Annotated in this window: 101 protein-coding genes (2 of these 101 cut by a window edge); 77 read left to right on the top strand and 24 right to left on the bottom strand. The window is 45.3% G+C overall.

The features are described 5' to 3' along the window. From liaF to M3629_RS01795, 12 genes are all read left to right on the top strand, one after another. Positions 1-368 carry the 3' portion of a cell wall-active antibiotics response protein LiaF gene (gene liaF, locus M3629_RS01740; RefSeq protein ID WP_251502651.1) on the top strand. Its footprint begins 646 nt before the window's first position, so the window shows 368 of its 1,014 coding nt (coding positions 647-1,014); its start codon lies off the left edge, out of view; the stop codon is at positions 366-368. 3 nt (positions 369-371) lie between these two features. After that, positions 372-1,409, top strand: coding sequence for a sensor histidine kinase (locus M3629_RS01745; RefSeq protein ID WP_251502652.1), 1,038 nt, complete (start codon positions 372-374; stop codon positions 1,407-1,409). After that, the gene (locus tag M3629_RS01750) at positions 1,406-2,068 is read left to right on the top strand and encodes a response regulator (RefSeq protein WP_251502653.1); all 663 of its coding nucleotides are present in this window, start codon (positions 1,406-1,408) and stop codon (positions 2,066-2,068) included. Before M3629_RS01745 ends, M3629_RS01750 begins: the two co-directional genes overlap by 4 nt. Positions 2,069-2,216: 148 nt before the next feature. After that, the gene (locus tag M3629_RS01755; RefSeq protein ID WP_251502654.1) at positions 2,217-3,854 is read left to right on the top strand and encodes a S1C family serine protease; all 1,638 of its coding nucleotides are present in this window, start codon (positions 2,217-2,219) and stop codon (positions 3,852-3,854) included. Between the two features lie 170 nt (positions 3,855-4,024). Continuing rightward, positions 4,025-4,714: a response regulator transcription factor gene (locus tag M3629_RS01760; protein ID WP_123065035.1), complete on the top strand. Its 690-nt coding sequence runs from the start codon at positions 4,025-4,027 to the stop codon at positions 4,712-4,714. A 1-nt stretch (position 4,715) separates the two neighbouring features. Beyond that, a complete protein-coding gene (locus M3629_RS01765; RefSeq protein ID WP_251502655.1) occupies positions 4,716-6,176 on the top strand; it encodes a sensor histidine kinase in 1,461 nt (486 codons plus the stop codon). A gap of 68 nt (positions 6,177-6,244) precedes the next feature. Then, positions 6,245-7,198, top strand: coding sequence for a 4-hydroxy-3-methylbut-2-enyl diphosphate reductase (locus M3629_RS01770; protein WP_251504415.1), 954 nt, complete (start codon positions 6,245-6,247; stop codon positions 7,196-7,198). A gap of 302 nt (positions 7,199-7,500) precedes the next feature. After that, entirely contained in the window at positions 7,501-8,565 is a 1,065-nt protein-coding gene (aroF, locus tag M3629_RS01775; protein ID WP_090919894.1) for a 3-deoxy-7-phosphoheptulonate synthase, read from the top strand. A 413-nt stretch (positions 8,566-8,978) separates the two neighbouring features. After that, the gene (gene glnA, locus M3629_RS01780; RefSeq protein ID WP_090919896.1) at positions 8,979-10,403 is read left to right on the top strand and encodes a type I glutamate--ammonia ligase; all 1,425 of its coding nucleotides are present in this window, start codon (positions 8,979-8,981) and stop codon (positions 10,401-10,403) included. A 235-nt stretch (positions 10,404-10,638) separates the two neighbouring features. Next, the gene (gene serC / locus M3629_RS01785) at positions 10,639-11,727 is read left to right on the top strand and encodes a 3-phosphoserine/phosphohydroxythreonine transaminase (RefSeq protein WP_251502656.1); all 1,089 of its coding nucleotides are present in this window, start codon (positions 10,639-10,641) and stop codon (positions 11,725-11,727) included. Positions 11,728-11,889: 162 nt separating this feature from the next. After that, positions 11,890-12,354 carry a tRNA (uridine(34)/cytosine(34)/5-carboxymethylaminomethyluridine(34)-2'-O)-methyltransferase TrmL gene (gene trmL / locus M3629_RS01790; protein ID WP_090919901.1) on the top strand — a complete coding sequence of 155 codons (465 nt, stop codon included), beginning with the start codon at positions 11,890-11,892 and terminating at the stop codon, positions 12,352-12,354. A gap of 169 nt (positions 12,355-12,523) precedes the next feature. Then, positions 12,524-12,769: an AbrB/MazE/SpoVT family DNA-binding domain-containing protein gene (locus M3629_RS01795; RefSeq protein WP_090919903.1), complete on the top strand. Its 246-nt coding sequence runs from the start codon at positions 12,524-12,526 to the stop codon at positions 12,767-12,769. Positions 12,770-12,900: 131 nt separating this feature from the next. On the opposite strand, the gene M3629_RS01800 is transcribed toward M3629_RS01795, so the two are convergent. Further along, positions 12,901-13,821, bottom strand: coding sequence for a serine hydrolase domain-containing protein (locus tag M3629_RS01800; protein ID WP_251502657.1), 921 nt, complete (start codon positions 13,819-13,821; stop codon positions 12,901-12,903). Between the two features lie 485 nt (positions 13,822-14,306). On the opposite strand from M3629_RS01800, the gene M3629_RS01805 reads away from it, so the two are divergent. The 6 genes from M3629_RS01805 to M3629_RS01830 all read left to right on the top strand — a co-directional run bounded on the left by M3629_RS01805 (position 14,307) and on the right by M3629_RS01830 (position 22,043). Continuing rightward, positions 14,307-15,071 (top strand): alpha/beta hydrolase, encoded by a 765-nt coding sequence (locus tag M3629_RS01805; RefSeq protein ID WP_251502658.1) that lies wholly within the window; start codon positions 14,307-14,309, stop codon positions 15,069-15,071. An 11-nt stretch (positions 15,072-15,082) separates the two neighbouring features. Continuing rightward, the gene (locus tag M3629_RS01810; RefSeq protein WP_251502659.1) at positions 15,083-16,042 is read left to right on the top strand and encodes an ABC transporter permease; all 960 of its coding nucleotides are present in this window, start codon (positions 15,083-15,085) and stop codon (positions 16,040-16,042) included. A gap of 18 nt (positions 16,043-16,060) precedes the next feature. Continuing rightward, positions 16,061-16,960 (top strand): carbohydrate ABC transporter permease, encoded by a 900-nt coding sequence (locus M3629_RS01815; RefSeq protein WP_251502660.1) that lies wholly within the window; start codon positions 16,061-16,063, stop codon positions 16,958-16,960. 57 nt (positions 16,961-17,017) lie between these two features. Then, positions 17,018-18,622, top strand: a complete 1,605-nt coding sequence (locus tag M3629_RS01820; protein ID WP_251502661.1) for an ABC transporter substrate-binding protein — start codon at positions 17,018-17,020, stop codon at positions 18,620-18,622. Positions 18,623-18,757: 135 nt separating this feature from the next. After that, positions 18,758-20,923, top strand: coding sequence for a glycoside hydrolase family 3 N-terminal domain-containing protein (locus M3629_RS01825; RefSeq protein WP_435368164.1), 2,166 nt, complete (start codon positions 18,758-18,760; stop codon positions 20,921-20,923). Between the two features lie 97 nt (positions 20,924-21,020). Continuing rightward, complete coding sequence (locus tag M3629_RS01830) at positions 21,021-22,043, top strand: LacI family DNA-binding transcriptional regulator (RefSeq protein ID WP_251502662.1); 1,023 nt, start codon at positions 21,021-21,023, stop codon at positions 22,041-22,043. A 339-nt stretch (positions 22,044-22,382) separates the two neighbouring features. On the opposite strand, the gene M3629_RS01835 is transcribed toward M3629_RS01830, so the two are convergent. Together M3629_RS01835 and M3629_RS01840 are read right to left on the bottom strand one after the other, a co-directional pair. Beyond that, complete coding sequence (locus tag M3629_RS01835; protein WP_251502663.1) at positions 22,383-23,447, bottom strand: phosphodiester glycosidase family protein; 1,065 nt, start codon at positions 23,445-23,447, stop codon at positions 22,383-22,385. Next, complete coding sequence (locus M3629_RS01840) at positions 23,444-23,854, bottom strand: hypothetical protein (protein WP_251502664.1); 411 nt, start codon at positions 23,852-23,854, stop codon at positions 23,444-23,446. The genes M3629_RS01835 and M3629_RS01840 overlap by 4 nt, the downstream gene beginning before the upstream one ends. A gap of 440 nt (positions 23,855-24,294) precedes the next feature. On the opposite strand from M3629_RS01840, the gene M3629_RS01845 reads away from it, so the two are divergent. The 3 genes from M3629_RS01845 to M3629_RS01855 all read left to right on the top strand — a co-directional run bounded on the left by M3629_RS01845 (position 24,295) and on the right by M3629_RS01855 (position 27,168). Further along, positions 24,295-24,951 carry a response regulator transcription factor gene (locus M3629_RS01845; protein ID WP_251502665.1) on the top strand — a complete coding sequence of 219 codons (657 nt, stop codon included), beginning with the start codon at positions 24,295-24,297 and terminating at the stop codon, positions 24,949-24,951. Positions 24,952-25,128: 177 nt separating this feature from the next. Then, complete coding sequence (locus tag M3629_RS01850; protein ID WP_251502666.1) at positions 25,129-26,352, top strand: PLP-dependent aminotransferase family protein; 1,224 nt, start codon at positions 25,129-25,131, stop codon at positions 26,350-26,352. 123 nt (positions 26,353-26,475) lie between these two features. Next, positions 26,476-27,168, top strand: a complete 693-nt coding sequence (locus tag M3629_RS01855; protein WP_435368189.1) for an FMN-dependent NADH-azoreductase — start codon at positions 26,476-26,478, stop codon at positions 27,166-27,168. A 163-nt stretch (positions 27,169-27,331) separates the two neighbouring features. Here the strand turns inward: M3629_RS01855 and M3629_RS01860 are convergent, their stop codons facing one another. Further along, positions 27,332-28,207, bottom strand: a complete 876-nt coding sequence (locus tag M3629_RS01860) for a DUF2161 domain-containing phosphodiesterase (protein ID WP_251502667.1) — start codon at positions 28,205-28,207, stop codon at positions 27,332-27,334. A gap of 361 nt (positions 28,208-28,568) precedes the next feature. Here M3629_RS01860 and M3629_RS01865 point away from each other — a divergent pair, with 361 nt between their 5' ends. From M3629_RS01865 to M3629_RS01885, 5 genes are all read left to right on the top strand, one after another. Beyond that, the gene (locus tag M3629_RS01865) at positions 28,569-30,464 is read left to right on the top strand and encodes a PrkA family serine protein kinase (RefSeq protein ID WP_251502668.1); all 1,896 of its coding nucleotides are present in this window, start codon (positions 28,569-28,571) and stop codon (positions 30,462-30,464) included. Between the two features lie 240 nt (positions 30,465-30,704). Next, positions 30,705-31,700: a globin-coupled sensor protein gene (locus M3629_RS01870; protein WP_221786426.1), complete on the top strand. Its 996-nt coding sequence runs from the start codon at positions 30,705-30,707 to the stop codon at positions 31,698-31,700. Between the two features lie 140 nt (positions 31,701-31,840). Continuing rightward, the gene (locus M3629_RS01875) at positions 31,841-32,872 is read left to right on the top strand and encodes a LacI family DNA-binding transcriptional regulator (protein WP_251502669.1); all 1,032 of its coding nucleotides are present in this window, start codon (positions 31,841-31,843) and stop codon (positions 32,870-32,872) included. Between the two features lie 371 nt (positions 32,873-33,243). Continuing rightward, the gene (locus tag M3629_RS01880; protein ID WP_251502670.1) at positions 33,244-36,513 is read left to right on the top strand and encodes an endo-1,4-beta-xylanase; all 3,270 of its coding nucleotides are present in this window, start codon (positions 33,244-33,246) and stop codon (positions 36,511-36,513) included. A 292-nt stretch (positions 36,514-36,805) separates the two neighbouring features. Further along, a complete protein-coding gene (locus tag M3629_RS01885) occupies positions 36,806-39,292 on the top strand; it encodes an EAL domain-containing protein (protein WP_251502671.1) in 2,487 nt (828 codons plus the stop codon). An 87-nt stretch (positions 39,293-39,379) separates the two neighbouring features. Here M3629_RS01885 and M3629_RS01890 read toward each other — a convergent pair whose 3' ends face one another. Both M3629_RS01890 and yhbH read right to left on the bottom strand, forming a co-directional pair. Next, positions 39,380-40,816, bottom strand: a complete 1,437-nt coding sequence (locus M3629_RS01890) for a SpoVR family protein (RefSeq protein ID WP_251502672.1) — start codon at positions 40,814-40,816, stop codon at positions 39,380-39,382. Further along, the gene (yhbH, locus tag M3629_RS01895) at positions 40,813-41,979 is read right to left on the bottom strand and encodes a sporulation protein YhbH (RefSeq protein WP_123065012.1); all 1,167 of its coding nucleotides are present in this window, start codon (positions 41,977-41,979) and stop codon (positions 40,813-40,815) included. The genes M3629_RS01890 and yhbH overlap by 4 nt, the downstream gene beginning before the upstream one ends. Positions 41,980-42,236: 257 nt before the next feature. Between yhbH and M3629_RS01900 the strand changes: the two genes are divergently transcribed. The 9 genes from M3629_RS01900 to M3629_RS01940 all read left to right on the top strand — a co-directional run bounded on the left by M3629_RS01900 (position 42,237) and on the right by M3629_RS01940 (position 52,173). Continuing rightward, on the top strand, positions 42,237-43,577 hold the full coding sequence (locus M3629_RS01900) for an MFS transporter (RefSeq protein WP_251502673.1): 1,341 nt from the start codon (positions 42,237-42,239) through the stop codon (positions 43,575-43,577). A gap of 339 nt (positions 43,578-43,916) precedes the next feature. Further along, on the top strand, positions 43,917-45,185 hold the full coding sequence (locus M3629_RS01905; protein ID WP_251502674.1) for a sulfotransferase family protein: 1,269 nt from the start codon (positions 43,917-43,919) through the stop codon (positions 45,183-45,185). Then, on the top strand, positions 45,182-47,113 hold the full coding sequence (locus tag M3629_RS01910) for an asparagine synthase-related protein (protein ID WP_251502675.1): 1,932 nt from the start codon (positions 45,182-45,184) through the stop codon (positions 47,111-47,113). Before M3629_RS01905 ends, M3629_RS01910 begins: the two co-directional genes overlap by 4 nt. 36 nt (positions 47,114-47,149) lie before the next feature. Then, positions 47,150-47,287 (top strand): paeninodin family lasso peptide, encoded by a 138-nt coding sequence (locus tag M3629_RS01915; RefSeq protein ID WP_251502676.1) that lies wholly within the window; start codon positions 47,150-47,152, stop codon positions 47,285-47,287. A 137-nt stretch (positions 47,288-47,424) separates the two neighbouring features. Then, on the top strand, positions 47,425-48,372 hold the full coding sequence (locus M3629_RS01920; RefSeq protein WP_251502677.1) for an aldolase: 948 nt from the start codon (positions 47,425-47,427) through the stop codon (positions 48,370-48,372). Continuing rightward, on the top strand, positions 48,369-48,668 hold the full coding sequence (locus M3629_RS01925) for a lasso peptide biosynthesis PqqD family chaperone (protein ID WP_251502678.1): 300 nt from the start codon (positions 48,369-48,371) through the stop codon (positions 48,666-48,668). The genes M3629_RS01920 and M3629_RS01925 overlap by 4 nt, the downstream gene beginning before the upstream one ends. 4 nt (positions 48,669-48,672) lie before the next feature. Next, positions 48,673-49,155 carry a lasso peptide biosynthesis B2 protein gene (locus M3629_RS01930; RefSeq protein WP_251502679.1) on the top strand — a complete coding sequence of 161 codons (483 nt, stop codon included), beginning with the start codon at positions 48,673-48,675 and terminating at the stop codon, positions 49,153-49,155. Positions 49,156-49,207: 52 nt separating this feature from the next. Beyond that, positions 49,208-50,341, top strand: a complete 1,134-nt coding sequence (locus tag M3629_RS01935; protein ID WP_251504421.1) for a nucleotidyltransferase domain-containing protein — start codon at positions 49,208-49,210, stop codon at positions 50,339-50,341. Beyond that, entirely contained in the window at positions 50,338-52,173 is a 1,836-nt protein-coding gene (locus M3629_RS01940) for an ABC transporter ATP-binding protein (protein ID WP_251502680.1), read from the top strand. The genes M3629_RS01935 and M3629_RS01940 overlap by 4 nt, the downstream gene beginning before the upstream one ends. Before the next feature lie 122 nt (positions 52,174-52,295). On the opposite strand, the gene cysC is transcribed toward M3629_RS01940, so the two are convergent. Further along, complete coding sequence (gene cysC, locus M3629_RS01945; RefSeq protein ID WP_251502681.1) at positions 52,296-52,934, bottom strand: adenylyl-sulfate kinase; 639 nt, start codon at positions 52,932-52,934, stop codon at positions 52,296-52,298. A gap of 148 nt (positions 52,935-53,082) precedes the next feature. Here cysC and M3629_RS01950 point away from each other — a divergent pair, with 148 nt between their 5' ends. Further along, positions 53,083-53,490, top strand: coding sequence for a hypothetical protein (locus M3629_RS01950; protein WP_251502682.1), 408 nt, complete (start codon positions 53,083-53,085; stop codon positions 53,488-53,490). A 100-nt stretch (positions 53,491-53,590) separates the two neighbouring features. Continuing rightward, positions 53,591-54,370, top strand: a complete 780-nt coding sequence (pdaA, locus tag M3629_RS01955) for a delta-lactam-biosynthetic de-N-acetylase (RefSeq protein WP_251502683.1) — start codon at positions 53,591-53,593, stop codon at positions 54,368-54,370. A 141-nt stretch (positions 54,371-54,511) separates the two neighbouring features. Here the strand turns inward: pdaA and M3629_RS01960 are convergent, their stop codons facing one another. After that, positions 54,512-55,360: a DegV family protein gene (locus M3629_RS01960; RefSeq protein ID WP_251502684.1), complete on the bottom strand. Its 849-nt coding sequence runs from the start codon at positions 55,358-55,360 to the stop codon at positions 54,512-54,514. Positions 55,361-55,472: 112 nt separating this feature from the next. After that, positions 55,473-55,904, bottom strand: a complete 432-nt coding sequence (locus M3629_RS01965; RefSeq protein WP_251502685.1) for a hypothetical protein — start codon at positions 55,902-55,904, stop codon at positions 55,473-55,475. A 182-nt stretch (positions 55,905-56,086) separates the two neighbouring features. Here M3629_RS01965 and M3629_RS01970 point away from each other — a divergent pair, with 182 nt between their 5' ends. Beyond that, positions 56,087-56,473, top strand: a complete 387-nt coding sequence (locus tag M3629_RS01970; protein ID WP_251502686.1) for a DUF423 domain-containing protein — start codon at positions 56,087-56,089, stop codon at positions 56,471-56,473. Between the two features lie 157 nt (positions 56,474-56,630). Here the strand turns inward: M3629_RS01970 and M3629_RS01975 are convergent, their stop codons facing one another. After that, the gene (locus M3629_RS01975) at positions 56,631-57,230 is read right to left on the bottom strand and encodes a hypothetical protein (RefSeq protein ID WP_251502687.1); all 600 of its coding nucleotides are present in this window, start codon (positions 57,228-57,230) and stop codon (positions 56,631-56,633) included. A 244-nt stretch (positions 57,231-57,474) separates the two neighbouring features. Between M3629_RS01975 and M3629_RS01980 the strand changes: the two genes are divergently transcribed. The 10 genes from M3629_RS01980 to M3629_RS02025 all read left to right on the top strand — a co-directional run bounded on the left by M3629_RS01980 (position 57,475) and on the right by M3629_RS02025 (position 71,190). Then, complete coding sequence (locus tag M3629_RS01980) at positions 57,475-58,533, top strand: hypothetical protein (protein WP_251502688.1); 1,059 nt, start codon at positions 57,475-57,477, stop codon at positions 58,531-58,533. A gap of 353 nt (positions 58,534-58,886) precedes the next feature. Then, positions 58,887-59,429, top strand: a complete 543-nt coding sequence (locus M3629_RS01985; protein ID WP_251502689.1) for a hypothetical protein — start codon at positions 58,887-58,889, stop codon at positions 59,427-59,429. A gap of 79 nt (positions 59,430-59,508) precedes the next feature. Then, entirely contained in the window at positions 59,509-60,129 is a 621-nt protein-coding gene (locus M3629_RS01990) for a hypothetical protein (protein ID WP_251502690.1), read from the top strand. Between the two features lie 32 nt (positions 60,130-60,161). After that, positions 60,162-60,734 carry a hypothetical protein gene (locus M3629_RS01995; protein ID WP_251502691.1) on the top strand — a complete coding sequence of 191 codons (573 nt, stop codon included), beginning with the start codon at positions 60,162-60,164 and terminating at the stop codon, positions 60,732-60,734. Positions 60,735-60,738: 4 nt separating this feature from the next. After that, positions 60,739-61,446 (top strand): hypothetical protein, encoded by a 708-nt coding sequence (locus tag M3629_RS02000; RefSeq protein WP_251502692.1) that lies wholly within the window; start codon positions 60,739-60,741, stop codon positions 61,444-61,446. Positions 61,447-61,448: 2 nt separating this feature from the next. Beyond that, complete coding sequence (locus M3629_RS02005) at positions 61,449-64,073, top strand: discoidin domain-containing protein (protein ID WP_251502693.1); 2,625 nt, start codon at positions 61,449-61,451, stop codon at positions 64,071-64,073. A 52-nt stretch (positions 64,074-64,125) separates the two neighbouring features. After that, positions 64,126-65,697 carry a hypothetical protein gene (locus tag M3629_RS02010; RefSeq protein ID WP_251502694.1) on the top strand — a complete coding sequence of 524 codons (1,572 nt, stop codon included), beginning with the start codon at positions 64,126-64,128 and terminating at the stop codon, positions 65,695-65,697. Between the two features lie 53 nt (positions 65,698-65,750). Further along, on the top strand, positions 65,751-67,109 hold the full coding sequence (locus M3629_RS02015) for a LamG domain-containing protein (protein WP_251502695.1): 1,359 nt from the start codon (positions 65,751-65,753) through the stop codon (positions 67,107-67,109). 413 nt (positions 67,110-67,522) lie between these two features. Continuing rightward, positions 67,523-69,220 (top strand): hypothetical protein, encoded by a 1,698-nt coding sequence (locus M3629_RS02020; RefSeq protein ID WP_251502696.1) that lies wholly within the window; start codon positions 67,523-67,525, stop codon positions 69,218-69,220. 218 nt (positions 69,221-69,438) lie between these two features. Next, the gene (locus M3629_RS02025; RefSeq protein WP_251502697.1) at positions 69,439-71,190 is read left to right on the top strand and encodes a CBM96 family carbohydrate-binding protein; all 1,752 of its coding nucleotides are present in this window, start codon (positions 69,439-69,441) and stop codon (positions 71,188-71,190) included. A 104-nt stretch (positions 71,191-71,294) separates the two neighbouring features. Here M3629_RS02025 and M3629_RS02030 read toward each other — a convergent pair whose 3' ends face one another. Next, positions 71,295-71,837, bottom strand: a complete 543-nt coding sequence (locus M3629_RS02030) for a hypothetical protein (protein ID WP_251502698.1) — start codon at positions 71,835-71,837, stop codon at positions 71,295-71,297. Positions 71,838-72,069: 232 nt separating this feature from the next. On the opposite strand from M3629_RS02030, the gene M3629_RS02035 reads away from it, so the two are divergent. Next, a complete protein-coding gene (locus tag M3629_RS02035; protein ID WP_251502699.1) occupies positions 72,070-72,372 on the top strand; it encodes a YunC family protein in 303 nt (100 codons plus the stop codon). A 160-nt stretch (positions 72,373-72,532) separates the two neighbouring features. Here the strand turns inward: M3629_RS02035 and mtnA are convergent, their stop codons facing one another. Both mtnA and mtnK read right to left on the bottom strand, forming a co-directional pair. Beyond that, a complete protein-coding gene (mtnA, locus tag M3629_RS02040) occupies positions 72,533-73,597 on the bottom strand; it encodes an S-methyl-5-thioribose-1-phosphate isomerase (protein ID WP_251502700.1) in 1,065 nt (354 codons plus the stop codon). 23 nt (positions 73,598-73,620) lie between these two features. Further along, complete coding sequence (gene mtnK / locus M3629_RS02045) at positions 73,621-74,838, bottom strand: S-methyl-5-thioribose kinase (RefSeq protein ID WP_251502701.1); 1,218 nt, start codon at positions 74,836-74,838, stop codon at positions 73,621-73,623. Between the two features lie 297 nt (positions 74,839-75,135). Here mtnK and M3629_RS02050 point away from each other — a divergent pair, with 297 nt between their 5' ends. The 9 genes from M3629_RS02050 (at position 75,136) to M3629_RS02090 (ending at position 83,097) form a co-directional block, all read left to right on the top strand. After that, positions 75,136-75,597, top strand: coding sequence for a Dps family protein (locus tag M3629_RS02050; protein WP_090920097.1), 462 nt, complete (start codon positions 75,136-75,138; stop codon positions 75,595-75,597). Positions 75,598-75,716: 119 nt separating this feature from the next. Beyond that, positions 75,717-76,295 carry a DUF1802 family protein gene (locus M3629_RS02055; protein WP_251502702.1) on the top strand — a complete coding sequence of 193 codons (579 nt, stop codon included), beginning with the start codon at positions 75,717-75,719 and terminating at the stop codon, positions 76,293-76,295. 445 nt (positions 76,296-76,740) lie between these two features. Next, a complete protein-coding gene (gene sufC, locus M3629_RS02060; RefSeq protein WP_251502703.1) occupies positions 76,741-77,523 on the top strand; it encodes a Fe-S cluster assembly ATPase SufC in 783 nt (260 codons plus the stop codon). Positions 77,524-77,547: 24 nt separating this feature from the next. Further along, positions 77,548-78,852 carry a Fe-S cluster assembly protein SufD gene (gene sufD, locus M3629_RS02065; protein ID WP_251502704.1) on the top strand — a complete coding sequence of 435 codons (1,305 nt, stop codon included), beginning with the start codon at positions 77,548-77,550 and terminating at the stop codon, positions 78,850-78,852. After that, positions 78,849-80,069, top strand: coding sequence for a cysteine desulfurase (locus M3629_RS02070; protein WP_251502705.1), 1,221 nt, complete (start codon positions 78,849-78,851; stop codon positions 80,067-80,069). Before sufD ends, M3629_RS02070 begins: the two co-directional genes overlap by 4 nt. Then, the gene (gene sufU, locus M3629_RS02075) at positions 80,059-80,490 is read left to right on the top strand and encodes a Fe-S cluster assembly sulfur transfer protein SufU (RefSeq protein ID WP_251502706.1); all 432 of its coding nucleotides are present in this window, start codon (positions 80,059-80,061) and stop codon (positions 80,488-80,490) included. Before M3629_RS02070 ends, sufU begins: the two co-directional genes overlap by 11 nt. A gap of 20 nt (positions 80,491-80,510) precedes the next feature. After that, positions 80,511-81,908, top strand: coding sequence for a Fe-S cluster assembly protein SufB (sufB, locus tag M3629_RS02080; RefSeq protein WP_251502707.1), 1,398 nt, complete (start codon positions 80,511-80,513; stop codon positions 81,906-81,908). 155 nt (positions 81,909-82,063) lie between these two features. Beyond that, positions 82,064-82,774, top strand: a complete 711-nt coding sequence (locus tag M3629_RS02085; protein WP_251502708.1) for a M23 family metallopeptidase — start codon at positions 82,064-82,066, stop codon at positions 82,772-82,774. A 182-nt stretch (positions 82,775-82,956) separates the two neighbouring features. Beyond that, positions 82,957-83,097: a hypothetical protein gene (locus M3629_RS02090; RefSeq protein WP_167375722.1), complete on the top strand. Its 141-nt coding sequence runs from the start codon at positions 82,957-82,959 to the stop codon at positions 83,095-83,097. Between the two features lie 83 nt (positions 83,098-83,180). On the opposite strand, the gene M3629_RS02095 is transcribed toward M3629_RS02090, so the two are convergent. Both M3629_RS02095 and M3629_RS02100 read right to left on the bottom strand, forming a co-directional pair. Then, positions 83,181-84,227 carry an HD-GYP domain-containing protein gene (locus M3629_RS02095; RefSeq protein ID WP_090920120.1) on the bottom strand — a complete coding sequence of 349 codons (1,047 nt, stop codon included), beginning with the start codon at positions 84,225-84,227 and terminating at the stop codon, positions 83,181-83,183. A 116-nt stretch (positions 84,228-84,343) separates the two neighbouring features. Continuing rightward, the gene (locus M3629_RS02100) at positions 84,344-85,093 is read right to left on the bottom strand and encodes a molybdenum cofactor biosynthesis protein (protein ID WP_251502709.1); all 750 of its coding nucleotides are present in this window, start codon (positions 85,091-85,093) and stop codon (positions 84,344-84,346) included. 119 nt (positions 85,094-85,212) lie between these two features. Between M3629_RS02100 and M3629_RS02105 the strand changes: the two genes are divergently transcribed. The 7 genes from M3629_RS02105 (at position 85,213) to M3629_RS02135 (ending at position 92,005) form a co-directional block, all read left to right on the top strand. Continuing rightward, a complete protein-coding gene (locus M3629_RS02105; RefSeq protein WP_251502710.1) occupies positions 85,213-86,643 on the top strand; it encodes a bifunctional metallophosphatase/5'-nucleotidase in 1,431 nt (476 codons plus the stop codon). A gap of 90 nt (positions 86,644-86,733) precedes the next feature. Then, positions 86,734-87,855, top strand: coding sequence for an HD-GYP domain-containing protein (locus tag M3629_RS02110; protein ID WP_154958199.1), 1,122 nt, complete (start codon positions 86,734-86,736; stop codon positions 87,853-87,855). 224 nt (positions 87,856-88,079) lie between these two features. Next, positions 88,080-89,216, top strand: a complete 1,137-nt coding sequence (gene yfkAB, locus M3629_RS02115) for a radical SAM/CxCxxxxC motif protein YfkAB (RefSeq protein WP_251502711.1) — start codon at positions 88,080-88,082, stop codon at positions 89,214-89,216. A 46-nt stretch (positions 89,217-89,262) separates the two neighbouring features. Next, complete coding sequence (locus M3629_RS02120) at positions 89,263-90,609, top strand: hemolysin family protein (protein ID WP_251502712.1); 1,347 nt, start codon at positions 89,263-89,265, stop codon at positions 90,607-90,609. 278 nt (positions 90,610-90,887) lie between these two features. Then, entirely contained in the window at positions 90,888-91,166 is a 279-nt protein-coding gene (locus M3629_RS02125) for a spore coat associated protein CotJA (RefSeq protein WP_251502713.1), read from the top strand. Continuing rightward, entirely contained in the window at positions 91,138-91,413 is a 276-nt protein-coding gene (locus M3629_RS02130; RefSeq protein WP_090920142.1) for a spore coat protein CotJB, read from the top strand. Before M3629_RS02125 ends, M3629_RS02130 begins: the two co-directional genes overlap by 29 nt. Before the next feature lie 22 nt (positions 91,414-91,435). After that, the gene (locus M3629_RS02135) at positions 91,436-92,005 is read left to right on the top strand and encodes a manganese catalase family protein (RefSeq protein WP_090920145.1); all 570 of its coding nucleotides are present in this window, start codon (positions 91,436-91,438) and stop codon (positions 92,003-92,005) included. A 252-nt stretch (positions 92,006-92,257) separates the two neighbouring features. On the opposite strand, the gene M3629_RS02140 is transcribed toward M3629_RS02135, so the two are convergent. From M3629_RS02140 to M3629_RS02155, 4 genes are all read right to left on the bottom strand, one after another. Continuing rightward, positions 92,258-93,250 carry a 3-oxoacyl-[acyl-carrier-protein] synthase III C-terminal domain-containing protein gene (locus M3629_RS02140; RefSeq protein ID WP_251502714.1) on the bottom strand — a complete coding sequence of 331 codons (993 nt, stop codon included), beginning with the start codon at positions 93,248-93,250 and terminating at the stop codon, positions 92,258-92,260. A gap of 62 nt (positions 93,251-93,312) precedes the next feature. After that, positions 93,313-93,654, bottom strand: coding sequence for a hypothetical protein (locus tag M3629_RS02145; RefSeq protein WP_154886770.1), 342 nt, complete (start codon positions 93,652-93,654; stop codon positions 93,313-93,315). Between the two features lie 194 nt (positions 93,655-93,848). Further along, positions 93,849-94,217, bottom strand: coding sequence for a carboxymuconolactone decarboxylase family protein (locus tag M3629_RS02150; RefSeq protein ID WP_251502715.1), 369 nt, complete (start codon positions 94,215-94,217; stop codon positions 93,849-93,851). A 12-nt stretch (positions 94,218-94,229) separates the two neighbouring features. Further along, positions 94,230-95,867 carry a thiamine pyrophosphate-binding protein gene (locus M3629_RS02155; protein WP_251502716.1) on the bottom strand — a complete coding sequence of 546 codons (1,638 nt, stop codon included), beginning with the start codon at positions 95,865-95,867 and terminating at the stop codon, positions 94,230-94,232. 283 nt (positions 95,868-96,150) lie between these two features. On the opposite strand from M3629_RS02155, the gene M3629_RS02160 reads away from it, so the two are divergent. From M3629_RS02160 to M3629_RS02200, 9 genes are all read left to right on the top strand, one after another. Continuing rightward, positions 96,151-97,131 (top strand): Gfo/Idh/MocA family protein, encoded by a 981-nt coding sequence (locus M3629_RS02160; RefSeq protein WP_251502717.1) that lies wholly within the window; start codon positions 96,151-96,153, stop codon positions 97,129-97,131. A gap of 29 nt (positions 97,132-97,160) precedes the next feature. After that, positions 97,161-97,847, top strand: coding sequence for an HAD family hydrolase (locus tag M3629_RS02165; protein ID WP_251502718.1), 687 nt, complete (start codon positions 97,161-97,163; stop codon positions 97,845-97,847). 212 nt (positions 97,848-98,059) lie between these two features. Then, positions 98,060-98,950 carry a carbohydrate ABC transporter permease gene (locus M3629_RS02170; protein ID WP_221786449.1) on the top strand — a complete coding sequence of 297 codons (891 nt, stop codon included), beginning with the start codon at positions 98,060-98,062 and terminating at the stop codon, positions 98,948-98,950. Between the two features lie 22 nt (positions 98,951-98,972). Next, complete coding sequence (locus tag M3629_RS02175; RefSeq protein WP_090920169.1) at positions 98,973-99,854, top strand: carbohydrate ABC transporter permease; 882 nt, start codon at positions 98,973-98,975, stop codon at positions 99,852-99,854. 116 nt (positions 99,855-99,970) lie between these two features. After that, entirely contained in the window at positions 99,971-101,716 is a 1,746-nt protein-coding gene (locus M3629_RS02180) for a sensor histidine kinase (protein ID WP_251502719.1), read from the top strand. 14 nt (positions 101,717-101,730) lie between these two features. After that, positions 101,731-103,338, top strand: coding sequence for a helix-turn-helix domain-containing protein (locus M3629_RS02185; RefSeq protein ID WP_251502720.1), 1,608 nt, complete (start codon positions 101,731-101,733; stop codon positions 103,336-103,338). Positions 103,339-103,467: 129 nt separating this feature from the next. Continuing rightward, entirely contained in the window at positions 103,468-104,868 is a 1,401-nt protein-coding gene (locus tag M3629_RS02190) for an ABC transporter substrate-binding protein (protein WP_251502721.1), read from the top strand. 93 nt (positions 104,869-104,961) lie between these two features. Further along, positions 104,962-105,297, top strand: coding sequence for a cupin domain-containing protein (locus M3629_RS02195; RefSeq protein WP_123067371.1), 336 nt, complete (start codon positions 104,962-104,964; stop codon positions 105,295-105,297). Further along, entirely contained in the window at positions 105,294-107,204 is a 1,911-nt protein-coding gene (locus M3629_RS02200) for an alginate lyase family protein (protein WP_251502722.1), read from the top strand. Before M3629_RS02195 ends, M3629_RS02200 begins: the two co-directional genes overlap by 4 nt. 170 nt (positions 107,205-107,374) lie before the next feature. Here the strand turns inward: M3629_RS02200 and M3629_RS02205 are convergent, their stop codons facing one another. From M3629_RS02205 to M3629_RS02225, 5 genes are read right to left on the bottom strand one after another with little or no spacing between them, the layout of a single operon-like run. Then, positions 107,375-108,553 carry a YheC/YheD family protein gene (locus M3629_RS02205; RefSeq protein ID WP_251502723.1) on the bottom strand — a complete coding sequence of 393 codons (1,179 nt, stop codon included), beginning with the start codon at positions 108,551-108,553 and terminating at the stop codon, positions 107,375-107,377. 37 nt (positions 108,554-108,590) lie between these two features. Next, positions 108,591-109,697, bottom strand: coding sequence for a YheC/YheD family protein (locus M3629_RS02210; RefSeq protein WP_251502724.1), 1,107 nt, complete (start codon positions 109,695-109,697; stop codon positions 108,591-108,593). Continuing rightward, positions 109,697-111,070 (bottom strand): YheC/YheD family protein, encoded by a 1,374-nt coding sequence (locus tag M3629_RS02215; protein WP_251502725.1) that lies wholly within the window; start codon positions 111,068-111,070, stop codon positions 109,697-109,699. The genes M3629_RS02210 and M3629_RS02215 overlap by 1 nt, the downstream gene beginning before the upstream one ends. An 11-nt stretch (positions 111,071-111,081) precedes the next feature. Continuing rightward, positions 111,082-112,323, bottom strand: a complete 1,242-nt coding sequence (locus M3629_RS02220) for a YheC/YheD family protein (protein WP_251502726.1) — start codon at positions 112,321-112,323, stop codon at positions 111,082-111,084. Between the two features lie 30 nt (positions 112,324-112,353). Next, positions 112,354-113,721 carry a YheC/YheD family protein gene (locus tag M3629_RS02225; RefSeq protein WP_251502727.1) on the bottom strand — a complete coding sequence of 456 codons (1,368 nt, stop codon included), beginning with the start codon at positions 113,719-113,721 and terminating at the stop codon, positions 112,354-112,356. Positions 113,722-113,955: 234 nt separating this feature from the next. Here M3629_RS02225 and M3629_RS02230 point away from each other — a divergent pair, with 234 nt between their 5' ends. From M3629_RS02230 to M3629_RS02240, 3 genes are all read left to right on the top strand, one after another. Further along, positions 113,956-114,303: a YlbF family regulator gene (locus M3629_RS02230; protein WP_123067376.1), complete on the top strand. Its 348-nt coding sequence runs from the start codon at positions 113,956-113,958 to the stop codon at positions 114,301-114,303. Between the two features lie 109 nt (positions 114,304-114,412). Then, on the top strand, positions 114,413-114,697 hold the full coding sequence (locus M3629_RS02235) for a hypothetical protein (RefSeq protein ID WP_090920203.1): 285 nt from the start codon (positions 114,413-114,415) through the stop codon (positions 114,695-114,697). Positions 114,698-114,905: 208 nt separating this feature from the next. Next, a protein-coding gene (locus tag M3629_RS02240; protein ID WP_251502728.1) for a DRTGG domain-containing protein crosses the window boundary here: on the top strand, positions 114,906-115,343 show its start. 897 nt of this gene lie beyond the right edge of the window; the window shows 438 of its 1,335 coding nt (coding positions 1-438); it begins with the start codon at positions 114,906-114,908; its stop codon lies off the right edge, out of view.

Consider the following 115,343-nt stretch of genomic DNA (forward strand, 5'->3'; position numbering starts at 1 on the left):
AATCCACGTTCATTGGTGACTTTCATATGGGTAAAGAAGTGTTTACGTTGAAACCGATGAACATCTCCTCATTTATTGGTGATACCGTGATTGATTTGACCAAGGCGCAGATTCCATATGGAGAGACCAAAATTGTCATTTCACATTTTATTGGCGATGTTAAGATTTTTGTTCCAGAAGACATGGATCTGGGCATTTCACTAACCAGCAGCTCTTTTCTGGGAGACATGAAGCTTCTGGGTACTAAACGTGGAGGTTTTTTGGGAAATGCGCAGGAGGAAACTCCGCACTACCATGAAGCCGGTAAGAAGCTCCGCATTATTGTCAGTGTTTTTATTGGCGATGTCAAAGTAAACAAGGTGGATTAACCTATGATTCGAACGATTCTTAAGGCAAACAAGTGGGAACTGATGACGTATTTCGTGTTAACTGGATTGATTACACTGGGCGGATTCTATCTATTATATGGGGATGTGCTCACAGGAGATAATCGCAATCGGGCATGGACGTATATCGGAGTTGTCGTTGTAGGAACGGTGGTCACTGGGTATATCGCCGCATTGCGGCTTCAGCGCAAAATTGATCTGCTCGATCTCAATATGTTGAAAGTATCTAAAGGAAATCTGGCCGTGCGTATGCCTGAGGCGGAAGATGCTTCGTTTGGACGGGTATATCAGGAATTCAATGTGATGATGGAGTCCATTGAGAAAAAAATGAGGTTGCTCCAGCGGCTTGGCGAGCAAGAGGTTATTGAAAAGGAGCAAGCTTCCGAGCGTGCCGTTATCGAAGAACGTAAACGTATGGCAAGGGATCTGCATGACACGGTAAGTCAGCAACTCTTCGCCATGCATATGTCCGCTTCATCCCTGCCACGTCTGTTAGAGATGAATCCGGAGCATGGCCGGAATGTGCTCGATCAGTTAATTCAGATGTCTCATATTGCACAGCGCCAGATGCGAGGATTAATCGCTCAACTCAGACCGATTGAATTGGAGGGGCGCGACCTAGCTGCAGCACTCGACAGCTGGTTCCCTGATTATTGTCGGCAAAATGGTTTAAAGGGCGTGAAGGAGCTGGAGCTGGATGGCGGAGTCTCGGATGCCATTGAGCACCAGCTGTTTCTCATTATTCAGGAGGCATTAGCCAATGTTGTTAAACATGCCGAAGCCGGACTCGTTAGTCTAGCTATCAGAGAATCGGAGCATCAGATCAGCATGAGCATCAGTGATGACGGTCAGGGTTTCTTGCAACAGACGGAGCGACCAGGTTCGTATGGGCTGTCCACGATGCGAGAACGTGCAGAGAAGCTGGGCGGTCAAGTGCAGATTATATCCAAGCCTGGGGCGGGTACAACGGTACGAGTGCTCATCCCGAAATTTGATAACGTGTCCGAGGAGGAAACAAAATGAATGGCAAAATAAACGTAATGATTGTAGATGACCACGATATGGTGCGAATGGGCTTGAAGACTTATCTCATGTTGGAGCCTACGTTCCATGTGATGGCAGAAGCGGGAAACGGGCAGCATGCACTGGATCAACTACGTCAGATGAAGGATTCGGAAATGCCAGACCTGATTCTGATGGATCTGATGATGCCGGTGATGAACGGAGCTGAGGCCACGCAAGCCATTATGTCTGAATTTCCAGGGATGAAGATTGTCATGCTGACCAGTTTTCTGGAAGATGATCTTGTTGTTCAAGCGATTGAGGCAGGAGCAGTTAGTTATGTGCTGAAAACGGTATCAGCCGAAGAACTGATCTATGCTCTTCAAGGTGCTAACAGAGGCATGCCCGTGATGACGGGAGATGTTTCACAGGCGTTAACACGAGGAATACGGCAGCGGACAGCGAGGGAAAGTGAATCCGGACTTACGGATCGGGAGAAGGAAGTGCTTTTACTTATTGCTGAAGGGAAAACCAACAAAGATATCGGAGAAGAATTACATATCAGTATTAAAACCGTTAAAACGCATGTAAGTAACCTGCTGATGAAATGTGAGATGGACGATCGAACACAGCTCGCTATATATGCTCATCGACAGGGCTGGGTGAAGAAACAGGGCTGAAAATGTTGCTATGACGGGAAAAAACAGCAATTATTGCATGCTTTTATCTCCTTTTTAATTGTTTTTAAGGTACGATTAAGGTTCAAAGTACAAAATAAGGACAGTTAAAGAATATCTCTTGCAAATAGAGATTGGGAGGTAGAGAGGCATGGACGAACGCAATTATAGATCAAATCGACAAGATGAGGAAAAGGAAACAAATCAAACTGAAAATCGCAATCCTGCCGGAAACGATGACTCCTCGTATTATTATTCTTATGGGCCTTTCCAGTCCGTGAGTCAGGAAGATACAGCTAGTGGCAATGGGGCAAGGCAAGAAGGGAATGTGGAGATTACAAGACCCGATCCGCTAAAACCTGTACCTTCTTACCATAGCAACGACTCCTCTGGTCAAACGGGCAGAGGTGGCAATTCAGGTCATGGCGGAGGCCAAGGGAATGGAAATAACAACAACGGTAACTGGAACTATAACAACCGCAGACCTCGATCTTCGGTAAGATCACTTCTATTCTCCTTTATCGCCGGTATGCTAGTCATTACTGTGCTGATGTATACAGCGGATAGAACAAACATGTTTACACCACAGGCCGCATTGACGAATAATGGAACAGAATCTGCTCAGGAAACACCGAGTAATACGGGTGGGGGCAACAATGTGACGGCGTCCTTGCTACCAACAGGTAAAGAGGATGTATCCTCTGTGGTGAAACAGGCGAGCCCGGCTGTCGTGAAAATTGAAACGCTGGCTAAACAGTCCACACGGGGTTCTGGGCAAGGTGGAGCGAATACAAACGATCCTTTGTATCAATATTTCTTTGGTGGCGGACTTGGTGGACCGAGCGGTAATCAACAACAAGAACAAGGTCAACAACAGCCCCAGACTAACAATCAACTGGTACCTATGGGGATCGGTTCTGGATTTATTTTTGACAAAGAAGGTTATATACTGACCAACCAGCACGTTGTTCAAGGTGCAGATGTCATTCAGGTAACACTGGAAAACAACAGCAAGCCATATGAAGCTAAATTGCTCGGAAGCAGTTTTGATCTTGACCTTGCCGTGTTGAAAATCGAGAAAAATAGCGGAGATAAAGATTTCCCTGTAGCACCGCTTGGCAACTCGGGTAATACACAAGTTGGTGAATGGCTTGTAGCGATCGGTAACCCGGAAGGTTTTGAACATACCGTAACTGCCGGTGTTCTTAGTGCCAAAGAACGTACGATCAGCATTCCGGATCAAGAAACAGGTAAAACGCGGGAGTACAGTCACTTGCTGCAAACAGATGCTTCGATTAACCCTGGTAACTCAGGTGGTCCGTTGCTGAATCTGAACGGTGAAGTCATTGGTATGAACGTTGCCGTGAGTGCAGATGCGCAAGGTATTGGTTTTGCAATACCATCCAGTGTAATCTCAGAAGCGGTGAAATATCTGAAAGAGAACAAAGATGTTCCGAAAGAACCTGTACCGTTTATCGGTGCTTCTCTGATGAATCTTACCCCGGAAGTAGCCAAACAAATGGGAACAAATATTACAGAAGGTTCTGTTGTGGCAAGCACGGTGTACCAATCCCCGGCTTATCAGTCTGATCTGAGACCATATGATATCATTACCGGCGTAAATGGTACTCCAAAAGCGACAAGCCAGGATCTGATCGACTTTATCAAGACTCAGAAAGTCGGCGGAGAGATTACGTTGAATGTTGTGCGTGACGGCAAGAAGATGGACGTGAAAGTGAAAATTGGCAACAAGTACGATTACGATACAACACAAACACAGCAACAATAACTACAGCAAAAAGATGAAGAATAGTAACGGAAGGGTGTAGTCCCTTCCGTTTTTTTGCACGAAGCTTCTCATCTTTATTATGCTGCACGGCTTCTCTAATGTGAGAAGATGCGAATCGGGCTTTGGCCTGTTACAATGGATATACAACGATAGGGTAAAGGAGAAAGACCATGCGCTCAACGATCTTGATTGTAGATGACGACGAGAAAATTGTGTCAATGCTGCGCCGAGGCTTGGCATTTGAAGGATATGAGGTACAGACAGCTTCCAACGGGGCTGAGGGACTCAGCAAGTTGATGGATAAGGAGCCTGACATCGTCGTGCTCGATGTAATGATGCCCCAGATTGACGGCTTTGAGGTATGCCGTAGATTGAGAGAAGCGGGAAGTAAAGTACCTGTTCTGATGCTGACCGCAAAAGATGAGGTTCAGAGCCGGGTGACTGGACTGGATACCGGTGCTGACGATTATTTGGTCAAGCCGTTTGCACTGGAGGAATTGCTTGCACGTGTCCGGGCTTTGTTGCGCCGTAAAGCAGATATCTCCAGCGTGGTGGATAATCGCCTTGTGTATGAAGATATTATTCTAGATAACGATTCACGTGAAGTGCTTCGAGATGGCAAACGACTTGAATTGACCGCAAAAGAATTTGAATTGTTGAACCTATTTATGCAAAATCCGAGACGCGTGTTATCCCGTGATCTGATTATGGACAAAATCTGGGGTTATGACTACAGCGGAGAGTCTAATGTGTTGGAGGTATATATCGCGATGCTCAGGCAAAAAACGGAAGAACATGGCGGCAAACGTCTGATTCAGACCATCCGGGGAGCCGGCTACATCTTAAGAGGTGACTCGTAACATGTCCATTCGGTTGAGACTAACCGCATGGTACTCGGGTATTCTGGCAGCCGTGCTGATCTTTTGGGGTGTGGTCATCTATGCGTTTGTCTATTTTAATACGTACAATGAAGTCGAACAGCAGTTAAGAGAGAAGAGCTTGAGGATTACGGAACAAATCGGCGTTAATCCGTTATCGCAGACACTTGATCTCGATCCGTTTGCAGAGAGCCAGCTTCAGGAAGCCCAAATCTATATTCAACTTGTAGATTATGAGAGCAGATCGGTAAAATTCTCAGGTAATATGGAAAAAGCGGACATTACCTTTCCTGTGATTAATATTAACCGTATTCGTGATGAGATAGGGATCTCCAAAGTCAGTGTGCATGGTATTCCTTTTCTCGTTAACCAGCAGGCTCTGTCTCTTAAGGGAACTAATGACATCAGGGGACTACTTCAAGTAGGAGCTAATGTCAGTTCACAGGAGCGCTTGCTGGAGGCATTACGGAATATCCTGGTGTTCGGATGGCTTGTAGCTATGGCGCTTGCCATTACATCCGGTTTGATTCTGGCCCGTAAGTCCATGCGACCGCTGGTTAATGTGATTGATGCTGCTAATCAGATTCAGTCTGGAGACGATCTTAGTGTGCGTATTCAGTATTCGGGACCGAAGGATGAGATCGGTCGTCTGATTGAAACGGTGAATAACATGCTGGAGCGAACCGAGCTGTCTTTCCGTGGGCTGGAAGAGACGAATACGGCACAGCGACGTTTCGTATCCGATGCTTCCCATGAGCTACGGACACCGCTGACTACGATTCGAGGGAATGTTGATTTCCTGAAGAAGCTGTGGGATCAGGAGGGTGGAGACCGCCCGAATCTGGATGAAGAAACGATCAAGCAGATGTCTCTTGAAGCGATTGAGGATATGGCTGATGAAGGCAAACGCATGAGCCGTCTAATCAGCGATATGTTATCACTTGCCAGGGCAGATACAGGTCAGAAAATCGAGCTTAATCCTATTCCACTACAGATTCTAGTGCAGGAAGTGGCACGCCGGGCCCAATTCCTGGATCGACAGGCTGAATGGCTTCCAGGGGATATGTCTATTCTGAACGGCATCTACGTGAACGGAAGCAAAGATTATCTGCAACAAGTCTTGTTTATTTTTATCGAAAATGCCTTTAAGTACACCCCGGAGGGTTCGGTTACGCTGGATGCTCTGTTATACAAAGGACAGGTCGGACTGCGGATTAGTGATACGGGAATCGGTATGGAACGAGATCAGGTGCCGTTTATATTTGACCGTTTCTACCGGGCAGACGAATCTCGCGGAGCGACGCCGGGCATCGGACTGGGATTATCCATTGCCAAATGGATCATTGAGGAGCATAACGGGTCGGTTGAAGTGGTAACGAGACGAGGAGAAGGAACCACTTTTATCATCTGGTTGCCTGTAGTCTTTGCCCCGCCTATCGAATAAAGGTATAATAGATGAAGACTGCAATTACATCGGCCTTTACAGCCGAAAAGAAAGCGGGTGGCAACCAAGTGGAAGTACTGCGAATTTCGCCGCGGGGATATTGTTACGGAGTTGTAGATGCCATGGTGCTTGCACGTCAGGCGGCACGCAACCTGGATTTACCACGGCCTATTTATATATTAGGTATGATTGTGCATAACAAACATGTGACAGATTCTTTTGAAGATGAAGGCATTATTACGCTGGACGGTCCTAATCGGATGGAAATCCTGAATCAGGTGGAGAGTGGCACGATTATTTTTACGGCTCACGGTGTCTCGCCGGAGGTGCGTAAGCTCGCTCGAGAGAAAGGTCTGACGACGGTGGATGCAACTTGTCCAGACGTAACGAAGACCCATGATTTGATTCGGGAGAAGACCGCTGAAGGTTACAATATTATCTACATCGGCAAGAAGAATCATCCGGAACCGGAAGGTGCGATTGGTGTTGCGCCAGACCGTGTTCATCTGATTGAAAAGGAAGAAGAGATTGAAGGTCTGAGTGTTCCTGCCGGGAAAATTTTGATTACCAATCAGACGACAATGAGTCAATGGGACATCAAACACATTATGAGCCGGTTGCTGGAGAAATTCCCAGGAGCTGAAATTCATAACGAAATATGTCTTGCTACGCAAGTACGTCAAGAAGCAGTTGCAGAGCAAGCGGGGCAGGCAGATCTTGTTATTGTCGTAGGTGATCCACGCAGCAACAACTCCAATCGTTTGGCACAGGTGTCTGAAGAAATTGCAGGCGTGACGGCCTACCGTGTATCAGACGTATCTGAGATTCAACAGGACTGGTTGAAAGGTGTGCAGAAAGTGGCCGTGACGTCAGGCGCTTCAACTCCAACACCAATCACCAAGGAAGTTATTCAATATCTGGAGCAGTATGAGCATGATCAGCCGGAAACGTGGGAAATTGTACGTACCGTTAATATGAGCAAGCTTCTGCCTCCAGTTCGAGAAAAAACACGCACCACATAGACTTAAAGGTGAATAGGAAACATCCTGCTGTGCAAATTCTCTTTTCATTCGGATCGGGTGCAGCAGGATGTTTTATTATGTTTACTTTTTATAGACATCTATTTTGTTGCGCCTGCAGGAGGTATCGTACATGATATCATTCCTTGACGTAAAGGGAAATCTATGCTATATTTACTTTAGTGATTAAAAGCTTAAAAGCGAACAAGCGTTTAAGCGTGACAGGATTTTGGGATACGGACTACACGACAATTAGATGCACGAAGTAAACGAGTGCTCTTATACAAGGAAGGATGGGAGAATTTATGATCGTAATTGCAGGCAAAGCTACCTCGGAGGACCAAATTCAAGATATCGTTAGTGTGATTGAGAAGGAAGGGCTACAGGCACATGTATCCCGCGGAGAGGATCGCACGATCATTGGATTGATCGGTAAAGTGGAACCTAAAATGCAAGAACACTTGCGCCAAATGAAGGGCGTCGAGAACGTGGTGAAGATTTCGAAATCTTACAAATTGGCAAGTCGTGACTTCCATCCGGAAGATACTGTAATTTCGATCAAAGGTGTAGATATCGGCGGAAAAGAGCTTGTCGTTATGGGCGGACCTTGTGCGGTTGAATCTGCTGCACAGATTGATGAAATTGCCGGACTTGTGAAAGCTGCTGGGGGTCAAGTTCTTCGTGGAGGTGCCTTCAAACCACGTACAGGGCCTTATAGCTTCCAAGGAACGGGGGTAGAAGGTCTGATCATGATGGCCGAAGCGGGCCAGAAGCATAATCTGTTGACGATTACCGAAGTCATGACGCCGGAATACGTAGATATTTGTGCAGAGTACGCGGATATTCTGCAGGTGGGTACACGTAACATGCAGAACTTCGACTTGCTGCGCAAATTGGGTGAGTGTGGTAAACCCGTATTGCTGAAACGCGGATTCAGTGCGACATACGATGAATTGCTTAATGCGGCGGAGTACATCCTCGCTGGTGGCAATCCGAATGTGATGTTATGTGAACGAGGGATCCGTACGTTTGAACAATACACTCGTAATACACTGGACCTGTCGGCAATCCCTGTCTTGCAGTCTTTGAGCCACCTACCAGTCATCTCTGACCCGAGCCATGGTACGGGACGCCGTGAACTGGTAGAACCGATGACCAAAGCTTCGGTAGCCGCTGGAGCTAACGGTTTGATTATTGAGATGCACACAGATCCCGATAACTCCATGACTGGAGACGGTGTGCAGTCACTGTTCCCTGATCAGTTTGCGAACCTGTTACAAGATCTCGAGAAACTGGCTCCGATTGTGGGTAAAACATTTAACACAGCTAAACAGCCTGCTGCATTTTTCCCGGCACGCGTAGGCGTATAATTAAAACGGATATAGGGATTTGAAGAGTCAAAACCGGACTTTTGTTCAAATTTGTTCCTTGTGAACAATTTGGGTAGATGTCCGGTTTTTCGTCTATTTTGCACAAATGAACATATTTATTAATCAAAGGTGATAAGAAACATTTATGATGTCATGTTTTTCCATGATTTAGGGTATTTTTAGGGTCGCTTCACCGCATTAAATCGGTCAAATATAAATAATATATGTTGTTATATGAATTTTTTGATATTATAAAATGTAAGTATACCTAACATGCTCGCAAAAAATACCTTACATAAGTATTGACGATGTTATGTTTCAGAATTTATAATGACGACAGAAAAAAATTCGAATATATAGACATTTTCTTCGTGGGGTTGTTTAATGTTCGGAATATTTGGGAGGACGAGTACATGTCGGTTGAAAACGTATTGAAATCAATTCAAGAGAACAACATCGAGTGGGTAGATTTTCGTTTTGTAGATTTGGCTGGTCGTGCGCATCATATCTCTTTGCCAGCTTCGGCTGTTGATGCAGACACGTTCGTAAATGGAGTAGCGTTTGATGGTTCTTCTATCCAAGGTTTCCGCGGTATTGAAGAGTCCGATATGGTTATGATGCCAGACCCTGAAGCGACTTATGTCGATCCGTTCACTGCACACCCTACATTGAATGTTATGTGTGACATTTTCACACCGGATGGCGAGCGTTATGAGCGTGACCCACGCAGTATCGCAGTTAAAGCTGAAGCTTTCCTGAAAGAAAGCGGCGTAGGTACTGCGGCGTTCTTCGCACCAGAGTCCGAGTTCTTCATCTTTGACGATGTTCGTTATGAGAGCGGCACGAACAGTTCTTCTTACTTCGTTGATTCCGAAGAAGCATCATGGAACACCAACCGCAAAGAAGAGGGCGGCAACCTGGGCTTCAAAGTTCGCACTAAAGGTGGATACGTTCCAGTAGCTCCAGTAGATACTCAACAAGATATCCGCAGCGAAATGTGTCGTTTGTTGGAAGAAGCTGGTTTGTCCATCGAGCGTCATCACCATGAAGTAGCAACTGCTGGTCAAGCTGAAATCAACTTCCGTTTTGATACGTTGAAGAAAACAGCAGATAACCTGCTTGTATACAAATACATCGTGCACAACACAGCACGTCAATATGGCAAAGTGGCAACATTTATGCCAAAACCATTGTTCGGTGATAACGGAAGCGGGATGCACGTCCACCAATCGATCTTCGATGGCGATTCCCCATTGTTCTATGACAAAGGCGGTTATGCTAACCTGAGCGAAATGGCTCTGCACTACATCGGAGGTATTCTGTACCACGCTCCGGCACTGATCGCTTTGACGAACCCAAGCACGAACTCGTTCAAACGTCTGGTCCCTGGTTATGAAGCACCGGTTAACTTGGTATACTCCAAAGGTAACCGTTCCGCAGCTGTACGTATCCCTGTAGCTGCTGTAACTCCTAAAGGCTGCCGTATCGAGTTCCGTACACCGGACTCCACAGCTAACCCTTACTTGGCATTCTCTGCAATGTTGATGGCTGGTCTGGACGGAATCAAACGCAAAATCAACCCAACTGAGCTTGGATACGGTCCGCTGGACAAAAACATTTATGACCTGTCTGATGCAGACAAAGAAAACATCCGCAGTGTACCGGCTTCCCTCGAAGAAGCACTGGATGCACTTGCAGCTGATAACGAGTTCTTGACTGAAGGTGGCGTGTTCACTAAAGAATTCATCGATAACTACATCAACCTCAAACGCGATGAAGCTAAAGCTGTTGCAATCCGCATTCATCCACATGAGTACAGCCTCTACTTCGACTGCTAATCAGTTGGAGTCGGAACCGAAGGGTTCCAGATTAAAGCCTCCGGGATTCATTCTCGGAGGCTTTTCCTTGAAACAGACAGTGCAGTGCTTTAACTTTTTAGGGTGATAAAGGAATTTGATGGCTTTGAATGAGTTTTCAGTGCATATTCCCCTTGAAGCGGTCAGGGAATACTGATATCATAGCGATAATATTTACTTCATATGTCAGTTAAGGATAGAAAGGGCGGGGGATTTTGTGACAAAGAGAGCGTATAACTTTAATGCCGGACCAGCAGCGTTACCACTAGAAGTATTGGAGCGTGCTCAGGCGGAATTTGTAGATTTTCGTAATACAGGCATGTCGATTATGGAGATGTCTCACCGTGGAGCCGTGTACGAGTCTGTACATAATGAAGCGCAAGAGCGCTTGTTGTCACTGCTAGGTAATCCAAAAGGCTATAAAGTTCTTTTCTTGCAAGGCGGTGCAAGCACACAGTTCGCGATGTTGCCGATGAATCTGCTTGGGGCAGGTCAGACAGCTAGTTACATCATGACAGGCAGCTGGGCCAAAAAGGCGCTGTCTGAGGCGAAGTTGATTGGAGAGACTCAGATTGTTGCTTCTTCGGAATCCGATAAATTCATGAAATTACCGGATGTTTCGAATCTGATTTTACCTGAACGTACGGTTTATGTGCATGTCACTTCCAACGAAACGATTGAAGGTACGCAGTTCAAGGTTTTCCCTGATACCGGATCGGCACCGCTTATTGCAGATATGTCCAGTGATATTTTTTGTAAACCGTTTGATCTGAACCAGTTTGGTATGATCTATGCAGGTGCGCAGAAGAACCTCGGTCCTTCGGGAATTACCGTTGTTATTGCACGTGAGGAGCTGGTGAGTGAGTCTCCTAAGACAATTCCGACGATGTTCCGTTACAGCACGCATGTTGATAACAACTCCCTATATAATACACCGCCATCCTTCTCGGTATATATGGTGAACGAAGTGTTAAAATGGATCGAGGAACAAGGCGGTCTGGCTGGTGTGGAACAAAAAAATATTAAGAAAGCGGAGCTGCTCTATAACACAATTGATTCCTCAGGGGATTTCTATCGTGGCTGTGTTGCAGCAGAAGACCGCTCGTTGATGAATGTGACGTTCAGACTCGCATCTGAGGAGCTGGAGAAGAAATTCATTAAAGCTTCGGAGCAAGAAGGTTTTGTAGGTCTGAAGGGGCATCGCAGTGTAGGAGGACTTCGTGCTTCAATCTATAACGCGGCTCCATATGAGAGTGTTAAGGCTCTTACCGACTTCATGAACCACTTCCAGCAGGCAAACGGATAACCTGAGAAAAGAATGCATGACTAAATAAGGCAGTAGTGAAGGTTCGATGAGCTGTCCTCCTGCCGTGGCAAAGCCTTCCACATTGACGTGTGGAGGGCTTTTCTTTAAAATTAGAGGATTGTTGTATACATGAACATGAAATAAAAAGGAGATCAAACACATATGGCATTACACATCGTTCTGGTTGAACCAGAGATTCCAGCTAATACGGGCAATATCTCGCGGACTTGTGCGGCGACCGGCACCCATTTACATCTCGTGCGTCCTCTGGGATTTCGGACAGATGATGCAACCTTAAAACGTGCTGGACTGGACTACTGGCATGCCGTTCATATTGAATATCATGATTCTTTTGACGAGGTTCAGCAGAAGTATCCGAACGGACGTTTTTTCTACGCAACAACGAAAGCGAAAAACCGATATTCCGATTTCGAATTTCAGGATGGAGATTTTCTCGTATTCGGTAAAGAAACGAAAGGGCTCCCGCCTGAACTAATTGCAGCTAATCCAGAAACATGTATGAAGATGCCGATGAGCGGAGATGTTCGTTCATTAAATCTTTCCAATTCAGCAGCAATTATTGTATATGAAGCACTGCGCCAGCTAAATTTTCCAGGACTGGATTAGTGAATGGTATCCGAAAAGACGGTTAGAATTCGCTAAAAAAACATTTTTCAAAAAAAAGGACAAAAAATGTTTATTTCCAGCAGGATTCGACAAAATTTTGGCGAATCTATAGATATAGTACTAATGTACCTAGAAATTCAGAGTAAGATAGGAGAGGTGTGCCGTAGCTATGAAGCCAGCAGGAGTAGTACGCAAAGTTGACCAATTGGGTAGGATCGTATTGCCTAAATCTTTGCGCAAAAGGTATCAAATGAATGAAGGAGACCCTGTAGAAATTTTAGTTCAAGGGGATCACATTATCTTGGAGAGATACCGTCCGAAATGTATTTTCTGCGGATCAATGGAAGATGTCAATGACTTTAAAGAGCGTTACATATGCGCACAGTGCTTAGAAGAAATGACTCAGCTTTCATAAAAACAAGCAAAAAACACCATGGCGTATATAAACGCCATGGTGTTTTTGTCTATTTAATGTCGCTTAAGGCAATTCAGTGACTTGAAAGGTTACTCTGTCCTGGAATGTCTATGTAAAACAATCAATCATCCTTAATTCAACTGATTTAGCATTGGCAAAATCTGATCCCATACAGCATTCAGGATGCCTTGCATATTCTCCTCTTCACTGTTGATACTGATGACAGCCTCTTTGGAAGGCAGGACAATGCAGAATTGACCATAAGCTCCATCCGCTCGATAAGCATTATGCGAACACATCCAGAACTGATAACCATAGCCCTTCCCCCAATCTCCATCCCCAGTTGTCTCAATCTGCTTACGTGTAGCTGCTCTGATCCAATCCGCTGAAACAAGCTGTTTGCCATTCCAGCGTCCCTCTTGAAGCAGAAACTGTCCAAACCGGCTTAGTTCTTCATTGCTCAGCCAAAGGCCCGCACATCCGAGGGTAACCCCGAGTGGAGAAGTCTCCCATTTTATATCAATCATACCTAGTGGTTCAAAAAGACGTGAAATGAGGTAATCTTTTACTGTCAGACCAATAGCCTCTTGCAGCATGGCCGAGATCATAAATGTATCACCACTACTGTATGTAAAATGTTCTCCAGGCATTCGATCCAATGTTAAAGACATGTAATGTTTGGCCCAGTCCTTTTCCTCTAAGGAAGCTCTTTCGTCTGCCCAGAGAGGCGGGGCGTCGTGACCTGACGACATGCGGAGCAGATCCCGCAAGGTAAGCTCACGTGGAGAGGGCAGTTGCAAGGGATTTTGCTGTGTTTGATCATAAGGGAAGTAATCGCCTAGTGTATCATCTAGCTGAATGAGTTCTTCCTCAACGGCCAGTCCAACTGCCATGCAGGTAAAGGATTTACTTACAGAATGTTGCACACGCCTGCGATCTCCGTTCGAATGCCATTCATCCAGAAGCAGTCCGTTTTGTAGTACACGTACAGAGTGAACATGAAGCTTCTCTTCCGTGATTGTGTCGATGAATCCTTTAAGTTGTTCAGCCATGATAACCCTCCAGTTCCAGGCGTTTACCTGAATAAATTCAGTCTGGTGAAACGTTTCCGTAATCTGATTGCAAAATTAGAATTCATGTTAGTACATTCTTGGTGTGATGTCAATTTAGGTATGATAATGAATGTATAAGTCTGAAATCTCTCGTTATAAAAGTGTCTTTTGAATCAAAATTGGAACAAGGAGGTCACTTTTTTGATGAAAAAACGCGAAAATTGTAAAAAGGTTATTGACAGGGTTTACTCAACGGGATTATGATTTATTCGAAACGATTCGAAGAAATCGCTTCCAAGTAAAACATTGATATTTAAACTTCAAGTAAATCAATGTTAAGTGTTTTTGAAACGATTCGAGAGAATCGTTTCGATAACCCAAGCCAGTTAAGAAGAACATGTTGGGGGAAGAAGTAACAGCATGCAGTGTCAGAGAAAAAAGAAAACCGCAGTTAAAAGCAACAAAGATGAAAGGGGTTACGATCAATGGCGCATATTACGATCGAAACCGGATCGCCCACATTATGCATGAACACAAGCATACACGTGGTATCCAGTGACTCCGGAGAGACTTCAGGCGGTACACTATATCTGCTTCACGGGGCAGGAGACAATGCGAGTACGTGGCAACGTCTGACCACCATTGAGATGTATGCAGCCCACTATGGCTGCACCGTCATCATGCCTGAAGCCAATCGCAGTTATTACACGGATATGGAATACGGCCTGAATTACTTCCACTACATCACTAAGGAATTACCCGAAATATGTGAAAGGCTGCTGAAGCTGAATTCCGACCCAGCCAAAACATATGTTGCCGGTTTGTCCATGGGCGGATATGGAGCATTGAAATGCGGGCTGACCTATCCTGAGCAGTACAGTAAAGTGGTGTCTTTATCCGGTGTAACGAATATTCAGGCACGGCTTCGTGATCCTCATATGCCAGAAGGCATGATCAAGGAAATGAAAGCGGTTTTTGGGGAACGGTTACAGGTAAAGGCTGATCAGGATATTTACGCATTGTCAGCCAGACTGCTGGAGCAGGGAGGAGCCTTGCCGAAGATATTGAGTTGTTGCGGGGACCATGATCCTTTTGTGGACATGAATCGGGACTACGCCGAGTATATGCAGGGAACTGCATTTGATTTTCGGTATGTAGAAACACCTGGCACGCATGAATGGCGATTTTGGGAACAGCATCTAAAAACGATGTTTGATTTTCTTTACAACGACAACACCATAGTAGAGTGAGGAGATGCAAATTGAAACCTGCAGCCGAAGGACCTAACAAAAAGCTGAAGGCAAACATGAGAGGCAAGTCACTTTGGACTGAAGTCTGGAAGCACCGCATGACGTATACCTTGCTTGTTCCGGGACTAGTCTGGTTGATCTTGTTCGCTTATATGCCGATGGGCGGCCTGTCACTGGCGTTCAAAGATTACAAGGCGAACCTTGGAATCTGGGGAAGTCCGTGGAGCGGATTTGAAAACTTTAAATACGTTTTCCGTGATCCAACCTTTATTGATGCCGTATGGCGGACGCTTTACATCAACATTCTAAAACTGATTATTCAGTTCCCGTTCCCGATTATTCTGGCACTGCTGCTGAATGAGTTGCGGATGCGCAGAGGGAAAAAGTGGTTCCAGACCGTCCTGACATTTCCGCACTTCCTATCCTGGATCATCGTATCCGGCGTAGTCATCAACGTGCTGGCCTATGATGGACTCGTTAACAGTGCGCTTGGATTACTTGGGTTGCCGACGATTAACTTCCTCGGCTCTGAATCAAACTTTGTTCCGATGCTGTTACTGACGGACATCTGGAAATCAAGTGGGTGGGGCGCCATTATCTTCCTGGCGGCAATCTCCGGTATCGATCAGGATCAATATGAATCTGCACAGATCGATGGCGCATCGCGGATGCAACAGATGTTTCGAATTACGCTACCAAACATTATGCCAACGATCACGGTTATGTTTATTTTGTCGGTGGGCGGATTGATGTCTTCCGGTTTCGACCAGATCTTCAACTTGGCGAACGCCGCAACGAAAAATGTATCAGAAGTACTCGATGTATATATTTATCGGATTACGTTCCAGTCATCAACCGACTTTTCATTCTCGACGGCGGTCAGCTTGTTCCGTTCCCTGGTGAATATGGTGCTGCTGCTTCTGGCTGACAGATTTGCCAAGTGGCTTGGCGGAGACGGTTTGTTCCGATAAGAGAGGAGGAGAAATGAGATGAGCAAAGCTGGAAGAAAACCTAAGATTGGCACTGAACGAATGACCTTTCTGGATTACATGATATTTGCTGTTTTACTGGTGCTTGCGCTGATGATTCTAATTCCGTTCTGGAATGTCATTATGATCTCGTTTGCAACCCAAAAAGAGTACGCTGAAAATCCGTTCCTGATGTTCCCGAAAGAGTTCACGCTTGATTCATATAGAGCACTGTTCGCTGATGGAAGCATCCTGTCGGGTTACAAAAATACATTGATCTTGCTCGTTATCGGTCTACCGCTCAGCTTGTTCCTGACAACAAGTATGGCGTACGGCCTAAGCCGCGGCAATTTCCCTTTTAAAAAGTTTCTCTTTTTCCTGGTACTGTTCACCATGATCTTTAACGGAGGTATTGTTCCTCTGTATCTGATTATGAAATCTCTTCATCTGACAGGGACGTTATGGTCTGTCATTCTCGCGGGAAGTTTCAGTGCCTTTAACATGATTTTGATGATGAACTACTTCTATACCTTACCTGAATCGCTGATGGAATCCGCGAGACTAGATGGTGCAGGAGAGTGGAGAATTCTGTTCTCCGTAGTGCTTCCGTTGGCCACACCAATTATGGCGACGATCACACTCTTCTACGGTGTAGCTTACTGGAACAGCTGGTATGATGCGATGATTTTCCTGCGAAAAGCGGACCAGTTACCACTGCAAAACGTCCTGAGGAACATCATTGTAACTTCCACAACGAATGCATCCAACGCATCCAGTGTAGATGCGGTGAAACTGAGCAGCTTCTCTATGGGAATGAAAATGGCTGCTGTATTTGTCACGATGGTACCGATTATGTGTTTCTTCCCAATGTTGCAAAAGCACTTTGCCAAAGGGGTATTAACAGGGGCTATCAAGACCTGATATACACATAGGATTTCAATGCATTAGAAATTCGACTAAAAACATGGGGGTAAAAGCATGAAAAAGGGCAAAAAGTTGTCAGTCAAATCGTTATTTGCAATCACACTCTGTCTCTTGATGTTGGTAGTATCCGCTTGTTCCAACAGCAGCAAAGGCTCAGATGGTGGGAACGAAAAGGATGCGGAAGGAAACTACAAAGATAACCTGACCATTTCTGTAGCGAATCTGACCGAAGTGAAAAACGGAAATATGGACAATGAGTTCCATAAATTCTGGGAAGACAAGTTCAACATCAAATGGGATTACAACTACATCGACTGGGATTCATGGGGCGAGAAACTTCGTCTGTGGATTAACTCTGGTGACCTGCCCGATGTAGCAGTATGGAATTATGTACACGGCGATGCCATCAACAACATCGATCAAGGCTTGTTCTACAAGTTCCCGGATGATTGGAAAGAAAGATGGCCTAATGTTGCTGCGGCTTACAAGCTGACAGGACTGGGCGACAAGCTGGAAGAACTGACAGGCGGTACGTATGTGCTTCCTAGACCTATCTATTTCGAAAACAAACCGGCTGACCCGCTGACGAACCAAATTGGTGTTATTGCTCTTCGTAAAGACTGGGCAAAAGCGGTTGGGTTTGAACTGAAAGATGCGTACACAACTTCCGAATTGAATCAATTTGCTGAACTGGTGAAAGAAAAAGATCCAGGTAAAGTGGGCAATAAACTGGTGCCATTGTCTTACAATGCTGCTGATGCAATGACCAACATCATTATGCCTAACAGTGTGCATGCGATGACAGATGTTCCTTTCTACAAAGGTGAAGATGGTCAGTTCCATTGGGGTCCAGCAGATCCAGAAACGCTGACAGGTCTGAAATTGATGCAAAAAGCGTACAAAGATGGACTGCTTAACCCAGAGTTCTACACTTGGAAAAACAATGAAGGACAAAACAACTTCAAAGTAACAGGTACTGCGGCTGTAACTAGTCTGGGTGGACTAGCTTCTTACAGACAAGGTCTGGATTCTGATATGAAAAAGAACCTTGGCGTCAACAGTGATGATCTTGTTCACACAGCGATCGTTCTTGGTGATGACGGTAAATACCGCAACATGGAACAAGCGAACTTCTGGTCTGCCCTGATCTTTAACCCGAACATCAGTGATGAGAAATTCGAACGCATTATGGACTTGATTGATTACTCCGCGACTAAAGAAGGACAATTGCTGATCAACATGGGTTTCGAAGGCAAGGACTGGAAATATGATGATAACAAAGAACTGGTAAACTTGTTGCCTGAAGGAACAACGCTGGAAGATAAGTATCCTGCTCGTTTCGAAGGACTTTATCTTCTGGGTGATGACTTCAGTGTCGTAAACCCTGCAATCAAAAAAGATTATCGTGATAGAGCAGTAGAATTGTTCCAGGAGAAAGCAAAGCTTGGTACTGAAAGTAAATCACTTGCACCTTACGATTGGGATGTTAACCTGTACGACTCCAAAGCGAAGAGTCAAGCATCTTTCGATTATCAAAACGAATATGCCAACTTGATCCTCAAAGGCGGAGACTTGGAAGCTAACTGGAAAGAGTGGGTTAACAGCAAAATGTCTCTGGTTCAGCCTTATCTGGACGAATTGAACGAAAAGTTCAAGTAAACGTAATGAAATGAAGAACAACACGGGGATGGCAGGAGCGTTCTGTCTCTCCGTGCGATTGAACCCGGTGCGCGGTCTCTCCCCGAACGCAGCCGGGTTCTTTCTTTCAATTAGAAGGTAGTGGAGGATGGTTACGTGAATAATCAGCAGTTGATGGATTTGGTAAATCAAATGACGCTGGAGGAGAAAGTGGCACAGCTGTTGCAGCTGACAGCCAATTTCTATGAAGGAACAGATACGCAGGGTCAGATTACAGGACCGATGGAAGAGATGGGCATTACAGAACAATCCGTGAGAGCGAGCGGCTCGATTCTTGGATTGTCCGGTGCACAAGCGATCATGGATGTACAACAGGCTTATTTGGAAAAAAGCCGTCTCGGCATCCCGTTATTATTCATGGCAGACGTGGTGCATGGTTTTAAAACGATCTTCCCGATCCCGCTGGCTATCGGCTGTTCATGGGATCTGGAGCTCGCAGAGAAGAGTGCCGAGATTGCGGCGCGTGAATCGGCAGTATCCGGTTTGCATGTTACCTTTGCACCGATGGTCGATTTGGTTCGTGATCCGCGCTGGGGGCGTGTGATGGAAACAACGGGTGAAGACCCGTATCTAAACAGTTTATTTGCTGCTGCTTTTGTACGTGGTTACCAGGGAGATAACCTGAAGGATGAGGTGGATCGTCTTGCAGCCTGTGTAAAACACTTTGCCGCGTATGGTGCTGCGGAGGGCGGACGTGATTACAATACGGTTGATATGTCAGAGCGTCAGCTACGTGAATATTATCTGCCAGCATATAAGGCGGCACTGGATGCTGGTGTGGAAATGGTAATGACTTCATTCAATACTGTTGATGGAATTCCAGCCAGCGGGAATGAGAAATTAATGCGTGGTATTTTGCGCGAAGAATGGGGCTTTGATGGCGTGTTGATCTCGGACTGGGCTTCCATACGTGAGATGATTGCCCATGGTGCAGCCGAGGATGACCGGGAGGCCGCATATCGTGCGATTCGTGCGGGTGTGGATATGGAGATGATGACACCATGTTACGTCAGCCATTTGCCTGAACTAGTTCAAAAGGGCGAAGTGGAAGAACACCTTGTTGATGAAGCGGTTTTACGCATTTTACAGCTCAAAGATAAGCTGGGGCTGTTCGATAACCCGTTCCGGGCTGCTGATCCGGATCGTGAGCGCGAGATCGTGTTCTCCAAGGAACATCGTGAGGTATCACGGGAACTTGCTGCGAAATCTGCGGTGCTGCTCAAAAATGACGGACAGACCCTTCCGCTTCAGCCTAATGCGAAGGTAGCCTTAATTGGTCCGTTTGCTCAGAGCGAAGATATTCTCGGCTGGTGGTCTTGTGAAGGCGTCAAAGCAGATGCGGTGAAGCTGGGAACAGCATTACAGGAGCGTCTTCCGCAAGGTAAGGTTCTCGTGGCTCAAGGCAGTACTGTGCATACCGTCACGGATGATCAGATTGCCGCAGCGCTGGAAGCAGCAAGTCAGTCTGATATCATTGTGCTTGCGCTGGGCGAAGATTCCGAGATGAGTGGAGAAGGCGGCTCACGGACAGATATTCGTTTGCCGGCAGCACAGTTACAATTGGTACAGGCGCTCAAAGCGGCGGGTAAACCGATCGTTAGTGTCATTTTCAATGGACGTCCACTTGATCTGAACGGGATTATCGGCGAATCGGATGCTGTACTCGAAGCCTGGTTCCCAGGCAGTGAAGGGGGAGCAGCGATAGCGGATATTCTGACAGGAGCAGTGAATCCGTCCGCTCGACTTACGATGTCTTTCCCGCAATCAGTTGGACAAGTCCCGGTATATTACAACCATTTTAATACGGGTCGCCCAATCAATCCGGATAATACCGAAAATCGTTATGTTTCGCAATATATCGACAGTCCGAATGAACCGTTGTTCCCGTTTGGGTACGGTCTCTCCTATACGACATTTGCTTATGGAGAAATTGAAGTATCAGGACAGGAGATGACTGCAAACGATTCTCTGACGGTCCAGGTACGTGTAACCAATACAGGGGATCGTGCGGGTATAGAGACTGTGCAACTGTACGTTCGGGATGTAAGCGGCGAGGTGGTTCGCCCGATGCGTGAGTTGAAAGATTATGTGAAGCTATCCCTTGCGCCGGGTGAAACGGGTACGGCTACGTTCACATTAAATGAAGAGCAATTACGTTATCATCATGCTGACCTCAGCTATCGCAGTGATCGTGGAGAGTTTCATGTGATGGTTGGACCAAACAGCAGAGATACACAGAGCCACACATTCAGACTTGTCTGAACGGTTTTATGCTGTAACGAGATGTCTGTTACTTCTTATTTTAAGTCAGGTCTTTCATTAGGAAAGGCCTGATCAACATAACAGAGGAGCGAAGAATATGGTCAGTATCAAGGATATCGCCAAAAAGGCGGGAGTTTCCATCTCGACCGTATCGTACGCGCTGAATGGAAGCAATAAAGTGACCGATGAGACCCGTTCTAAAATTTTGGTTATCGCCAAAGAGCTGAACTATGTTCCCAACGCGGCTGCCAGAACATTAAAAAAGAGAGAGTCACGCATTCTAGGTGTATTTCTCACGGATTTCAGCGGTGATGTATACGGAGATTTGTTAACGGGTATGAAAGCGATATGTAATGCCCAAGGATATGATCTTATTGTATGCAGCGGTAAACAATCTCACCGGATGTTGCCGGAGAGAATGATTGACGGGGCAATTATACTCGATCATACGTTTTCAAGTGAAGAACTTATGCAGTACGCCGATCGAGGACATAAAATTGTAGTGCTTGACCGCGAGCTGAAACACCCTAATATTAATCAGGTATTGCTCGATAACAAGGCTGGGGCTACGCTGGCGATGGAATATTTGATTGAACACGGGCACAAAAAGATCTATGTGGTTACAGGTCCGGAAGGGTCGTTTGACTCTCTACAACGGTTGAAGGCTGTAAGACAGGTTGCGGAGCGTCAGGCGGATGTGGAATGGATAGAAATCATGGGAGATTTCGAGAAAAGCGGTGGAGAACGAGCCGCAGATCACATTATACAGACGTATGAAGGGCCGGCAGCTGTTTTTTGTCTTAATGATGAGATGGCTATCGGTTTATGTGATCGTCTTGCAGATAGTGAACTCGAGATTGGCAAACAGATTGATGTCATTGGCTTCGATCATATTGAACTTACTAACTACGTGCAGCCCAAACTGGCAAGTATCGATTATTCGAAACGAAAGTGGGGGGCGCTTGCAGCTGAACAATTAATTAAAATTATAGCTGGAGAACCTGTTGATCACGAGCGCATATATGTCACGTTGGTGGAAGGAGAGTCCGTAACCGGACCGAATTCGGCTGAAATCAGGTTACCCTTGTCGAATGCAAACGAACGTGCAGTCAGTTATTAAACAAGTTTTTGGTGTTACGGCCGGGAGCTTATTAGGTGAATTCAATTGTTATAGCAAGAGACAAGCTTTGGAGGGAGAGAACATCCTTTTAAAACTTGTCTTTTGCTGTATGCAGAAACATGAAAAAAGCCTCTCCGAAGAGAGGCTTGGCCCTACAGTTACAGGCCTTTTGTTTTGTCTTGGTTGTAGGATGAAGTGAGGATGCCTGTAATAAATAGCGTTAATACAACTGCGATAATCCAGAATGTCAGTGAAAACGACATACACTTCGCACCTCCTGCACAAGCTCATTTACTTCTATTATAACCATATTCGTTAGAAAAGGAATGCCCTGTCCCATCATTTGTAAAATAAAAAGTGGGTAGGAACAGGTCTCAGATTGCCATCCGAAGGGTTATTGATGACTCTATTATTCAGAATTAGCGATGAGGAGCCACCGCCATCGAGATTATAAGCGTCCACCACGCCAAGTTTAAGAAGTCGACCTTGCATCTCTTCGAGGGTAGCACCTGAGCTTCCGCTCTCGTTATAACCATCGACAACCATAATCAGTAATTGATCATCTTTGTAGTTACCAATGACGGTTCGTGGAGCACGCTTCGGTGACACCTTCCATTTGTCCGGAATAATCGTTTTCTGTCCATTTTTCATAAGGACAGGTACAAATGTCGCTCCAAATTGCGGGCGTAGGCGATCCAGGGAGCTTTTATCGAAAAACTTTCCTCCCACTAGTTTACCAGCATCGTTTAGCCCGACAAAGAACAGGTCTTTGAAGCTAGCCTGAAAACCGTTGATGTATTTCCCATCCATGACGGTAGTGCTTAGGGGATAACGCTTGCCCCCGCTGTCAGCAAATCCGCCAGCATTAATCCCGGCAATCGCTCCACTTCGTTTCACGGCTTGCATTGTCGTTTCTGATCGCCCTAACTCACTATTTAAGGCCATCTTCATCGCATTGTGATCTTTCAGCTTAATCTTCATGGCATATCCCTTGTATGTGCCTGGATTTACCCGATACAGCTCGATGGTGATCCGATCACTGTCTACACGATCAAAAGGCACGCCAAGTTTGGACGTAATGCGTTTGTTATAGATGGTTTCCGGGCGAGCGGCTTGGACTTTAGCCTTTTGTACAATGGTAGACATCGTACTGGTCGTTTTATTGTAAAGCAGGGTTGTTCTTTTAATAGAAGAAGAAGTTTGAACAGCAGCCTCTTTTGCTCCCGCCAGTTCCTTGCTGATTGTTTGAGTCCGAGAGGTTACCTCATCCTCTGGCAAGCTTGTGGGAATGATAGGTCCTACTTCTAATTCTGGACGAAATAGCAACAAACATATGATCAATCCTATAAAAGGAGCGAGTGCAAGCATAAAAAAACGATTAACCTGTTTCACGGGTGTAATCATTTGAGCAAGTCCATCTTTTTCTGGAGAGCTTCCAGTTGTTTCTTTACTTCACTCAATTGCGTATACAATTTGTTGCTATTGTCTGTTTTGTTGCTTGCATTGTCCTTGGTGAACGTTAACAGTTCATTGAAGGACTGAACCTGTCCTTGCAATGCTGCAACTTCTGAAGAGATCGTTGTTAGTTGCTTCTCATAATCGTTTTTCAATGCGTCTATCTGATGCTGAGTATGGACCTGAAGCTGGTTGATCATCTGTTGCTGGAGGTGGCTACTATAATAGTAGGTTCCAGCGACTCCTAGGGCAATGAGAACGATCCACATGACCAGAAACCATTTAACCGATGATCTGATCTTGCCTTTGGCGCTCCGGGTGTGATGGATGTCAGAAGACGAGTCGGATAGTTTCATAACATCACTCCTGGTTCTATATATTAGATTAAAAAATACCAATCCTCATTCTACCATGCGTCTATTGATTACGCAAAAATGAAATTCTTTAAATAATAGATCAAAAAGAGATTGCATCGGAAGGAAGTCCTAGGATACAATTTCTTATAGATGCAATAAGTAGGAACTTTGGGCAGGTTTTTCGACTTTTTTAGATAGAAATGCAGGAATTTTATACTAGGTTTTGATCATTTCAGGCATGGAATGGGGCCCGTCTATCCTTTTATATAGTAGAATACAGTCAGAAAACAGAGTTTTTGAGCGCTGAGTCCTGTATTTTCCTTTTATTCGACATAATCCGACCCTAGCTTCATCTATACTCGGACTGTCGCATAAAATGCATAAAGGATATAGATGGAAAACAGAAGTCAATTGTCCAATACATAACAGGGGGAACCGCAATGAAAAAAGTATGGCAGGTGGTCATCGTAGATATCCACCCCACCAGCATGCTGGGAACAAAATTAATCTTGGAAGAACAACAGGATCTGACGGTACGTGGCATGACTTCGACTGGAACGGAGGGTCTTGAACTGGTGAGTACGCACAAGCCGGATTTGATTCTCATGGATTATCGTCTTCCAGAAGGGCAGGCAGATCAGTACATTGCCCAAATAAAAGGTTTATCAAATGACACACATGTTATTATTCTGACAGATGAAGATAACGTAAAGTTATTCCGTTACCTGATGAGCCTCGGTGCAAGCGGAATGTTATCCAAACAGGCTTCGCCAAGCCAACTGATTCATCTGATCTCCGGTTTAAGAGAAGGTTACGTTTCAATACCCATGTCGTGGCTAAACAGTGAGGATTGGGGGCAACCTGCCAACTCACAGGCTGAAGAAGGTATAATTGAGCTAACCGAGACAGAAACTTTTATTATGGAAAGAATTGTTCAAGGGGTAACCTATGATAAAATAGCGAGTGAGATTAATGTGAGTAGGCGCTCGATAGACAATTACTTGCGTAAAATCTATGTGAAGCTGGAAGTAAGCAGCAGAGCGCAGGCTATCGAACGTTATGCATTGCATGTAAGGCAATCCAAGACGGTTTCTTAATTAATATCTCCGCTAGTCCTAGCAGGTCAAAAAAATTGGTTCTAGAGGTCAAAGCCAGATTGGTCCACTCATGCGATAATTCAGGTATTCGTTCAGTTATATTTGGTGCCCAGTCGGAATAGGTTGTAGGGCGGCTACGAGAACAGTTTCGGAATAGGGATGAAGGAGGATCTATCCATGAAATATTTCTTTGCTTCCCGTACCAACAGGCTTTTATCTTCACCGCTGAGGGATATACGTGAGATGTCTGGCAAGGAGTATTTCATTTCTCTCGCTGAAGAATTACCCGCTGAGGAACTGTTTCCTTTTAAATTGTTGGAGGAAGCGGCATTGGCCGTATTTAGTTCAGGCCCTTCTGCATTGCAGTATGGTGAGCCAGGGGGATATGCTCCGTTAAGAGAATGGTTGAATGATGACTGGAATAAGCGCAAGGGTATCCGGACGGTCTCCAATCAGATTCTGCTGACTACAGGAACCCAACAGGCAATCGATCTCGTGATGCGTCTGTTGCTTGAGCCGGGAGACTCTGTACTTGTTGAACATCCGACTTCTCCTGGTTGTCTTGAAGTGCTCGAAATGCAAGGAGCCACAATTGTACCCGTTTTGGGAGATGAGGATGGCATTTTACCAGATTTATTGGAACAGCACATGCAGCAGGTGAGACCGAAGCTGCTTTTTGCTGCACCCAGCTTTTCCAATCCTACAGGAATCTTGTGGAGTATGGAACGACGAGAGGCTGTTCTTGATCTGTGCGCGCGTTACGGTGTGTTACTTGTTGAGGATGATTCCTATGGTGAGTTGCATTTTGACGGTTTGGAGCCAGCAGCCTTCTATCGCAAGTATCCTTCACTCTTCGCATTGGACAATGCAGATCAAGGTGGACATGTCCTCTACATCGGATCCTTCAGCAAAACAGTTGCGCCTGCACTCCGTACAGGATGGGCTGCGGGACATCCGAAACTGATTGAGGCGATGGCCTCCGTCAAACGTATTGCGGATGGACAATCCAGTCCCATGAATCAGCGGCTACTGTATCAATTGCTGGCTCAGTCACCTTTTCGCTGGAGCGATCACTTATCTATGCTGAACAGGGAATATAAAACAAGACTTAAATTAATGCTTGAATTGTTGAAGAGACCTGGCTGGAAAGGATGCAGCTATAACATTCCCCAGGGCGGAATGTATCTATGGGTGCAGTTACCAGAAGGACTGAACAGTGAGGCCCTACTTAAGGCAGCCTTATTGAAGGGTGTCTCTTTTCTCCCGGGAACGTTATGCTCCACAGGAACGCTTGATCAACAATATGTTCGGTTAAACTTCAGCCGTCCCGGCCGGGATGAGTTGCTGCTTGGCATGAATTTAATTAATGAAGCCATCTCAGAATTTACCGCTCGCAGCTAGAGGTAGAGCAATTTCATCCAAAGAATTTCAGATTAGTTTACAAATCATCTAGATTACCTTATTGCATCCACTAACATTTTTATATATAATATGAATTAATGAGTGATCGACTTCTTTAATACGATGCAACAACGGTTGCGAGTCCAGGGGGCACACTCATACATTTTAATCATTGGGGGAAATTTTAACATGTCTAACGTTCTTTTTATTAAAGCTAATGACCGTCCTGCGGATCAAGCAGTTAGTGTTCAATTGTACGATGCATTCCTGAGCGCATACAAAGAGTCCCACCCAGGTGATACGATCACTGAGCTGGACCTCTACAATACAGATCTTCCTTACTACGGCAACACTGTAATCACTGGTGGTTACAAAGCGGCTAACGGCATCGAAGCAACTCCAGAAGAGCAAAAAGCAGCAACACTGGCTGCACAATTGCAAGATCAATTCCTTGCAGCTGATAAAGTGGTATTTGCGTTCCCACTGTGGAACTTCACTGTTCCAGCACCACTGGTTAACTACATCTCTTACCTGAGCCAAGCAGGAAAAATGTTCAAATACACTGCTGAAGGCCCAGTAGGTCTTGTAGGCGACAAAAAAGTAGCGTTGCTTAACGCACGTGGTAGCGTATATTCCGTAGAGCCTATGGCATCTGCTGAAATGTCCGTTCGTTATGTAACGAACGTACTTGGCTTCTGGGGCATCCAAAACCCTGAGGTTGTCGTTGTAGAAGGTCACAACGCTTCTCCTGATCGTTCCCAAGAGATCGTGGAAGCTGGCTTGAAATTGGCTAAAGAAGTAGCAGCAAGCTTCTAATCCATTTTCATATGAATTTACTGAAACCGCCCGTCGTCTCCGGAAGGAGATGACGGGCGGTTTTTGGTGTGTTTTGGCGAGCGAGAGCTTCCTAGCTATATATTCACATGAGATGCAGGTAACCCGAAAACTTCAAAGGACTCTTTATCGTTCGTTGTATTGTTCAGCTCTTGGCTGGATTAAGGAGATAACGTTCAATGACTTCGGCAACCTGGGCAACATCTTCCTGCGCCAAATCCTCGGATTCAGTCGACTTCACATTGAATGTGTTGATTGGATCATAATCAGTCCAAGTGTCTGTTTCTCCGTCCGTCCGTTCCTGATCTTGCATCATAAGTGCATGTTCGGTTAATGCCTCCATCCCCTTGATGGTGAGCATATACTTTCCGCGGGACACACGTTCAAACCAGCCGTAATAGTTTTTCTGCAAAATGGCTGCCGCTGAGCCTACACCTGTCTGACGGGCAAGTGCCGCAGGTGAAGATTCACCACTGGACCTTAGCGCGGCAGCGACACGTATAGCCTTTTCCCGATAAGCCGTCATCAGCTGGCGGCCTGTACTACCTCCTGTATTATAGTCTCCGCTTCGTTCATCGAATTCCTTCAGCAGGCGCTGGCGACGTATCCCGCTCTTGCGAGCTACCGGGAGGGATCGCACAGTACCGGATATCACCGTGGGTTCGCATAATACATCAATCAGAGGTGCTTTGGTTTTGTAAAAAGTGACGGTTAACAGCCCCAGGCCGAGCTGACTGCACAGTGCCGATAGCTCGCTCCAACGCTGATTCACCGCTCCGCGTTTACTTCGGTTGCGCTCCACAGCCAGATATACGAGTGGGCTGAGTTTGAGGCGTTGCATGCCTTGCAATAGCAAAGACAGGTTAAACGTTTTTTTCATCTCCACAATAAGGGGATCTGTCAGATTAGCCTTGATGCCGACGAGGTCGCAGTGCTTAACCTCTGCTTTGATATTGAAGCCGCGCTGTTCGAAAAAAGTTTTGACAGGGGAATACAGCTCCGTTTCATATTGTATAGCCATGCTCTCTACTCCTCTCACGAAGGTGCTCTGTCTGCCTTCGCCACATTGTCCGGTTTCCATCATTAGAACCCTCATTATAGCATATTCATGCTTTTTTTTCTGAGGCCACAAGATGTCTGATAGAACAGCATATAAGTAAAATTCAGGGTCAAGGTTTGAAAAAAAGAGGTCAACTTATCCAAGTTGCCGCATAGGTATGTAATACACTTTTCACATCCATACAAGACCATTGTAACAAAGGAAGCGGGACTAAGCCGGACCGCAGAAGAGTATTCAAGCAGGAGTTGCAACTCTATTGATTTCTTCATACCATTCGGAATGGTTGACAATCACACTAAAGGAGCCATGGGAGGTACCAAGCATGAATATTTTTGAACGCGTTGCGGAATATCGGGCAGAGAGTGACCGTTTGTCTTGGAACGGAACATTTGAAGATTATATTGCACTGCTGAGAGAGGACCCGACTCCGGCAATGACGGCTCACGCACGAGTGTATCAGATGATTGAATCGTTTGGGGTAGAAGAGGTCTCGGGACACAAGCGATACAAATTTTTCGAGCAGGAGATCTTCGGCTTGGATCGTTCCATTGAAAAACTGGTGGAGGAGTATTTTCATTCGGCTGCACGCCGCTTGGATGTACGTAAACGGATTTTGCTTCTGATGGGACCGGTCAGTGGGGGTAAATCCACGTTGGTGACCCTGCTAAAAAGGGGATTGGAGCAATTTTCACGTACAGAAAAAGGGGCCGTTTACGCCATTGAGGGATGCCCGATGCATGAGGAGCCGCTACATCTTATTCCGCTGGAGCTTCGGCCCGATGTAGAGAAAGAGATCGGTGTGCGCATCGAGGGCAATCTGTGCCCTTCCTGCCAGATGAGACTTCGCACCGAATTTGGTGGGGACATCAGCAAGGTTCCGGTGGAACGGGTCATCATCTCTGAAGATAACCGGGTGGGAATTGGTACATTCAGTCCATCAGACCCGAAATCTCAGGATATTGCTGACCTTACAGGCAGCATCGACTTCTCCACGATTACCGAATTTGGATCGGAATCCGATCCGCGGGCGTATCGTTTTGACGGGGAACTGAATAAGGCTAACCGGGGTTTGATGGAGTTCCAGGAGATGCTGAAATGTGACGAAAAATTTCTGTGGAACCTGTTATCCCTGACGCAGGAAGGCAATTTTAAAGCAGGCCGGTTCGCCCTAATCAGTGCAGATGAGATGATTGTGGCACATACGAACGAATCGGAGTATAAGTCTTTTATTTCAAACAAGAAAAATGAGGCTTTGCAGTCACGGATGATTGTGATGCCGATCCCGTATAACTTGAAGGTGTCGGAAGAAGAGAAAATTTACGCCAAGCTGATTCAGCAAAGTGATATGAAACATGTGCACATTGCACCGCATGCGCTGCGTACAGCGGCGATCTTTTCCATACTTACACGATTGAAGGAAACGAAGAAACAAGGCATGGATCTGGTGAAAAAAATGCGGATGTACGATGGCGAAGAGGTTGAAGGGTATAAAGAAGCCGATCTGCGAGAAATGCAAAATGAATATTTGGACGAGGGCATGTCCGGTATCGATCCGCGGTACGTGATTAACCGGATATCCAGTGCTTTGATTAAGCAAAACCTTCAGTGCATTAACGCGCTGGATATCCTGCGTGCCATTAAGGATGGACTGGATCAACATGCTTCGATCACAAAGGAAGAACGTGAGCGGTATTTGAACTTTATTGCTCTGGCACGTAAAGAGTATGATGAACTTGCGAAGAAAGAAGTGCAGAAAGCATTTGTGTATTCGTTCGAAGAGTCAGCCAAAACGTTGTTTGAAAATTATCTGGATAACATTGAAGCGTTCTGCAACTGGTCTAAAATACGTGATCCGCTGACAGATGAGGAGATGGACCCGGATGAGCGGCTGATGCGTTCCATTGAGGAGCAGATTGGGATCTCCGAGAATGCGAAGAAAGCGTTCAGGGAAGAGATTCTGATCCGGATCTCGGCATACTCCCGTAAGGAACGCAAATTTGAATACAGTAGTCATGATCGTCTGCGGGAAGCTATTGAGAAAAAGCTGTTCGCTGATCTCAAGGATATCGTCAAGATTACGACTTCTACGAAAACACCGGATGCCACACAATTGAAGCGCATGAATGAGGTCATCAAACGTCTCATCGAAGAGCATGGATACACAGCTGCAAGTGCAAATGAATTGCTAAGATACGTAGGAAGTTTGCTTAACCGTTAACCTGTAGCACCATTCCGAATTAGGTCCTGAAGATTTGTTGTGAGGCTCCTTCGCAACAGATTCAGGGCCTTTTTATATTGAATTAAATCATTATTCATCAATAATTTACAATTTAATATAATCAATCCCACATTAAATAGTTCTTAGGGTGTATGTGTGTTTAGGTAGTTTAGTCTATAATCAATTAAAATTGTTTTAATTTTGGTTGAAAAAGTTATTGAGGAGTTGATCCGATCGGATATGAGTAGTATTTCGGCAGAAAGGCAAAAACAACTGGATTATGTGGGGTTAACTGCACAAGATTTAAGACTACTTGCTGATCATCGGCCTGTCTTCGAAAAAGTTGTTGAAGATGTGGTGGATCACTTTTACAAACATGTGGGGAAGTACCCAGAATTAACGGAGCTGATCGCCCGATTTTCCAATATTGAACGATTGAAGGAAACACAACGGATGTATTGGTTATCCATGACAGACGGCATTGTGGACGATGCTTATATTGAACAGCGGATCACCATTGGATTAGTTCATTCGCGTATCGGACTGACAACGAACTATTATCTCGGTGCTTACATGGCCTATCTGGATATCGCTACCACCATATTTAAACAGCTTATCCCCGATTCGTGGCACTACGTCATACATGCACTAAGCAAAATGTTCAATCTGGATTCACAGCTTGTTCTGGAAGCTTATGAAAAAAAAGAAAAAGAGCAGCTTCACCAGCTCGCTTCGGATCAGGATGGTACACTGCAAGCGATCACACAAATTACGCAGGAACTTACTGGTATGATTACGGAATTAAATGAAAATGCGTTATCCATCTCCGCTGTAGCGAAGGAAACGGTTGTTTCCCAGGATCAGGCGCATGTGCTCCTTGAAGAGTTAACCGGAGGAATGCAACAGATCGAAAAAATGGGTGAGCTGATTCGTGAAATTTCCGATCAAAGTCACCTTGTCGGCTTGAACGCTGCAATTGAAGCGGCACATGCCGGAGAGTTCGGACGCGGATTCGAAGTGGTTGCAAGCGAAGTACGCAAGCTGGCGGCAAGCTCCAGAGACGCGCAAAGCAAAATTCAATCCAATCTGGATCAGATCATGGAAATATTAAAAAGAGTGCAGCAGGAGTCTGAGCGTACTTCGAACGGGGCGCGCAGTCAGGCTTCACGTTCATCCGAGCTTGCCGTTTTTGCGACAGCAATGGAGAAGCTTGCAACGGATTTGAGGAAACTGTAGCAGTAATGTGGACCCCGAAGCACCAGGAACCTTCCATACCGTTTCCGGTTGTAATAAGCTATAATGGGTAGACAAACCTGCTGTTGTTATAGATAATATAGCCGGAGACAGGCGATTTAAAAAGAGGTCGAGGTGATTAGATGGCTTCTATCCATGATGTGGCCAAAGAAGCGGGAGTATCTGTTGCAACCGTTTCCAAAGTATTGAACGACTATCCGGACGTTAGTGAAAAAACACGTAAAAAAGTGAATATAGCTATCGAACTATTAAAATATCAACCCAATGTAGTCGCTCGTGGACTGGTTAAACGCCGTTCATGGACAGTGGGGGTACTGCTTACCGTTCCGTTTACGAATCCGTTTGTATCCGAGTTACTTGAAGGGATCAAAACGGCCTTGGAAAATAGCGGTTATGATCTTGTTCGATTATCAACTCGATTTGATGACCCTACATATTCTTTCATCAAGCACTGCCGTAGCCGAAATGTGGATGGCGTTGTTGTTTTCGGGGAAGGACGGGAAAACAAAAGCATTCAGGAACTGGTCACTGCAGAGATTCCAACCATGTTCATAGATACCGATCTGTTTGGCAAACGTGCAGGTTACATTACGACAGATAATGTTAATGGTGTTGCTATGGCAGTGAAACATCTGTATGAACTTGGGCATCACAAGATTGCCTACATCTCAGGTACACTGGGACCTGCTGTTGCTAACCTTCGTTTAGACGGGTACAAGGAAGGGCTTCGTTTATGCGGTATTCCTTATGCGACGATCTATCTGGAAGTCTGTGACTATTCATTTGATGGCGGTGCCAAGGCAGCTCGGCGTTTGCTGGCTCTTAGGGAGCAACCTACAGGCATCATCTGTGCCTCGGATATGTCTGCTTTTGGCGCGATTCATGAGATTGAAAAACATGGTTTCAGTGTGCCAGAGGATATCTCAGTGGTTGGATTCGACAATACGTATTATGCCGAGGTGTTTAAGCCAGGATTAACAACGGTGAATCAGAATATCTACACCATTGGTATTCGAGCCATTGAATATCTGATTGCGATGATTGAAAATCCCTCGTATACACCCCCTGTCGTGACGGAACCATCGAATTTAATTGTTCGCCAGACGACAGCGCCTGTAAATGAAACGTATCCGGAACGACCTGCACAGCCATAGGCTGTGCTTTTTTTCTGTTACCAAATGATACGTTAATATTGAAGTGTGAATGGCATGGGCGGCGATCATAAGTATAAAAAGAGGGGGATGGACACTAAATTTCCATATTTACAGTAAAAGGTATGATGACATAAATTTGATAATGTAACCGCTTACTTAGGGATTTAAGCAGGTTCCCAAGGGCGTAATCCGGCTCACTTGAGGAGGTTAAGAACCGTGCATTGAAGTTCCTGACTCCATCCGTGCGACGTAAGATGTTGCCAGTTAACAGACCAGCAGAGGAAATCCATGCATGCAGAAGTGTGTTGTGAAATGCCCGATGTTTGACCGCGTTACAGGATGGATGACGAAATTCACAAGGAGGAATTGACGTGCGGGGAAAATGGTTGAGGTTATGCTTGGCAGCAACTCTGATCTTTAGTTTGTTGCCAGGGATCGGAGCAGGAGAACAGAAGGCAAGCGCAGCAAATGCAGGTGACATTTTGTTGTCTCATTCGTTCGAGGATGGCACGACCCAAGGCTGGACAGCCCGGGGTGGAGTAACGGTTGGCGTGACTGGAGATCAAGCTTACCAAGGTACACGTTCTCTGAAAACAACAGGTCGCACAGAGGCCTGGAATGGACCTTCATTGTCATTGTCGGATGTGGTAGACAAGAATGCTGTCGTTGAAATATCTGGTTACGTGAAACTGGTTGCAGGTTCAGCACCGGCTAATCTGAAATTCACCGTGGAACGCCGCGATGGCAACGGGGATGCGCAATATGATCAGGTTAACGCAGCCGAGCAAGTAACCGATCAGAAATGGGTGAAGCTGCAAGGGCAATATAGTTATGAACAAGGCAGTGGCCTGCAACTGTATCTGGAGAGCACGGATGCAACCGCTGCTTATTTGTTAGACGAGTTCCAAATCAGGCTTGTTAAACCTGCTTCTGAGAATCCAGGTGAGCCGGGAGAACCGGGAGAACCGGGCAAAGCTTTGTTTAATGCTGATTTTGAAGATGGGAATATCGGAAAATGGAAACCTCGCGGTACTGAAAAGCTGGAGGTAGTCAGCGGCATCGGACACAATAGTAACCGCAGTTTGAAAACCTCCTCCCGAACGGAAACTTATCATGGACCGTTGGTAGAGGTGTTGCCTTACTTGCAAAAGGGAAGTACAGTTCATGTCTCCTTCTGGGCGATGTATGATGAAGGGCCTGCAACGCAGGTAATCAACGGCTCATTGGAGAAGGAATTTAATGGTGATGCAGCTAAGCTGGAATATGCAACCTTTGCTTCCACTACACTGAATAAAGGCCAATGGAAGAAGATCGAAGCAGATGTCATCGTTCCGGCAGAAAGCACGGGTGTAAGCGGATTGCGGATGTATGCCGAGACACCGTGGAAGCAGTCTTCTGAAGTGACGGAGACAGACACGATTCCGTTCTACATTGATGATGTTCAGATTACAGCGACGGAAGCGATCGCAATTGAGAAGGATATCCCGGATTTGGCCAAAACGCTGGGGACATCTTATGCGCTTGGCGCAGCGATTGACCAAACGGCTCTAGATCCACAAGATCCGCACTCGGATCTGCTTAAAAAACATTTTAAAAGTATTACTGCGGGCAACTTCATGAAAATGGATGCCATGCAGCCGACGGAGGGCAATTTTGTCTGGTCTGAAGCAGATCGGCTGGTTAACTTTGCTGCAGCGAACAATATGGAGGTCAGAGGCCATACGCTACTATGGCACAGTCAAGTACCGGACTGGTTCTTTACCGATCCTAATGATCCATCGAAACCCGCTACGCGTGAGCAACTTCTGAAGCGTATGAAAACACATATCCAAACGATTGTGAGCCGTTACAAAGGTAAAGTGCATACGTGGGATGTTGTTAATGAAGTCATCTCGGACGGCGGCGGTCTGCGTGATCAGGCGAGCAATTCGAAATGGCGGGATATCATTGGCGATGTAGACGGTGACGGAGATGACAGTGACTACATTGAACTGGCTTTCCGTTATGCACGCGAGGCTGATCCTGACGCGGTACTGGTGATCAATGATTACGGTATCGAAGGCAGTGTTAGCAAAATGAATGACATGGTCAAACTGGTAGAGAAACTGCTGGCTAAAGGTACACCAATTGATGCTATCGGCTTTCAAATGCATGTGTCGATGTACGGACCGGATGTAAAACAAATTCGTGAAGCGTTCAACCGGGCAGTTGCTCTGGGGGTTCACATTCAAGTAACAGAACTGGATATGTCGATCTATTCAGGGAACTCGGAGCAGGAGAAACCTGTGACGGATGAGATGATGCTGGAGCAGGCTTATCGTTACCGTGCGCTCTTTGATCTGTTCAAGGAGTTTGATGATCGTGGTGTTATGGACAGTGTGACGTTATGGGGACTTGCTGATGACGGCACATGGCTGGATGATTTCCCTGTCAAAGGCAGAAAGGATGCACCGCTACTGTTTGACCGTAAACTGAAAGCCAAACCGTCATACTGGGCGTTAGTTGATCCGGCATCCTTGCCTGTATATCGAAATGAATGGACAGCCGCACAAGCCAAAGTATCCTTGCCAGACCGTAAAGGGCAGGAAGATATTCTCTGGGGAGCTGTTCAGGCCAAACCGGTTTCACATGTCATCGAAGGCACAGCAGGAACTACAGGTCAAGTGAAGTCATTATGGGATGGGAAAAAACTGAACCTGCGCATTGAAGTCAAAGACGCCACACGTCAGAAAGGCGACCAGGTAGAAGTGTTTGTCAGCCCGGAAGATATGGCAACCAGCAAGAAAAATACGACACCGAAAGATGGGCAATACATTTTCAATCGGGATGGCGGCAAAGGCAAAGATCAGAAGCTCTACGAAGTGAAGGAGAATAAATCGGGATATATTGTCTATGCATCACTACCGTTCTCCGCAGCGAATCTAGCGGAAGGCAAGGTGTTATCTCTGGATTTCCGCATTACGGATAAACAGCCTAACAGTAAAACTTCCATTATTGTCTGGAACGATACGAATAATCAGCAACCGCAGAAAAAGGAAAGTCGGGGCAAGCTTAAGTTAGGCCCTGCATTAAAACAAGTCAAAGTTTCATATGGAACTCCTGTTGTTGATGGTAAGGAAGATAAGTTGTGGAAAAAAGCAGTGACCATCACAACGGATGTTAAGGTTGCCGGAAATGCCGGTGCTAAGGCCAAGGCGAAGTTGCTGTGGGATGAAAAGTATCTTTACGTACTTGCTGATGTCAAAGACCCTTTGCTCAGTAAAAAAAGTGCTAACGCACATGAACAAGATTCCATTGAGCTATTCATTGATCTGAATAAAAATCAAACGAGCAGTTATGAGGACGATGATGCCCAGTATCGAGTTAATTTCGATAATGAAACTTCGTTCGGAGGTAATGCCCGTAAAGAGCTGTTCAAATCAAGTACACGTCTGACGAAGGATGGATATGTGGTGGAGGCGGCTATTCCGCTGGAGAATGTGAACGCCAAGCAAAGCAAATGGATCGGGTTCGATCTGCAGGTGAATGATGACGGTGCTGGAGACGGGAAACGTAGCAGTGTCTTCATGTGGAGTGATCCTTCAGGCAATTCGTACCGCGATACGTCCGGATTCGGTAGTCTATTATTGGTAAAGAAGTAGAATTACTGAACACGTTTTGGGTCAGGATGTTTAATGAAGTGTAACAAATGAGTGACTAGGTTGAAATGCGCTGTGCTTCTGGAAATAAGTGTTGATTTTCAGGGCTGGGACGTTTAGACTATAAACATTCATCATTAGCGGGTTTCATTGTATGCCAATCGGTTTATGACTAAGTCGCTAGTCGCAAAGTCAAATGCTACGGAGGGAGTGCCTGTCGCCCAGGCAGCGCACTCGCTTCTTTTTTTACATTTAACATACATATGAGCATTACCCGGCTGAAAGGACAGAGTGAGTGGAGCACATACATGGCACGTACAATCTACAACTTGTTATTTTATCCTATTTCATTGCGTCGTTAGCCTCTTATGCAGCACTTGATCTTACAGGCCGTGTATCTTTGACGAGTGGAAAGGCGCGTCACTGGTGGGTTGCTTGCGGGGCAATCTCTATGGGACTGGGTATCTGGTCGATGCACTTTGTTGGCATGATCGCTTTTGTGCTTCCTATGCACGTTTCCTATTCCATGGATAAGGTGATCTTGTCCGTTTTGTTAGCTATTATCGCGTCGGGGGTAGCATTGGAATTTGCAGGTCGCCCGTCCAACCGGATTAGCAAACTTGTGTTTGCCGGATTGTTGCTGACTGCAGGCATCACCTCTATGCATTATGTGGGCATGGCAGCGATGTCTATTCCGATTACATACAAGCCGGGCCTTGTGTTGTTATCCGTTCTGATCGCGGCACTGGCTTCCTATGCAGCGCTGTGGCTAATGTTTTTTTTCAATCGTCCGGAATCTAAACATCATTGGGTCTATAAAATAGGCAGCGGACTCATTATGGGTTTGGCCATTACAGGCATGCACTACACCGGAATGGCAGCAGCTCAATTTCATCAAGTGCAAGTCATCCCTGAGAGTCTAAGCAGACAGGTGGAGTCGGAGGTTCTTGCTTACCTTATTGCGGCGGGAACGATGGTGGCCATTGGTCTCACGTTATTCGGTAATTTTATCAATCAACGGATGATTCAGAAAGATCAACGTATTCATGAAAATGAACAGTGGTATCATGCCCTGTACCATAATCATTCGGATGCCATCGTTTCCGTAGATCGCGAAGGTATCATTAAAGGCATTAACGCTGTAGTCACTACAATTACTGGATATCCTGAGAAGAGGGTGATTGACCGCCCGATTAACCAGATTATTGAGCAGATCAGTGTACAGTGTTCGAGTAAGGATAACGCTCACACGTGGGACAACCAGGAATTGCAACAGCGGCATTACATGGCCAAAATGAGAAATACACAAAATGAACTCCTTGATCTGAGTATTGCGGTCATTCCAGTCATCATTGATGACACCCATGTTGGGAGCCATATCTTGATTAAAGATATTACAGAAGAGACCCAGGCACAGCAAAATATTCGGCATCAGGCTCTGCATGATCCACTTACAGGGTTGCCTAACCGACGCAAGTTGGATGAAGTGCTGGCTACTACGATAAATGTCTGTGAACAACAAAAACAGCATAAGTTTGCTGTAATGGTCATGGACATAGACCGGTTTAAGATGATTAATGACTCTCTGGGGCATTCCATCGGGGATGTGTTTCTGAAAGAAGTGAGCAACCGGATTATAACCGTAATTGAAGCTTCTCATCCTCAGGCAACCTCTAATGTTACGCTAGCCCGAATGGGCGGGGATGAGTTTACCATGGTAGTCACAGGAGAACAAGCGGATGAAAAACAGGTGGTTCGACTTGCAGAAGAAATTGTGGAAGCGATTAAGCAACCTTATCGTTTGAAGGAAAATGATTTTTACGTTACAGCGAGTATCGGTATTGCCATGTACCCTGAACATGGGGTTGGAACGGATGCTTTGATTAAACATGCCGACTCCGCAATGTATGAGGTGAAGAAAAATGGCAAGAACGGTTACCAGTTCTATACGGCTCAGCTCGACTCTGAACTTTATGAACGGATTGAGCTCGAAGGTTATCTAAGGAAAGCACTGGAGCGTAATGAGATGGTGCTGTACTATCAGCCGCAGATTCGTACGCTGGACAGCCGAATGATTGGGGTAGAGGCTCTGATTCGCTGGCAACACCCGCTTAAAGGGCTGCTTGCACCCGATGTATTTATCCCTCTGGCCGAGGAGACCGGCATGATCTACGATATTGGTAACTGGACGATTCGTGAAGCCTGTAGACAGATGAAGCTGTGGCACGCTAGCGGCGGGCCACTCATCCCGGTGTCTGTGAACTTGTCCAGCCAGCAGTTTCACCAGTCCAACCTGGTGGAGCAGGTGCAGAATGCTTTAACTGAGACAGGTCTGGAAGCCAAATATCTGGAACTGGAAATCACAGAGAGCATGATGATGGATGCAGCGGTATCCACGGCAATTCTAAACGAGCTATCCGCTCTGGGTGTGAAGATCAGTCTGGATGACTTTGGCACAGGATACAGCTCACTGAGTTATCTCAAGCATTTCCCGATCCACAAACTCAAGATCGACCGTTCGTTTGTCACGGATATCACCGAAAGCCATAGCGATCAGGCGATCGTAGCCACAATTATCTCGATGGCCCAGAATCTTAAGATGGAAGTGATTGCAGAAGGGATCGAGACCAAAGGCCAGCTCGATATTTTGATGCAAAATGACTGTCGGGAGATCCAGGGTTACTACTTCAGCAGGCCACTACCCGCCAATGAAGTGGAAAATAATTTCTTTGTACCCCTGCGTTTGCTGGGGGAACGTAACACGGTGTTTCATTCGGTATAACAGGCTAAGAGGCAAGTTCCTGAGTAGTATCTGGAACTTGCCTCTTTTTTGGTTTTTCATGATATATCCGAACTTCGTCACTCCCGCTTATAAAAACTTGCGATGGTGTTTTTTGCCGTCATAGGTGAACCAGATCGGTTTATCTTCCACACGGGTCTCTACATGAACCGTACGTCCCCAGAGACGGTACAGATACGGGAGCGTGCGCTCCATGTATTTCAGATCCAACTCGATGCCCTCATACTGATGTTTCAATACGAGTTCGCCTGTACGCAGATAGTCTGCATCCTGTACGACCAAATAAGGAGAGCCGCCGTTAATGCGGGAAAATACAAGCTGGTCACGGATGTTTTCCCAAGACTTGTCGGTGATTTTCCAGTCGGGACCTTTTTTCTCAAACACGTAGAGGTCGAGGTCCTCGGTTAACTTTTTGGTCATGTAGTTACGGATGAACGAGGTATCTGAGTCGAACTCGCGCACTTCGAACATTTTGGCCCGGCCTTGCCCAGGCTTACGCCCCCAACGTTCCTGTTCCTCGCGTGTCGGATGATCCCAGCGGCGTTCGATATCTTCAAAGATTTTCAGTCCCAGGTAATATGGATTCAAACTCTGCTTGGACGGCTGCACAACGGAAGAATTCAGCTTGGCAAATTCGATGGTATCCTCACTACTCAGATCGAGTTCGCGTATAATACGTTGATGCCAGTACGAAGCCCAGCCTTCGTTCATGATTTTCGTTTCCATCTGAGGCCAGAAATAGAGCATTTCCTCCCGCATCATACTCATAATATCCCGTTGCCAATCGGTGAGCACCTCGGAGAACTCTTGAATAAACCACATAATATCCTTCTCCGGTTCGGGTGGAAAATGGTGCACCTGCAAACTGTCCGTGGACTTTTCCTCCGTTTGCAGATTGTCGAGCGACCAAAGGTCGTCATATTGACCTTCCGGTTTAGGAGCTTTATCACCACGCTGTTCGCGAATTTTCATCTCCATATAACGCTGTTTGTCTAGGTGCCGCGGTTTAATGAGTTGTGGGTCCACATGTTCTTGAATGGCAATTACCGCATCGATGAACGATTCAACGGCTTCTGTGCCATATTCCATCTCATAATTGCTGATCCGATCTGCCGTAGCTGCCATACTCTCGACCATATTACGGTTGGATTTGGAAAAGCGGGCATTGTTTTTGAAAAAGTCGCAGTGTGCAAGTACGTGGGCAACGATTAATTTGTTTTGAATCAGAGAGTTGCCATCCAGAAGGAAGGCGTAGCAAGGATTGGAGTTAATAACGAGTTCATAAATTTTGCTCAGGCCAAAATCATATTGCATTTTCATCTTGTGAAACGTTTTGCCAAAGCTCCAGTGGCTGAACCTTGTCGGCATGCCGTAAGCACCAAAGGTGTAGATGATATCCGACGGGCAGATCTCGTAGCGCATCGGGTAATAGTCGAGGCCGAATCCATCGGCAATCTCCATAATTTCAGCAATAGCGTATTCCAGTTCGCGGATTTCATCGGTCATCCCAGGCTGCCTCCTTCTCTTTTTTGAAAAAAGCTGCGCAGTGCTTTGTACACTTCGCCTTTTTCCTTGATGACGTAATACATAAACTGATCCATCTTAATATGGCGGTAAGCAGACATGAGTGTACTGCTACGGTTATATTGGTTCACTTCACCGTAACCAAACATGTTGCTGCGCTTCATCAACTCGCCGATCAGCTTCACGCAGCGCTCATTATCCGAGGTCAGGTTATCGCCATCCGAGAAATGGAACGGGTAGATGTTATAACTCGAAGGAGGATAACGTTTATCGATAATATCCAGTGCCTTCATATATACAGAGGAGCAGATCGTACCGCCGCTCTCGCCACGAGTGAAAAATTCCTCTTCCGTCACTTCTTTGGCTTCCGTGTGGTGAGCCAGAAACACAATTTCGACTTTCTCATACTGACGACGAAGAAAACGCGTCATCCAGAAGAAAAAACTGCGGGCACAATATTTTTCAAATGATCCCATCGACCCGGATGTATCCATCATGGCGATGATGACGGCGTTGGACTGAGGGATGATTTTGTCTTCCCACGTCTTGTAGCGGAGATCATCCGGACTGATGTGATGAATGCCCGGATTGCCCGTGGTTGCATTGCGGCGCAGGTTCTCCAGTATGGTTCGTTTCTTATCGATGTTAGACTGCATGCCTTTTTTGCGAATATCGTTGAAGACCACGGTATGTGTCTCGATCAAATCTTTATCCTTTTGTTTCAGATCCGGCAATTCCAGTTCGGCAAAAAGAATATCTTCCAATTCCTCAATGCTGACCTCAGCTTCCACTATGTCATGACCTGGTTGATCGCCAGCTTTCTCGCCCTTGCCCGGCTTCTGGGACGCAGGATCACGGCCAATGACATCGCCAACCTGACTGTCACCGTCCCCCTGACCGACATGTTTTTGCTTTTGGTAGTTATACACGAAACGGTACTCATCCAGACTGCGAATGGGTACCTTGATGATTTGTTGTCCATCGGACATGATAATATTTTCTTCGGTGATCAGATCAGGCAGATTTTGCTTAATGACATCTTTCACCTTTTGCTGATGGCGCTGCTGGTCCTGGTACCCTTTGCGGTGAAGCGACCAATCTTCCCGGGATACGACGAACGAGTAAGGCTGGTGTGAATTTGACATGTAGGCACCCCCCATTGATTACGCGGCACAGTTTGGCCTGTCGGTAATTAAGTATATTCACGGGCGGGGACGATATGTGATGCGATCTCAACTAAAATGAATGAAATACGCTACATTTGCCTTAGGATAGGCTGAAGCGGGGTACATGTTTAAATTTTACAAAAATCATGATCATATGTGATATCTTTCCTTTACAATAGAGAAAAAGGTCTGATTCTGAGCATCGAGCCCTGATGCATGTAAAGGAAGGATTAAGTGTGGATAAACGTGCAGTAAAAGCCTGGATTACGTATGACTGGGCCAATTCGGCTTATGCTACAACCGTGCTTGCGGCGGTGCTACCTGTATTCTATGCTTCTGTTGCTGCGGTAACATTGGATAAGGATACGGCAGCTTCTTACCTTGCTTATACACACTCTATTGGAATGTTGTGTGTGGCGCTGTTAACTCCGCTGCTAGGAACACTGGCTGATCTATCGGGACGAAAAGGGGACTTCCTGCGAGTTTTCGCGATAACGGGAATTGTGGCAACGCTGGGATTCAGCGTGATCGGAGAAGGAGACTGGTTGCTTGCGTCTACCCTGCTCGTGTTGTCTACGATTGGTTTTGCCGGGGGGAATACGTTCTATGATGCCATGTTACCGGATTTAGTTCCTGTAGAACGAAGAGACATGGTATCCTCCAAAGGTTATGCCTATGGTTATATCGGCGGGGGGGTACTGCTTGCAATCAATCTGTTAATGATTCAGCAACCGGGCTGGTTCGGCATGCCGAGTACACTTGCAGGTACGCGACTTGCCTTCATTTCGGTTTCACTGTGGTGGTTGCTATTCTCCCTTCCTATCTTCCGCTATGCACCTAGAAGGCCAGCTTCACCTGAGTTGCCTTCATCCGTAACAGGTTACGCAAAGGTGGGGGTACGCAGATTACGGCAAACCTTCGGTCAGATCCGGCGTTTTCCGCAGTTGCTTCGGATGTTGGTCGCATTCTGGTTTTTCAATGACGGGATTAATACCATTATTCTGATGGCCACAATCTATGGGACAAGCATTGGCATTGGTACATCGGATTTGATGTTGGCGCTACTAATTACGCAATTCATCGGTTTCCCGTGTACACTGCTTCTAGGTGCTTGGGCGCAGCGGTGGGGAGCAAAGCAGGTGTTATTGGTAAGTTTAAGTATTTATATTTGTATCGTTATACTTGGCTACTTTATGACCCAAGCTCTGCACTTTTATTTACTCGCAGGGTTGGTTGGCGTTGTACAGGGAATCAGTCAATCGACGGCGCGTTCCTTGTTTAGCAATCTGATGCCGGCTGGACGAACCGGTGAATACTTTGGATTTGTGAACATTACAGGAAAGTTCGCTTCGATCTTTGGACCATTTGTATTTGGTTACGTGGGACAGATTACAGGTTCTACCCGTTGGGGGATTCTGTCGCTGATCTTCTTTTTTGTAGCAGGTATTGCAGTACTGTTGACCGTGAAAGTTCAACAAGGAATGCAGGATGCACAGTCAGCCGACCAAGAAGAGTTGGAACGGATGCAAGGCCTAGGTATGGCTGGAAAAGGGAAGAATGTTACCTTTACCGGATAAGTTTCCTTAAGTTAGATTTGGTTCGGTTTGCTTAGTTTGATAATTGTAATCGTGTCATATCTCTGATTCATTATCTCGGTCTCCGGATTCTGTTTATCTCATAACAGGAACTGGAGGCTTTTTTGTATGGTTGCGTACTTAGATCATTGGCAAGTGAATAAATTATGAAAAGGTGAAAATAAAAGATTGACATGATACATTTTGTATCATAGAGTAAAGGTATAAATACATATTGTATCTCAGAGTGTCGAAATCCCCTGTCATTTCCAAGGTAAATGATCATCCGGTCGATCCAATCCCACGGCATAATTTTATAAATTTACAGAGGAGAGGCTGCCATTGATAGATGCGCAAGGAAACGGACTTGTCTTTTTATTATGCATTCCCCGTAGTGGCAGTTCGTTATCTACCGTTATGCTCCAAAATCATAGTCGCATATTTGCCACGCAGGAGATGTGGTTTCTGATGAATCTCGTCGATTTGTCCAAAGCCGACTCTCGCGCTTACGGTGGCAGTTCCATCATCCGTCAATTTTACCAAGCGATGGTGTCCGAAGATATTTTCGAAAAGGCGTGCAGAAGCTTTGCTCTTGAAATATATAATGGGTTTCTGGAAGGGAGCGGAGCAGACTTCATCGTTGATAAATCTCCGCGTTATTATTATATGCTCGAATGGCTGGATCGGTTGTTTCCGCAGTCCAGACGCATTCATCTTCAGCGTAACCCCCTTTCTGTAGCGGCATCCTTTAAAAAAGTAAATCGCCATACCGGCGAAGGTTTTGATCTGATCCAGAGTCTGAATCATTCAAAACTGAATATGAAAGCCGTAGACTTAACACTTGGTCTAACTCGATTGAATGATTATTTTGCAGAGGCTCATCCTTTGGCCTACGAATTGAAATATGAGCAACTCGTTATGAAACCACAGGAAGAACTGGAGAAGTTATGTGCTTTTCTAGGCATTACTTATGAACAGGGCATGGAGCGATATGGTCAGTTTGTGGATAGTACGAAATCTGACATGTTCTATGGTATGGGCGTTGGGGACCCTTTCCTCTCATCTCATCAGGAGGCACATCAAGATTCTGTTAACAACTGGAAAAGTATACTTGAAAGACAAGAAGTTGAACGGTATTGCCGTGTACTCGGTGCGAACCTGTTCCACCGGATGGGGTACAGTGAACAGCTACAAGAAGCTGAAGATTGGACGGGAGTCCAGTTTCATGCAGAGCCGGATACAGAGGTGTTGGAGCGGCTCAAGCAACAGCTAGTACTCGCAACGGAGTGTCGTTGGCAGCCAAATTACCGCATGGATGCGCCGATGAATGGAGCCAAGGATCGGTCTCCGATCCACAGCGGCAGTGAGGAGAAGGAAAGCGCCAAGATGGACCCGTCACTAGCCGCTATGGCCACGATCAGACAATTGCAGGCAGCTCTTCGCGCAGCAGATCAGCGGCTGGAACGTGGGTACAGTGAGCGGGAACGTTTGAAGAAGCAACTTGATTCTGCCCAAAGTAAGTTACATCGTATCAAATCTTGGATACCATTTGGTCATCAACTCAGCGCCTGGGCATCCCAGCGTAAAATCGTTCGGGGAGGAAAGTCATGAGTGCCATAGCTGGAATCGTACATACAGATGGTCAGCAAGCACTGTGGGAGGACAGCTGGCGGCTCTATGCAAGTCTTGGACATATCCCGGTGGATACAACAGGGGTATGGAAAGGAGATGAAGCATTCCTCAGTTGCCATGCCCAGTGGATTACGCTGGAGTCTGTAAACGAGAAATTGCCTCTTTATGATGAAGATAGTCGAATGACCATCACCGCGGATGCCATTCTGGACAATCGGGAACAACTAGCGGATCAGTTGCAGATTTCTCGAGCAGAGCTGGCTGGACTGGCGGACAGCGAACTGATTCTGAGAGCGTATCAGCGCTGGGGAGAAGATGTAGCCGGTTATCTGCTGGGGGACTTTGTTTTTGCGATCTGGGATGAACGCCGCCGCATGTTGTTTGCTGCAAGAGATATTACGGGCATGCGAGCGTTTTATTACCGAAATGACGGTTCACGGTTCGCCTTCTGTACATTAATGAAACCGTTGCTTGAGCTAGGAGGGGTACAGAAGGCACTCGACGAAAACTGGCTATCCGAATTTCTGGCTATTCCTGATATGCATGATTCGGCTGATATTCATTCCACAGTGTATCGCGGAGTGAATCAGCTACCCTCTGCACACACGCTGACGTTGCGAAACGGGAAGATCAAACTTAGGCAATATCATCGATGGGATAATGTCGAACCGCTTCGACTTAAATCGGACGATGAATATGTAGAAGCTTTTCGTGAGGTGTTCAGCCAAGCCGTAGGTTCACGCTTACGAACGCATAGACAGGTTGCGGCGGCATTAAGTGGTGGACTGGATTCTGGGGCTGTTGCAGGTTTTGCTTCCGGGACGCTCCGGAGTCAGGGGAAACAGCTTCAAGCATACAGCTACGTGCCTGTTCCGGATTTTACGGATTACACGCCGAAAACGTTACTAGCAGACGAGCGAGCATTTATTCGCTCTACCGTTAATCACGTAGGCAATATCTCGGAAAACTATCTCGATTTTGAAGGACGAAGTCCGCTCAGTGAAGTGGATACGTGGCTGAACATGATGGAGATGCCTTATAAATACTTTGAAAATTCATTCTGGATCCGTGGATTTTATGAAAAAGCAAGTGAGCAGGATGCCGGCATTTTGCTAACAGGTGCACGGGGTAATTTTACGATCTCATGGGGACCTGCCCTTGATTATTACGCCAGCTTGCTGAAAAGTGGCCGATATTTCCGCTGGTTCCGCGAGATGCAGCAATACAGCGAACGAACAGGGATGGCATTCTCACGCATCGCCCGGATCACAGGCCGTAAAGCGTTCCCAGACTGGTTCAAAGGAAATAACAAGGGGACAGCTCAGCCTGCAGGCGCACAGCTGATTCATCCAGATTTGGCCCGGAGAACAGGCGTGCTGGAGCGACTTAAATCCATCCTTGTACTCCAGGGCGGGGCCCGAGCCGATGCACTTCAGGTGCGAGCCGACAAGTTCAATAATCTAGCGATCGCGAATAAAAATGGGGCCGTCGCCACCAAATGTTCCCTTCGTTACCGGGCATGGGAACGTGATCCCACAAGTGATCCAAGAGTGATTCGATTTTGTCTCTCTGTACCGATTGAGCAGTATGTAAGGCAAGGAACGGATCGTTCATTGATTCGCCGTGCCACGTCACCGGAATTGCCGGACAAAGTTAGGCTCAATCAGCGTGTGCGTGGCGTACAACCTGCGGACTGGCTGCATCGTATTTTGCCAGACTGGCAGGCGTTTACCTCGGAACTGCAAACCTTGTGTTCTGACAGCCGGGTTGCAGGCATATTAAACACGGATCGGATTAAATCAGCTCTGGCTAATTTTCCAAGTCCCAGGCCCGAACTTGCATCCCATCCAGATTTGCGCTTGATGATGCACAGTTTGATTGTGTACCGCTTTATCCAAAAATTTTGATCTAAGGCATACGTCTCTTGAAGGGAGGTGAATACAATGCAAAACGAAAAAAAAGAATGGCAAGCACCCGTTCTTGAAGTGTTGGACGTGAATGAAACGATGGCAGGGGTAGGATACAGACAAATCGACTGGATTACTGTCCACGATGCAGACTTGTATGATCCAACGTCTTAATTTTTAGTTTTCCAGCTAGTTCATACTTAAAGGGCGGAAATGCAATCAATTCCAGCTTTTTCGCCTCCGCCCTAATATTGAGCTAATGAATATCAGGGCTTTTTTTCATATCTATAACAAGAAGGAGGTACCGTTTATTGTTGCCTGTGCACTATGAAGCTTATGGTTTGCGTTGGTTGAGTCAGATCCCGATGCCTGAGTTGCAGCGTGCACCGATAGATGCGGGTACAGCGCCGGAAGCAGCAGATGTGCAGATTGAGTCTTACGATCTGACAAAGCTGTGGGAGAGCTGGGATGTTGGCAGTGACAATTTTGTGGCGCGAAACGGCTGTCTTTTTTTCAGAATTGAAGACACGGGTCTGTTTTTGATGGAACATGGCAAACGGATCATTGTTTCTCCGGTGTTCGGTGCCGATGAGAAGAAAGTCAGACTATTTATCCTTGGCACATGCATGTCCGTGATTATGATGCAACGCGGCATTCTTCCACTACACGGAAGCGCTGTTGTAATTGAGGGCTGGGCTTACGCGTTCGTTGGACATTCCGGAGCAGGTAAGTCCACATTATCTGCGGCACTGGCATCACGCGGATATCCCCTTCTGACGGATGATGTGGTGGCCTTGACCTGGGATGCTGGCGGAAGAGCAATCGTGTCGCCTGGCTATCCACAGCAGAAATTATGGCAGCCCAGTCTGGACGGTTTCGGCATGACGCAACAGAACTATGCAACCGTTCATGCTGAAATTACCAAATACGCCATACCGGTTCAACACTACTTTCACGAGAGAGCTGTGCCGCTTGCTGGAATCTATGAGCTAGTACCTCAAGCGAATCAAGAAACCAGGCCTGTGCAACTAGAGGAGGTAAGTGGTTTGGAACGTTTACACTTGCTTTGTTCTCATACTTTCCGTGGTGGACTGGTGACACGCCAGGGGCTTGCCCAATGGTTGTTTGAGACAGCTTCAAGACTCTCGGCCAGTGTGGAAATCAGCAGAATAAGCAGAACAGGACCCCATTTTACGGCTTTTGAAATGGTCGAACGCATCATCAATCATATACGCAAAGGAGTGCATAATCGAATATGACAGCAATTAAGCCTATCTATACGAATGATGTAATAACACGGAAGGAAGGCAATCTGGTTAGTGATATGGCCGGCGAAAAGGTGATGATGAGCATTGCTTCCGGTAAATATTATAATCTGGGTAGCACAGGTGGACGAATCTGGGAATTGATCGCAGAGGAACGTACACTGGAAGAATTAATCGAGACGCTTGCTATGGAATATGATATTGGACCGGATGAATGCCGAGAACAGGTTATCTCTTTTTTGGAGCACCTTTCACGTGAAGGACTAATCCATATCTCTAGCGGAGTGTAGGAAGATGTTTCGTAAAGTGAAGGCGTATTTTTCACTTCCAAGCACGATCAGGCGTTTGATATGGGAAGCCTATGTTCTGCTGGGGTGGGCTCGAATCCAAAAGGCAAGGCCGTTTGCCAAAATTGCCCCTGGCCTGGGTATACCTATGTTGGAAACACCTGTTGTTGGACTGAATCGCAATCAGGTAATTGAAATAAGGAATATATCGAAAGCGGTTATGCTTGCCAGCAAGTATACGTTATGGGAAAGCCAATGTCTTGTCATGGCTATAGCTGCAATGAAAATGCTGGAACGGCGTAAAATCGCAAGCACTTTATATATGGGGACTGCACGGAATAAGCAAGGACAACTGAAGGCACACGCCTGGCTACGAAGCGGAAAACTAATCGTGACTGGAGCAGATACGATGGACCAATATACGGTTGTCGGCTTGTTTGGCAAACGATGTCCTGAGAAGGGATCTGGAGATATTGTCTATGACGCATGAAACTGAAATGTACTTAAAAGGGTTTCCGAAGGAGCTCAAGCTAATCTTGAGCATGCTTAGAGGTGATCTGGCAGATCTAACTTCACAGGAAATCAGAAGCCAGCTGCACGGCATAGATTGGGAGCTTTTTTTACAGCTGGTATACCATCATCGTCTGTATTCTGTCCTCTATATGAATTTAAAAAAGGCGAACCTTCCGCATGTCCCTGAAACGATTATGGAGAGATTGAAGCAGCAGTATACAATGAATACCTTTCGCATGTTACAACTAACCGCCGAGATGGAGCAAGTGTGCGGAGCGTTTCGGGAACGGGGCATTCGCACGATTACACTTAAAGGGCCTGCTCTGGCCCATGATTTGTACGGAGATGTATCTTTACGAACTTCTAAAGATCTGGATATTCTTATTCCAGTTCAAGAGGTTGAGGCAGCAGAACATATTCTCACCGATCTTGGTTATAAGCGCAAGGAGGGCGAGAGGGCACTAACTGTTCGCAGTTGGAAGTGGCGGGAACATCATATTTGTTACATCCATCCTGAAAAGCGGACTCAGGTGGAGATCCATTGGCGGCTTAATCCTGACTCTGGGCGAGAAACAGAATTTGAATTGTTATGGAAACGAAGCCGGTTCAGTTTATACACCCATACTCCTGTACGTATGCTGGAAAGAGAGGATTTATGGGTTTATTTAGTGACGCACGGTGCAAGGCACGGCTGGTTCAGACTGCGGTGGTTAATGGACATCGATCAGATGATTCGTACAATGCCGCTCGATATGAAAAAGGTAGAGCGTCGTATGAAAGCCGAAGGGCGTTTATCTATTGGTTCCCAGACTTTACATCTCGCTTCGAATCTGCTGAACACCCCGCTGGATAATACTTACGGACCGATCATGGCTATGCGTGAGCGTACTGGAAGGCGATTAGCAAGAGAAAGTGTGATGTTTATGAATGACATGCTAGACAGTCCGGCTGAAATGAAAAACTATCAGTCTTATCTATTTTCCCTCCGCAGCACGAAGCAAAAATGGTTTTTCTTTATTGAGCGGTTATATCCAAGTACTTGGGACGTGCATCAGCTGCCGCTTCCACGTTCTCTGTTTTTTCTGTATTTTCCGTTACGTCCATTTCTCTGGTTCTGGCGGCGCTTCAAAAAAAGCACGATGGCAGAGAGGGGAAAGATATGATCTCCGAGTTAAACTATTTTATGCGAAAACTGCATCGTATTTCTGGTCCCGTTTTATATTGGAATCTGCTAGCTATGATCTTGATTGGTCTAATGGAAGGAATCGGCATTTACATGCTCGTTCCTATGTTAAGTTTAATTGGTGTTTTTGAGATGGGCTCCTCTGGTATACATATCCCCTGGTTAACGGAGCTACTCCACCGATTCTCTGCAAGTGGTCAATTGCTTCTTGTTCTAGTGGCCTTTGTATTTATCCTCTCGGGACAGGCATGGATGCAGCGTCTTCAGACCATTCGTAATACCCGTATTCAGCAGCAATTCATACGAACGCTACGCTTGGAAACCTACAGTGCACTACTTCGGGCACAGTGGTCTTTTTTTCTCCAAAAACGAAAATCCGATTTTAACCATATATTAACTACAGAACTTGCCCGGGTCAGTCAGGGAACAAGTCTAATTCTGCAAATGGCAGCTTCCCTGATTTTTACAGCGATTCAGATCGGGCTAGCTTTCTGGTTATCCGCCAAGTTGACAGTTCTTGTACTTATCAGTGGTTTGTTATTATTCATAGTGTTAAGAAAGTTCGTGAAACGTGCCAAACAGATTGGGGATCAGACTTCTGAATTCTCGCAGAGCTATTATTACGGGATAACGGAGCATTTTAACGGAATCAAGGATATTAAGAGCAATATGCTGGAAAGTTCGCATATCCACTGGTTTGATCGCATATGCAGACAAATTGAGCGTAACGTAGTTCAGTTTAGTCAGCTTAATACAGGTACACAGCTCATTCACCGGGTATCGGCAGCGATGATCATTGCGGCGTTTATTTATCTTTCATTACAGGTGATGTCGGTGCCTCCAGCCAACCTGTTATTGATTATTTTGATTTTTTCACGGTTATGGCCAAGGTTTACTGCGATTCAGTCTAATCTGGAGTACATCGGCTCGATGCTACCTGCATTTCGGATGGTGAGAGAGTTACAGGATCAGACGGATAAAAACTGCGAGATCCGTGAGCAAATTTCTTCGGTGCAAGTGGCAAATGCATCTACACCCCCACCCCAGCCTATTGCTCCGATCGACCTGGTGGACGGTATCATGTGTGAGCATGTGAATTACCGTTATGAGGGAAGTGACACATATGCATTAAAGAACGTGCAAGCGTTTATTCCGGCTCAAGGCATGACTGCTATTGTTGGTAAATCGGGGGCAGGGAAAAGCACATTGATTGATCTGATTATGGGTCTGGTGAAGTCTGAGAGTGGTCGTATTCTGATAGACGGAAAACCTTTGACTGAGGAACAGTTATTGAGCTGGAGAAGTTCGATTGGGTATGTCTCACAAGATCCTTTTTTGTTCCATACCAGCATTCGTGAGAACTTACGTCTAGTTGATCCGAATGCAAGTGAAGAACAGATGTGGCGGGCACTCCAATTTTCTTCCTCCGCTTCATTTGTTCGCAAGCTTCCCCGAGGCCTGGACACCATTATAGGTGATCGCGGCATACGCTTGTCGGGTGGAGAGCGTCAACGTCTTGTGCTGGCACGGACCATGCTTCGTAATCCCTCGGTACTCGTATTGGATGAAGCAACGAGTGCGCTGGATAGCGAAAATGAACAGCAGATCCATGAAGCGATCGAGCGATTAAAAGGACACGTCACAATTATCGTCATTGCACATCGACTCTCCACGATCCGGACCGCAGACCGTGTCATTGTTTTGGAAGAAGGGCGTGTCATCCAGGAAGGGGCTTATCAGCAATTATCTATGGATTCGGGAGGGACTTTTAGTAAGCTGCTTCATATGCAAGCTGGCGCTGCCGGACAGTAAACCATAAGTCGTGTGCTTATAACGGATTACAGAGAAGAGAGCGCTACTAGAAAGAAATAGAATGCAAAAAAGGCGTGCCGCAAAGGGACGCCTTTCATCTTTATTATTTTGTTTGAATGGAATTAATGAGTTAGGGATGAGTTGGTCTGTACAGGAATATGTAAGGCACCGATTCGTTGCAGATGCTGCACAATCTCTTGAACGGCTTCCTCAATGCTGCATTGTTCGGTATCGATGACGAACGAAGGAGAAGTGGGGATATCATAGGGAGCAGAGATGCCAGTAAAATGAGGGATTTCACCTTTGCGAGCTTTCTTGTACAATCCCTTGGGATCACGCCGTTCACATTCTTCAATAGAACAACGAACGTAGACCTCAATGAAATCTTCCGGTTCAAACAGCTGCCTGACCATCTCCCGATCTTGTGCATGAGGGGAAATAAATGCCGAAAGCACAAGGAGTCCCGCATCTACCATTAACTTGCTAACTTCCCCTATGCGACGCAGATTTTCCTGCCGATCTGCTGCGGTGAAACCGAGATCCCGATTCAATCCATGTCTTACATTATCACCATCAAGCACATAACAGCGAACACCTTGTTCATGCAGGGTTCTCTCTAGTGCAAAGGCAATGGAGGACTTGCCCGCTCCAGATAAACCTGTGAACCATATCGTGCGACTACGATGTCCGTTGTTATTCTCCCGATCCTGCCTATTTAGACTCGATGCTTGCCAAGTTATATGACGATCTTCCTTCGACATGTTATCCCACCTCATTTCAACTGATCTTATGTATAATATTTTAACATATCTGCTAGATTATAGACCATCAAAATTATCTATTAAAGAAGCGTGAACTGTCTGTATATCGGGTATAGATGTTATACACAGAGAGCAGGAGGACAAGATCATGAGTGACAACATTCAAAATATTCAGGTAGGGTTCATGTGCCCTGATTGCGGGCAGCAAGTGAACACCTATTTTATGCAGCAACAAGTGAACACGGTTCGCTGCGAAGGCTGCAATCGGGCTTATACACTCATGAAACCGACGATCGGAGATGAAATTTTGCTGGATTGGGAGCAGGAGGCTCTATATCATAAATTGCGTGCAGAACGTTCTGAAAAGGACAACCATAACATGTCTGCACTTATCATCAAAGTGATTGAGCTTCTAACCTGGCGGGATCAGGGGGACGGTCAGACTCGTGCGATCCAAACGGTAAAAGATTGGCTGGCCACCAGCGGTAAACCTCAAACTTTGCTTGAGCTTTTCCATCAACCAACTCAGTCCTCGCGCGAAAATAAACGGATATAGCGCTAATGATTACATAATATAGACGCTCTTGCGGCATATTACCTGAAGGTGTTTGTGGATCAAAAAACAAACTGAAATTTCAGGAACAGGAGCGGATAACATGAAACGAACGGTGCTATATCTGCTGCTCGGCTTGTTCACCATTAGCATGCTGGCATCACAGGCAGAAGCATCTCCCATCAACGGAGCATACCACTTTGGATTTAAGAAAAGTCAAAATGGCGAACTGCCTTCCATTGACCAGGAAGGTTTCAAGTCCATTTTGGAGCATAATCATGCCATCTTCTTGGGGGACACCAAACAAAAAGAACTGTATTTGACTTTTGATAATGGTTATGAGAATGGGTTCACACCTGCAATACTGGATGTGCTACGAGCAAAGAAAGTACCGGCAGCATTTTTTGTTACAGGTCATTATTTGAAGGATCAACCGGATCTTGTCAAACGTATGGCCGCCGAAGGGCACATTGTTGGGAACCATTCCTGGAGCCATCCGGATATGACTCGGATTTCCAACACTCAAATTAAAGATGAACTCGAGAAAGTGAAATCCGAAGTGCACCGTCTCACAGGACAACAGGCTACATTTTTGCGTCCACCTCGAGGTATTTTCAACAATCGGACTCTTGCAGAGAGTCATGCGCAGGGATATGTTAATGTGTTCTGGTCTGTAGCCTATAAGGATTGGGACACGAATGTACAGCGTGGTGCACAATATGCTCATCAACAAGTGCTGAAACAGCTTCATCCGGGGGCTGTCATCTTGCTACATTCCGTGTCGAAAGACAATACGGAGGCACTTGGAGCAATCATTGATGAGGCACGTAAGCAGGGGTATGCATTCAAAAGTTTGGATGACCTAAAAACCAGAACCTATTAATGATCGAATCGGGTAAGACAAGCATGGATAAAATGATTCGAGTATCAATGAATAATGCCGCTTGATTAGTTGTCGTGAACAAATAAAGGGCATGCCTAGCGATCTGCTGAGCATGCCCTTTATTTGTTGTTTCCATTCGTCCTAATGAATCGTGTTATAGATTATGCCGGTCGTTTTGGGTCCGCAATGACTGCAAATGACACAGCCCGCCGTAGTTAATTCTACGCGTGCTCCGGTTTGCTCCTGTAGCGTCTTTTTTAGGTTTAGCGCATCTTCTTCGGCCATGGTATGAACGACGATCATTAAATCCTTATCAATCTGTTCTTTGTTACGGAGTGTGTTTTGAAGCATCTGCTCCAGCGCCTTTTCTCTTTTACCGCGTACTTTGTAGGCAGGTGACATTTTACCATCGCTTACCCGAATAACGGGACGGATTTTAAGTAAGCTGCCAATCAGATTTTGCATACCGGAGCAGCGTCCACCTTTATACAAGTATTCCAGTGTATCAATAACAAACTCTGTACGCACCGTTGGTTTCATGGCTTCAATCTGCTGAGTAATCTCGGCCAGCGTTTTCCCTTGTTCTGCTGCATGCACAGCTTTCATCACCATCAAGCCAATGCCTGAGGAGAGATTTTTGGAATCAACTACGGAAATTCGTCCCTCTGGGAATTCAGAACTGGCGAGCAGAGCATTCTGATAGGTTGAAGAAAGCTCAGAAGATAAGGAGATGTAAAAAATATCGTCGCCTTGTTCTATGTAAGGTTGAAATGCGGTCATGAAATCAGCGGGTGAAGGTGCTGCCGTTTTGGGCAGAGAACCATGGCGACTCACACGTTCGTATAGTTGCTCTGGTTTGATCTCTTGTCCGTCCTTCAGGGATTCTTCACCAAACACCACATACAAAGGAATGATGCCGATTTCGTACTGCTGGATCCACTCCGGAGCCAGATCACTGGTGCTGTCCGCAAAAATTTTAATTCGTGGCATGTCAATCTCCTTTAGCATTCAAATATTTGGTCATTCATATGTTAAGTATAACGGGGCAAAGGTCAAGCCGCCTAGCTTTAATTATAAAGAACCGGTACTCTCAAGGAAAGCATTACGTCAAGTATATACCGCCAAGTACAAGCACTGTGAAAAACAAAATAAGTAGTCCACTAAGAATCGTGCCAATGACGGCAAAGACTTTCCTGCGATTTTTGAGCGCCAATCCAACAATTCCAAGAATGAGGCCGATGAGATTAAGGACCAAACAGACAAGGAAAGCTAAAGAACCCAGTACGACGGCTGGATGAAAAGCGAGTTCTTCTCGACTGATTGACGATCCCAGAAGTTCAATGGAGTTATTCAGTGCGAGAGACATCAACACAAATGTCACGATATGCCCTAGTAAACCAACCAGCCCAACAACAAAACTCGCGATCCCCGGCCCTGAATGTTTGAGAGGCCTTCCATAGACTTCTGTGGATTCAGGTGGGAGTGTATAATCATTGTTACTTGTGTTAGAATTCGGTGAATTGTAATTATTCATTAAGAGATGCCGCCTCCTTAAAAAATATTATGATTTATATAGGATACTGAATGTTTATTACCCTGTATAGTGTCCAGTGATTTGCATCAGATATTCATAAGGCCTTTCTTTTACTTTAGAGCTTGAATTCGATACAATATATGGAGCCAAGAAGTTCGAACAAATTAAGGGAGAGAATGGGTATGCAACGGAGATGGATGATGCTTGGAGCCATATTAACGATGCTGTCGGTGGCGATTGGTGCATTCGGTGCACATATGCTTAAGGACCGAATTGGTGCGAGTGCAATTGCTACATACGAAACAGGGGTACAATACCATATGATTCATGCGCTTGGTTTGCTGATTGTCGGATTAACTGCTGGGCAGCTCGGAGCATCAACGAAGCTGCAATGGGCAGCGCGTCTGCTGTTCGCGGGTATCATCATTTTTTCAGGAAGCCTGTACATACTTAGCATATCGGGTATCAAAATTTTAGGAGCAATCACACCGATCGGTGGCGTAGCTTTTATTGCTGGCTGGCTGCTGTTTGCAATGGATGTCTGGCAACGGGGGAAGACAAGTTTGTAACAGCCCTTGTTGTTACAAGAATAATCGAATAATAAAAGCAACCTGTGCTTGAATGTTTACCGCATTCCAGAGCAGGTTGCTTTTTGGTTTTTGAACGTTGTTATGAAGATTTAATTTGGATTAAATTCGGGCTAAGTATTTGCTTAAATTTTCAAGCTTACAGCAAGAACTCATCAATTTCGTTTGTTCTGAATGTGTAAACTTGTTTTTCATCGACATGGTAAATACTAACCACATTGTTATCTCGGTCAAAATTAAGTATACGACATGGAATGCTTTGATGTTTGCCGTGTTTGTTGTTCACGACAATTCGGGTGAGGCGATTTTCTTTGATTAAGGATTCAATCCAAGCATCGAACGAATTCGAATCAGCGACATGGGAAGTGTCTGCAGTAGATTTTTTCTTGTCAATTTTTGAAGCTGATGCCTTAGCAACTGATTCTTGTGTTTGTGATTTAGACAAAACTGAATCAACGATCTGCTCTGAATTGCTGGAGGTTAACTGTTCTTTAACTAATGGTGGTGACTCTATGAGATTTTGATTAGAGTCAGTAGAATTTTTTCTAGCCTGGGTCATAGCTTCGATAATTTGACCAAGCTCAATTCCGGAGTGAATCCGAAAGTCCGCAATTTGTTCTTCTTTGTTTATGAACTCGATCAGGGACTGCAGTGCTAGTGCATTTGAACGGCTCTTAATAAGTATATCGACATTAAATAAATAGCCGACGTCATCTTGATTGGATAAGGTTTGTTTCATTCATCCCAGCCCCGTTAAATAATGTGTGAGCACGTATGTACTCTAATATACTATAGCACTAATATGATGGAAATCATAGTACCAAAGACTTAGAAAATGGCTGAATGTAAAACTTGGAACCCTCCTTCGCAATTTCCTTATATTCTACTTTTTTCAGCCCATGAACATCCCTTTTACAGACTTCATTAACCTGACTCCCAGTTATAATTTAGTAATCAGGTTAGGAAGCAATAGGGGGAATACAATGGACAATTCATATCAGAATCGATTGAGATACGTATACAAAGTCACCTCTTCAAGAATTCAAAAAGCGAATTATCAACTGTCTCTAACCTATCAAGAGGCTTCCGTAAACGGAGAAATAGCAGCAATCGGTAACCATCAAGTCTTCCGCTTCATAGATCAGCTTCGCTCACAGAAGAAAATGGAAGAACAGTGGAAGGAGGTTCTGCTAGAACTCAAGCGTATCGAAGCGTTGAAGCCGACAGTTCAGCATAAACGAAATATTAAAAAACTGCATGAAGATCAGAACAAACTTAAGTTTGTTGTAGATTATCTACTGGTCATCATCGAAAATCATAAAGATTGTGATCGCTTAGACTCATCCAAAGGGTTTGAACTGAATGGTAAAAAATACAAGCGTTTGATGGCTACCACCGGTGGGGCCGAGAGATCGACTGTGATCTACGTGAGTGAGGACATTCACACACCACTGGAACGCAGACTGAATAATGGCAGAAATCCAAATATGGAGATGATTCCTGCCAAATTGGAGGCTTACAAAGCTCTTGCTTGTAGTACCAGTACTCCAGTATCTCATCCAGAGCTTGTGTTGGTTGTGCCGGACTGTGTCACCGAATTTTGTGCCGATATTATTCAAATTGATGATGTAGAGACCGAATATCTACAGGTTGAGAAGAAACAAGATCGGCCCACTACATTGAATATGAGTAATAGATTCGGTTTGATCTCACCAGCACTGAGTAACAGATGGGCAAAAGAACTTGGTCATGATTATATTCCTAAAGGTTTTGGGATCCGCAACAGCTTCTGCAAAGGCATGGTGTTCACGTTTGACTATCATGAATTTACTGATCGGATCGCGCGTCAATATATGGTCATGGATGCTTGGGGAGATTCGGTAGATATACGTGAAGTGGATCTGATTATAACGACGTCTATGCTCAAGCTTTGGCAAGCGTACAACGGAATAAACGACTATCTGTTATGTTGTGGTTATCATGGATACACTTTTAGCGTAACCCAAGTAACACCTGAAGAATTAGAGGTGAGCGATATCTGAATTATCAATTCATTCAGTCTCCGCAACTTAGCGGTAGCAAAAATTAGGGTGTTAAATCATCATTCTGTATGATACAACCAGGCAGGTGAATCATGTCAAATGAATTAACTTTAGGAAAAGTAGAAGCCTTGATGAGAGAAACTGTTAAAAGGGGGATAGCCGGAGATTATTGGTGTTCAGACCCCTTTCCTATTTCAAAGGGGAATTCTAAATATGAAAGGATAGTGTTCTGTAGGGGGAGTCCCTGGATCCTGAAATATTTTCAGAGTACACATTGTTGAAGCAGGTTCAAACTTGCAGTAATTTGCCATTCAATTAACGATTAGCACTTAACACAAAGGAGAATGATTCGTATGACTCAACCAATTATTTCATGGATGGACGCGACACATAACAAGGAGATTATAGCTCCGTTTGATTATCGAGTGATTGATGCTGATGATAAAAGTGACATTTTTATTTTCAATGTTTGGAATAACAAAGGCGGTGCTGAGGATGTATCCAAAATGGAGGATTGCACCATTACTACACGAGACCTGGATGGAGGCAATGGGGATACCGAAAAATTCAATATTGAAGCTGTAAGAAACAACTGGTTCCATGTGCAGGTGGACTCCCTTGGAGAAAATGATCTGGATGAAGAGAGCTCGCGTATAGGTAGAGACTTTTCGAAGCCTATTGGAACGACAGGTAAAACAACACTGGATTATTCAGGTGCTCCTCATGCTACACCATTGGTGCCAGGAGCAAAAGAAATTTTGGGCGTTAACAATAATGGCAAACCGCAAGATGCCGCAGGTAACTATGTGACACTCTCCATTCAATGTGAAGTTCCTTTGAACGCTCGCAGCGGTAAACAGGAATTCAAGAAACGTATCTCCTATCGTTACGTGTAAGGTTAGTAGATGAAAGAAAGAGACAGGCTATTCAGTCTGTCTCTTTCCATTTTTATACCGTAGTTGAGGAGGCAAAATTGTGATCTTAGGTCAAAGGCAGTATACTCGTTCACCGGTACCGCAAGCTTATATATGGATTGCCGATTATTACGATGGAACTTTTTTGAGCGAATATGATCTGCAGACAAAACGTTCAACGAATTTTTATGATATTCAAAAAGATAAGCTCGTATACTTCGGAGTCATCGGGCAAGGTTCGCAGGTGTATTACAACGTTGCCAACGGAGTTTTCCATATCAACATGGATCGTTATTCGATCGCTTATGAATGTGAAGGGCAAGAGTATCCGCTAACGGGAAGAACATTTGTATACAATGATATTATCCAATACAAGAATGGATCTTCCGAAACAAGCATAAGACAGTTTACTGGCCGAAATAAATCGGGAGCTTTTAGAAACGCGATTGAGTGTTTTAATTTTGGCTACAAAAAAACAATGGATCTGCATGATGCGAAAATCAATTTTCAATGTGTGTGCTCTTTACCAATGAACCAAAGTGCATTCTTTCAAATTAAGATTACTTCGAATATAGATCTGCCTGGTCATCTAATCATTCGTAAAAATGGGTTGATCATCGATCGGGTCGTAGCTTCGTTAAAAGCTAACCATGCGGGAATAATGAACTGGGATCTTCGCTAACGAGATCTCGGGCAAGACAAGGGGGGATGGATATGGCGATTCAGGAGATTGATTTAGATATTGATTTGTCCATTGGTACATTTAACAATACGATTTACAAGGATCAAAAGTTAAGACTTGAAGAACAGGGGAGAGATGCGGATGGAAATGCAATTTATGTCTCCTCGGGTTTCTGGGAGTCAGAGGCTATTCTAATTCGGGATAAGTTTGCTTCTTTCAAGGGAGTATCTGCCCACATTAATAACTCGGAAGGTTCGGTATATAAGATCTATTGGAGTACCTCGGATGACGGATTCCAGTGGACTGAATACGAGAGTGTGCAGGAGCAAGTTGCTGCTCCCAAAGCCCAAGCGAAATATGCCAAGGTGAGAATCGAGATCACTGCGGAGAAGCAGGAATCGACCTTTTACACAGACAGTTTCATGGAGAAGGTGAAGTATAGTAATCCTTACATAGAAAGTGAATCCGGTGTGCTTCGGTTAAAAACCAAGTACGCTTTAAAGATGGATCAGACAGCGGTCACTTCAACAGGAGCGGTCTATCTACAAAAGGTTGAGCGTACGAAAATCAAAAAGATAGATCAGATCAGAGTAGGGAAGGGGTGATTCGATGGCAGTTCCTGCAACGACCGGGCAGTTGAGAGAACGTGTAGAGGATATGGTGGTGGGAGATTATATTGTCTGGAAATACGATAACGCCATTAATGAATATATTTTTGGGGGGAGTACAAGTGGATATACCGAAATTGCAGTAACAGGACATCCATTGGCTAATATGCCGTCCAAATATTTTTGGTATGCGATCAAGGTAGGTAAAGGGTTACTGATAGCAGATCGAGTTGTAAGCCATACGGTGACATGGGATTGGCTGAACGCCAATAGATTCGTTGAAGGCTCACCACGTACCATTAGTGGTATCTCAGGAGTCGTTCGTTGTCTAAGCGGTGGTGTTACATATGCGGATGCTGATGGTAATAGAACTTTTGAAAACAAGAACACGGGATGTTTCCCTGTGGATAATGAATGGGATAAATACATCATTAACTTTCCTGTCGCCTTAATTCAAAAAGAAATGCAATTGAATGATGTGTGGAATTACGATCAAGGTGTTCAAACTTGGACAAGTGATACTTCAGCTAATGGGATCTATACCTCAAGTTCAGGTACAAAATCAGCACAAGTGAATAGTACATACAGAAGTATTAGGGGAGGGGACAGCCTTTTTTCTGGTGCATGGGGAGGGTTTGGAATCTACCCATCTAACGCTTCTTCTATTGATTGCGGATTTCGTCCAGTATTTGAATATAAGGAGGTGTAGTAATGGCAACAGTAGGAGAGCAAATCAAAGAACCGGAAGCAGGATGGAGACGATATGATGACACACATCCTGGGTTAAAATATACAGGGACGTGGACTACTCCATCTCCAACAAATGCAGGTTACTATGGAGGAAGTATAAGAGTAACTAGCCGAGCCGTGGATAATAACTATGTTACATTTTCCTTCTTTGGAACAAAACTCAGGATTATCTCTGATTTTTATTCCGACAGGCATTCGGATAACGCTATTACGATAGATGGTGTAACAGAGACATACAGTGCCTTTCGTACAGTAGGTACATCTAGTCTTCAGCAAGCTATAGTGTATGAGAAAGTTGGACTGACTCTTGGCTTTCATACAGTTTCAATTGCAGCAGGACATAACCGTATAAATTTCACTTTAGACGCCATAGATATTGATGAAACGGGGTATTTGAGCGGGTATGCTTTGACTTCTCCAGAAGCAGGGTGGAGGAGAATTGATAATAGAGATTCAAAACTCACTTATACAGGGTCATGGGGGACTTGGACAAGCACCTCTCATTATTTGGGTGAAATCACAGCCTCTAATGTTGTGGGTAGCAAATTAAACTTCTTTTTTAAAGGGACTAAGCTACGTATTATTGATGAACGCAATCCTAATAGAACTAAAATTGCTAAGTTGTCTATTGATGGAAAACAAGAGTTTTATAACAGTAATGGGACGCAACTACTGCAGGTGGTTGTTTACGAGAAAACGGGAATGTCTAATGATATCCATCATGTTGAGATTGAAGTTATTGATTCAAACTATGTGGGTGTAGATGCGGTGGACGTTGATGATGATGGTTATTTAATAGCTCAGGTCGGGCAAAAATTAACTGCTCCAGAAGTAGGTTGGAAAAGGTATGATGATGCAACTTCAGAAATTAAATATGAAGGGACGGGTTGGGTCTCTGCCAAAGGAGATTCTAACACATACGCAGGAACAGCTCACTACGTTACCTTAAATGGGGTAACTTCAAATAATATTAAATTTGATTTTTATGGAACAAAAATGAGAATCATTGACTTGTATTGGACTAACAGAGTGAATAATGTGACCATTGAGATTGATGGTGTGATTTCAACTTGGAATCCCAATAATTCATCTAACAAATATCAAGTCATGGTTTTTGAAGTCATTGGATTATCAGAGACTTTGCATAATGTAAAAATATCTACCACAAGTTCGAGTGGAACACTTTCTATAGATGGGGTAGATGTTGACTCTACTGGACGCCTGTTTCATCCAGATGAAGTAACCAATGTTGCAAATCTTGAAGTTGGCAAGCGTATCAGATGTCATTACCAGTCTTCAATAGCCAATACAATTGGAACATTCAGCGGATTAGGGGAACAAACATCTGCTTTTATCCCTGATACAAGTTCAGCAACACCAAATGGTGATTTTTATTTCATTATGGTTGAGGATTGGAATGGTCGCAAGCTACTGGTGGCAGATCGAAATATTCAGAATGCTATTAGCTGGGATGTTATTAATGCAAACGGTATGGTTGGTGGGAAGTCAGTTTCATTCGCAGGACTTACAGAGGCAGCTACTTCAATTCGGCTCCTTACAGGTGGTATCAACGCATCAGATAAAGATAATGAATGGGATAAGTACATCGTACACTCCAACTTGAATGGAAAGGTCGCCACTGGAGATAACAATGTATGGAATTATAATGGTGGTACTTCTTGGACTTCAACGACCAACGCTACTGGAACAGGAAACAGAACAGGTCGGGGGGCAAATGGAAACGCAGGAGCCAGCGGATACAATCCGTCAGCCTATCTAGCGGTGGCAACTGCCACAGGGTTCAGACCAGTAATGGAAGTTACTATTCTTCCTATGTATAGGTCGTTAATTAAATATGCCGGGACATATCAAAAGTATGAAAAAGGTGATTTTCCTGAGACGATTTATAGAAACGCAAACCCGACCATGACAAGTAACACATCGCCCCAAGGTGTTGTGAGTACTAGTAGTATATACAATTCGACTTATGAAGGCTGGAAGGCAATGAACGGAGGAGTTGTAGGAGTAGATGATTGTTGGGCTACAGCCAATAATACTCCTTCCGGAACGTTAACGTATCAATTTGTCAGCACAGCGAGGATTGGAGCTTATGCCATAACTTCAAGAGATGCAACGGATACTTTTTCCGCTCCAAAGAATTGGACATTTGAAGCTTCTAACGATGGGAAGAACTGGGTCTTTTTGCATACTGTCAATAATGAGGCCACTTGGACTCAAAAACAAAGAAGAGTATATGTTTTAGATGGGAATTATTCTTACGTGTACTTCAGATTAAATATAACTGCTAATTATTCAACATCGTATACATCAGTTGGCGAGTGGGAGCTTATAGAAGTAATAACAGTCGAGGGAAAACAGGCTGGATGGAGCCCCGTATCAACAAGCCTACCAGCAGAAAACACTTTATTTAAAGAAGGGATGGCAGATCTATCTGTCTTTGATAGAAAGTTGGAGCGATGTAATCAAATTATGGTTAGTAATGGATCATTAGGCTCAGGTAAGTTATTCAAGTCGAGCTTGAATTTGAAGAAGTATTTTGAAATAACAAATGTAAATGCGAAGTAGAGCATGACGATCTGCTTTTTATCCTTGATCTTGTTTAGGAGATGATCTTTTAATGGCAACTTTGGGCGAAAGGCTACCAGCACCAGAAAATGGTTGGAGAAGATATGACCATCTATACTCTTCAATTACCTATACAGGAACTTGGAAAACAGAGACTTTAGCTTCCAATTACGGTGGGTCAGCCACATATACACAAACTAGTGGAGCTACCGTTAACTTTAGTTTTCAGGGCACAATGTTAAGAATTATAGGTGCAAGATTAGCCGGCAGGACAACAACAACACAAGTGATTGTTGATGGAACACTTCGTGGCATAATTAATGAAACTTACACAAGCGGTGGATTAACACAAGCTTTAGTATTTGATATTTCAGGATTAACAGAGGGCATACATACGGTTCAAATAAAAACGGTGGACACCGCATTATTCATTTTTGACGCTATTGATATCGATTCAAAAGGATATTTGCTTTGGGGAGTATCCACATCCCCAGAAACGGGGTGGGCAAGATACGATATTGTGAAAGACATGCCTAACGTTGCTTTTACAGGTGTATGGAATACAAATTATACATTTGCAGGATGGTGGGGAAGTACACTAACTTCGTCTAGTACTTTTGGTAAGATAGGCTTTTGGTTTTATGGAACAAAACTACGTATTTACGATAGTCCAAATACGAATAGATCAACAAAAAACATGATTTCAATCGATGGACTAAATAAAGAATACAGTGCTTATCGTACAAGTGTTTTAGATCAAGTTATCGTTTTTGAAATTACCGATTTAAGTTTAGGGTATCACTATGCAGAAATTTCGATACCCTCAACGGAGATTGGGAAAATTCTTGCCATCGACGCTATTGAAATTGATTCAACAGGCGAATTCAGAAATCCTTATAGCAAGATGTTACTCTCGTCAGGCAACATGTATTATTCTAAAGTCAATCATATTAACAACGAATCATCCGTGCCTAGAATGACCTCTAACATTACCCCATCTGGTATTGTGAGCGCAAGCAGTGTTTACAGTTCTATTTACGAACCATGGAGAGTATTTAGCGGGGGGAATGTTAGCAATACTGACTGTTGGACTACCAACAATATTAGAACGGGGTGGTTGATGTATAAGTTTGACAAGGATAAACAAATCGTAAGATATTCAATAACTTCTAGGAATGACAATTCATACAGAGGAGATTTAAAAAGATGGACATTTGAGGGAAGCACAGATGGAGTTGTTTGGGATGTATTAGACTATAGAGTCAATGAACGCGAGTGGAGTCCAAATGAAAGTAGAAATTATACTATTTCAGACTACGAAAAATCTTATTCATATTTCAGAATTAATGTGAGTGAAACATATGCTGTTGGCAATGCGGCGTATATTACAATCGGCATGCTGTCCTTTTACGAGTATTTGCCTGGTGTGATGTTGAAATTAACGGATTATTCGGAAGCAAATTTTTTGAAATACGGAATAGATCTCAACCTTAATAATTTTTCTGAGGTTATTCAGCAATACATTTCATTAAAAAATTCCAATTCATTACTTGGCGCTGGAAGAATATATGAACATGTAATTGATATGGCAAAGCGAAGAGTAGATAAAATTACATTAGAATAATGTAGAACACATCTATATGGTGTGCTTTATTTGTTTTAAAAGGAGCCTTTTTAATGTCAAATTATAATTCTACATATACAACGTATTTAATGAATAGGTATGGAGTTGCATGGTATAAGTTTAATGAAACAGTTGCAACATCTGTAGTGGATAGTAAGGGAACAAGCGTAGCAACCGTAAATGGAACGACGGTTATTCCCGGAATTGAAAATAAGGCAAGATCCTTTAATGGGACAAGCGATTTCATAAAATTTAATCATGCAGTAATTCCAGTTGGTGCAAAAAGCATTCGCTTTAAGATCAGGGTGCCTACTAACCTCCCCAATAGGGATACTTATTTAATGATAAATTTAAGTAGTTATGCTTCACAACATGGGATGGGAGTTCAAGTTCATCCGAGTACAGGTAAACTATCTTTTGCAAACGCTGCGGGAACGCAAGGATTTAGATTCTGGATTCAATCCCCTACTTCAGTATGTGATAACCAATGGCATGATATATTATTTACTTGGGATGGAACTACAAAAACAAATGCCGTTAAGCTATATGTTGACGACATGAGTATTCCTGCGGTTACTGCAACATCCCAATTGTCGGATGCAACAGCCTATGCAGAGGTACTACAGATTGGAAGATTATCAAACACATCCTATTACGCTAGGTTTGATATAGATGAATTAGAAATTTATAACGCGGTTATTGATCCGCTTATCAAAAAATACTTTATTTTATCAGGTGATAAATACTATAGTCTTTTAGATAAATTTACCGACAACGTAATTCCAACAATGACAAGCAGTACATCTCCATCGGGTGTGGCTGAAGCTAGTTCTACATACTCAACATTCTATCCTTGGAAGGCATTGGATCAGATCGTAGATCATAATGGGTGGGCAACAGCAAGTGGGGTTTTAACTGGTTGGTTAAGTTATGAGTTTTCAACATATAAGGTTATAGAAGGATATTCTATAAAATCGGGCACGACTCCTGCAAAGCGACTCCCTAAAAATTGGACATTTGAAGGATGGGATGGAGCGAAATGGGCTCCTCTTGATTCAAGATCTAATCAAGCTAATTTCGCAGAAGAAGAATTTCGATTCTTTGAAATCAAAAATAAAATTGCTTACAAAAAGTACAGAATTAATGTGACTGCAAATCAAGGAGCTACTGACTTTTTAACAATCGGTGACTTTGGCATGTACGAATCAAAAAAAATACTATTAGATGTTGATAAAAACGAACGACATTTTCTTAATTATGGATTAAGCAAAGGTGATCTTATTGAGTTTGATGAAAGCATATATGAAATAAGATTTATGAATAAAACATCGTCATCATTTGGTACAGGAAAAGTTTTCAAGCAAACAATAGACACATCTAAGATATTAATCAAGAAAGCAACTATCACTTAATTCATATAAAATGATTCTTTGTTTAATTTAGATTTTAGAAAGGAGACTTGATAATGGCAGATTATTTTATTCAGTTAGAAGGGTGTTTTAGTGGTAATTGCATTCGATTAAATGAAATTGAATTTTTTGATGAACTTGATAATAAAATTGCTTACTCGGTTGTACATGCGTACGATAGTGTAACTAGAAGCGTGCCTTATTACTGGAATCATGCAACAGTTTTCAACAAGAAAGGATTGAATGATGGAAATAAAACTTATAGTTCGAACACATCAACGGTTCTTTTGTACAATTCCTCCAATCCTTCAATGACTCCTTTAGATTCTGATTTTACGCGAATATTAGTCAGTTGCAGTAATAAACCATTTAAAGTAGTCTTGAACTTTGTAAATATTGAGCCGAGTCTGGGTGGAGTGGCAAAATTCATTTCAGTTTTCGAGGGGGGAGCTCTATCTTTAATAGACAGTGGAATAAGTGTAATTGCACGTAAACCTTTATTGAATAGTCTTACTGAGCAATCTTTTGATGGTTCTGTTCATTATAGTTTGATTAACCACAATTCAATTTATAAGTATTATGTAGATCGATGGTTAGAAATAGGAGTTTCGGCAACAGAGCAAGACTTCCTCGCATACGGAATGAGCGACATCTCCATTATCCCCGAATCCGCTTGGTCACAACTTGAAGGAGAGATCGAATTATGCTACTACACAGATGATCCCGCCAAAACAGAGGTATCCTTCAACATCGAAACCGAACCGTTCACCCTCGCGGAAGAGTGGGAAGACAAAGAGATTAAAATCATTGAATATACCGATGATCCAAACCAAACGGAATCGACGATCACAATCGAAACCGAACCATTCACCCTCTACGACGAGTTAGGCGACAGTGTAGAGGTGCTCTATTATACAGACGATCCGGCGAAAACAACGGCAGAATTGAATTTTACGGCGAACTACTCCCCATTGGATGAACTTGAGGGAGATTTTGACGTGGTCACATGGACCAATGATGAAGAAATTATTGCTGGCAATCGAGATATGGCACTAGTTTATGATGCGCTACCGTTCGAGCAGATGATTGTACAGCCAACCGATCTGGTATTATACGGGGATCTCAAAAAGCTGGTGGCTACTAAAATCGTTGACAGTCGCACCGAGGGGACATTAAGATTCGCTGCTTCGTTTGATTCCGGGCTGACGTGGAAAACGTATCGCTTCGATAGGTGGGTCAGTCTGGACATTCAGAACACGACATTGTTCAAAAGAAAAGGCATGACTGTTGAAACGCTAAATACGATTCCTGAACAAGACCTGGCAGGACTCACTCGGGTAGCGTATTATCTGGACAACAGTGAGCATTATGAGAACAGCTATGCTTTGGATCAGATGAAGATGGTTGTGGATGCTCCCCGTCATACGGTGGAAGTTCAGCAGATGGCGCTGCAAATATTGAATACAATCGCGACGATAAACCTGACTTTCTCCGGAAATAAACTTCAAGGTGTGCTGGAAGATGCGGATAAGGGCAAAGTGAGATATCGTGTGCTTTTGAACGGCCAATCGTATTATCCAGCAGATGGACAGTTTACACGGTTACTGCCTTCGCCGTTTAATATTGAGATTAACATGGATGAACGGAAGTTCCTCTTTGGCAAGGAAAATTCGTTAATAGTTGAGTTCCAGGATTATTGGGGGGCGGTAGATTCCAAGGAGTTTAGTTTTATTGGAACTTATTCAGGACTCATGTTTATGGACGAATCAGGAGATTACTTATCGGATACGTTTGGAGGCATTCTGAAGCAGCTTGATTATGAAGTGATCATTGCGGGTCAAACAACATTAACCAAGAAAGTTACACTTATCAATCAACTTGGATATGCTGTAGATCATGTTTATCTCGAAATGGACAAGAAATTCCAAAAGAGTGGAGTTGAAGTTCAATTATCCCGACAGGCAGATCCATTTCTGCCGTTGGATTACTTGACTTATGGGCTCATCAAGCCGGAAGAAAGCATTGATTTTTATATTCGGATCGCAACTGATATTCATGCCAAGCCAGATCCGAATGGAATTTTTGAGATGATTGTCAGGGCCGATCGAGTGTAGCTCTCAATACAATGAGACAGGAAGTGAGCGGAATTACCAACGGGGAGACGTCTTTAAACAGCTATATACATCTTAAAAGTCCGGATAATCGTTTTCGAGCGAAATACATTCTATACAATCAGATAGACACAGATTTGCCCTCAACCTTGACATCTGCTATAAGGAAAAATAGTGAGAGGTTTTCCCAAGTCTCTGTTCGTGTTAAAAAAATCAAAGAAATGCGAAGTACGTTATCCGTGGTGTATGCAACGCAATCCGATCTGCATGGCTTCATCCAAGCCTCACCCAAAAATGATCTGGAAAGTGCACTTTATGTAAGAGAACATAATCGTGCACAGGGTAAATATGAGCTTCTGGAAGCACCAAGAGTCACGCTGAACTTGATACCTGTGGCAGATGCAACCACTCGTAGTTTGCCCCGCTTACAAACGATCAATTTTGGTGATACACAGCGTATGATGATAGGCCGGGATGAATTGGAGCAATTCGAATCGTTCATTGATTTTGGGGACATAGATACACGAATACCAGATCTGATGTATCTGGAAGAAGCCAAGCTAAAATTATATTACACAGGAACGATCTCGCCAGGAGCATCTATTGAACTACATCAGCCGGACACATCGTGGAGTGAATATGGGATCACTTACGCGAACAAGCCTCATTCCATTCAACGCTTAACATCAAGCTATCGAATCAATACAAGCGAGCGTTATATTGAATTTGATATGATGGACATATTGAAGATGCTCAGGAACGGTGAACTCCAAAATATTGGCATGATGATTCAATCTAATGGTTTATCTCCAATCTATTTCAACACCCGTGAGTCTGCCAAGCCACCTGTATTACAGATCAAATATATTACTTCGCAGATTTATTCCATTGGACGTACGGAAAAACAAAGTGAGCTTTTTGTCTATGGAGCGGGACGTAAGGAACTCGAAGCGACATTAACCGTGCATAGTGATATCGATTTTGCCTGGCTGCAATCTCATTTATACGTACATCGTTATGAAGATCATATGCATCAGGATGCGCCCACCCTTGTAGCTGTGAATCGTCCAGATCTGAACGCATATATGGGCGTAGGGCATCGAACGGAAGGGAAGCTGCATTCAATCCTTTCGATCGTTGAAAGCACGGTAAGTGAGCAAGAGGCATTCATTCGTATTTCCAAGCCTGAAGCGCCAGCCGAGATTACAGTCTCGATACGCACTGAGTCAGATAGGGATAGCGCATTGGCAGTTAGGCAAAGCACCGAGGATGAAAAAGTGGCGGAAATTGCTGTGTCTCATCCTGATTTGTTTTCAGCCATAACGATTGATCCGAAGATGTCTCTAGTCAGTGAGTTGACCGTATCCAGGCCTTTTGATGCAGAGTTATTGAACGTTTTGCACATTTCTATACCTGAAATGCCTTCGCTCTTAGAAGTTTCTAATTACACCAAAGCAAGAAAAACACTGGATTCGGTGTTAACGGTTATACGCTGTGATGAAGCTTCAATAACTTCGGAATTAGCATTGAGTAGACCTGATCTTGGCGGCATGTTGTGGACGAGAGTAACTGATGAAGATGAAAAGCAGGGTATTTTAGAAATTCCTTTTCTCGAAGAGATGATTTCATACTTGATTGTATCCAGACCGGATGTTCTTTCAAGCCTGGAAGTTAAATATTCGAATGATCTTGAAGTACATATTGGCGTCAAGGAAAGAGAATATTTGGAGAGTTTCGTTCAGGTTCGAGAATGGAAAGATATCCAGTCCGTGGTTGATGTTAGACAAATTGCAGATCTGCAAACGGAGATGATCGTTTCTAAACCTGATCTGTATACCTGGGTCCAACCGAGAGTCATTGCTGATGAGGAATTAAATGTCATTGCAAGCGTTCGTAAGCGGGCTGCAAGCGATCGAGTCACGATATTAACGGTAAAAGATCTCGGGGATGAAGCATATTGCTATATTCTGTAAAATATACTCCGGGATTAGGTAGGATAAAGAAATATTAGGTGAGATAATAAAAATATATTGAAAGAAGAGGGCAGCGATGCCCACTTCTTTGTTTAACTTTTTTTCTAATCATCCAGATCATTTTTATAAATATCTTGTTGAGTTACAGGCATTTTGCTTCCATCTGGGAAGGTAAACACGTAATTTCTCCCTATTTTCTCCATTTTTAATTTTAGTTTTTCTTCCTCTTCTTTTTCTCTCTCCTTAGCTGTTTTTTTCTTCTCAATTCCTATGAAAATAAAGGCAAAAACACTATGTATTACTACAAATAAGACAGCCCAGTTGATAAGACTAATCGTTAGACGATTAAACAATTCTTCATTGGTTGTGACTCTGTAAAATTGAATGGCTACCACAGCCACCCATCCGCCAAAGTTAAACATAAAAGAGGCCTGCACCAAGGGTTTTTCATCCATTGCGCCTATGAGAGTCATTATACCCAAGAGCCCAGTGATACCCATTATTAATACCATACCGAAATGAGTAGTTGGCTTCGAATAATAACTTTTTCCCTCGATTGGAATTCGAACATCAGTGTATAAAACCAATAATAAAAAAATGAAAATCAGCATAGTTACATAAATCGCATATTTATAATTAGGATGCATAGCCCCCTCCTTCCCTAATAACATTTATCGGATCAGTAGTTTGTAATTTAAATACTCTATTCATAAAATTTATTCAACAATAGTGCATCAGGTATTTCTATCTGTGAGAACAACTCTACTTCTGAGACAATGGATACACTTTTTCTCCTTCCACGGCAGGTGTCCACACGTCGATTCGACAACAGGCATACAATTATCGTGATCTGTTGAAGAGGAGGTGGATCGTGAAATTATGGTGACGATGGAGCCGATTGTGGTGGGAGAGCATGTGCTCGTTGGGGTGGAAGTGAAACTTCCCAAAACGACACTGTTAACGATTAATACATCCAAAGGATATATCATGTGCGGCGCTCTTGATGTGGGTTTACTGAATGAGAAGCTGGGCGATCGCAAGATTGTAGCCGCACGGGCTGTAGGTGTGAGAACACTGGAGCAACTGCTTCATGCACCAATGGAATCGGTGACGACGGAGGCGGAGGCTATGGGGATTAAAGTAGGTATGACAGGCGTAGAAGCTTTGTTGAAAATGATTTGAAGGAAGTGTCGGTTTTCAGTCGGCACCATAGAAATAGAATAGAACAAGGGACGAAGTCGGAGGCATCCGTCTTGTCCCTTCTCCTTACGGACCTAAAGCAATGATTACACGGATGCAACCAAGGCAAAGACCTAATCAATATACTACATGTTCCCGTTTTTTATTCCGTAAACAAAGCTGCGAGGTTCTCTTGGAAAGGCGCACGAACAATACCTTTTTCCGTAATGATTGCGGTAACGTATTCGTTCGGGGTTACGTCAAAGGCTGGATTAAATACCTTAACACCCTGCGGTGCAGTACGTTTGCCAAATCCTTCGGTTACTTCCTCAGCTGCACGCTCTTCAATTGGAATCAGATCGCCAGACGTTGTGGACAAGTCGATGGTGGATAGTGGGCTTGCTACATAAAAAGGAATATTGTGCGCTTTGGCGAGTACAGCCAGGCTGTATGTACCAATTTTGTTGGCAACATCTCCGTTAGCTGCGACCCGATCCGTACCCACAATGACAGCTTGTACCCACCTTTTGGACATAACCATACCGGCCATGTTGTCGCAGAGTAACGTTACGTCAATTCCGGCCTGCTGCAACTCAAAAGCAGTTAAACGAGCGCCTTGCAGAACGGGACGTGTCTCGTCAGCGAATACCTTCAGATGAATGCCACGCTCTTGAGCAAGATACATTGGAGCGGTTGCCGTACCGTATTTGGCTGTCGCCAGCCCACCTGCGTTACAGTGCGTAAGTACACCCATTCCATCTTCAAATAAAGGCAGGGCGTGTTCACCGATCATGCGGCATACTTCTTCGTCTTCTTTTTGAATTAATAATGCTTCCGCTTCGAGCGCATCTATGCTTTCGTCTAGACTTAGACCAGCTTCTACGACTTGGTTAGCCTTTTGCTTCATGCGATCTAGCGCCCAAAAAAGATTAACCGCTGTTGGACGGGATGTCGCCAAGTGTGCGCAAACGGATTTGACATGATCCAGCCAGCCTTGGATATTGATGCCATCATAGGCTTTAGCTCCGAGCACTACGCCGAAGGCTGCCGCAATACCAATGGCAGGCGCGCCGCGTACTTTCATGGAATGGATGGATTCCCATACTTCTTCAGGGGTGTACAGTTTCAGCATCAGAATCGTTTCGGGCAGCAGACGCTGATCGAGCATTTCAAGCTTGTCCTTTTTCCAATTGAGCGAAGACAGAGGCTGATGTTCAGGGGTTGTCATGGATGTTCCTCCGTTCCATAATGTTAGGCTTTAACCGTTGTGAGAGCAGAAGATACCAGATCCAGCACCTCACCGATTGTGTTTACTTGACGATTGTTCTTAATCAATGCTTTACCTACGGTCAGTGCTTTGCGTTGTGCGCGTTCGCGTTCAGTAGCATCCGTAATGGTGTCTATGTCAGCGACGTGGGCAAGGCCTACGATGCGGCGTACCATTTTCGCTCCGGTGAAACCGATCGTATCTCGAAATAGCTGCTGTACATACAGGTTTTGATAACCCGGCGTTTTAGCCATTGGGTCAATGAGATCGGTACTCCACAGTGCACGGAAACGAGTTTCGAATTCAGTCCAGACATCACGTACCATGTCCAGCAATTCTGTTTCACGTTCATTCCGGGTGGACTGATCATGAAAACGGCCAGACAGCGAAACATAATGAAGCAGCAGGTTTGCCAGCACGGCGCCTACGTCAAAACCCATCGGACCATAGAAAGCGAACTCCGGATCAATGACTTTGGTCGACTCAGGTGTTACAAAAATACTGCCTGTATGCAAGTCCCCGTGAAGAAGGGCTTGTCCATGGGTCAGGAATTTTTCCCTGAGCAGGGCGATCTCCAAATGAAGTGCTTCGTCTGTACGAAGCGCCTCGGCCTCATCTTCGATCGCTTCTTCATAGTTGTTATTTTGTGCAATCCGATACGGTTCATCAAAGATCAGGTCTTCTGTTATTTTGCATTGGTCAGGGTTGACGAATCGTCCCTGCTGTTCTTTCTTTTGTTGTTGATTCATGCCGAGGTCAGAAGTGAAGAAGAGGGTTCTCGCCATAAACTCCCCGATATGCTGGGCAAAAAGAGGGTAGGAAGCTCCGTCAATCAGACCCTTGCGCATAATAACGTGGTCACTCAAATCCTCCATGACCGTTAATGCAAGATCATCATCATAATGATACACTTCGGGCACCGTTCCAGGGCACAATCGATACTCTTCTTGCAAAATTTCACGTTCAATGCGCGCACGTACAAGGGACAGCGGCCATGATTCGCCAACCACTTTCGCATAAGGAAGCGCCTGTTTGATAATGATACTTTTATCGGAGTTCTGATCCGTGATATGGAAAACGAGATTCAGGTTGCCGTCACCGATCTCACGACAATCCAGATTCGCATCTGCCGTAAATGGACCCGGTAAAGTTTTGGCTAATTCGATCGCTTCTTGTGGGGTTAAAGGATGATATTGAGTCAAAGGTGCCACCTCCATATATATGAAGAAACAGGAAAACCCACTTCTTTGCTTGGTTTATGACAGTATATCGGATAAAACACGTTTTTTGAACTTTTTTTTGAGACAAGTCTGGGTTGTGGTGATTCGAAGATCAGGCTCACGGGTAAAAATGAATAGGCTGGACGGTTGAATAAAACCGCGCCCCATAACACTTCCGCGAACTTAGCGGGTTCTGAACTTGAACTCTCTGTCTTGCGTACAGGGGAACCTGAGATAGCGTGGACAGACTACATTTTAAATTAAAGGATGGGATTGAATATGGCTACAAAAAACAAAACAGATCAAGCAAAATCCGTTGAACAAGTACTTAATCGTCAGGTCGCTAACCTGAACGTGTTGTATGTTAAAATCCATAACTATCACTGGTACGTAAAAGGCCCGAACTTCTTCACACTCCATGTGAAATTTGAAGAATTCTATAACGAAATTACAGTTCAAATGGATGAAATCGCTGAGCGTTTGCTCACACTGAAAGGTAGCCCAGCAGCAACGATGAAAGAGTATCTCGAAATGGCTTCGATCCAGGAAGCTTCTGGTAAGGAAGATGCGAACGCTATGGTACAAAACTTGATTGAGGACTTCGCGACACTTTCCAATGAGTATCAAGAAGGCATTGATCTGGCCGATGCGGCTGAAGATCAACCGACTGCTGATATGCTGACAGGCTTTAAAGCGGATCTGGAGAAACATATGTGGATGCTTCGTGCATACCTGGGCTAAATCCGTTCAAGACGGATTTAAATCTATCCGTAAAGTGTGCGGTGTTGCCTGCTAAAAGTTGTCAGATAAGTGTGAAGCGTCTATACTGCTGTCAAGAGTGACAGAGGAGGGCGAACACAATGTTAGACACAGGAGCGATACCGGCGTTAAAAGAATGGGCTTCTGCAATCAAAGCTGTAGAAAGCGGTCGTCAGATTATGGTGATGCGCAAAGGCGGGATTGTGGAGGAAACGAAACATTTTGAGTTGAAAAGTCCAGCGTTTTACCTGTATCCGACTTATGAGCATCAGCGTAAAGAACTGATCAAGTCCTCGGATCAATCCTATGTTGAAGAGTCGCTGGCCGAATGGGTGCCTGAAGCTTCAACCGTCCGCATTACATCGTATGCTGAAGTAACGCAGGATTTGGAGATTCGAGATCAGGAGATGCTGGATCGACTTCTAGAATATCATATGTGGACAGCGGATTTTGCCGAATCCCGTTTGAAATGGAAAAAGAAAGATCCGCTGCACGTGTTGATTCTACGTGTGTACCGTTTGCAGGAACCGATGGAAATTCCCGTATTGCCAGAATATAACGGCTGCCGTTCATGGATTTCCATTCCGAATGGTTTGGTGCCGCGCGAAATGACGCCGGTGCTGGACGTTGCGGATTTTGCCGACCAGGTACAGAAGATTAACGAGACACTCAGAATGTGAGGGGTTATCTGCGATAGCTTATTTTGATTATGGCGTAATTGAAGGACTTATCCACAAAGGGATAGGTCCTTTTTTATTCGGCACGGAAGCTGAACAAACTGTGAATTTTGTGATTTATATCACTGTCCGACATGTGGAAAGTTGTTTTCTAATTTGATTCAAACAGTCATTTATTATAGAATCATAAGGAATGAAGTTTCCTGAGAAGGACAAGAATTGATAGGAAATGACTTGATAATCATTGAGAATCAGTTTAGAATTATTCTAAAGTGATTGTTGCTCTACAGCATGTGAAGAAAGTATGCCTGAGAGTGGCAAGAAGAAATTGCTTTACAGATGTATGATGAAACAGAGAAAGTCAGGGGAAGCCCTGTTCAGATATAATAGGCGCTTTTTCGTTTTCGACAGTAAACATCAATTTAATCAATGGAGGGAAACAATACACATGACTACGAATTTCGTCATTGAAGGTCTGAAAGCGACCATTGAAGGTAAAGAAATCCTGAAAGGCATCAACTTGGAAATGAAAGGTGGAGAAATCCACGCGATCATGGGACCGAACGGAACAGGTAAATCCACGTTGGCTTCTGCCCTGATGGGACACCCTAAATATGAAGTAACAGACGGTACAGTCACTCTCGATGGTGAAGATGTACTGGATATGGCTGTAGATGAGCGCGCACGCGCTGGTCTGTTCCTGGCTATGCAATACCCGAGCGAAATCGCGGGTGTAACTAACTCCGACTTCTTGCGTAGTGCAATCAACGCTCGTCGCGGTGAAGGTAACGAAATTTCCTTGATCAAGTTCATCCGTCAAATGGAAGGTAAAATGAAAGAACTCGATATGAACCCTGAGTTTGCACATCGTTACCTGAATGAAGGTTTCTCCGGTGGTGAGAAAAAACGGAATGAAATTCTGCAAATGATGCTGCTTGATCCTAAAATCGTCGTACTTGACGAGATCGACTCCGGTCTCGACATCGATGCTTTGAAGATTGTTGCAGAAGGTGTAAATGCAATGAAGAGCGAAGATCGCGGCTTCTTGATCATCACGCACTATCAACGCCTGCTTAACTACATCACTCCAGACTACGTACACGTAATGATGCAAGGTCGCATCGTGAAATCCGGGGGACCTGAGCTGGCTCAACGTCTCGAGGCTGAAGGTTATGACTGGGTTAAAACGGAACTGGGAATTACAGACGAAACTGTAGGTCAAGAAGCGTAAAGACAAAACGGAGGAGGATAATAAATGACTACACAAACAATTCTTCCGGTTGAATCTGAAGCGCTTCGCGCCTTGTCGGAAAGTAATAACGAACCCGGCTGGTTGACTGAGCAGCGGCTCGAAGCTTTGAAGCTTGCGAGTGAGCTGGCGCTTCCCAAACTGGAAAAACAAAAAATCGAACGCTGGAGTATCAGCGAGTACGGCACATATAAAGCAGACGCAGCAATCTCTTCCCTGGAAGAAGTGCCTGCATCCATCAAAGAGCTGGTTCAGGATCAAGCTGAAGGAAGCCTGGTAATCCAACGTAACTCTGGTGCAGTATATTCCAAATTGTCTGCTGATCTGGCAGCACAAGGTGTCATCTTCACGGATTTGGCTACTGCTGTTCGTGAACATGCTGATCTAGTCAAGCCTTATCTGAACACAGCGGTCAAAGCCGATGAACATTCCATTGCCGCATTGCATGCAGCGTTGTGGAATGGCGGGGTGTTCCTGTACGTTCCGAAAAACGTGAACATTGAAGTTCCACTGCAAGCAGTATTGCTCACAGATGATGCTTCCGCAACATTTGCGCCTCACGTACTGGTTGTTGCCGAAGCAAACAGTTCGGTTACTTACGTGGACAACTATGTGTCTGGCGAGCTCTCTGCACCGGTTTTCCATAACGGAGTTGTGGAAGTATTCGTAAAATCGGGTGCAAAAGTGCGCTTTGCAACGGTTCACCAACTGAACGTTAACGTAACGGATGTATCCTTCCGCCGTGCTGTTCTGGAAAATGACAGCTCCATTGAATGGATCGTTGGTGAAATGAACAATGGTGATACGGCAAGCAACACGATGAGTGTTTTGAAGGGGAATGGGTCCACTTCGGATTCCAAAGTGATTGCTGTTGGTTCCGGTTCACAGAAGATTAACTACACAACTGAAGCACGTCACTTCGGTAAAAATACGCCAAGCCAAATGATCACACGTGCGGTTATGCGTGAAGAGGCTTCGGCAATCATCAACGGGATCACGAAAATCGAGAAAGGCGCTACAAGAGCCGACGGACAGCAAACCGAGAAAGTATTGATGCTGAGTCCTAAAGCACGCGGAGACGCCAACCCGATCCTACTGATTGATGAGGATGATGTAACAGCAGGTCACGCGGCTTCTGTAGGTCAAGTGAATGCGGAGCAAATCCATTACTTGATGTCTCGCGGGATTAACCGTACGGATGCGGAGCGCCTGATCATTTATGGCTTCCTTGCTCCGGTGGTGGCGGATATTCCTTTGGAAGCACTGCGTACCCAATTGCAGTCCCTGATTGAGAAGAAGCTGGGACAATGAACCCATCCATTCGCGAGCAGTTCCCGATCCTCCACCAGGAAATCAACGGACACCCGCTCGTATATCTAGACAGTGCTGCGACTTCGCAAAAGCCTCGTGCTGTGATTGACGCGGTTAAACATTATTATGAATATGAAAACTCCAATGTGCATCGCGGTGTGCATACACTCGGAAGCCGGGCAACAGACGCTTATGAGGGCGCACGTGAGAAGGTGGCCAAGTTTATCAATGCTCGTCGCACGCAGGAGATCATCTTTACACGTGGCACAACGACTGCCCTGAACCTGGTAGCTTCGTCTTATGCTCGTGCCAACTGTAAAGAAGGCGACGAAATTGTCATCACACAGATGGAGCACCACAGTAACCTGATTCCTTGGCAGCAAGTGGCCAAGGAGACAGGGGCCACATTGAAGTACATTCCGCTGCAGCCCGACGGTCATATTGAACTGGCAGACGTGGAGCAGACAATTACGAACAAGACTAAAGTTGTCGCGATTGCTTATGTATCCAATGTGATGGGGATTGTACATCCCGTTAAACAGATTGCTGAGATTGCCCATCGCAATGGTGCCGTTATCGTTGTAGATGGTGCTCAAAGCACACCGCATATGAAAGTGGATGTACAGGATCTCGACTGTGACTTCTATGCGCTGTCAGGTCACAAAATGTGCGGACCAACCGGTATCGGTGCACTCTACGGCAAAAAGGCGCTGCTGGAGTCCATGGAACCGATTGAATTCGGCGGTGAGATGATTAATGACGTAGGACTATACGACTCCAATTGGAAAGAACTGCCGTGGAAATTCGAAGGTGGTACCCCGATTATTGCGGGAGCAGTAGGATTGGGTGCTGCGATTGATTTCTTGGAGCAGATCGGTATGGACGAAATTGCTCATCATGAAGGTGTACTTGCTGCTTATGCAACAGAACGTCTTGCTGAGATTGATGGTCTAACGATCTATGGTCCAGCTAAACGTCATGTTGGTGTAGTGACCTTTAACTTGGGAGATGTTCATCCCCATGATGTGGCAACTGTGCTGGATGCGAGCGGTATAGCGATTCGTGCAGGACACCACTGTTGTCAGCCGCTTATGCGCTGGCTTGAAGTAAGCTCAACGGCTCGTGCGAGCTTTTATCTATACAATAACGAACAAGATGTAGATCGGCTTGTTAGCGCCTTAATCCAGACAAAGGAGTATTTTGGCGATGCAACTTGATGATCTGTACCGGCGTGTTATAATGGACCACTACAAGAACCCGCGTAACCGCGGAACGTTTGACAATGACGTCGTTACGGTGAATTTGAATAATCCAACGTGCGGCGACCGGATTTCACTGCAGCTGATGCTGAATGAAGGAATCGTTCAGGAGGCCAAGTATACGGGTGAAGGCTGTTCGATCAGCATGTCTTCGGCATCCATGATGACCGAGGCTGTCAAAGGCAAGACGATAGAGCAGGCACTCGATCTGGCTAACCGCTTCTCCTCATTGATGCAAGGGGAAGAAGTCGATTTCGACGATTATGAAGATCTCGAAGCCCTATCCGGTGTGAACAAGTTCCCTGCGCGCATTAAATGTGCCACTCTGGCCTGGAATGCATTACGCAAAGGAATTGACGAAGAGGACAATGTACAATAACGATAGGGAGGTCGAGCAAGATGGCTAAAAAAGCACCAGAAATGGAAGAGTATAAATATGGTTTTCGCGATGAGCATAAATCCATCTTTCAAACCGGCAAAGGTCTGACAGCGGAAGTTGTAACAGAAATTTCTAAAATCAAGAACGAACCGGAATGGATGTTGGAGTTCCGCCTGAAATCCTTGAAACAGTTCGAGAAGATGGCTATGCCTAAATGGGGCGGCGATCTGGATGAACTGGACTTCAACGATATTCAATACTATGTTCGCCCTTCGGAAAAGCAAGGGAAAACATGGGAAGAAGTTCCTTCCGAAATCAAAGAAACGTTTGATAAACTGGGTATTCCAGAAGCGGAGCAAAAATTCCTCGCGGGGGTATCGGCTCAGTATGAGTCTGAGGTTGTATACCACAATATGCAAAAAGAACTGGAAGACCAAGGCGTAATCTTCATGGATACCGATACGGCGCTGAGAGAGCACCCGGAAATCCTGCGGGAATATTTCGCTACCGTTATTCCGCCAGCGGATAACAAATTTGCTGCCCTGAACAGTGCGGTATGGTCCGGAGGAAGCTTCATCTACGTACCAAAAGGCGTAAAATGTGAAGTGCCTCTGCAAGCATACTTCCGGATTAACTCCGAAAATATGGGCCAATTTGAACGTACATTGATCATTGCAGACGAAGACAGCTTCGTTCACTATGTAGAGGGTTGTACTGCTCCAATTTACAGCACAAACTCCCTGCACAGTGCGGTAGTTGAGATCATCTGTAAGAAAAATGCCCGCGTTCGTTACACAACGATCCAAAACTGGGCACCAAACATCTACAACCTCGTTACCAAACGTGCGGTTGCTGAAGAGAACGCAACGATGGAATGGGTTGATGGTAACATCGGTTCCAAACTGACGATGAAATATCCTGCAGTTGTACTGAAAGGCCGTGGAGCTAAAGGTTCCGTTCTGTCCATCGCTGTTGCAGGCAAAAACCAGCACCAGGATGCAGGCGCGAAAATGATTCACTTGGCTCCGGATACAACTTCAACGATTGTATCCAAATCGATTAGTAAACACGGCGGTAAGGTAACGTACCGTGGTCTGGCTTCCTTCGGACGCCAAGCTGAGGGCGCGAAATCCAACATTAAATGTGATACGCTCATTCTCGATAATGAGTCCACATCGGATACAATTCCTTACAACGAAATCATGAATGATAACATCATGCTGGAGCATGAAGCAACGGTATCCAAAGTGTCAGAGGATCAACTCTTCTACCTGATGAGCCGTGGTCTGACTGAAGCGGAAGCAACACAGATGATCATCATGGGCTTCATTGAGCCGTTCACAAAAGAATTGCCAATGGAATATGCGGTTGAGATGAATCGTCTCATCAAGTTTGAGATGGAAGGCTCCATCGGTTAAGACATATAAAATGGGAAAAGACGAACCGTCATGGTTCGTCTTTTTTCTTATGCCCTAAAGAAAGCAATCTTTGATTTAGAATATAAAAATAAGACTATTAGCACAGGCCAATTCATAGAGTTAAGCATTAAATGATAGAAAAAGGATGTGAGGCTATGAATGCAAACCCTTTTGAAGGGTATCGGATTACTAGTTCATTCGGTTATCGAATTCATCCTATACATGGAGGACAGACCTTTCATCGAGGAGTCGACCTGGTCACCGAACCTTGGAATGGTCCTGTATCTGCTTTTCTTGAAGGAATGGTACGTTTTGCATCTGAAGGACGTACAGGCTCTGGTTTTGGCGGATACGGGCTCACTGTGGCACTGGAGGATCATCGTGGATACTTACATTGTTACGGCCATCTCTCCCGAATTGCCGTTAAGGTTGGTCAGCGAGTGAGGAAAGGAGAACTAATCGGTTACCAAGGCAGTACAGGACAGAGCACGGGACCTCATGTACATTATGAGATTCGAAAAACAAGCTCGCCTTCGTACGGATACACTGCAAGTGAAGATGGGGTTGTTGAACCAACAGCATATTTGTTAAACGAATACGGTACGATCTCTCAGGAGGAGGGTTCGCCAATGACAAGTCAGGAAAAGCAGTTGTTCACGCTTATGCAGAAGCAATTAGAGCTTCAAGGAAGCTGGATTCAAGAACAAAAGCGATTATCCAACATGAGTTGCCCTGACTGGGCGCAGGAGGCACTGGCTTATTATCGTCCCTATATTCAGGATGACACAGGAAGTTATGACTTTTGGAGAATACTTGTGATCATGTATCGGAAGGAAACGGGAACACTGGTGCCAAAAGAGGATTGAAACTTGAAGAGCAAGGTTGGTATTAGAGCGAAGGCCATTATAGGAGCGAAGGCCAGTATAAGTGCATACCACTCATATCTTATGGGCTATGAACCAAATTGCGAAGAATGCCGTTTCGCCCAGTTCCTCTGGCAGGGAAGCGTCATATGTTAGGGTATACCTGATAAAGAGGAGGCAATCACATGAGCGAAGTAGGTTACGGCTGTAAAGGCAACGTTGGTGGTGTAGGCGGTGTAGGTGGATACAATCCATGTACTTCGGTTGGCGCGATCTTGGTACTGTTCATCCTGTTGGTTATCATCACAAAAGCATTCTGTGTGTAACTCCATCGACCGAATATAAGCAAGAGGGATCAAAGGAAGCTCATTCGAGCTTCCTTTGATCCCTCTTTTCTCTTCACGCGTATTTATTGGACGTAAATCTCAACAATGGCAATATCTCTTTCTTTCGCTAAATCGATAAAGGCCGTGGAGGTCTGAACGAGTGGGCGGAAGTAGTCAGCTGGATTGTTCATTACAATGACACCAGTTTGTCCTGTTGTGAGAAGTACTTTTTTACCAATAAAATTCGGAAGCATATGTTTGATCAGCTCTTGGGTGGCTTCACCATTTAACTGACCAAAACTGAGGCTGTATAGCTCGCATAGAACAGAAATTAGCTCCTGTTTGGTCTGATACACCCGATTTGTTGTCATAGCGCTGTAAACGTCGGCTACAGCAGTTATACGAGCATAAGGATGAATCTCATCTCCTCGCAAACCATGCGGATAACCACTGCCATCCTCACGCTCATGATGTTGAAGAGCAACCATGGCGATGATTTCGTCCTCTGTTGAAGCTTTGATAATATCGTAACCATAAAAGGTATGTTTTTTCATTTCTGCGAATTCTTCTGTCGTTAGTTTGCCTGGTTTATGTAAGATTTCAGAAGGAATCTTGGACTTGCCAATATCATGAAGATATCCTGCCTTGGCTACCGTAATACATTCATCCGGGCTATAACCCATCCACCCAGCAATATAAAAGGCGAGCATGCCAACCTGTAAGGAATGATTGTAGGTGTAGTCAATGTCTCCATCCAGCATAAGTAACAGGGAGACAACATCCTTTTGTTTTTCAAGCTGTCCCGTTAAGGTGCCTAATATTTCGTCAACCTGTGATTCATCAATAAAGCCTTTTTCTATGGCTTGTTCGAACAGAGATTCTGTGCCTTTGATCGTGTCGTTAAACAGATTGGTTAACAGACGGGTCTGATCGGAAGGCAAGTTTTGTTCATTAGAGTGAAGGTCGGATGATTGTTCTACATCTGCGAAATCAATTCCATGCTGCAGCAGCTTAGATATATCATCTTCGCTGAGAACGGAACCTTTCATCAGCATGTGGAGACCTGAAGTATTGTAGATATCATTTTTTAGCAGGTCGCCGGGTTTAAGATCTGTAACATGCACTCTCACGTATAAACCACCTTTTCCTCGACTAATATCGACACATATCATTATAATAACAAGAAAAAAATGGGTTGACAACGACTTATTTACTGTTTATGCGCCTCTGTAAACAGCGAATAGACTCATTTTTTCTCGTCCATGGGGTTCCAGGGTCCTAGTTGATGGCCTTTCCATTCTGATCCGTCTTCCCAAATTTCTTTTTTCCAGATTGGTACGGTTTGCTTCAGTCTTTCAATAGCGTAACGGCTTGCATCATAACAATCGCTGCGATGAGGCGAGGATACCGCGATAACGACACTGATTTCGGCAACGTCAACTTTGCCGATTCGATGACTTATCGCACAAAGTACACCTGGCCAGCGTTCTGCTATCTCCTTGCCGATCGCAGCCATATGGGACAGCGCCATGGGGACGTATGCCTCGTATTCCAGATGAACCGTACGCTGTTCACCAGTCATTTCCCGCGTCGTGCCTACAAAAGTTAATGCAGCGCCATGATTAGCCGTAATGACCATGTCGGTCGTTGCCTCCACGGACAAGGGCGCATTGGTAATCAGAAACAGGCCGTCTTCAGTGCGATGCTCTTGTGTATAAGGTTGATCCTCATCTTGGTTCGTCGAACCGTCACCTCCAGATACAGGAGGGATCAAAGCCAATTCATCATCCATCTTAAGTAATGTATCGGCAGGAGCGTATCTCTGGTTAACTGCTAAAAATGATGAACGAATCTGTGTGGCAGCCTCAGGATAAGCCTGGCTCAATTGTTCTTTAAGCATAGCAGCTGTAAGCGTATCACCATCATACTCAAATTCAAGTTGGGATGTATTTAAACGTTCTGCAATACCTGCAAATAGTTGAATTGTCAATTTCATGGAATGAATCTCTCCTTTTTGATCTCTAAACCCTATAAATATATCATAACGACGTAGAAAATGTTATGCTTATCCATTAGAAGAATGTACGTTTAATGAACGGCAGGGGAGGCAGTGTAATGCGCAGCAGCGAGAAGCAAACATTAACCATTCTGCACACCAATGATATACACAGTCATTTCGGCTCTATGAGTGCGATCGCTGCTATGATCAATGAAGAACGTGCCCAAGGTGGACATCTGCTTGTCCTCGATATTGGAGACCATATGGATCGAATGGCTGTTGAAACGGAAGGCACACTCGGAATGGCCAACGTAGATGTGCTCAATCTGACAGGTTATGATGCCATTACGATTGGAAATAATGAGGGACTAACCTTTACGCCAGACCAACTCGCTCAGTCCTATACGGGACTCCTATGTCCGATTGTGTGCGGCAATGTGGTAGAACAGGATACAGGGCGTCCTCCAGCCTGGATGAAACCTTGGATTATTGTCGAAAAAGGACCATTTCGCATTGGTCTGCTAGGTGCAACAGCCCCGTTTAACACCTTCTATGAACTGTTAGGCTGGCAAGTGACGGACCCTGTAGAAACTTTAAGAGATCAGGTTGAGGTACTGCGTGAGCAAGTGGACGTGATCGTTGTTTTATCTCATCTGGGTCTTTCAACGGACAAAAGACTGGCGGAACAGGTTGAGGGCATTGATGTTGTCCTGGGCGGACACACCCATCATGTGCTGGAGGAACCCTTGCTTATTACCAATACCGTGCTGGGAGCGGCAGGTAAATTCGGACAATGGCTCGGTAGAGTTGTGCTGGAAAGAGCAGGCCAAGCAGAGCCTGTGCAACTGGTGAGCAGCGGATGTGTGCCAGTACAAAGTAACATGCTGGAAGAGCAGGTGTCTCTGGCAATTGCTACGAACCGTAAGGAAGCTGAACGATTGCTGGATCAGACGGCCGTGATCACGGATCGAACCTTGCCCGTTTATTACGAGCGGGAATCTCCTTTTGCTAGCTTGCTTGCGCAAGCTGTACGCCACTTTACAAAAGCGGAAATATCGCTTGTGAATGCGGGCCAGTTACTCGGAAACCTGCCACAAGGCGACATTACGAAAGGAATGTTACATTCCCTATGTCCATCTCCAATAAATGCTTGTACAATATATTTGAATGGTGATCAGATTCGTGAAGCGCTTGAACAGTCACTGTTGGAGGAATTCTTCTCTAAACCCATCGTGGGATTTGGCTTTCGGGGACGTATTCTCGGGACGTTATGTGTAGATGGAATAGAGGTTCTTTACGACCCTAGTGCGCCAGCGTATGATAAGATCCAAACCATTTATGTGAACGGTATACCTATGGATGGGAAGCATGAATATGTGGTTGGAACGCTTGATATGTTTACGTTTAATGTGGGATATCCTTCTTTGGCTCAAGGAAGCAATATACAATATCACCTTCCGGAATTTATACGGGATTTGCTGGAAGAAGAATTAAAACGACCAGGGGCGCTGGAGGAGAGCCTGCGTAACCGCTGGTTATCAAGCTAAAAGCCAGAAGCTAGAAGCTAGAACGAGACTGCCTTCTGCTGATGCGGCGGCTAGTGTTCATTACATCTATGGAGCGGGAGAGGATAGGCTGTGCGTTTAGTACATATAAACTTATTGCAGCCTGGCATGAAGCTGGGGAAACGAATTTTTAGTGAGGAAGGTCTGGTTTTACTCAGTGAGGATGTAGAACTGACGAGTCGTTTAATCGGACGGTTGAAAGATCTTGGGATTGGATATGTATATATTCAGGATGCTGCGACAGAAGACATTATCGTGCCCGATATGTTACAGGAAGAGACCAAGCGAAGAGCACTTGTGGAGATCAAACAGCAATTTCAACATATGTCCGGTTTCAAAAGTAAAAACCAGATCACACATTTTGGTAAAGCGCTTAGTGGTGTAATGAACAGCATTCTTGAGGACATTGGTGGTCAAAAGGAAGCGATGATCATGTTAATGGACATGAACTCCAGCGATTTTGACCTGTATACTCACTCACTGAATGTTTGTGTATATACTCTTGTTCTCGGTGTGGCATCAGGTTATACACGTCAGCAACTTATGGAGATTGGTCTAGGCGCTCTGCTCCATGATATTGGGAAAACGCAGATTCCCTCCGACATTTTACATAAACCTTCACGTCTGAGTGATGAGGAATACAAGATTATTCAACAGCATACCACGTATGGACACCGCATTCTCAAGGATGAACCCGGCATCCCTCTGCTCGCAGCACACTGTGCACTTCAGCATCATGAGCGAATTGATGGCAGTGGCTACCCTTTTGGTTTGAAAGGCAATGAAATCCATGAATATGCGAAGTGGATTGCTCTTGCCGATTCGTATGATGCCATGACAACCAATCGGGTCTATCGTCAAGCTTTATTGCCGCATCAAGCCGTAGAGGTACTGTATACAGGTTCTGGAACGCTTTATGAACAGTGGATGCTTGAAAAGTTTAGGGATTGTGTAGCGATCTATCCCGTAGGTATATCCGTAAAACTGAGCACTGGAGAAGTTGGCGTTGTCGCTGCAATTCAACCCCGCGTGCCACAACGGCCATTGATTCGTGTAATCAAGGATGCAGAAGGACAGGTTCTTGCAGCCCCCTACGAAATAAATCTTGCTACGAAGTTATCAGTCATGATTACAGGGGTGGAGGGTGCGGAAGATTCTGCTACACTTATGAAGCATGAACAGCTGAATAGTTAAGCTAACGAAGTATAGAGCAGGCGCTCAGGTGGTCATATCGGGAACGTGAAGCTAGGCTAATTTCCGATGATTCATGAGCGTTTTTTGTCATGTAATGGTCAGGGTTTGGCTGTGCAGGAAGATTCATAATTGTGCTATGATAAAAGATAACTCCCAAAAAAGTAATCTCGGATATGATGTAAATAAAACTTTTTAGGTTAATAAAAGGAATAAGGTGAAGAACAATGACCATGCTAAACTCAGGATCGGTACAACCGATGCCATTATCGCCAACGAATGATCCGTGGGATCCGATTGGCTCTCTGCGTGCATATGGCCGGCATGTGCTGACCAGTGTAGAAATGACAGTGACACATCTGTGCAATATGCGATGTGAGCATTGTGCCGTAGGGGATATGCTTACGATGCAAGAGGCACCAGCACTGCCACTCTCACTAATGTTGAAACGACTTGATGAGGTGGAGCATCTGCAGACTATTAGTCTGACAGGTGGTGAACCCAGCTTTAGCCAAAAGACGGTGGATGAGATGATCATTCCTCTGCTTAAATATGCTAAGGAACGCGGAATTCGCTCCCAGATCAATTCTAATCTGACACTAGATATCAGCCGTTATGAAAAACTTCTCCCGTATCTGGATGTGATGCACATCTCCTTCAATTATTTGAATGCAGATGATTTCCATCAGGTGGGATTTGCCAACAGCCGTAGACCGGTAAAACGTGAAGTCGCCGTGAAAATGTATGAAAAGATGATGGAAAACTCCCGCAAGCTAAGTGAGGCCGGAATGTTTATTTCTGCTGAATCGATGATTAATTATCGTACGCATGATAAGCTGGACGGCATTCACCAATTGATTCGGGAAATGGGTTGTGTACGGCACGAAGTACATCCGATGTACAACTCTAACTTTGCGTCCTCTCTTCCAGTATTATCACTGGATCACATGAGGAATGCCATTCATCGCTTGCTTGATGTCCGTGACAAAGACATGTGGATGCTTTTTGGAACACTACCGTTCTTTGCATGCAGTGCAGCTGAGCAGGATCGTGAACTTATTAATCGCTTGTACAGCGAACCGAATGTAACGGTTCGTAATGATCCGGACGGACGCAACCGTGTTAACGTCAACATGTTTACTGGCAACGTGTACGTGACTGATTTTGCCGATATCCCTGCATTCGGCAATATCCATGATCGGAAGCTGGATGATGTATTCCATGAATGGTCTGCTGAGCATCCGCTCAATCAGACCGTAAATTGCCATTGTGATGCTGCATCGTGTTGCGGGCCAAATCTTCTTGTGGCCGATATGTATTATAAAGGCGTGGACTTCAAATCTAGAAAAGCTATTTTACGTTAATATTCCAGGTGCATTCCTGAAATAGACAGAGAAGGGGAGTTACATCTTGGGCATTCATACCGAATTTCATCTTGGACAGCTGGTATTTAATCTGGTCTGTGTCTTTTTGCTCGTATTTTTGAATGGTGTATTTGTCGCAGCAGAGTTCTCTCTCGTCAAAGTAAGACAGACACGCCTGACACAATTGCAGAGTGAGGGAAACCGTCTGGCTGGTTACGCCCTGAAGGTGAACGGTAAACTGGATGCCTATCTGTCGGCTACGCAGTTCGGGATTACACTGACATCTCTCGGACTGGGATGGTTGGGGGAACCTGCGATCTCCAAACTGCTTGTGGAACCGCTGATGTTTAAGCTTGGCGTTTCCGATACAGGTCTGATTACAACGGTATCCGTTATTATCGGATTCTGTATCATTACGTTTCTGCACATTGTACTTGGTGAGCTGGCCCCAAAATCGCTGGCGATTCAAAAAACAGATGGAGTGGCGTTGCTTTTATCGGCACCGTTACTATTATTTTATAAAATTTTCTTTCCGTTCATCTGGGTTCTTAACGCATCAGCGAATGCATTATTACGTTTGGCTGGTATTGAACCCGCGAGTGAAAGTGAGGCCCATTCCGAAGATGAGCTTCGCATCCTGATGAAACAGAGTGCCAAAAGCGGGGTCATCGACAAGGATGAGATCAAGCTGATGGATAATATCTTTGATTTCTCCGATATGCTGGCGAGGGAGGTCATGCTGCCTCGTACAGATATGGACTGTTTGTATACCCATCTGTCACTGGAGGAAAATCTAAAGATCATCAATGCAACGAAGCACTCCCGTTACCCGGTTGCCGTAGAAGATAAGGACGAGATTATCGGATTTATTCATATTACGGACTTGCTTCTGGCAGAACCGGAGCAACAACAGAATCTGGCTTCAATGGTACGTCCGATTCTGAACGTTCCCGAGTCGATGGAGATTAGCCATGTGTTACGTTTAATGCAGAAAAAGCACTCCCAGATGACGCTTGTTGTCGATGAATATGGGGGGACTGCAGGCTTGCTGACGGCTGAAGAGATTTTGGAAGAGATTGTTGGGGATCTGTATGATGAGTTCGAGGATGAGCGGCCACACATGGAACGAATCGGTGAGGCTTTCTCGATTGACGGACGTTCGTTGATCGAGGAAGTTCATGAATGGACCGGAGCAATCATTGAGGATGAAGAGGTAGATACCATTGGCGGTTGGCTCTTCAAAGAACTGGAAGGCAGTCCGGCTAAGGGGAGAACACGTGAACGGAACGGTTATGTTTTTGAAGTCGAAGAGTCTACACGTCTACGAATTAACCGGGTCAAAGTGTACAAGCAAGTGAAAGAACAAGATGAAATCTCGGAAGATGAGCAGTGATCTTCTATTGTCTCCGGATGATAATCGATGTGAACCATAGCGGATAAACAAGATTTTTAAGTAAGACCTTTGAGCTGGTGTTATGACACCTTTCAAAGGTCTTTTTTGCATGTCGGGAATAAGTGAACTTGCTCTGCAATAGCAAAATCCTTCTTATAGTTTCTGTAAAAAGGGATTATCTTGATCATCTCGACATATGGTTATAAGGACAGGAAATGATGGGGATGTACTGTATGCCTTGTGAAGTAATGCCCAGAATGCAGAATGCTTGTGATTGCATGATAAAGGAGGCGTTTCGATTGAAAGATCCTCAGGTTCGGGCTTATGTTCCTTTTGTGGGTCCATTTGATCCGTGTAAACCTCTAGGTATTCGTACGTATCTGGTTCCACCGCAATTATTTATTCCTTTTCAGCCGATGGGGTGGCCGCAATACAGTCCGGCTGAGGCTTTAAGGCTCGGCACATTGTGGCCGGCGCTGTACAGTCCGTATACCTCGAAGAAAACGAAGGAAAGGGCGGTGGTGAACGATGGAGAAGGAACAGCCGAAAGCCTGTGACGCCAAATATTACGAACTGCTGGAGGAACTACAGGCGCTGGATTTTGTTCTGGTTGAGCTGAATTTGTATTTGGATACACATCCGGGAGATTTTCAAAGCATCGAGCAGTACAACAAGTTCAGCCAGGAACGGATGCGCGTTGCACATGAATTTCAGCAGTTATACGGTCCGCTGACGAATTTTGGTCATGCCTTTTCCAAATATCCGTGGGAGTGGTCCCAGACACCTTGGCCTTGGCAAGTATAAAATCGAAGGAGGCGTCCTGTGCATGTGGGTATATGAAAAAAAATTGCAATATCCAGTTCGGGTGAGTAAATGTGATCCGCATATGGCGAAGCTGTTGATGGAACAATATGGCGGTGCAGACGGAGAACTGGCGGCAGCCCTGCGATACCTGAATCAACGTTATACGATTCCTGACAAAATCATCGGTCTATTGAATGACATCGCAACGGAGGAATTTTCTCACTTGGAGATGATTGCAACGATGATTTACAAACTCACCAAGGATGCCACGATTGAGCAATTGGAGCTGGCCGGGTTGGATGCCCATTATGCGGCACATGACAGAGCACTCTTTTACAATAACGCTGCTGGAGTACCCTTTACCGCCACCTATATTCAAGCGAAGGGTGATCCGATCGCGGATTTGTACGAAGATATCGCAGCCGAAGAGAAAGCTCGGGCTACATATCAATGGTTAATTGATTTAACGGATGACGTGGATTTGCAAGACAGTCTGAAATTTTTGCGGGAACGCGAGATTGTGCACTCACTGCGGTTCCGGGAGGCCGTTGAAATTCTGAAGGATGATCGGGAAACGAAGAAAATATTCTGACGATGAGCCAATCAGCAACATATGTAGCGTAAGGGATAAAGGGCAGTCCAGGTGGGCTGCTTTTTATATTTAGGTACAATGATATAAGTTGAACTGTTCTTTTACACGTTATCGGAGTGGACTGTGTAAAATTTTTAGTTGAACTTATATAGATTGAAAAAATAAGATCAAAAAAAGGACGATGAATGAAGAGTTGTTCCTCAAGGTCGTCCTGCAGATTTAACATATAAGGTTGAAGGAGTGCTCTTACTTCTAGTATTCCACGACCATGGCAACATTTTGCCACCCGGCTCCAACGGTCCAGAACAACACTTTGTCACCGCGATGTAGCTTTCCGGAGCTAATGGCTCGTTGCAGTGCTATAAACGGGCTACTAGTCGAGGTATAACCAAACTCGTCGCCGATATATACAGCAATGTCATCAGCAATGCCGATGTTTTGGGACACTGCACGAATGTTAGCGAGCGATAATTGAGAGAAACAGGCGGCTTTAATCTCATCCGGCTTGATTTCATTCCGTGTCAGCAACGTACGAATGGACTCTGAAGCTGCATCGACACAGATTGAATCGTCAAACGGTGTGAATTTCACATGAAAAGCTCCTGCATCAACACCCGTGCTTCCGAGCTTCGCGAGTCCTTCGGCTGGAAAGAGTGAATTTTGATATACACAGGTATCCGTCTGGTAGATTGAATCGATAAACCCAACGGCATGTTCATCCCGTTCTACAATTACAGCTGCGGCCGCATCTCCGAAATTCGCAAAATAAACCGGATCATCCGGACTGGCATGAGGAGCAACATAGTCTGAGCCGATGATCAGCGCACGCTTGATTCTTGGATTACCAAGCATCTGCCGACTGACCTGTTCAAAAGCTGCGGTCATGCCTGCACAGTTGGCATTGCTATCAATACAGATGGTGTGGGCTGCTCCGCTGATCAGATGATGAATCATTAAGGAATTCGTAGGAAAAATATATTCCGGTGTTTGGCTTGCATACGCAATCAAGTCGATATCTTGTCCGGTTAATCCGGTTTTAGCGAGTAGCTTTCGGGTGGCCTCGAAGGCCATGGTCAGTGAGTTTTCGTCCTCCTGATCAATTTTGTAACGTGACTCACGCCCGAGTGCTTTTAACAAACCACGAATATCGACCCCTCTGGCATCAAAATGTTCAATATAAAAATCATTGTGCACCTTGGTTTCAGGGTGATACATATCGATATCTACAATACGAATTCCAGCCATCGTCATCCTCCTCTTAAGTGGAAAGGCAGAGCTGTCATTAAAGCATCATACAAATCAGGGAGCTACGCCGAAATAATTTCGAGATTGTCCAGCCCTACCGTCCGACCAAGTCTGGCAAGCTGCATTTTCAGAATGGCATTGTTCTCCAAAGTTAACACCACTTTTTTGTATTCGTCCTTTTTGAACATGGCCAGGCATCCCTCCAGAAGAGGTACAATCTCGGGGGCAGTAACATTCAACTTTTTGCAGTCAATATCCAGGTTAAACTCCTTGGTGTTGATGGCAGATATCGTATCCTGATACGCCGAGATCGAACGAAGACCATCCTCTTGAGAAAAAGAACCTTCCAATTCAATGTGCAACACCTTGTTTGAAGCATCCGTTTGTAGATTAAACTTTCCCATTACGCGTTCTCTCTCCTTTGTAAAAAATGAGTGAAAACTATCCTCTATGGAATGAATGGAGCAGTCCAATAGCCCCTAAAGTGAGCGGTACCAGGTTGTAAGGCTGGAAGGATAATTTACCCATATTATAAAGGTAATAATGTAAAAAGATCAATAAAAAGGTCGAATAATGTATAAAAATGTAGAACGTTGAATTACTGGATTTCCTCAAGCGTGGCAAGCAATACATTAAATGCACTGATAATACGTGGAGCACCGACACACGGTGCCAGATGAAGCAATACTCCCTTAAGTTCATCAACGGTAATACCCACACTTAAGGCCATGGCATAATGCACACCAAGCTGTTCGAATTGTCCCTGTGTAATTAATGACGAAATAATGGCGACTTCTTTCCACTGATCTGTAATGGTTGTCCGCTGAAAAATATCACCATATGCCGTTCCCATTATAAATTCGGACAGTTCGGGAAAATGCTCCTTAATCGGAGCAAGTGCCTTCGCACCATATTCCCCGGAAAGCTTGGCAAAACGATCTAACCCTTGGGTCACTTGTTCACTCATGACTCGTACCTCCTAATCTAGATTGACAACCCGATGAGCCGTTGGCGGGATCTCGTCCCGATCGGTCAACAGCTCGATGACAACAACTTGATTTAATTCCAAAGCGGCCTCCAGTGCGGCAGAGAACTGCGGTAACGTTTCTGCACGGAAAGCCTTAGCTCCAAGGGACTCGGCAAACTTGACTGCATCCATGGGAACCTCGAAGAGTGTGCCATCGATGCGTCCCGTCGTTTTTTCCATGCCTTTCAAGGCCATATCCAGCTGTTTGTTGTTGACAACGATAAAAATGACAGGAAGATCCTTGCATACGGCTGTATTGATTTCTGTGCCCAGCATCATAAAACATCCATCTCCGGTAATACATACAACCGTTTCTTCAGGTGAAGCCGCTTTGGCACCAATAGTCATGCCGATGGCATTCCCCATGCAGGCAAAGTAGGCATCAAATATGAAACTGCCGGGTTTCTTCACTTTGTAACGCTGGACGGCATGAAAGCCGTGGCTTCCATCATCAACAAACAGTTTGTGGTCATAGGGAAGCAGTTCGCTCATCTGATCGAGTACGGCAGCAAGTGACAGATGCGGCAGATCTGGTAATGGAGTTTGATATTCAAAGGACTCGAAGGCACCTGTAGAAGCAGATGTAAGAGAGGATGGCAAGGTGCTGAGCAGATATTGCAGATTGTCTTTGATATCCCCTGTGATATGTAAGGTCTGAGATTGTAGAATTTTGCCTACGAAAGTTGGATCGGAATCGATTTGAATCAGCTGTGCCGGATGATTATGCGGCTTGAGATTACAGAGCGTCATATCACTCAGTCTGGAGCCGAGCACAATATACAGATCACTTTGATTCAACATCTCGTCCCCGTGTGGGAATCCGCCAACACCACAGGGGCCATGATATAAGGGGTGATCCCATATTATGGCTCCTTTCCCCCCAGGAGTTGTCACGACTGGAATATTAAATGTTTCGGCTAATTGCTTTAGTTCCTCATGCGCCCCGGCACGAGTTACACCTTTACCTGCAATGATTAATGGGCGTTCTGCTTGATGCAGTAAAGGCAGGATTCGATTCAAACTTGAGATGCTGAGCAATGGCTCAGGTTCTGGAATAACAATACGACATATTGGAAGTTGCTCCGTTTGCACGTCAAAAGGCAGGCAGAGATGGACAGGACCTTTGTTTGGGCCAAGTGCAATAGAAAGGGCATGATTCAAGATGGTTCCGAAGTGATCTCCACGTTCGACCAGTTTGCTGAATAGCGTGGCAGGTCTGAACATTTCGGCCAGATCAGCCAAATACGAAGAGGAGTCCTGACACTGGGGGATGCCCAGTTCCTGAATAGATTGATGGCCGGTAAGAAATAAAACGGGAAGATTATTCGCTTTGGCATGGGCCGCTGCGGTGAGCAGATTAGTTCCTCCAGGGCCAGAGGTGGCGAAGGCTACGCCCAAACGGCCTGTCTGCAATGCATAACCCGATGCGGCAAAGCCTGAACTGGCTTCGTGACGACCTGGGATAAATTCCAAACCGTAATCTACCATTTTCAGAAGAGCGGGACAGATAGATTTTCCGATAATACCAAATACATGAGTGACACCCAGATTGCGTAGCGTTTCTGCTAAGTAGTCCGCAACAGTTCTCATGCGTGGACACCTCGTTTCAAAGTAGTAGGTTTTAAGAACCAGGCGGCTTATCCAATTGTGCATGTTGGTATTTGTCTAAGGTTGTAAGAAGAAGAATGACTTGGTACTAGAAATGGTATCTTTTTTTGTGGTTTTTTGTCAATCCTTTTCCTGATTCCAATGACCTGAGGCTATTTACCTATACATATTGACGCGATGAAGCGATATCGGGATAACGCAATGCATGATCAACGGTTCTAATCCACGATTTCTGCTATACTGAAATTGAATTGGAGGGAATGCAATGACATCATTGAAAATGGCTGTAATCGGCCTGGGTAAGATGGGTTTACATATGATTCATCAAGCGGAAAATACTCAAATGGATATCCCCGTTGAGATTACTGCGGTCTGTGATGCGAATGAGCAAAGCTTACAGGAATTTGCAGCAACCCGTCCATCGGTGAAAACATATCGTGATTATAAACAGCTACTGGATGAACAGCAGATTGACCTCGTCTACATTGCTGTACCGCCGAAATATCATTATCCGGTTGTAATGGACGCACTGGACCGTCGAATTCATGTGTTCTGTGAAAAGCCGCTCGCTAACAGTTTAGAAGAAGCGCGCAAAATGGTCGAAGCTGCTGAGCAAGCTGGTGTGGTTCACGCCGTTCATTTTTCGATGCCGCATGAGTCAGCTGTGTTGAAGTTGCAAGAGATGGTTAAACAACAGGCAGCGGGTGACATTCGCAAAATTGACCTGATTCTGCAGTTCCCGCAGTGGCCGCGCTCATGGCAGCAGAATGAATGGATCACAAGCCGGGATCAGGGAGGTTTTATCCTCGAAGTTGGCATTCACTGGATTCATATGATCCAGAATGTATTCGGGCGTCTACGTGTACTGAATGCTCAAGTAACTTACCCTGCCGATCAACCAGATGCTTGTGAACAGGAAGTGCAGGCTGTACTTGAAGTACAGGGTGGAACCCGGGTTCATCTGCAGGGGATTTCTCATTTTGCTGGCGAGGAGCGTGTATCCATGGTTGTATATGGCACCGAGGGCACCATTGCGCTGGAAAATTGGGAGGAATTGATGAGTGGTAAGATCGGACAGCCGATGTCCTCCGTGGAAGTGCTGGAATCTTCCAGCGAACTGCCTGTGTTGAAACATGTCATTGCCCGTATTCAGGGCAAACCGGGCAGGATTTATACGTTCCACGATGGGTACGAGGCGCAACAGGTGCTTGAAGCACTTCGGAACAGTAATTCATCTACGAATTAACCAATTTCACGCCGAAAGGAATTTTGCATATGACGAATAAAGCGGGTTTACGTAAACCGGAAGCGATGATTTTTGATATGGATGGCACGTTGTTTCAGACAGAGACCTTGCTTCTGCCTGCGTATCATCAGTTATTTGATACGTTGCGTGCAGAGGGGCACTTTGAAGGAGAAACTCCGCCGGAAGAGCGGATGCTTGGAAGTCTGGGCATGTTGCTTGAAGATATCTGGAAAGTTGTTATGCCTGAAGCATCCGAAGCGGCTCATCGTCGTGCCGATGAATTATTGTTGCAACTTGAGATCGAAGGACTCGATGGAGGCGACTCCAAACTGTATCCCGGTGTCAAAGAAACATTGACAGCACTGAAAGCCCAAGGTATTCGTCTGTTTGTTGCCAGCAATGGGCTTGAGGATTATGTCAAGGGGGTTGCGTTCGCACACGAGATCATGCCGCTATTTGAAGGGGTATATAGTGCAGGTCAGTACAAGACACCTTCCAAAATTAACTTGGTACAGATTTTGTTGCAGAAACACCGGATTCAGGATGCCTGGATGGTAGGTGATCGTTCTTCGGACGTCGAAGCGGGCAAAATGAATAACCAGACCGTTATCGGCTGTGCTTATGCCGGATTCGGCAGGGATGAAGAACTTGCCGGTTCCGATGCACTGATCTCAGATTTCACTGATTTGCTCCGTCTATATGAAGAAGCAGAATAAGTGTTTTAACACTGCATGATCATGGCAACAGCTTTATCAACGATTTACAGCTTTTTATCACATACCTGTATGGGCCTTTTTGCGCCTATGCAGGTTTTTTGCGTCTTCGCACGCAGTCACATTCTCCCCTGTAGAAAGTTGATTTCCCTATCCCGCATATGATGTAAATCCCTCTATACTTTCATTCAAAAGCTATAGGGGGTCTGATTCTGATGAAACCATCCAAACTGAACGCCTACATCTTCATCATTCCAAGTCTCTTTCTCACACTGGTATTCGGAATCTATCCGTTGTTATGGGCTCTGCGCTACATGTTCTATGATTATCAGGGCATCGGGAAGCCAATCTTCATCGGACTTGATAACTTTGCACGGATTATTCGTGATGGACAGTTTTGGGATTCGGTCAAAAATACGGGGATATATGCACTTGGTAAACTCGTCATCACCATTCCACTATCTCTGATTCTGGCGATTATCCTGAATCGCAAGTGGCGTGGCCGCTCTTTGTTCAGAGCGGTTTTCTATCTTCCAACCATTTTTAGTGCATCTGTCATGGCGATTGTTTTTTTCATCATTTTCAATTCATATAACGGCATTTTGAATCAGCTGCTGATGAAGTATCACATCATATCCTCGCCAATTGGTTGGCTGGATGCGAATCATGCGATGCTGACAACGATCATTATTGCGATCTGGGGTGCTGTCGGAAACTATATGTTGTTGTTCATTGCGGGTCTGCAAAGCATTCCGGAGGAGCTGTATGAGGCGGCATCACTGGATGGAGCAAGCGAATTCCAGAAATTACGCAATGTAACGATTCCGCTACTCGGACCAGTAATGCAGATGATCATTATGCTAGCGATCACGACAGCACTTAAGGGGTACGAAAGCATTATGGTCTTAACCGAGGGTGGGCCTTATGGCAAAACAGAGGTTATGTATCTGTACCTGTTCAAACTGTTGTTCCCTGTTTCGGCGGACACACAATCTTTGCAACAGCTTGGTTACGGAAGTGCAGTTGGATTCACAACAGCTCTTATTGTAGGGGCAGTGACGCTCATTTACTTCCAGATTTCCAAAAAGCTTAATGATGTCTACTAATCATGATTAGGAGGGAACGATGATGACTCAAACCGTGCTTGCACCTGCATCTTCGAATTCAAGTTCATTCCGCTGGACTCGCTGGACGAAGCGAACCATCCTCTTTATATTTTTGCTGATCATTGCGATCTTGTCCCTGTTCCCGATCATCCTCGTGTTACTAGGATCGTTCAAAACCAACCAGGAACTTACCGGAGGAGCAACAATCTGGCCGAAGATATGGCAGTTCACGAACTACAGCCAGGCTTGGAAGACAGCAAATTTTTCCGGATTTACGATTAACAGTATTTTTGTAAGTATTGCCACAACGGTAGGAACACTGCTGGTATCGTCCATGGCTGCTTATGCGGTGGATCGGGTGAATTTTAAAGGCAAAAAAGCGTATACGCTGCTCATGGCATCCACACTGTTTATTTCGATCGGTGCTGTGGTACTTAGACCACAGTTTGATCTCATGGTCAAGCTGGGTCTGAACAATTCGCTGTGGGGTGTCATCATCATATTAATCAGTGCCCATGCGGCAACCTATTTTATTCTCGTTGGGTTCTTTAAGAGTATCCCCCGTGAATTGGACGAGGCTGCGATGATTGATGGCTGTAACTTCTTTACCACCTACTGGCGGATTATTCTACCACTCTTGCGTCCGGGTCTGGCTGTTGCGGGACTGGGTGTTTTCCAGAACTCATGGAATGAATATATTCTTCCGTTCGTATTCACGATGAGCAATCCCAAGTTGCAAACCTTGCCGGTTGGTCTGGCGAACCTTCGCTACGGCATCGGGGCTGCAGCTGAGGTGCAATTAATGATGGCTGGAGCTTGTCTGTCGATTTTGCCACTGCTGGTTGTATACATTTTTGCGAATAAATCATTCATGCAAGTTACGCTGGGGGCTGTCAAAGGTTAGGGCGGTAAAGCTGAGGAAGAGATTTCGGGGAACGGTATTCCGTGCAGATTCCGCTGTGCTATACTCTTTTTAATTACAGCGGACAGGGCCAGCCCTTGTTCAAGGAGCGACCGCCTATGAAGTCAACTTTCTACAAAATGTCTCTGAAAAAACGGATACAGCTCATCTACATTTTTCTCGTTGTTTTGTGTATCAGTGTGACTGGCATTTTCTCTTATCTCTTCGCTGCCAAAAGTATAGAGCGGAACGCGCTTGAATTAAAGAAGAGCATTCTGAACAAGTCCGTACAGGTCATGGACGAGCATCTGCGTCATATCGTCGTTTCATCTTATTCGTTCATGCTGAGTGACACATTCACACAGGTGATGAAGGATGTGCGTAATCACAATGATGGACGTTATTATCAGAATCTCTCTCTGCTTCAGACAACGTTTGCCCAGTTGAAGCTGGTAGAGCCGCTGATTGATACCGCATATTTGAAGACACCGATCGGCAATTTTTTCTCGACAAAAGACTTCCCGAATCAAAGCACTGCGTTTGACAAGGAATATGGAGAAGTTGTCAAACGGCCCGGCTGGAATACGATGTGGTTTGGTTCACATCCCAGCGAATTATTCCAATCCCGGGGTAATGTGCTGTCACTGTTGCTTAAACCGATTGTGATCGATAACCATACCTTCTCGGAGGTATACATGGTCGTTAACATGAGGGAAGCAGCCATGCGAGATATTTTAAATCAGGATCTGATGAACAGTCAGGTGCAACTGTTTTTACTTCATAAAAATGGAAGTGAGGTCATTCGTCCGGGAGCAGGCACTTTTGACCTGGTAACAGAGCCTAGATTTGCACAACGATTAGATCGCGGGTCAGGTGATTTCACGTATACCAACGGACAGGGACAAGATATGTTGGTGAATTACTCGGCTCTGTCGATGAATGAGGACTGGGTTATGGTCAGTGTTCAGTCCAAGGCCGATTTATTATCTCCACTGAAGAAGATTCGCTGGCTGGTCATCCTGATTATGCTGTTCTGCATCCTGCTGGCGCTCGCGTTGTCCGACCTGTTATCCTCTGCGCTGCTGAAACCGCTGAACAAATTGCGGCGGCTCATGGTCGAGGTGGAGTACAACGACTTGGACGTACGCTTTCGCAGCAAATATGACGATGAGGTTAGTGCCGTAGGGCATCGCTTCAATCGAATGTTGGATCAGATTCAGGTTTTGTTTGAAGAGGTGCGAGCCACGGAACAGGACAAGCGGCGGCTGGAAGTGAAGGCGCTTCAAGCTCAGGTTGATCCTCATTTTCTGTACAATACGTTAAATACGATGTTTTGGAAAAGCGAGAGTGGGGAGAAGAAGGATGTCAGCTCAATGATTGTCTCTCTCTCCCTACTGTTCAGACTCGGCTTGAATGATGGAAAAGACATGACCACCGTAGAGCAAGAGATCAAACACGTCGAGCAGTATATGCAGTTACAGCAGCAATGTTACGAAGACTTGTTCGAATACCGGATTGAGGCAGAGGAATCCTGCAAAGGAATCGAAATTCTAAAAATTTTGCTTCAGCCTCTGGTGGAAAATTCGATCCTGCATGGTTTTAATGATAAGGAAGATTTAGGACGCATTCTGATCCGGATTCATCGTCTTGAAGATACACTCCGTTTGGAGGTCACGGACAATGGATGCGGCATGGATGTAGCGAAAATGAATGCGGAAGAAACAATAGAGGGGAACCGGAAAGGCTATGCTATATCCAATCTGGTTGATCGATTAAATCTACAGTACGGTGAGCAAGCTTCGCTTGTGTTCCGTAGTGAAATAAACGTGGGGACTACGGTAGTCATTACCATTCCGATTAGCTAGGAGGGAGCGTACGTATGGAGCAACTGACGATGTGTGTTATGGATGATATTCAGGCTGTGGTCAAGGGCATCGTTTCCACCATTCCGTGGGAGGATCATGAGGTGCGGATTGTCGGCACAGCGAACAATGGAGAGCAAGGCTGGTCGCTTCTGATTGAACAGCAGCCGGACATTGTCATTACGGATATCAAAATGCCTCGGCTCAGCGGACTCGAACTCATGAAGCGGGCAATGGATGCTGGACTGCGCTCCAAGTTTATTTTTATTAGCGGATACTCCGATTTTCAATACGCCCAGGAAGCGATCAAGCTCGGAGCCTTCGATTATCTGCTCAAACCATTTACGCCTGAGGAGATTTTGGGTGCGGTGCTAAAAGTGAGACAGGTTATTGAGAGTGAACAAGCGAAGTCGCAGCAACTTCAAAAGCTGAAACAGAAAGCGGTTAGCAGCAGTGAGTACGAACGTCACAGTTATCTTCTAGGTCTGCTTCGGCATGAGATTGGCGGATTTCTGAATGAAAGCCGGTGGGACGAGCTTGATATTGAGCTGTATTCCTCCAACCTCAACGTTATGGTCATTGAAGTTGATGGCTATACACGCTATGGATCGACAATGCATCTGGATGCAGAGATCGTTCCGTTTGCGGTTCAGAATATCGTCAGCGAGACATTGAATCGGTATACGAGAAGTGTTGTACTGCGTGAAAATCGTTACCGCCTGGCCGCTATATTTAATACATCCGAACAGATTAATTTATCCGATCTTATGGAGCAATGCCGCCACAATGTGGAGCAATATAGCAAAAAGACTATATCCATTGGAGTCGGAACCATCGCTCGCAGACCACAAGAAATCTGGATATCTTATGCCAATGCGGACAAGGCGATATCTTATCGTTTTTACAGTGAAGGAAACTGCATCTTCCAGTATGCAGAACTGGAGAATCAGGATGTGGTTGCTCCCGTCTATCCTTTGGAAAAGGAAAAGGAGTTATTTTACGCATTGAAATGTGGCAATGAAAGTTCTTGTCACCGAATTATCGATGATATTTTGGAAGTCTGGCAGAACGCCAAAGGTTTTCCCGAACCACTGACGATGATTCGTCTGTTGTCAGGACTCGCATTTGCGATCTATCGGGCGTTCTGTGATGAGATCACAGAAGAAGAACGGCTTCGTCTGGAAGCAGACTTGACCGTGCTTGAAGCGATGCGGTCGTTGACGTTTGAGGGCTGGGGAGCCTACATCAAGCATTTCAGCAGTATGGGATGCGAGATCATGGATAAGAAAAGGCTTACGGATGTCAAACAGGCGATCAGTAAATCCCAAGAGTTTATTAGCATGAATCTGTCCGAAAATCTCACATTGCAGACTTGTGCCCAGTCGGTTCACTTAAGTCCAAGTTATTTTGCGAATGCGTTCAAGAAGGAAACGGGGTTGACGCTTATTCAATATATTACGAAGTTAAGAATGGAAAAGGCGAAGGAACTGCTGGTTGCGGGGGTACAGGTACAGGAAATATGCCAGATGCTGGGGTATGAGGACAGACCGTATTTCAGTGGCCTTTTCAAAAAGTATTGTGGCATGACCCCTACACATTTTCGGCAGATGTATGAGAATGGGTAAGACAGAGATCGTCATTTTTCCCACCTTGCATAGTCAGAATGTCCCTCACTTCGACATAAGTGGAACGTTTATCATTACGTTAACGGGGAACCAAACAGGTTGTCCAGACAAGCATAAGGGGGCATTTCAATGGTTAAAAAGTGGATGATGACTACACTAAGTGCTGTGCTTGCATTAACGGTAGCGGGTTGTTCGACAGACAGTGGAACGACAAAGGGCAGCGAGACTGCAGCTGGCGGCGGAGAACAGAGTAGTGGCAAAACGAAAGTGGTCTATTGGACTCCGGATCGACACGATGCGGATTTTATGAAATCCAAGATCGAGCAATTCAACCAGACCAACAAAGACAACATTGAAGTGGAAATGACCGTCATGGGTGATAATTATCCGCAGGCCGTTGATATCGCATTTGCGAGTAAACAAGCTCCTGATGTGTTTCAAATCGACGATTTCCAAACGTATTATCAAAAGGGGTATCTTGCTCCAATCGACGGATATATGAGTGATACCATGAAGGCAACGTTCAAGGACAGCCTGATCGAAAATAAAAATACGATGGATGGAAAAGTATATACCCTTCCGAATACAGGCCAGATCTGGAGACTGGTGTACAATAAAGATATTTTCCAAAAAGCAGGCATTGCTTCTCCGCCTAAAACCATTGCTGAGATGGTAGCAGACGCAAAGAAAATTACCGAAGCAGGTAAAAGTGAAGGCATCTATGGCTTCGCCAGCCCATTCAAAAGTGGTAGCGGTTTCTGGAGAGCGGCGAACACCATTGCCGGTGCAAGTACGAACGAAGGTATCGACGGCTTTAACTACAAGACAGGTCAGTTTGACTTCAACATGTACAAGTCCATTGCCGAGGCTCTTCGTCAGATGAATCAAGATGGCAGCATGCTTCCGGGTGTGGAAAGCTTGGATATTGACCCACTGAGAGCACAATTTGCACAAGGCAAAATCGGGATGTACATCAATCACTCCGGTGAGCCAGGTGTCTACAAAGATCAATTCCCGACCAAAGAAAATTGGGGTGCTGCTCCTGTGCCAACAGATGATGGTACGATTAAAGGGGCTTCGCAAGTTATTGGTGGTTCCTATATCGGCATCAATGCTGACTCGAAAAACAAAGAAGCAGCTTGGAAGTTCATGGAGTACGTATACAGCACGGATCTGCAAAGTGAATATTATGAAAAAGGTTACGGTATCTCTCTGATTCCTGCTGTACTCAGCTCGGATAAAAAACCTAGCATTCCAGGTATCGAAGGTTTCTTACCTAAGAAGTATGACGCGATCTTCCCTGCCAATCCAAGTGTGATTACAGAGAGCTCGCTGGAAGGCATGAAATGGGCTGAAGCTTTCTCCGCTTACGTATTCACTGGTGGTGATTTGGATGGCGTGATCAAGGATCTGAACACACGGTATAATGCAGCACTTGAGAAAAGCAAAGCGGCAGGCCTGACTAAAATTGCGGCAGATCCATCGTTTGATTCATCCAAGCTTCAAGGTAAACTGTCCAAAGAAGAGTAAAATCTAAACATGGCGGCCGTTGTATTCATACTTCGGTCGCTTCACTTTACTGAAATTTTCAAAATTATCTTGCCTTGGAGAGGGGAATATCCAATGATTATTGACCAGAATTCCGTAAAACCACATATCATTAACGAAACAAGTTCGCGCAAAATTTTGGGGATGGGTGGAACACTCATGATGGTCGAAGTTACCTTTGCCAAAGGTGGGATCGGCGAAGTTCACTCCCATGATGCGCACGAGCAAGTCAGTTATATTGTAAAGGGTAGCTTTGAGGTTCAAGTAGGCGAAGAGACCAAAGTTCTCAAAGCGGGAGACAGTTTCTATGCAGGCTTGAATGTGCCGCACGGGGTAAAAGCGCTGGAAGATGCGATTATACTGGATGTGTTTACGCCATTCCGTCAGGATTTTCTTGAGGCAGACCAATGAGTGATTTTTACCTTTCAGCAGACGAACTGCAGCAGGCAGCGCTATATTACCAGGAGCATTTTCCAGAGGAAGCCCGCAATTCAGTGACGATTGCCAACCGTGCTATTCTGAACGAATTTATTGTGCCATATACGAACGATCTAACCAACTGGATTCCACTGGGTACGCCGGTGGACTGGCTTCACAATCCGACCAATGATCTGGAGTTCACGTGGGGCATTAACAGGCACTGGCATATGCTTGATTTGGGTAAAGCTTATCTGATGAAAGGCAACCCGTTATATGTGACTACCTTTATCGATCACTATCGTACATGGAGAGAACAGAATCCGGTGCCAGTTCATCTGGCATATGATGAAGCAGTTTTTTTTCAGAAACCAGGTCCTTGGCGTTTGCTTGAAACAGGTCTGCGTGTGCAATCCTGGATTGCAGCGTACAAATATATGGAATCCAGTCCGCAATTGGACGATGTCTTTCGGGCCGAATTTCTGCAAGGGCTGGAGGAGCATGCGGAATTCCTGACGCATTATCTCGGCAGTACGGAAATTAATCATGCCATTATGCATATGCAGGGTTTGTTTATGATTGCGGCTTTTTACAAGGAGCATCCACGCAGTCCATTCTGGCGTCAAGTGGCTACCGAACGGCTGGAGCTGTGTCTGCTGCATCAGTTGAATGAAGAGGGAATCCAGGTCGAATTGAACACCCACTATCATAACGCGAGTATTGAGATGTTTGGTACACCGTATCTGCTGGCAGGTATTTCGGGACATCCGTTTTCGGCGTGGTATGGGGAATGTTTACGGAATATGGCCGCGTTCACCGAAGCGATGATCAGACCGGATCATCAATCGACGGGCATTGGAGATTCGGACTGGCTTAGTGATGGACGACAACGGTTGACACTGTTAGGTGCCATTTTGGGAGACGAGGATCTCATGGCTCGCGGAACCGACAGTTCAGAATGCCTATGGCTGGTGGGTGTGGCAAAATATGAGCAATGCGTCAAATTGCAGGCTGTTGCTTCCCGTTCATTGACGAGCCGTACCTTTCCACAGACCGGATATTATGTAATGAGGGATGATCGTCAGTATCTGTTCTTTGATGCAGCCTCGATGGGTGGTGCTCACGGGCATGCGGATGCTTTGAACATCGAATGGATGTGGAATAACCGACTGTTCTTTACGGATACTGGACGTTATACGTACGAGGAAGGGCAGTGGCGGCATTATTTCAAAAGCACGCGGGCACATAATACGATTACCATAGACGGGACAGATCAGACACCTTATGTATCTACTCAGCAATGGGGTGAGCCTGAGGCAGAAGCGACAACACATCGCTATGAGAGTCAAGGCAGCTATCACTTTATGGATGCTTCACAAGATGGATATACACATCTTCCCGATCCGGTTAGCCATCGTCGGTGGGTGCTTGCAGGCAAAAGCGTACCTCTGCTTCTGGTGGTGGACTGGCTGGATGCTGAAAAGACACACTCGTTGGAGCAACGGTTCCATTTGCATCCGGATGCACTGCTTGTATTACGCAAGGAAGATCAAGCGAAACAGCGAGTAGGCATTCGATTTGACGATTCCTCCACGAAGCTGTGCATTAAATTTTTGATGGCGGGGGATGGCAGTGAAACGTTTGAGTTGACAGAACAAGTGGGCTGGGTATCTGAAATCTACGGCTCGAAATCGGAAACGGCTGTTATTCAAGGCAAAGCTGAATTTTCTGGCAAAGTGGGCGTTGTGGCCATAGGACTACCGGCTGACGAATCAGAAGAAGCTGTGAAAGTTACAGGATGTGCACTGGAGCCGGAACTAATGAGGTTCACGCTAGATTACGAGTACCGCGGTCAGGAAGCCCGGATTGTGATCGACGAACATCAGGTGGACTGGAAGTAGTTAGAACCTGTTCGCATATGCTGAAATTTATAAAATGATAAGCTTCATGCTTATAGCTAGAGTGGATGAAGCAGAAACGAAATAGGATTGAAGGCTCACTGTATTCATGAACCTTCAATCCTTTTTAATTTAACCAGCTTGGAGGCTGCGCCGTGGATCAACGATCTGGTTTATTTCACCCTACGGCCCCGCTTCACCCTCGTTGCTTTAGAAGTAACCGGCCTGGGAGATGGAGGTTTTCTAACCGTTTTGGCAGGACGGTTGCGGTACACCCACAAGGCATATTCCAGCGGCTGTGTGATCGCTTTATAATAAATGCTTCGTTCACCGATTCGGGCAAAGACTTCACGGGCAGGTTTGGGGTTGACCTCAAGCAGGTAGATCTGCCCACTTTTGTCTATAGCCAAATCCAGTGCAAGCTCACATAGATCGCCATACGTATCCTCCAGGAACGAAGCTACATCAATGCCAAATTTTGCTGCCGTTGCTGTCACTTCTTCTCGCAGTTCTTCTTCGGGAATCCATTGTTTCATCAAACGCTGCATGGCTATGGCCTGCCCGCCTCCATGAAGGTTCGAGGTTACACTTTTCTCAGCGCCCATTCGTCCTGCGCATCCTGTGAGTTCCCATTCGCCTTCTCCATTTTTCTGAACCAGCATACGGTAGTCATGTACCCTGCCGTTAGGAAGCTGGAGCTGAATCCCTTTTTGCACCAGATATTTATCTTTCATGTTCCAGTGCTGGAGCAGGGGGCCGAGCCTGGATAGATGAACCTTGCGCGGTGTAATAATGCGGCGCTTCTGATCGCGGCCTTGAACGAGTACTGTACTGGGTTCCTTGCTGCTACGTTCTACGCGCAAAATGCCCCGTCCGCCTGTGCCGTTGATCGGTTTCAGATAGATCAGCGGGGACACCTTGAGCATTCGGTTTACATCGGACATGTCCTGAAATAAAATCGTTTCCGGCAAATGCTGCCGGAAGGCGGATTGCTCGGACAGGGTTTGATGAATGGTCCATTTATTGCGTAAAGGTCGGTTCAGAAAGAGCAGATGTCCGTATTTTTCACGAAAGGCAAGGAGCTGCTGGAAACGATGGTTTCGCTGAATGCGACACCGATCAAAAATCAGATCCGGGAATGCGCGCCATTCCCTGGACCAGCCATTCTTTTCGTCATACACCATCGCTTCGATCTGCCTGCCGCCGGAATGGACATCAGCAGGTGTGAATACATAGATATCAAGTCCCCGTTTGCGCCCCTCCAGAATCATTCGGCGGTAGATGCTTCGTTCTTCCAGAGCGCGGTGTTCATTCAGATACAATGTCATAATGCCCAGAACAGGTGAGGACACAAACAATCACCTTCTTTGTATGCAGTATTCTTGCCCTTCATCGTACAGACTGACGGGCAAGATAGGCGCTGTACTGGAAAATGCGTTCCAGTGAACGCCGCCTGATCTGTGGTTCGTCAAATTTCATTGGTTTGGCATTGGCTTCAAAAAACCAGATCTCACCTAGATCATCCACGCCAAGATCCATCGACATTTCACCAAGTGTATGTCCCGAACCGCGCTCGACCTGTCTGGCAATCATTAAGGAGGTAGACTTCACGCGTTTCATCAGTGCTGTAGTCATTTCTTCCCCGAATAACTCGGTGAGCAGTTTCTCCGGGTCTTCTACACTTCCGCCGCGAGGCACGTGGGTTGTAATGCTGCGTGAGCCTGCCAGTCGTGCACCGATGCCGGTCACGCTCCATTGCCCTTTGCCGTTTTTCTGCACAAGCACGCGAAGGTCAAAAGGGCGTTTGTGGGAAGAAGCGAGTTCGATGCCTTGTTGCATGATATAAGGCGTATGTCCGGTTTCTTTGCGAATTCGGGCCCACAACTTGGATAACGTGGCCGCTTTGTACGTCATACTTTTTCGAGTATTCTGTATTTTAAGTCGGTATGGAAGCTTTTCTTTTTCTTGAAATTTGAGCATCATGATGCCTTTGCCAGCTTTGCCGCTCTCCGGTTTCAGGTACAAATAAGGATAGGTACGAAGCACCGTACCCAGTGAAGATGCGCTACGCATCCGCCGGGTATGAGGAATCAGTTGTTGCGTGGACTTGGATTTTTTGAGCCATTCGAATAGATTCCATTTATTGAAAAAAAACGGGTTATACAGTTCAATACCGGACTGCAGACATTCTTCAATTTTACGTTGAACCGAGGGTTTGCGTTCATCTTCCCGGTTAGGAATACGGTTATAGAGCACATGAGGGAGAGGGAACGGCTTTGAGATCCATTTGCCGCTCCCTTTGTTGTACGTGTAGCCTTTCACAGTAGGTCCTGTCATATTAAGATCGCGGACTGTAACGATATAAACGACATATCCCATGCTTTCGCCTGTTTGCAAAATATCCTGAAAATTTTGATGATTCCCTCTGAACATCCGCTGTTGATCATGCATGGTGAGTACAGCGATCACAGGTTTGAAATCATCGTGAAGGCTCATCAAATGCTGTCCTTCTTCCGGAATTTGCTCAAATACAGGCAGTGCTCCAAAATGTGTTCCACCGACGATTTGCCCTCCACCCGGAGTGAAGGGTGACGGAAGATGGAGCGCCCGGGTTTGGCGTTCGCTTCGAACATCCATACATGTTCCTCCTGATCAATGCCCAGATCAAAGCCAATCTCACCAATCAGATGCTGGTGCTGGGATTCAATCGCCTGGGCCAGTGTAATAGCGACGGATTTCGCCTGCTGCAGAACCTCGCCCGCACGTTCCCCGAAATTACGGCTGAGCGCCTGTTCAGGGGTCATTAGAGAGCCGCCATTTTTGATATGAGTTGTGACACTTCCGCGTCCTGCCTTTTTGGCACCGATGCCAACAACAACCCACTGATTGTTGCCGTTCTTATGCATGTGGAAACGAAAATCAATAGGACATTCGTCGATCTCAATCAGTCGTATTCCCTGTTGAACGACATAGCCGCGTAACTGCTTGCCATGTCTGCCTTGAAGCATCCGCATCAGGCTATTAAATGAACCAAAGCGCAGCAGGGCGTTGCCGCCTTTTTTGCGATAACGTGCAAAATATCCACGTTTGGGTGAATAGGTTAAGCGATAGATCCCGTTGCCGAGGCTGCCAGCAGTGGGCTTATAATAAACGAACTGATGCCGTTCAAGCATTTCTCTCATCTGGTCAACCGTGGGGTTGGTGATGGATTCCGGGATGTAACGTCCTGCGGTGGGTTCATTCTCCAGCAATTTGTAAATATCCGACTTATTGAAGAAGCTCCAGTTGAAAAAAGGAATTTTGCGGCGGATAAATCGTTCCCGCAGCTGATTGATCGCTGGCGAGAAGTCGGAGCGGCGGCTCGGCAAGCGGTTGTAAACCACATCGGGCAGGGGCACCGTCCTGCGGAAGAAGTTTCCGCTCTCATTGAGGAAGTACCCGGAAACGGTCTCGTTCTGCCAGTTGATATCTCGCGGAGTGAAGGCATAAATATATGATTTACGGCTTCCTTCACGGAGCAACTGCTTGATGAAACCGGTACGTGAGCCAAACGGAATGGAGCTTGAAGAAGAACCGTCGGACAGCACTCCAATGAGAGGTCCCAGTTGAACTTCATCATTCTGGAGGTTGCGTAGATAAATGCTGCCACGTTTGGGAACGTTCATTAAGTTGCGGATACCTGATGCCAGATACAGATGTTTCCCCGCTTTGCGAATCGGTTTGATGGTGGCTGGCACGCGATCACGTCCGAAACGCAGATGTATCGTTTTTTTGCCGGAAAGATTAAGGCTTTTCATTAAAGCATTAGATACGTACACCACTTTTTCGGGTTTTTGGGTGAAATGCAGATTACAAAAGGTCAAACTCATGATTTATCCTCCTATCCTGAAAAAGATCCTTGTGCTCCATGGCATGCAGGCATTACAGGCCCCTTGCTGCCTGGAATCGGGATGTGTTTCAGGCCAGCTTTGCTGGATGAATTCGGCATTTTCATTGGACGTGAGACGTCCGCGAGAACATGTTGTTGTAGCAGATAACGGGCATAAGCAAGTGGTTGTTTATACGTCAGGGCATGCATGTATTTGTCATCTGATTTCGCAAATGAGGTGCGGCCTGGTTTTGAATTCACTTCAATCAACCACAGCCTGCCGTCTACATCGGCTCCAAAATCAAGACCAAGTTCCGCAAGTCGGCCGAAACGGCTCTCCAGCGTCGAAGGAATGAGAGCGGCAGCATGTTTGATCTGTTGCAGCAGCGATGAAGCTTTGTCTTTGCCATATCGCTCTGTAAGGTATGCATCAGCAGGATAAGCGTTACCCCCGCCGTGAAGATTCGAGGTCAGAGAGCCTGCTGCTCCTTCACGAATCATACATCCCGTCAGCGTCCAGCGTCCTTGCCCGTTTTTTTGTACCAGTGCCCTTATATCAAATGCTCTTCCGTGATGGCTAAGCTCCAGATAAGGCTGCACAATCATGTTTTGTACAGCCTGATGTGATTCCAGCCAGGAAGATACATCCGTTGCTTGATAAAATGACTTGACATAGTGCTCGTTGCCTCTATTACGACCCTCCACAATCCAGGGAAATGGCAATTCTCCTGTGGATAAGCGGAAGGTGTTTTTGCCATGAGTTCCTGAAGCAGGTTTGAAAAATAAACCTTTGGGCCAGCGGGCAAGCCATATTTCCCAGGGAATAGTTGATCTTACCCGAGTGGTTGGAGCAAGTAGACCCCGAAGGGGGGGGGACTTGGATAAAGCACGATGAACGTCCCATTTTCCAGGAAGTGCACTTGACCAAGAGCGCTGGCGAAGACTGGAGGTATGAGGTAGATAGTGTTCCAGCTGCTGCCTGGTATTTCTGGATAGTGGATTCAGGCATCGGTTCATTACGAGATCGATCATAGGTATACGAATAGCTTTCCATTCCTTGTGATGATAAGTGTATGCTTTCTGGAGAATGCCTTCGGTATAGTGGGTCGGAATCGGAATGACGATAATTCGTAACCCGTACCTGGGACTTTCCACACAAAGCCTGCGGCAGAAGCGTTCATCTGCAAAAGGAGGTGAGCCTTCAGCTTCACGGACGAGTATAGCCATGGTGTTGTTTTTCGACGATGTAAACATGTTGCTGCACCTCCTTCATGAGATCAAACTTCAGAATCCGGCCAGATATGTGGAGTATTCAAGCATGGCTTTGACCGACGGGCGAATTTTGCTCTCGCTCAGCGGTGTATTATCGTTTTTGGATGGTTTTGAATTCACCTCAAGCAACCAAACGCGTCCACTAGTGTCTAGCGCGAGGTCGATACCGAGCTCACCAAAATGGGCAGGGATCGCACTCTCAATTCCTTTGGCGATATCGAGTGCCGCTGTATGCAGCCCTGCATAGGCCGAGGTTTTGGCAGAACTGGACAGCTGCGTTTTGGCTACGGCTTCTTTGACGGTGCTGAGGCTTCCACCTCTCGCCAGATTGGAGACGTAATGACTGCCTCCTGCAATACGGGCCACGATAGAGGTTACGCTCCACTTTCCGGTCTTGTTTTTCTGCACGAGCGCGCGGAAATCAACGGGCCTGCCGCTGTTGTCAATCAGGGTCAACCCTTGCTGAATCTGATAACGCGTTGTTTTCATCTTTCCGGACATACTGGCATAGAGTTTATCCAGGGAAGCATAGGATTGTTTGCGGGTACCTCCGACACTTGTCGCCAGAGTTAAATATCCTCCTTCTGGCTGACGGGAAACCCGGATAATGCCTTTGCCTAGCGAACCACGAACCGGCTTCAGAAAAATGACCGGATAACGTTGGCACATCGCCTTGAGGGTCGCTGATGTTTTGAGTAAATGAGACTCGGGCAGCACCCGTTTGAGTGTAGGGATCGACTTGAGTGCATCAAACACCTCGTTTTTGTCCAGAAACTTTTCGTTAAACGTGTGTGTACCGTATAGCGATTTTACTTCTTTCATAAAATGCTGTACGCTAGGTTTGTTCTCGAGTTTGCGGGACGTCAGCCGGTTATTGACCACGTCTGCCACAGGCAGAACGGTCTTTTTCCAGCCGTCATCATATACCCAGCCTTTCATGTAGCCAGTTACTGCCCCGATGTCCTCCGGTGTGAAAAAGGATACATAGGCGCCCTGCTTTCGGCAGGCATGCACTAATTCCTGGCAGAACATCGTAATCGAGCCAAAGGGCCGATCGGGTTGATCGGGGTAATCCTGGCTGACCATAACGCTGATGTAGGGTCCCAGGCGAAGCGTATGGCTGGCAGCGCGGTAAGATACCCTCAGGACTGAACGGGGCACTAGACCGGTTTTGCTGGCTACCGTCTGATTGAGTCTTAATCCGTCATACCGTGGAACCGGAATAACTGTAACTTCACGGCGGTACGAACCGAATTGCAGTTGAAGAGGTCTTCCCGAAGGAATCTTGAGTGCTTTGAGAACCCCTTCGCCCAGCATGATGACGTCGTCCTGCAGGATGCCCGAGCCGGTAACCTGTATCGTTACTTTTTTAGTGGACATCACGGATCTCCTTCCGGGCGGCAGCTTGATGTCTGATCTTGAAGTTGAACGGCATCTGAACATGGCATGTGCTTCATCATATGAGGACATATACCCCTTGGTGATTGACCCAGCCGGAATTAAATGTGTTTGATTTGGGGCGTTTTTGGGCGGCCTGATCCAGAACCTTGATTTGAGAGCATAGAATGCGTGTTCTTACGCGGATGAACAACCATTTTTAGAGGAGGAATTATAATGAATATTTATGACAAAGCCAATGATCTGGCAAAAGCACTAAGAGAAAGTAACGAGGTAGAGGAGATTACCTCTGCAATGAAATTGATTGAAGCTGATCCAGAAGCCAAAGCGATGCTGGACAACTTCCGTAACCAACAGATGGAATTGCAACAACGCATGATGAGTGGAGATATGCCGGCACCGGACGAGATGGAAAAGATGGAGAAACTCTTTGAAGTATTGAGTCTGAACCTGAACATCCGCCGCCTGTTCGATGCAGAGCGTCGCCTTAGTGTAATTATCGAGGATGTAAACAAAATTATTGCAGACAGCCTCGCTCATCTGTACGGCGGAGCAGAAGCTTAATCTATAAGCTCAATGAGCATAAACTTGTCTGTTTTTTTCTCTGATCCTCTCATATTCCCTCTGAACCGTTCATAGACTAGCTATATATGGAACGAAGGAGCTGTGAATAGTGAAGAGGTTGAAAAAAACAAAACATGTCATTTATCTGCTGATTGCACTGTCGATGCTGGTTATCGCGCTTCCGCGCATTTCCTTTGCTGGCGGAATGGACTGGGTTAATATTTTCGGTATCGTGTGGGTGCTGTTCTCCCTATTAATTGTAGGCGCACACCTGCATTTCATTCTTGGCGTAGATGAGGAGAAGAAACGTGCGCTGGAGGCTGTACGCCGGGCGAAGTTAAGGCAGTGGGAGATGAAACTGCTGGACAAGCAGGAGCGTAGCGAATCCGTATAAATGAGTTTTAGATAGACCGGAATCCTGAAGTGTGTGGGGTTTCGGTCTTATTTGTGTGTTCAAGCAAAGTATATAGGATCAGACCATGTAGGATAACATTGAGAAGTTTTTTTGTAGGTCACGACTCTATGTCAGATGGGGTTATTTCCCTAAGGTCGTGTTATAATAGATACAGTATAGTACAGATGCAACCTCGGGGGTGGTACAGATGGACGGACAAGAAGAAAACGTCACGAAGCATGAACAGCTTCTACAGCATATCGAACAATTGAAGGTGGGTAGCAAAATCTCGGTACGCGGACTTGCACGTGAACTGGGGGTAAGTGAGGGAACCGCTTATCGTGCCGTAAAAGAGGCGGAGAACTTCGGACTGGTCGTGACGAAAGAGAGAATCGGAACGGTGCGGATCGAAAAAAGACCTCGGGGCATGTCAGAGCAACTCACATTTGCCGATGTTGTCACGATTGTGGAGGGACATGTGCTGGGCGGCAATGAAGGACTAGCCAAACCTTTGCATAAGTATGTGATTGGGGCGATGAAGGAGCAGGCGATGGCACGTTACATTGATGCTGGCAGTCTGCTTATTGTCGGGAACAGGGAAGATGCACATTCCTTGGCACTGGAGCAGGGTGCTGGCGTATTGATT

This window comes from Paenibacillus polysaccharolyticus, assembly GCF_023714295.1.
GTDB lineage: Bacteria > Bacillota > Bacilli > Paenibacillales > Paenibacillaceae > Paenibacillus > Paenibacillus polysaccharolyticus_A.

Excerpts from the sequence above, each read along its gene's own strand:
- M3629_RS01745 (WP_251502652.1), top strand. The coding sequence starts at position 372 with ATGATTCGAACGATTCTTAAGGCAAACAAGTGGGAACTGATGACGTAT.
- M3629_RS01750 (WP_251502653.1), top strand. The coding sequence starts at position 1,406 with ATGAATGGCAAAATAAACGTAATGATTGTAGATGACCACGATATGGTG.
- M3629_RS01755 (WP_251502654.1), top strand. The coding sequence starts at position 2,217 with ATGGACGAACGCAATTATAGATCAAATCGACAAGATGAGGAAAAGGAA.
- M3629_RS01760 (WP_123065035.1), top strand. The coding sequence starts at position 4,025 with ATGCGCTCAACGATCTTGATTGTAGATGACGACGAGAAAATTGTGTCA.
- M3629_RS01765 (WP_251502655.1), top strand. The coding sequence starts at position 4,716 with ATGTCCATTCGGTTGAGACTAACCGCATGGTACTCGGGTATTCTGGCA.
- aroF (WP_090919894.1), top strand. The coding sequence starts at position 7,501 with ATGATCGTAATTGCAGGCAAAGCTACCTCGGAGGACCAAATTCAAGAT.
- glnA (WP_090919896.1), top strand. The coding sequence starts at position 8,979 with ATGTCGGTTGAAAACGTATTGAAATCAATTCAAGAGAACAACATCGAG.
- trmL (WP_090919901.1), top strand. The coding sequence starts at position 11,890 with ATGGCATTACACATCGTTCTGGTTGAACCAGAGATTCCAGCTAATACG.
- M3629_RS01795 (WP_090919903.1), top strand. The coding sequence starts at position 12,524 with ATGAAGCCAGCAGGAGTAGTACGCAAAGTTGACCAATTGGGTAGGATC.
- M3629_RS01800 (WP_251502657.1), bottom strand. The coding sequence starts at position 13,821 with ATGGCTGAACAACTTAAAGGATTCATCGACACAATCACGGAAGAGAAG.
- M3629_RS01805 (WP_251502658.1), top strand. The coding sequence starts at position 14,307 with ATGGCGCATATTACGATCGAAACCGGATCGCCCACATTATGCATGAAC.
- M3629_RS01815 (WP_251502660.1), top strand. The coding sequence starts at position 16,061 with ATGAGCAAAGCTGGAAGAAAACCTAAGATTGGCACTGAACGAATGACC.
- M3629_RS01820 (WP_251502661.1), top strand. The coding sequence starts at position 17,018 with ATGAAAAAGGGCAAAAAGTTGTCAGTCAAATCGTTATTTGCAATCACA.
- M3629_RS01830 (WP_251502662.1), top strand. The coding sequence starts at position 21,021 with ATGGTCAGTATCAAGGATATCGCCAAAAAGGCGGGAGTTTCCATCTCG.
- M3629_RS01835 (WP_251502663.1), bottom strand. The coding sequence starts at position 23,447 with ATGATTACACCCGTGAAACAGGTTAATCGTTTTTTTATGCTTGCACTC.
- M3629_RS01840 (WP_251502664.1), bottom strand. The coding sequence starts at position 23,854 with ATGAAACTATCCGACTCGTCTTCTGACATCCATCACACCCGGAGCGCC.
- M3629_RS01845 (WP_251502665.1), top strand. The coding sequence starts at position 24,295 with ATGAAAAAAGTATGGCAGGTGGTCATCGTAGATATCCACCCCACCAGC.
- M3629_RS01850 (WP_251502666.1), top strand. The coding sequence starts at position 25,129 with ATGAAATATTTCTTTGCTTCCCGTACCAACAGGCTTTTATCTTCACCG.
- M3629_RS01855 (WP_435368189.1), top strand. The coding sequence starts at position 26,476 with ATGCAACAACGGTTGCGAGTCCAGGGGGCACACTCATACATTTTAATC.
- M3629_RS01860 (WP_251502667.1), bottom strand. The coding sequence starts at position 28,207 with ATGGCTATACAATATGAAACGGAGCTGTATTCCCCTGTCAAAACTTTT.
- M3629_RS01865 (WP_251502668.1), top strand. The coding sequence starts at position 28,569 with ATGAATATTTTTGAACGCGTTGCGGAATATCGGGCAGAGAGTGACCGT.
- M3629_RS01870 (WP_221786426.1), top strand. The coding sequence starts at position 30,705 with ATGAGTAGTATTTCGGCAGAAAGGCAAAAACAACTGGATTATGTGGGG.
- M3629_RS01875 (WP_251502669.1), top strand. The coding sequence starts at position 31,841 with ATGGCTTCTATCCATGATGTGGCCAAAGAAGCGGGAGTATCTGTTGCA.
- M3629_RS01890 (WP_251502672.1), bottom strand. The coding sequence starts at position 40,816 with ATGACCGATGAAATCCGCGAACTGGAATACGCTATTGCTGAAATTATG.
- yhbH (WP_123065012.1), bottom strand. The coding sequence starts at position 41,979 with ATGTCAAATTCACACCAGCCTTACTCGTTCGTCGTATCCCGGGAAGAT.
- M3629_RS01910 (WP_251502675.1), top strand. The coding sequence starts at position 45,182 with ATGAGTGCCATAGCTGGAATCGTACATACAGATGGTCAGCAAGCACTG.
- M3629_RS01915 (WP_251502676.1), top strand. The coding sequence starts at position 47,150 with ATGCAAAACGAAAAAAAAGAATGGCAAGCACCCGTTCTTGAAGTGTTG.
- M3629_RS01925 (WP_251502678.1), top strand. The coding sequence starts at position 48,369 with ATGACAGCAATTAAGCCTATCTATACGAATGATGTAATAACACGGAAG.
- M3629_RS01930 (WP_251502679.1), top strand. The coding sequence starts at position 48,673 with ATGTTTCGTAAAGTGAAGGCGTATTTTTCACTTCCAAGCACGATCAGG.
- M3629_RS01935 (WP_251504421.1), top strand. The coding sequence starts at position 49,208 with ATGCTTAGAGGTGATCTGGCAGATCTAACTTCACAGGAAATCAGAAGC.
- M3629_RS01940 (WP_251502680.1), top strand. The coding sequence starts at position 50,338 with ATGATCTCCGAGTTAAACTATTTTATGCGAAAACTGCATCGTATTTCT.
- cysC (WP_251502681.1), bottom strand. The coding sequence starts at position 52,934 with ATGTCGAAGGAAGATCGTCATATAACTTGGCAAGCATCGAGTCTAAAT.
- M3629_RS01950 (WP_251502682.1), top strand. The coding sequence starts at position 53,083 with ATGAGTGACAACATTCAAAATATTCAGGTAGGGTTCATGTGCCCTGAT.
- pdaA (WP_251502683.1), top strand. The coding sequence starts at position 53,591 with ATGAAACGAACGGTGCTATATCTGCTGCTCGGCTTGTTCACCATTAGC.
- M3629_RS01960 (WP_251502684.1), bottom strand. The coding sequence starts at position 55,360 with ATGCCACGAATTAAAATTTTTGCGGACAGCACCAGTGATCTGGCTCCG.
- M3629_RS01965 (WP_251502685.1), bottom strand. The coding sequence starts at position 55,904 with ATGAATAATTACAATTCACCGAATTCTAACACAAGTAACAATGATTAT.
- M3629_RS01970 (WP_251502686.1), top strand. The coding sequence starts at position 56,087 with ATGCAACGGAGATGGATGATGCTTGGAGCCATATTAACGATGCTGTCG.
- M3629_RS01975 (WP_251502687.1), bottom strand. The coding sequence starts at position 57,230 with ATGAAACAAACCTTATCCAATCAAGATGACGTCGGCTATTTATTTAAT.
- M3629_RS01980 (WP_251502688.1), top strand. The coding sequence starts at position 57,475 with ATGGACAATTCATATCAGAATCGATTGAGATACGTATACAAAGTCACC.
- M3629_RS01985 (WP_251502689.1), top strand. The coding sequence starts at position 58,887 with ATGACTCAACCAATTATTTCATGGATGGACGCGACACATAACAAGGAG.
- M3629_RS01995 (WP_251502691.1), top strand. The coding sequence starts at position 60,162 with ATGGCGATTCAGGAGATTGATTTAGATATTGATTTGTCCATTGGTACA.
- M3629_RS02000 (WP_251502692.1), top strand. The coding sequence starts at position 60,739 with ATGGCAGTTCCTGCAACGACCGGGCAGTTGAGAGAACGTGTAGAGGAT.
- M3629_RS02005 (WP_251502693.1), top strand. The coding sequence starts at position 61,449 with ATGGCAACAGTAGGAGAGCAAATCAAAGAACCGGAAGCAGGATGGAGA.
- M3629_RS02010 (WP_251502694.1), top strand. The coding sequence starts at position 64,126 with ATGGCAACTTTGGGCGAAAGGCTACCAGCACCAGAAAATGGTTGGAGA.
- M3629_RS02015 (WP_251502695.1), top strand. The coding sequence starts at position 65,751 with ATGTCAAATTATAATTCTACATATACAACGTATTTAATGAATAGGTAT.
- M3629_RS02025 (WP_251502697.1), top strand. The coding sequence starts at position 69,439 with ATGCGAAGTACGTTATCCGTGGTGTATGCAACGCAATCCGATCTGCAT.
- M3629_RS02030 (WP_251502698.1), bottom strand. The coding sequence starts at position 71,837 with ATGCATCCTAATTATAAATATGCGATTTATGTAACTATGCTGATTTTC.
- M3629_RS02035 (WP_251502699.1), top strand. The coding sequence starts at position 72,070 with ATGGTGACGATGGAGCCGATTGTGGTGGGAGAGCATGTGCTCGTTGGG.
- mtnA (WP_251502700.1), bottom strand. The coding sequence starts at position 73,597 with ATGACAACCCCTGAACATCAGCCTCTGTCTTCGCTCAATTGGAAAAAG.
- M3629_RS02050 (WP_090920097.1), top strand. The coding sequence starts at position 75,136 with ATGGCTACAAAAAACAAAACAGATCAAGCAAAATCCGTTGAACAAGTA.
- M3629_RS02055 (WP_251502702.1), top strand. The coding sequence starts at position 75,717 with ATGTTAGACACAGGAGCGATACCGGCGTTAAAAGAATGGGCTTCTGCA.
- sufC (WP_251502703.1), top strand. The coding sequence starts at position 76,741 with ATGACTACGAATTTCGTCATTGAAGGTCTGAAAGCGACCATTGAAGGT.
- sufD (WP_251502704.1), top strand. The coding sequence starts at position 77,548 with ATGACTACACAAACAATTCTTCCGGTTGAATCTGAAGCGCTTCGCGCC.
- M3629_RS02070 (WP_251502705.1), top strand. The coding sequence starts at position 78,849 with ATGAACCCATCCATTCGCGAGCAGTTCCCGATCCTCCACCAGGAAATC.
- sufU (WP_251502706.1), top strand. The coding sequence starts at position 80,059 with ATGCAACTTGATGATCTGTACCGGCGTGTTATAATGGACCACTACAAG.
- sufB (WP_251502707.1), top strand. The coding sequence starts at position 80,511 with ATGGCTAAAAAAGCACCAGAAATGGAAGAGTATAAATATGGTTTTCGC.
- M3629_RS02085 (WP_251502708.1), top strand. The coding sequence starts at position 82,064 with ATGAATGCAAACCCTTTTGAAGGGTATCGGATTACTAGTTCATTCGGT.
- M3629_RS02090 (WP_167375722.1), top strand. The coding sequence starts at position 82,957 with ATGAGCGAAGTAGGTTACGGCTGTAAAGGCAACGTTGGTGGTGTAGGC.
- M3629_RS02100 (WP_251502709.1), bottom strand. The coding sequence starts at position 85,093 with ATGAAATTGACAATTCAACTATTTGCAGGTATTGCAGAACGTTTAAAT.
- M3629_RS02105 (WP_251502710.1), top strand. The coding sequence starts at position 85,213 with ATGCGCAGCAGCGAGAAGCAAACATTAACCATTCTGCACACCAATGAT.
- yfkAB (WP_251502711.1), top strand. The coding sequence starts at position 88,080 with ATGACCATGCTAAACTCAGGATCGGTACAACCGATGCCATTATCGCCA.
- M3629_RS02125 (WP_251502713.1), top strand. The coding sequence starts at position 90,888 with ATGATAAAGGAGGCGTTTCGATTGAAAGATCCTCAGGTTCGGGCTTAT.
- M3629_RS02130 (WP_090920142.1), top strand. The coding sequence starts at position 91,138 with ATGGAGAAGGAACAGCCGAAAGCCTGTGACGCCAAATATTACGAACTG.
- M3629_RS02135 (WP_090920145.1), top strand. The coding sequence starts at position 91,436 with ATGTGGGTATATGAAAAAAAATTGCAATATCCAGTTCGGGTGAGTAAA.
- M3629_RS02140 (WP_251502714.1), bottom strand. The coding sequence starts at position 93,250 with ATGGCTGGAATTCGTATTGTAGATATCGATATGTATCACCCTGAAACC.
- M3629_RS02145 (WP_154886770.1), bottom strand. The coding sequence starts at position 93,654 with ATGGGAAAGTTTAATCTACAAACGGATGCTTCAAACAAGGTGTTGCAC.
- M3629_RS02150 (WP_251502715.1), bottom strand. The coding sequence starts at position 94,217 with ATGAGTGAACAAGTGACCCAAGGGTTAGATCGTTTTGCCAAGCTTTCC.
- M3629_RS02155 (WP_251502716.1), bottom strand. The coding sequence starts at position 95,867 with ATGAGAACTGTTGCGGACTACTTAGCAGAAACGCTACGCAATCTGGGT.
- M3629_RS02160 (WP_251502717.1), top strand. The coding sequence starts at position 96,151 with ATGACATCATTGAAAATGGCTGTAATCGGCCTGGGTAAGATGGGTTTA.
- M3629_RS02165 (WP_251502718.1), top strand. The coding sequence starts at position 97,161 with ATGACGAATAAAGCGGGTTTACGTAAACCGGAAGCGATGATTTTTGAT.
- M3629_RS02170 (WP_221786449.1), top strand. The coding sequence starts at position 98,060 with ATGAAACCATCCAAACTGAACGCCTACATCTTCATCATTCCAAGTCTC.
- M3629_RS02175 (WP_090920169.1), top strand. The coding sequence starts at position 98,973 with ATGACTCAAACCGTGCTTGCACCTGCATCTTCGAATTCAAGTTCATTC.
- M3629_RS02180 (WP_251502719.1), top strand. The coding sequence starts at position 99,971 with ATGAAGTCAACTTTCTACAAAATGTCTCTGAAAAAACGGATACAGCTC.
- M3629_RS02185 (WP_251502720.1), top strand. The coding sequence starts at position 101,731 with ATGGAGCAACTGACGATGTGTGTTATGGATGATATTCAGGCTGTGGTC.
- M3629_RS02190 (WP_251502721.1), top strand. The coding sequence starts at position 103,468 with ATGGTTAAAAAGTGGATGATGACTACACTAAGTGCTGTGCTTGCATTA.
- M3629_RS02195 (WP_123067371.1), top strand. The coding sequence starts at position 104,962 with ATGATTATTGACCAGAATTCCGTAAAACCACATATCATTAACGAAACA.
- M3629_RS02200 (WP_251502722.1), top strand. The coding sequence starts at position 105,294 with ATGAGTGATTTTTACCTTTCAGCAGACGAACTGCAGCAGGCAGCGCTA.
- M3629_RS02210 (WP_251502724.1), bottom strand. The coding sequence starts at position 109,697 with ATGAGCCTTCACGATGATTTCAAACCTGTGATCGCTGTACTCACCATG.
- M3629_RS02215 (WP_251502725.1), bottom strand. The coding sequence starts at position 111,070 with ATGAGTTTGACCTTTTGTAATCTGCATTTCACCCAAAAACCCGAAAAA.
- M3629_RS02220 (WP_251502726.1), bottom strand. The coding sequence starts at position 112,323 with ATGTTTACATCGTCGAAAAACAACACCATGGCTATACTCGTCCGTGAA.
- M3629_RS02225 (WP_251502727.1), bottom strand. The coding sequence starts at position 113,721 with ATGTCCACTAAAAAAGTAACGATACAGGTTACCGGCTCGGGCATCCTG.
- M3629_RS02230 (WP_123067376.1), top strand. The coding sequence starts at position 113,956 with ATGAATATTTATGACAAAGCCAATGATCTGGCAAAAGCACTAAGAGAA.